The organism is Candidatus Galacturonatibacter soehngenii (genome assembly GCF_008830185.1).
Classification (GTDB): domain Bacteria; phylum Bacillota; class Clostridia; order Lachnospirales; family Lachnospiraceae; genus Lachnotalea; species Lachnotalea soehngenii.
Window position 1 is genome coordinate 461371 of the sequence record NZ_WAGX01000005.1, and the last position, 115343, is coordinate 576713.

At 35.0% G+C, this 115343-nt stretch carries 98 protein-coding genes, 1 CRISPR repeat array and 1 riboswitch (2 of these 100 only partly in view); of the genes, 19 read left to right on the plus strand and 79 right to left on the minus strand.

Annotated elements, in window-relative coordinates; translation table 11 throughout:
* The 4 genes from F7O84_RS09660 to F7O84_RS09675 all read right to left on the minus strand — a co-directional run.
* Positions 1–934: the 5' portion of a FecCD family ABC transporter permease gene (locus tag F7O84_RS09660; RefSeq protein ID WP_151144379.1), read on the minus strand. It extends 95 nt beyond the left edge of the window; the window shows 934 of its 1029 coding nt (coding positions 1–934); its start codon is at positions 932–934; the stop codon falls past the left edge of the window.
* A gap of 251 nt (positions 935–1185) precedes the next feature.
* On the minus strand, positions 1186–1863 hold the full coding sequence (locus F7O84_RS19360) for an ABC transporter substrate-binding protein (RefSeq protein ID WP_151144380.1): 678 nt from the start codon (positions 1861–1863) through the stop codon (positions 1186–1188).
* A 74-nt stretch (positions 1864–1937) separates the two neighbouring features.
* Positions 1938–3062 (minus strand): PQQ-dependent sugar dehydrogenase, encoded by a 1125-nt coding sequence (locus tag F7O84_RS09670; protein ID WP_151144381.1) that lies wholly within the window; start codon positions 3060–3062, stop codon positions 1938–1940.
* 114 nt (positions 3063–3176) lie between these two features.
* On the minus strand, positions 3177–4175 hold the full coding sequence (locus F7O84_RS09675) for an ABC transporter substrate-binding protein (protein WP_243140856.1): 999 nt from the start codon (positions 4173–4175) through the stop codon (positions 3177–3179).
* Between the two features lie 307 nt (positions 4176–4482).
* Here F7O84_RS09675 and F7O84_RS09680 point away from each other — a divergent pair, with 307 nt between their 5' ends.
* The gene (locus F7O84_RS09680; RefSeq protein ID WP_151144382.1) at positions 4483–5454 is read left to right on the plus strand and encodes a helix-turn-helix domain-containing protein; all 972 of its coding nucleotides are present in this window, start codon (positions 4483–4485) and stop codon (positions 5452–5454) included.
* Between the two features lie 7 nt (positions 5455–5461).
* Here F7O84_RS09680 and F7O84_RS09685 read toward each other — a convergent pair whose 3' ends face one another.
* Complete coding sequence (locus tag F7O84_RS09685) at positions 5462–6253, minus strand: HD domain-containing protein (RefSeq protein ID WP_151144383.1); 792 nt, start codon at positions 6251–6253, stop codon at positions 5462–5464.
* A gap of 22 nt (positions 6254–6275) precedes the next feature.
* The gene (locus F7O84_RS09690) at positions 6276–6851 is read right to left on the minus strand and encodes a hypothetical protein (RefSeq protein WP_151144384.1); all 576 of its coding nucleotides are present in this window, start codon (positions 6849–6851) and stop codon (positions 6276–6278) included.
* A gap of 100 nt (positions 6852–6951) precedes the next feature.
* Here F7O84_RS09690 and F7O84_RS09695 point away from each other — a divergent pair, with 100 nt between their 5' ends.
* Positions 6952–7959, plus strand: a complete 1008-nt coding sequence (locus F7O84_RS09695; protein ID WP_151144385.1) for a glycoside hydrolase family 5 protein — start codon at positions 6952–6954, stop codon at positions 7957–7959.
* 4 nt (positions 7960–7963) lie between these two features.
* On the opposite strand, the gene F7O84_RS09700 is transcribed toward F7O84_RS09695, so the two are convergent.
* The 16 genes from F7O84_RS09700 to F7O84_RS09775 all read right to left on the minus strand — a co-directional run bounded on the left by F7O84_RS09700 (position 7964) and on the right by F7O84_RS09775 (position 27445).
* On the minus strand, positions 7964–9187 hold the full coding sequence (locus tag F7O84_RS09700; RefSeq protein WP_151144386.1) for an alginate O-acetyltransferase AlgX-related protein: 1224 nt from the start codon (positions 9185–9187) through the stop codon (positions 7964–7966).
* A 14-nt stretch (positions 9188–9201) separates the two neighbouring features.
* A complete protein-coding gene (locus tag F7O84_RS09705; protein WP_151144387.1) occupies positions 9202–10686 on the minus strand; it encodes an MBOAT family O-acyltransferase in 1485 nt (494 codons plus the stop codon).
* Positions 10683–11846, minus strand: coding sequence for a hypothetical protein (locus F7O84_RS09710; protein WP_151144388.1), 1164 nt, complete (start codon positions 11844–11846; stop codon positions 10683–10685). Before F7O84_RS09710 ends, F7O84_RS09705 begins: the two co-directional genes overlap by 4 nt.
* 32 nt (positions 11847–11878) lie before the next feature.
* Positions 11879–14158 (minus strand): glycosyltransferase family 2 protein, encoded by a 2280-nt coding sequence (locus F7O84_RS09715; RefSeq protein ID WP_151144389.1) that lies wholly within the window; start codon positions 14156–14158, stop codon positions 11879–11881.
* 79 nt (positions 14159–14237) lie between these two features.
* Positions 14238–14325, minus strand: a riboswitch (cyclic di-GMP riboswitch).
* 165 nt (positions 14326–14490) lie between these two features.
* Positions 14491–15825, minus strand: coding sequence for an NADP-specific glutamate dehydrogenase (gene gdhA, locus F7O84_RS09720; RefSeq protein ID WP_151144390.1), 1335 nt, complete (start codon positions 15823–15825; stop codon positions 14491–14493).
* A 235-nt stretch (positions 15826–16060) separates the two neighbouring features.
* Complete coding sequence (locus F7O84_RS09725) at positions 16061–17404, minus strand: LysM peptidoglycan-binding domain-containing protein (protein WP_151144392.1); 1344 nt, start codon at positions 17402–17404, stop codon at positions 16061–16063.
* A gap of 15 nt (positions 17405–17419) precedes the next feature.
* Positions 17420–19291: a heavy metal translocating P-type ATPase gene (locus F7O84_RS09730; RefSeq protein WP_151144394.1), complete on the minus strand. Its 1872-nt coding sequence runs from the start codon at positions 19289–19291 to the stop codon at positions 17420–17422.
* Between the two features lie 125 nt (positions 19292–19416).
* Positions 19417–19692: a metal-sensing transcriptional repressor gene (locus F7O84_RS09735; protein WP_151144396.1), complete on the minus strand. Its 276-nt coding sequence runs from the start codon at positions 19690–19692 to the stop codon at positions 19417–19419.
* 13 nt (positions 19693–19705) lie between these two features.
* Positions 19706–21502, minus strand: a complete 1797-nt coding sequence (pepF, locus tag F7O84_RS09740) for an oligoendopeptidase F (protein WP_151144398.1) — start codon at positions 21500–21502, stop codon at positions 19706–19708.
* Positions 21503–21517: 15 nt separating this feature from the next.
* Positions 21518–21793 carry a TfoX/Sxy family protein gene (locus F7O84_RS09745; protein ID WP_151144400.1) on the minus strand — a complete coding sequence of 92 codons (276 nt, stop codon included), beginning with the start codon at positions 21791–21793 and terminating at the stop codon, positions 21518–21520.
* A 133-nt stretch (positions 21794–21926) separates the two neighbouring features.
* Positions 21927–22295 carry a metal-dependent transcriptional regulator gene (locus tag F7O84_RS09750; protein WP_151144402.1) on the minus strand — a complete coding sequence of 123 codons (369 nt, stop codon included), beginning with the start codon at positions 22293–22295 and terminating at the stop codon, positions 21927–21929.
* Between the two features lie 168 nt (positions 22296–22463).
* Positions 22464–23666, minus strand: coding sequence for a DUF438 domain-containing protein (locus F7O84_RS09755; protein WP_151144405.1), 1203 nt, complete (start codon positions 23664–23666; stop codon positions 22464–22466).
* A 213-nt stretch (positions 23667–23879) separates the two neighbouring features.
* Positions 23880–25226 carry a hemolysin family protein gene (locus F7O84_RS09760; RefSeq protein ID WP_151144407.1) on the minus strand — a complete coding sequence of 449 codons (1347 nt, stop codon included), beginning with the start codon at positions 25224–25226 and terminating at the stop codon, positions 23880–23882.
* 92 nt (positions 25227–25318) lie between these two features.
* Positions 25319–26146: an ATP-dependent sacrificial sulfur transferase LarE gene (larE, locus tag F7O84_RS09765; protein WP_151144409.1), complete on the minus strand. Its 828-nt coding sequence runs from the start codon at positions 26144–26146 to the stop codon at positions 25319–25321.
* A gap of 166 nt (positions 26147–26312) precedes the next feature.
* Positions 26313–26774: a cupin domain-containing protein gene (locus F7O84_RS09770; RefSeq protein ID WP_192451711.1), complete on the minus strand. Its 462-nt coding sequence runs from the start codon at positions 26772–26774 to the stop codon at positions 26313–26315.
* Between the two features lie 62 nt (positions 26775–26836).
* Positions 26837–27445, minus strand: coding sequence for a LysE family translocator (locus F7O84_RS09775; RefSeq protein WP_192451712.1), 609 nt, complete (start codon positions 27443–27445; stop codon positions 26837–26839).
* A 114-nt stretch (positions 27446–27559) separates the two neighbouring features.
* On the opposite strand from F7O84_RS09775, the gene pdxR reads away from it, so the two are divergent.
* Both pdxR and F7O84_RS19585 read left to right on the plus strand, forming a co-directional pair.
* Positions 27560–28981 carry a MocR-like pyridoxine biosynthesis transcription factor PdxR gene (gene pdxR / locus F7O84_RS09780; RefSeq protein ID WP_151144413.1) on the plus strand — a complete coding sequence of 474 codons (1422 nt, stop codon included), beginning with the start codon at positions 27560–27562 and terminating at the stop codon, positions 28979–28981.
* Between the two features lie 351 nt (positions 28982–29332).
* A complete protein-coding gene (locus tag F7O84_RS19585) occupies positions 29333–29530 on the plus strand; it encodes a hypothetical protein (RefSeq protein WP_420886646.1) in 198 nt (65 codons plus the stop codon).
* On the opposite strand, the gene F7O84_RS09790 is transcribed toward F7O84_RS19585, so the two are convergent.
* A complete protein-coding gene (locus F7O84_RS09790) occupies positions 29531–30277 on the minus strand; it encodes a MerR family transcriptional regulator (RefSeq protein WP_151144415.1) in 747 nt (248 codons plus the stop codon).
* Between the two features lie 121 nt (positions 30278–30398).
* Between F7O84_RS09790 and F7O84_RS09795 the strand changes: the two genes are divergently transcribed.
* Positions 30399–31769 (plus strand): MATE family efflux transporter, encoded by a 1371-nt coding sequence (locus F7O84_RS09795; protein ID WP_151144417.1) that lies wholly within the window; start codon positions 30399–30401, stop codon positions 31767–31769.
* A 17-nt stretch (positions 31770–31786) separates the two neighbouring features.
* Positions 31787–32320, plus strand: coding sequence for a GNAT family N-acetyltransferase (locus F7O84_RS09800; protein ID WP_151144419.1), 534 nt, complete (start codon positions 31787–31789; stop codon positions 32318–32320).
* Between the two features lie 68 nt (positions 32321–32388).
* A CRISPR array of direct repeats spans positions 32389–36750; the repeat unit is 33 nt; unit sequence ATTTCAATCCACAAGAGCCTTGCGGCTCCTGAC.
* Positions 36751–36931: 181 nt separating this feature from the next.
* Here F7O84_RS09800 and cas2 read toward each other — a convergent pair.
* The 3 genes from cas2 to cas4 are packed head-to-tail and all read right to left on the minus strand — an operon-like array spanning position 36932 to position 38623.
* Positions 36932–37222 (minus strand): CRISPR-associated endonuclease Cas2, encoded by a 291-nt coding sequence (gene cas2 / locus F7O84_RS09805; RefSeq protein ID WP_151144421.1) that lies wholly within the window; start codon positions 37220–37222, stop codon positions 36932–36934.
* Between the two features lie 10 nt (positions 37223–37232).
* A complete protein-coding gene (gene cas1c, locus F7O84_RS09810; protein WP_151144423.1) occupies positions 37233–38264 on the minus strand; it encodes a type I-C CRISPR-associated endonuclease Cas1c in 1032 nt (343 codons plus the stop codon).
* The gene (gene cas4 / locus F7O84_RS09815; protein WP_243140857.1) at positions 38261–38623 is read right to left on the minus strand and encodes a CRISPR-associated protein Cas4; all 363 of its coding nucleotides are present in this window, start codon (positions 38621–38623) and stop codon (positions 38261–38263) included. Before cas4 ends, cas1c begins: the two co-directional genes overlap by 4 nt.
* 282 nt (positions 38624–38905) lie before the next feature.
* Here cas4 and F7O84_RS09820 point away from each other — a divergent pair, with 282 nt between their 5' ends.
* Positions 38906–40081 (plus strand): IS110 family RNA-guided transposase, encoded by a 1176-nt coding sequence (locus tag F7O84_RS09820; RefSeq protein WP_151141897.1) that lies wholly within the window; start codon positions 38906–38908, stop codon positions 40079–40081.
* A 138-nt stretch (positions 40082–40219) separates the two neighbouring features.
* Here F7O84_RS09820 and F7O84_RS09825 read toward each other — a convergent pair whose 3' ends face one another.
* The 8 genes from F7O84_RS09825 to F7O84_RS09860 all read right to left on the minus strand — a co-directional run bounded on the left by F7O84_RS09825 (position 40220) and on the right by F7O84_RS09860 (position 50858).
* Positions 40220–40492 carry a CRISPR-associated protein Cas4 gene (locus tag F7O84_RS09825; RefSeq protein WP_330578760.1) on the minus strand — a complete coding sequence of 91 codons (273 nt, stop codon included), beginning with the start codon at positions 40490–40492 and terminating at the stop codon, positions 40220–40222.
* Complete coding sequence (cas7c, locus tag F7O84_RS09830; protein WP_151144429.1) at positions 40482–41342, minus strand: type I-C CRISPR-associated protein Cas7/Csd2; 861 nt, start codon at positions 41340–41342, stop codon at positions 40482–40484. Before cas7c ends, F7O84_RS09825 begins: the two co-directional genes overlap by 11 nt.
* The gene (gene cas8c, locus F7O84_RS09835; RefSeq protein ID WP_151144431.1) at positions 41335–43212 is read right to left on the minus strand and encodes a type I-C CRISPR-associated protein Cas8c/Csd1; all 1878 of its coding nucleotides are present in this window, start codon (positions 43210–43212) and stop codon (positions 41335–41337) included. The genes cas7c and cas8c overlap by 8 nt, the downstream gene beginning before the upstream one ends.
* Positions 43213–43950, minus strand: a complete 738-nt coding sequence (gene cas5c, locus F7O84_RS09840; protein ID WP_151144433.1) for a type I-C CRISPR-associated protein Cas5c — start codon at positions 43948–43950, stop codon at positions 43213–43215. It lies immediately after the preceding gene.
* A 14-nt stretch (positions 43951–43964) separates the two neighbouring features.
* The gene (gene cas3 / locus F7O84_RS09845; protein WP_151144435.1) at positions 43965–46346 is read right to left on the minus strand and encodes a CRISPR-associated helicase Cas3'; all 2382 of its coding nucleotides are present in this window, start codon (positions 46344–46346) and stop codon (positions 43965–43967) included.
* Positions 46347–46559: 213 nt separating this feature from the next.
* Positions 46560–48284: an ABC transporter ATP-binding protein gene (locus F7O84_RS09850; protein WP_151144437.1), complete on the minus strand. Its 1725-nt coding sequence runs from the start codon at positions 48282–48284 to the stop codon at positions 46560–46562.
* A gap of 259 nt (positions 48285–48543) precedes the next feature.
* On the minus strand, positions 48544–49602 hold the full coding sequence (locus tag F7O84_RS09855) for a bifunctional transcriptional activator/DNA repair enzyme AdaA (protein WP_151144439.1): 1059 nt from the start codon (positions 49600–49602) through the stop codon (positions 48544–48546).
* Positions 49603–50198: 596 nt separating this feature from the next.
* The gene (locus F7O84_RS09860) at positions 50199–50858 is read right to left on the minus strand and encodes a hypothetical protein (RefSeq protein WP_151144441.1); all 660 of its coding nucleotides are present in this window, start codon (positions 50856–50858) and stop codon (positions 50199–50201) included.
* Positions 50859–51021: 163 nt separating this feature from the next.
* On the opposite strand from F7O84_RS09860, the gene F7O84_RS09865 reads away from it, so the two are divergent.
* Positions 51022–53907, plus strand: a complete 2886-nt coding sequence (locus F7O84_RS09865; protein WP_151144443.1) for a P-loop NTPase fold protein — start codon at positions 51022–51024, stop codon at positions 53905–53907.
* A 68-nt stretch (positions 53908–53975) separates the two neighbouring features.
* Here F7O84_RS09865 and F7O84_RS09870 read toward each other — a convergent pair whose 3' ends face one another.
* From F7O84_RS09870 to F7O84_RS09890, 5 genes are all read right to left on the minus strand, one after another.
* Positions 53976–55106 (minus strand): tyrosine-type recombinase/integrase, encoded by a 1131-nt coding sequence (locus tag F7O84_RS09870; RefSeq protein ID WP_151144445.1) that lies wholly within the window; start codon positions 55104–55106, stop codon positions 53976–53978.
* 111 nt (positions 55107–55217) lie between these two features.
* Entirely contained in the window at positions 55218–55511 is a 294-nt protein-coding gene (locus F7O84_RS19205) for a hypothetical protein (protein WP_243140858.1), read from the minus strand.
* Between the two features lie 64 nt (positions 55512–55575).
* Positions 55576–57012, minus strand: a complete 1437-nt coding sequence (locus tag F7O84_RS09880; RefSeq protein ID WP_151144447.1) for a phage/plasmid replication domain-containing protein — start codon at positions 57010–57012, stop codon at positions 55576–55578.
* 713 nt (positions 57013–57725) lie between these two features.
* On the minus strand, positions 57726–58151 hold the full coding sequence (locus F7O84_RS09885; RefSeq protein WP_151144449.1) for a hypothetical protein: 426 nt from the start codon (positions 58149–58151) through the stop codon (positions 57726–57728).
* A 24-nt stretch (positions 58152–58175) separates the two neighbouring features.
* On the minus strand, positions 58176–59330 hold the full coding sequence (locus F7O84_RS09890; protein WP_151144451.1) for a leucine-rich repeat protein: 1155 nt from the start codon (positions 59328–59330) through the stop codon (positions 58176–58178).
* 117 nt (positions 59331–59447) lie between these two features.
* On the opposite strand from F7O84_RS09890, the gene F7O84_RS09895 reads away from it, so the two are divergent.
* Positions 59448–59783, plus strand: coding sequence for a helix-turn-helix domain-containing protein (locus tag F7O84_RS09895; RefSeq protein ID WP_151144453.1), 336 nt, complete (start codon positions 59448–59450; stop codon positions 59781–59783).
* Here F7O84_RS09895 and F7O84_RS09900 read toward each other — a convergent pair whose 3' ends face one another.
* The 4 genes from F7O84_RS09900 to F7O84_RS09910 are packed head-to-tail and all read right to left on the minus strand — an operon-like array spanning position 59784 to position 61019.
* A complete protein-coding gene (locus tag F7O84_RS09900; protein ID WP_151144455.1) occupies positions 59784–60032 on the minus strand; it encodes a hypothetical protein in 249 nt (82 codons plus the stop codon).
* Positions 60025–60297, minus strand: coding sequence for a hypothetical protein (locus F7O84_RS09905; protein ID WP_151144457.1), 273 nt, complete (start codon positions 60295–60297; stop codon positions 60025–60027). Before F7O84_RS09905 ends, F7O84_RS09900 begins: the two co-directional genes overlap by 8 nt.
* Positions 60278–60487, minus strand: a complete 210-nt coding sequence (locus F7O84_RS19005) for a hypothetical protein (protein ID WP_192451714.1) — start codon at positions 60485–60487, stop codon at positions 60278–60280. Before F7O84_RS19005 ends, F7O84_RS09905 begins: the two co-directional genes overlap by 20 nt.
* A gap of 55 nt (positions 60488–60542) precedes the next feature.
* On the minus strand, positions 60543–61019 hold the full coding sequence (locus F7O84_RS09910; RefSeq protein WP_151144459.1) for a molecular chaperone DnaJ: 477 nt from the start codon (positions 61017–61019) through the stop codon (positions 60543–60545).
* A gap of 347 nt (positions 61020–61366) precedes the next feature.
* Here F7O84_RS09910 and F7O84_RS09915 point away from each other — a divergent pair, with 347 nt between their 5' ends.
* Positions 61367–61870: a QueT transporter family protein gene (locus F7O84_RS09915; protein ID WP_151144461.1), complete on the plus strand. Its 504-nt coding sequence runs from the start codon at positions 61367–61369 to the stop codon at positions 61868–61870.
* Between the two features lie 69 nt (positions 61871–61939).
* On the opposite strand, the gene F7O84_RS09920 is transcribed toward F7O84_RS09915, so the two are convergent.
* The 13 genes from F7O84_RS09920 to F7O84_RS09980 all read right to left on the minus strand — a co-directional run bounded on the left by F7O84_RS09920 (position 61940) and on the right by F7O84_RS09980 (position 75171).
* Positions 61940–62812, minus strand: a complete 873-nt coding sequence (locus F7O84_RS09920) for a sugar ABC transporter permease (protein WP_151144463.1) — start codon at positions 62810–62812, stop codon at positions 61940–61942.
* Complete coding sequence (locus F7O84_RS09925; RefSeq protein ID WP_151144465.1) at positions 62812–64206, minus strand: carbohydrate ABC transporter permease; 1395 nt, start codon at positions 64204–64206, stop codon at positions 62812–62814. Before F7O84_RS09925 ends, F7O84_RS09920 begins: the two co-directional genes overlap by 1 nt.
* Before the next feature lie 21 nt (positions 64207–64227).
* Complete coding sequence (locus F7O84_RS09930; RefSeq protein ID WP_151144468.1) at positions 64228–65523, minus strand: extracellular solute-binding protein; 1296 nt, start codon at positions 65521–65523, stop codon at positions 64228–64230.
* Between the two features lie 176 nt (positions 65524–65699).
* Positions 65700–66695 carry a LacI family DNA-binding transcriptional regulator gene (locus F7O84_RS09935; protein WP_151144470.1) on the minus strand — a complete coding sequence of 332 codons (996 nt, stop codon included), beginning with the start codon at positions 66693–66695 and terminating at the stop codon, positions 65700–65702.
* A 207-nt stretch (positions 66696–66902) separates the two neighbouring features.
* On the minus strand, positions 66903–67502 hold the full coding sequence (locus F7O84_RS09940; protein WP_151144472.1) for a hypothetical protein: 600 nt from the start codon (positions 67500–67502) through the stop codon (positions 66903–66905).
* A 271-nt stretch (positions 67503–67773) separates the two neighbouring features.
* A complete protein-coding gene (locus F7O84_RS09945; RefSeq protein WP_243140859.1) occupies positions 67774–68826 on the minus strand; it encodes a cob(I)yrinic acid a,c-diamide adenosyltransferase in 1053 nt (350 codons plus the stop codon).
* Between the two features lie 72 nt (positions 68827–68898).
* The gene (locus F7O84_RS09950) at positions 68899–69234 is read right to left on the minus strand and encodes a glycerol dehydratase reactivase beta/small subunit family protein (protein WP_151144474.1); all 336 of its coding nucleotides are present in this window, start codon (positions 69232–69234) and stop codon (positions 68899–68901) included.
* On the minus strand, positions 69227–71047 hold the full coding sequence (locus F7O84_RS09955; RefSeq protein ID WP_151144476.1) for a diol dehydratase reactivase subunit alpha: 1821 nt from the start codon (positions 71045–71047) through the stop codon (positions 69227–69229). Before F7O84_RS09955 ends, F7O84_RS09950 begins: the two co-directional genes overlap by 8 nt.
* Positions 71044–71436: a diol dehydratase small subunit gene (locus tag F7O84_RS09960; RefSeq protein ID WP_151144478.1), complete on the minus strand. Its 393-nt coding sequence runs from the start codon at positions 71434–71436 to the stop codon at positions 71044–71046. The genes F7O84_RS09955 and F7O84_RS09960 overlap by 4 nt, the downstream gene beginning before the upstream one ends.
* A gap of 3 nt (positions 71437–71439) precedes the next feature.
* On the minus strand, positions 71440–72078 hold the full coding sequence (locus F7O84_RS09965; protein WP_151144480.1) for a propanediol/glycerol family dehydratase medium subunit: 639 nt from the start codon (positions 72076–72078) through the stop codon (positions 71440–71442).
* A 27-nt stretch (positions 72079–72105) separates the two neighbouring features.
* Complete coding sequence (locus F7O84_RS09970; protein ID WP_151144482.1) at positions 72106–73770, minus strand: propanediol/glycerol family dehydratase large subunit; 1665 nt, start codon at positions 73768–73770, stop codon at positions 72106–72108.
* Positions 73771–73805: 35 nt separating this feature from the next.
* A complete protein-coding gene (locus tag F7O84_RS09975) occupies positions 73806–74084 on the minus strand; it encodes a BMC domain-containing protein (RefSeq protein WP_151144484.1) in 279 nt (92 codons plus the stop codon).
* A gap of 292 nt (positions 74085–74376) precedes the next feature.
* Positions 74377–75171 carry a YdcF family protein gene (locus tag F7O84_RS09980; RefSeq protein WP_151144486.1) on the minus strand — a complete coding sequence of 265 codons (795 nt, stop codon included), beginning with the start codon at positions 75169–75171 and terminating at the stop codon, positions 74377–74379.
* 202 nt (positions 75172–75373) lie between these two features.
* Here F7O84_RS09980 and F7O84_RS09985 point away from each other — a divergent pair, with 202 nt between their 5' ends.
* Positions 75374–76006 carry a DsbA family oxidoreductase gene (locus tag F7O84_RS09985; protein WP_151144488.1) on the plus strand — a complete coding sequence of 211 codons (633 nt, stop codon included), beginning with the start codon at positions 75374–75376 and terminating at the stop codon, positions 76004–76006.
* A 121-nt stretch (positions 76007–76127) separates the two neighbouring features.
* Here F7O84_RS09985 and F7O84_RS09990 read toward each other — a convergent pair whose 3' ends face one another.
* Both F7O84_RS09990 and F7O84_RS09995 read right to left on the minus strand, forming a co-directional pair.
* Positions 76128–78839, minus strand: a complete 2712-nt coding sequence (locus tag F7O84_RS09990; protein ID WP_151144490.1) for a calcium-translocating P-type ATPase, PMCA-type — start codon at positions 78837–78839, stop codon at positions 76128–76130.
* Positions 78840–78904: 65 nt separating this feature from the next.
* Positions 78905–79444 (minus strand): GNAT family N-acetyltransferase, encoded by a 540-nt coding sequence (locus F7O84_RS09995; protein WP_151144493.1) that lies wholly within the window; start codon positions 79442–79444, stop codon positions 78905–78907.
* A 237-nt stretch (positions 79445–79681) separates the two neighbouring features.
* On the opposite strand from F7O84_RS09995, the gene F7O84_RS10000 reads away from it, so the two are divergent.
* The 5 genes from F7O84_RS10000 to F7O84_RS10020 are packed head-to-tail and all read left to right on the plus strand — an operon-like array spanning position 79682 to position 83374.
* Positions 79682–80413, plus strand: a complete 732-nt coding sequence (locus F7O84_RS10000; RefSeq protein WP_151144495.1) for an amino acid ABC transporter ATP-binding protein — start codon at positions 79682–79684, stop codon at positions 80411–80413.
* A 42-nt stretch (positions 80414–80455) separates the two neighbouring features.
* The gene (locus F7O84_RS10005; RefSeq protein ID WP_151144497.1) at positions 80456–81349 is read left to right on the plus strand and encodes a transporter substrate-binding domain-containing protein; all 894 of its coding nucleotides are present in this window, start codon (positions 80456–80458) and stop codon (positions 81347–81349) included.
* A gap of 26 nt (positions 81350–81375) precedes the next feature.
* Positions 81376–82107, plus strand: a complete 732-nt coding sequence (locus F7O84_RS10010) for an amino acid ABC transporter permease (RefSeq protein WP_151144499.1) — start codon at positions 81376–81378, stop codon at positions 82105–82107.
* A complete protein-coding gene (locus F7O84_RS10015) occupies positions 82101–82763 on the plus strand; it encodes an amino acid ABC transporter permease (RefSeq protein ID WP_151144501.1) in 663 nt (220 codons plus the stop codon). The genes F7O84_RS10010 and F7O84_RS10015 overlap by 7 nt, the downstream gene beginning before the upstream one ends.
* A gap of 14 nt (positions 82764–82777) precedes the next feature.
* On the plus strand, positions 82778–83374 hold the full coding sequence (locus tag F7O84_RS10020) for a cytidylate kinase-like family protein (RefSeq protein ID WP_151144503.1): 597 nt from the start codon (positions 82778–82780) through the stop codon (positions 83372–83374).
* Between the two features lie 194 nt (positions 83375–83568).
* Here F7O84_RS10020 and F7O84_RS10025 read toward each other — a convergent pair whose 3' ends face one another.
* The 15 genes from F7O84_RS10025 to F7O84_RS10095 form a co-directional block, all read right to left on the minus strand.
* Positions 83569–84573, minus strand: coding sequence for an ATP-binding cassette domain-containing protein (locus tag F7O84_RS10025; protein ID WP_151144505.1), 1005 nt, complete (start codon positions 84571–84573; stop codon positions 83569–83571).
* Positions 84573–85271 carry a GTP-binding protein gene (locus F7O84_RS10030; RefSeq protein WP_151144507.1) on the minus strand — a complete coding sequence of 233 codons (699 nt, stop codon included), beginning with the start codon at positions 85269–85271 and terminating at the stop codon, positions 84573–84575. The genes F7O84_RS10025 and F7O84_RS10030 overlap by 1 nt, the downstream gene beginning before the upstream one ends.
* Positions 85268–86506 carry an ABC transporter substrate-binding protein gene (locus F7O84_RS10035; RefSeq protein WP_151144509.1) on the minus strand — a complete coding sequence of 413 codons (1239 nt, stop codon included), beginning with the start codon at positions 86504–86506 and terminating at the stop codon, positions 85268–85270. Before F7O84_RS10035 ends, F7O84_RS10030 begins: the two co-directional genes overlap by 4 nt.
* A gap of 133 nt (positions 86507–86639) precedes the next feature.
* Positions 86640–89279 carry a translation factor GTPase family protein gene (locus tag F7O84_RS10040; RefSeq protein ID WP_151144511.1) on the minus strand — a complete coding sequence of 880 codons (2640 nt, stop codon included), beginning with the start codon at positions 89277–89279 and terminating at the stop codon, positions 86640–86642.
* A gap of 254 nt (positions 89280–89533) precedes the next feature.
* Positions 89534–91066 (minus strand): glycoside hydrolase family 43 protein, encoded by a 1533-nt coding sequence (locus F7O84_RS10045; protein ID WP_151144513.1) that lies wholly within the window; start codon positions 91064–91066, stop codon positions 89534–89536.
* Positions 91067–91078: 12 nt separating this feature from the next.
* Complete coding sequence (locus F7O84_RS10050) at positions 91079–92629, minus strand: glycoside hydrolase family 43 protein (RefSeq protein WP_151144515.1); 1551 nt, start codon at positions 92627–92629, stop codon at positions 91079–91081.
* Positions 92630–92644: 15 nt separating this feature from the next.
* Complete coding sequence (locus F7O84_RS10055; protein WP_151144517.1) at positions 92645–93781, minus strand: family 8 glycosyl hydrolase; 1137 nt, start codon at positions 93779–93781, stop codon at positions 92645–92647.
* 9 nt (positions 93782–93790) lie between these two features.
* Positions 93791–94699, minus strand: a complete 909-nt coding sequence (locus tag F7O84_RS10060; protein ID WP_151144519.1) for a carbohydrate ABC transporter permease — start codon at positions 94697–94699, stop codon at positions 93791–93793.
* 13 nt (positions 94700–94712) lie between these two features.
* Positions 94713–95654, minus strand: coding sequence for an ABC transporter permease (locus F7O84_RS10065; RefSeq protein ID WP_151146652.1), 942 nt, complete (start codon positions 95652–95654; stop codon positions 94713–94715).
* A gap of 108 nt (positions 95655–95762) precedes the next feature.
* A complete protein-coding gene (locus F7O84_RS10070) occupies positions 95763–97445 on the minus strand; it encodes an extracellular solute-binding protein (protein ID WP_151144521.1) in 1683 nt (560 codons plus the stop codon).
* A 128-nt stretch (positions 97446–97573) separates the two neighbouring features.
* Positions 97574–99163, minus strand: a complete 1590-nt coding sequence (locus tag F7O84_RS10075) for a response regulator transcription factor (protein ID WP_151144523.1) — start codon at positions 99161–99163, stop codon at positions 97574–97576.
* 15 nt (positions 99164–99178) lie between these two features.
* A complete protein-coding gene (locus tag F7O84_RS10080) occupies positions 99179–100948 on the minus strand; it encodes a sensor histidine kinase (protein WP_151144525.1) in 1770 nt (589 codons plus the stop codon).
* Between the two features lie 298 nt (positions 100949–101246).
* A complete protein-coding gene (locus F7O84_RS10085) occupies positions 101247–101714 on the minus strand; it encodes an LURP-one-related/scramblase family protein (protein ID WP_151144527.1) in 468 nt (155 codons plus the stop codon).
* A gap of 12 nt (positions 101715–101726) precedes the next feature.
* Positions 101727–102404, minus strand: coding sequence for a fructose-6-phosphate aldolase (locus tag F7O84_RS10090; RefSeq protein ID WP_151144530.1), 678 nt, complete (start codon positions 102402–102404; stop codon positions 101727–101729).
* Positions 102405–102418: 14 nt separating this feature from the next.
* Positions 102419–103165, minus strand: a complete 747-nt coding sequence (locus F7O84_RS10095; RefSeq protein ID WP_151144533.1) for a DeoR/GlpR family DNA-binding transcription regulator — start codon at positions 103163–103165, stop codon at positions 102419–102421.
* A 156-nt stretch (positions 103166–103321) separates the two neighbouring features.
* Between F7O84_RS10095 and F7O84_RS10100 the strand changes: the two genes are divergently transcribed.
* Positions 103322–104833 carry a xylulokinase gene (locus F7O84_RS10100; protein ID WP_151144536.1) on the plus strand — a complete coding sequence of 504 codons (1512 nt, stop codon included), beginning with the start codon at positions 103322–103324 and terminating at the stop codon, positions 104831–104833.
* A gap of 110 nt (positions 104834–104943) precedes the next feature.
* Here the strand turns inward: F7O84_RS10100 and F7O84_RS10105 are convergent, their stop codons facing one another.
* From F7O84_RS10105 to F7O84_RS10125, 5 genes are all read right to left on the minus strand, one after another.
* Positions 104944–105921: a Gfo/Idh/MocA family protein gene (locus F7O84_RS10105; protein WP_151144539.1), complete on the minus strand. Its 978-nt coding sequence runs from the start codon at positions 105919–105921 to the stop codon at positions 104944–104946.
* Positions 105922–105950: 29 nt separating this feature from the next.
* Positions 105951–106748 (minus strand): AAC(3) family N-acetyltransferase, encoded by a 798-nt coding sequence (locus F7O84_RS10110; RefSeq protein ID WP_151144542.1) that lies wholly within the window; start codon positions 106746–106748, stop codon positions 105951–105953.
* Between the two features lie 14 nt (positions 106749–106762).
* Positions 106763–107035 (minus strand): YciI family protein, encoded by a 273-nt coding sequence (locus F7O84_RS10115; protein ID WP_151144545.1) that lies wholly within the window; start codon positions 107033–107035, stop codon positions 106763–106765.
* Between the two features lie 241 nt (positions 107036–107276).
* The gene (locus tag F7O84_RS10120) at positions 107277–108053 is read right to left on the minus strand and encodes an SDR family NAD(P)-dependent oxidoreductase (RefSeq protein ID WP_151144547.1); all 777 of its coding nucleotides are present in this window, start codon (positions 108051–108053) and stop codon (positions 107277–107279) included.
* A gap of 65 nt (positions 108054–108118) precedes the next feature.
* Positions 108119–110932, minus strand: a complete 2814-nt coding sequence (locus F7O84_RS10125) for an oxidoreductase (RefSeq protein ID WP_151144550.1) — start codon at positions 110930–110932, stop codon at positions 108119–108121.
* 169 nt (positions 110933–111101) lie between these two features.
* Here F7O84_RS10125 and F7O84_RS10130 point away from each other — a divergent pair, with 169 nt between their 5' ends.
* Positions 111102–112631, plus strand: a complete 1530-nt coding sequence (locus F7O84_RS10130; protein ID WP_151144553.1) for a PucR family transcriptional regulator — start codon at positions 111102–111104, stop codon at positions 112629–112631.
* 60 nt (positions 112632–112691) lie between these two features.
* Here F7O84_RS10130 and F7O84_RS10135 read toward each other — a convergent pair whose 3' ends face one another.
* Positions 112692–114209 (minus strand): methyl-accepting chemotaxis protein, encoded by a 1518-nt coding sequence (locus F7O84_RS10135; protein ID WP_151144556.1) that lies wholly within the window; start codon positions 114207–114209, stop codon positions 112692–112694.
* A 269-nt stretch (positions 114210–114478) separates the two neighbouring features.
* Here F7O84_RS10135 and F7O84_RS10140 point away from each other — a divergent pair, with 269 nt between their 5' ends.
* Positions 114479–115343 carry the 5' portion of a GGDEF domain-containing protein gene (locus tag F7O84_RS10140; RefSeq protein ID WP_151144559.1) on the plus strand. 224 nt of this gene lie beyond the right edge of the window, so the window shows 865 of its 1089 coding nt (coding positions 1–865); its start codon is at positions 114479–114481; its stop codon lies beyond the right edge, outside the window.

Here is a 115343-nt window from a genome sequence, read left to right on the forward strand (position 1 = left end):
TATTGATTAGTCTTCCGATTAAATCAGCAGTCACTGTTAGAAGGGAACCGTATAAAGCGGAGGCTGGTATTATATATCGATAATCCACACCGACAATATTTCGAACAATATGTGGAGTAATCAATCCCACAAAACTTACTGGCCCAACTACAACAACAGATAATCCTGTCAATATTAATACAATAATTGTTGAAATTGCTTTCACACGTGCTATTTTAAGTCCTAATCCGATTGCTACGTCTTCACCTAAACTTAACATGGTAATAGATGGAGATAAAGCAATTGACATCAGCAAGCCAACTAAAAAAAACGGCGTAATCGACATAAGTTCATTCCATTTTGCACCTGCTGTGCCACCTGCTGTCCAATAAGCCAATGCTTGTCCTAAGTGATATTTTATAGAGATATATTGACTAAACGCTCCAAATAGCATAGAGATTGATATCCCTGCTAACACAAGTCTTTGAGGTGTCATGCCTTTTTTACCCATAGCTGCAATGAAATAAGTCATTCCTGTGGTAACGGCTGCACCAAGAAATGCAAACAACATCGTCTGTCCATAGGTTCGAGCTGGCAAAAACGCCATGCAAAGTGCCATGGCAAACGTTGCTCCAGAACTAATTCCCATAAGTCCAGAGTCTGCTAATGGATTCCTTGTTGTTCCTTGCATAATCGCACCACACACTGCAAGTAAACATCCTACTATAATATCTGCGATTGTTCGAGGTCCTCGCAATGACCTTATAATTTGGTGTTCTGTCATATCTGGATTAAATCGAAAAATTGCCTCCCATGCCGTCGACAAGCTCATATCAGCCGCTCCAAAAGAAATAGAAGCCGCTGACATGAGCAATAATAAACCAAAGCCATACATCATATAGATTGTAAAGTTCGTAGTATTGTATTTTTGTCTTTTTGTGTTCTTACTTAACATTTTAATTCCTTGTTACAATTTTTTTGATTCATTGTAACCTTCCTTTCATACTTTCGTACATCTGACAAGCGAAAGATAGGGCTAATGATAAAAAGCGTCCTAATTTTGAGTACTGACTTTTAATAATTTATCCACCAAACAGTCTATTTGTGTTTCTACAGATATCACATCATTAAAGTTTACCAAATACTCATCTACCAAAATAACTCTTCCCGCTTTTACAGCCTCAAGGTTGTCATAAACTGCATTTCCTACAAATGGATTTTCATCACCATATATGATAATGTAATCTCCAATGATCCTGTCAATATCGTAACAGACTTACCCAAAACGTTACTTTTTTCTAGTTGCTTTATGCCAAGTTCAATGATTTCGTTATATTCTTCAACTCTTTTTTCTACGATACTGGTATCAACTCCAAGAAGATTGCCCAAAAAATCAAGTCTTTCCTTTGTTGTTTTATTTATATGATCCGTAGCCTGCCCAAGACTAACAGTAGGTGCAATTTTACTTAATTTGTCATATTCTTCGTCTTTATCGAATGAAGTTATAATCAAATCTGGCTCTAATGCCATAATTTCTTCCAGGTCATTCACCCTTGGTACATCCTTTAATAACTCCTCTACTGGTGATCCTGGTATTGCCCAATAATCATTTATTCCCGCTGGAACAACCCCAAGAGCTAAGATATCACCAAAAGCATTATTTAATACTACTATCTTCTCAGGATGTACTGGTACCTCTACTTCTCCTCTCACAGTTGTGATACTTTTCCTATCTTCACCCTCTTTTGTAACTACCTCCATTGCTTGCGATACACTTGTTCCTTCCTCTATTTGACTTACCGTTGAATTTGGCTGACATGCTGCCAGTAACATTACGGCAGATAATACTGCAATCAAAGTTTTGCTTTTCGTATTTTTATACATTCTAATTCTCCTTCTCGTTTGTTCTAACTGACACTAATGCTATTTCCTATATTCTAGAAGCCAGATAACACACTTTATTCTATCAATCGCAATCGAAGTATTTTATCATCTTGAAATCTTGGATCTCCCCTGCCATCTCTGTTATTCGTAGCAATATAAATAGAACCATCGTTTCCTCTCACCACATCACGCAAACGTCCATATTCTCGATGCAGCCAAGGCTCTGCAACTGCTTCTTTATTTCCATTTAAAAATTCTTCAATTGTAATTACTAGCAATTGTTCTCCTCTAAGATTTGCTACTAATAGCTTTCCAGCCCACGGACCTTGATTGGCAAAATCCATACCAGAAGGTGCCCAAGTCACCTCACTGCTATAAATCAGTGGTATTTGTACATTGCCTACTCCTTGTGTATCCCCTCCCCTAACAACAGGCCATCCATAGTTTCCTCCAGGGACAATGACATTAATTTCATCTTGAGCACTTGAACCATGTTCACTTGCATACAAGACTCCTTGAGAATCCCATGCAAGTCCTTGCGGATTACGAAAACCATAACTATAGACTGGTGAATCTGGAAATGGGTTATCCTGTGGAATCGTGCCATCCACATTGATTCTTAAAATCTTTCCCGCAAGGCTTGATAAATCCTGTGCTAATTCTGCAATCTCAGCATCTCCTGTAGCAATATACAGCTTACCATCTGGTCCTATTTTGATTCTTCCACCATTATGTATCCGTGAAGCAGGTATCTGATCGATTAAAACCTGATCAAATATTAACTCGTCACCTGTTTTTACTAATCTTGCTACCGCATTATTTAGCTTTCCTTGTTCACGGTAAGTATACATGACATACATATATCCGTTGTTTTCAAAGTCTTCATCCAGAGTGATTCCCATTAAACCACTCTCACCTGAACTTTGAAATGGATATTCAAATGTGTAAAGTGGTTCACTTGATAATACCCCATTTTCCACCATCCATATATTCCCTTTACGTTCGGTAAAATAAATCGTGTCATTTTGATCAATCGCCATAGCCCAAGGAACATTTAAACTTTTTGCAACTACTTCTACTTCATATGGAAATTCATTTGCCTGCGCCTTTTCAATTCCTATTTCTAGCATACGCCTTGGCGAGGTTTTTTTATGAGTCATCATCTGGCATGCCAATAGTCCATATAATAAATGATACATAACTTTCCTTCTTTCTATAATCTTTCATATCATTCTATTATATTGCCTTCTTTTTCATTCTTATTTTACGGTATCTAGCATGGATTCTAGAATGAAATTTACCTTTCTAGCTACTTAGTCTGTAAGAGTATTGATTGCCTTAACCATGTAATCAAGTTGAGCGCTAAGGCTTGGTATGTCGTCATAATAAAACAATCCCATATAATCATAAGAAATTTCTACCAAATTCCCTTCTTTAACAGCAGGAATATTTTTAAATACTTCCATTTTTGAATATTCTGACTCCATATTTTCTGGTAAAAACCAAAGAATATAATCACCAAAATATTCATGCGCCACTTCATAACTTAATGATCCTCTACCTTCTCCTTCCTCTGTAATCAATTTCTTCAATTTATCTGGCATGGAAAGTTGTAAATAATCATATAATAAAGTCCCTCCTCGTGAGCCTGTTTCATAAGCAACTCCAGCCCATTCACCAGTTGAGCCCCAGTCCTGTAATATACTAAAGGTTTTTCCTTCAAAAACACCACTATTTAATTCTTTCTTTGCAGCTTCAAGATTTGTATGAAACATATTAATTGCTTGCTTTGCTTCTTCGCCACGTCCTGTCGCATCTCCAATTAATTGAAAGCGTTCTTCTGAGCTATAGGCAGACTCATTGACTACTAATACTGGAGCAATACCACTGAACTTATCAAAATCCTCGTCTTTATAAGTAACAATCAAATCTGGCTCCAATGCCATAATCTCTTCTGCTTCCCAGTTCTCTATTTTCGTTGAGGCATTTAGTTCTTCATAAAAAGGCATTGTTTCTTGTGCCCAACCATAATACCCCACAATATTAAGTCCAAGTCCAATGACATCCCCAACATACCAATTTACAACGACTCTTTGTGGATTAACAGGAACTTCAATATCTCCCAAAGCGGTACTAACTGTTTTCGTTTCTTTTGTTGCATCAGACTGTGTCGTATCATCACTATCCTTTGCTTGCATATCATTATCTTGCGTTTTAGAAACGGTATCTGTGGCTGATTGCGTTCTTTTACAGCCTGCTAAACTAGTGAACGCCATTGCAAATGCTACACATAGTACTGTTAATTTTTTCATTGTAATCTCCTTCTATTTCCTCTTTCCAGGTACTTCACTTCATACTTTAGTTAGTAGAAACTAACTATGCAGATACTATCATTGATTTTCTTACTCGTCAACGATGATTTCATACACTATAAAAAGTGGTTTGAATAGAAATCACATCAACCCTTGATTTATCAGTCTTATGAATATAAATTAATTTTATTTTGGATTATTATTGAATCAAAATGGATTATATTTGAATTGACAACCATTGTCTTGCATGCTATTATTTTTCATAAAATATAACCCACTCGTACTAAGATATGAAAAGGAGACCAATATGGATCAATACCAAAAAATATCCTTTGATGCTTTATCAAAAGCCTACCAACTAAATAATAGACCATATGGATATGGTACCATTACTTATATTCCTTCAATCGAAGAGATCGATGGATGGATTGCACAGATGAGACCATCAAATGGACTTTTTGTCTCTAGCGCGTGGTTTACGCCAGATGAAACCATTGTTCACAGTATAGAAAGCACAATAGACTTTATGTGGATTATCAATGTAGATTGTGGTAATATCATTTATTCCCAACAAGGCAAGCCTTCGATTCATTTTACATCTGGTACTCATATCATTATCAATTCGAAGAAAAAATTTCGCTTTACTTTTCCAGTTGGGATTCACACCTGTTTTACCAGCGTATTAATATTTGATGAATTTATTCAAGACATTCTTAAGAATTTGGAAAAGAACACTCCCATTCGCATTGAAGACGCTGAAAATTGGACCCAACAGCACTATGATACTCCAAATGTCTTACTAATCTTAGAGCAGATACGTTGGGGAGTTCGAAACGCAGATATGCCTCTTCTTGCTTATGAAGGTATGGTAATTCACTTATTATCTGCAATCGCAAGAAATTATCCTAATATAGCAAGTCGCCGTGAAAACCGAAGAAACTATGTAACATGGGAAAATGAACAAAAGATATTTCAAGCTAAGAAAGCACTCGATGAGAACATCTTACAACCAAAAAGCTTGAAGGAATTGTGTAAACTAACAGAAATGAGTGAAAGTATGTTGCGCCTTTCCTTTAAAAACGTATATCAAATTACCCTATCAAAATACATACGTAGTGAAATCATGAAAAAAGCAATGCTTCTTTTATCCTCTGATCATCTTAGTATTAGAGATATTGCAGAACAATGCGGCTACAAAAATCCCGCGAAATTTGCAGCCGCTTTTAAAGAAATCCATGGAATAACACCAAGTGAATTTCGAAAGGCATTTAATTTATAATAAAGTTTTACTGATTCAAACCGTTTAATTCTAAAGCCAACTTGCAATAATTTGTCATTTCTTTTTCAATTTCTTCGAATTGCTCTATTGCTATCTCATTGCTTGGCTTAAAGTTTAACAATTGTCGAAGATAACCTTGCTCCTCTACGATAGCGAAACTAACAGGAAATATCAATTCAAATGCAAGTGATATATGACCTACCACATGATCAAGCGGGGTCTTTTTGAGATTATGTTTGACTGCTTGATGTTGATAAAAGCTTTCCAATACTTCATTCGATACAATCGACTGTTTTATTTCTTCTTCACTAAATTCATATACTGTTTCTAAAGGTATCAAGGCATTTACCTTTAGAATATCTATTTTATCTGCATCTCGAATGATATTACAAAAATGTAATGTGTAATCATCTAAATCGTTTGGAAGAATGTAAATATTGTGGTTTTCAATTGACTTTCTTATGACAATATCATATTGACTACTTGCTATAAATTGACGTATTAATCCTTTCTCAAATAATAGCAAAACGCCATAATGTGCATGATTAATGGACTTTGCATCCATAAAAGTTCCATAATTTTTTAATTGTTCAAATCTTCCAATATCATGTAGCATACCAATTAGCCATGCAAGGTCTATTTCTTCTTTTGTACATTTTAGTGACCTTGCAATTCTTTCACAAAGTGAGGCAACTCGATAAGTATGTTCTATTTTTAATCTAATTCTTGCATCCTTGTCATTATATCCTTTTACATATGCATCAAATACTTCTTTTACCTTTTCTCTTTCCACCAACATACTCAATCCTCATTTCTTTCATCTATTCCTTATTTTTATATAAATCGATTAGCAAATCATTGCTATATTCAAGTTTAGCCATAAGTTTTTGCTTTTCAAGCTCTAGTTGCTCTACTTTTTCTTTTAACTGTTTTAAGTCCTCTGTTTCTAATTCTTTGTCAGGTACAATATTTTTATGTATCGTACTTATAGCTTCATCATTTTCTTTTTGCAGTTCTTTGGTTGCAGCTACACAAGAAACTGCTTCCTCTGGGTAGATTTTTAAATCTACTTTCTTTGTTTGATAAATAGGCTTTGGATCTGGTAACATAAGTAACTGATTATCCTTATCTAGCAAATAGCTACCTTGTGGTAATTCCATCTGTTTTCTTATCTCTACCTCTTGTATCTCTTTCGGCTGTGTTGGAAATGGAATAGGAGCTGTATCTTTTGTATTCTCTTTTAATCTTTTATTTTCTTTGATTAAACATGTAACTTGATCTTCTAATTGTTTTATCTTACTTTCTTTTTCTTCCAATATTTCATCTATGTATTGAATCACATCACTCTTTTTATATCCGCCAAAAAGAGAATTTTTTAAAATGGTTTCTTCACTCATTTTATCTCCTCGCTTTCCTCTATTGTTTCTTTGAATCTTTTTCGTTATAATACTAGTAATTTATTATAATTTTATAAAAGACTTGTTATGGGAGGTTTCTATGAAACGTATATTCCTTTTATTATTCATTATTTTAACTATTTTCTTTGTAATTGGCTGTCAAGCCAAAGAGCCAATAACTGCACCCAATCTATCAAAATGTATAAATCTTGGTAATAGCCTAGAAGCTCCAAAAGACCAGTCTTGGGATGTTCCAATGGATATTTCTTACTTCTCTAATATAAAAGAGGCAGGTTTTCAGACTGTACGATTACCCGTACGCTTTTCTGATTATGCGGATAAAAGTAACGACAACTATTTATTGGACGAGACCTTTATGCAGCAAATGGATGCCTATATAGACGAAGCATTAAAACAAGACCTTACTCTTATTCTTGACTTACACCACTTTACCGAACTTATGGAGAACCCACAAGGTAATAAAGATTGTCTTATCGCCATATGGAAGCAACTTGCATCCCGCTATAAAGATTATCCAAATTCTCTCGTTTTTGAGCCTTTAAACGAGCCTCAACAAAATCTAGACAGTGATACTTGGAATAGCTTATTAAAGGACTTAGTTCGCACAATTCGCTCCATTGATTCAAAGCATTTTCTTATTGTTGGAGGTGCTAACTTTAACTCCATAGACTCTCTTACCACCTTAGAGCTTCCAAAAGACGATCGTCTAATTGCTACTATACACTATTATGAACCAAATGACGTAACCTTTCAAGGAAATCCTTATCACGCAGGCTATGAAAATCTTAGCAATGTAACATGGGAGGGTTCAAGTGATGAAATTGCTTACCTAAAAAGTAGGCTAACAACTGCCAAAGATTGGGCAGATGCAAACAATGTTCCCCTCTTCTTAGGAGAATTTGGCATTAGTAACAAAGCACCGCTAGACACTCGAATCAGTTGGACCCTTGCAGTTGCCAGTGAGGCAAATGCTTTAGGGATTAGCTATGCCTACTGGGAATTTGCATCTGGATTTGGCATTTATGACCTTGAGACCTCCACTTGGAATGAAGAAATGCTTCATGCTATCTTAAATCCCGTTAAGTAGCGGCTTACTCTTTATAAAATGGAAAGAATTCTTCGGTCAAATTCTGTGGAGTATAGCTGACAAAAATATAATCAAACTGGTATTCATCAATTACTTCTTCAATATTACCTGAATAATACCTTGGGTCAATCATATATACCTTAGAACAGCCCAATGCAAAAAAAGAAGCAACAGGAACCATTAAGGAGTCTTTGATGAATAAAACCTTTGGAGCATCTGGCTCGTTAAAGTTATTCACTTCAACAAAACCTGGATTTCCATTCATATAGGTAAAATATTTATCATTGGTAGCATCATAGATATTCCCTTTACCTGAAAGTAAAGACGTAAAGGCCAGGGATTGTTCAAACCTTCCCTCTGCTTTTACATCACGTGAACCATTTTGCGCATAGTAATAAAAATTTGTTTCAAACTTTGGGTAAATAAAGGTGAAGTCTTCTACTTTGGAGTATAATTTGCCTTCTTTACGCCCCATCGATCCTATGTAAGAATCTTCATAAACAATCTGATTGTAATTCTCTAGATTCGTATACTCTCCTTTATTTGGGAAAACAAGTCCATAGTTATCTTCCAGTACCTCCACGAATTTTGTAAATGCCCAAAAGGCTGTTTCCACCTTCCAGTGATGATCACTCACATAAAAGCTATCTGGCGCAAATTCCTTTTCTTCCTTCATCAATTTTCTAAAGTCAATGGTATCAATTTCTTTCTTTTCTAATTCCTGTAAGAAATTATCTGCCGTCTCATTCGCATAATTGTATGGAATTCCTTTATCAAATTCCGTCACACCCGTCACATATTTATCAGGTGTCATAACATAGATTACCTCACTTCCAACTTTGGTAGCCGCCTTCTTTAATCGTTCCATGCGCTCAACAAGTGAAGTGACCTGATTAGGCCCTGATGTAAAATACGTATAATGAAGTGTTCCATCCTTTGCCTTTACTACTTCAAAATTATTGATTTCCTTCTTTCCTAATAGTTCTTGTATGTAACCATACCCTTCAATGTAGTAATATTTTTGATAAACTTGCTCATGAATCGTATTATCCACATCCATAATGAAAGAAGATAGATTCTCCCATTTATTTCCAGCACTTGCCAAGTAACTTACTGTATGTTCTTTCATAGTTGCATAAGCACTTCTCCAATTGAAAAAGGATAAGGTAAATAAAATTCCGATAAATAAGATTGCTGTAATCTCTTTTTTTGCAAAAAAACGTTTCAAGATGTATCCTCCTTTTAGAATTGAAAATAAATAAATGGGTTATAGCTTCCTTTAACCATATAAGCAATGCAAATGATAAATAGCAATACCATACCAATCGGATATAAGAAACTAATTACACGTACCAAAGGTACTTCCACATAGACGGAATGCTCTTTAAAAGGTGGTGTCAAATCAACGTTTTTACGGATTAAAATTCCCTTTGCCATAAATTGGTTCGCAATCGAAGCGATTGGTAGGGAAAATAAAATAGCGCCTATAAAAAAGATCCAAAATTCCTTTAGAAACATATAGGTATAGTCACTAAAGAACTCATTGCTTATAAAATTAAACATGCAAGTAAGATAACTTCCTGCCTCTTGCAAAGAATTTGCTCTAAAAATAACCCAGCCGATAATCACAACAAGCATAGCATACAAATGCCTTATAAAGCTTGGTATTTTCAATTGTTCAAATCGAAACACTTTTTCCATTGCAATAAATACAAAATTAATGATTCCCCATACTAAAAAGGTCCAATTCGCTCCATGCCAAACACCAGTTGCAATCCATACAATTGCTAAATTACGAATGAGTAAATCCTTATTGATAACCCTTGAACCGCCTAATGGAAAATACAGATAATCTCGAAACCATGTTCCAAGTGATATATGCCATCTTCTCCAAAATTCACTAATCGACTTAGAAATATACGGATAATTAAAATTACGGTCTAATTTAAATCCAAACATCAGGCCAAGCCCAACCGCCATATCCGAATATCCCGAAAAGTCAAAATAAATCTGAAAGGTATAAGCAAATGCTCCAAGCCACGCAAGGCTAATTGGTATGTTTCCCATTTTATGTATTTCAAAAATTCGGTCTACCACAATTGCCATATTATTTGCAAGTAATACCTTTTTACCAAGTCCAGTAATAAAAAAGCAAACACCTGAAGAAAATTTCTTAAAGGTTTCTCTTCTCTGCGTGATTTGAGGTGCAAAGGCTTCATATTTCATAACAGGTCCTTGTGTTAATTTGGGAAAAAAAGATAAGTATAGGGCTAAGTGAAATAAATTCTTTTGTGCCTTTGCATCTTTTTTGTAAACATCCACCACATAAGAAATTGCTTGAAAGGTAAAAAACGAAATACCAATCGGTAACGCAATTTCAATTACTTGTGTTTTCCCTCCTGTTGCGTAATATACGTTTTTACTGATAAAGGTTAAATACTTAAATACAACTAAAGTGGATAAATTAAATATAACAGCAACACTCATCCAAAATGTTGCAGCCTTTTTTCGCCCTTTTGCCTCTCCTATTAGTAGTCCGATTAAATAGTTGACTACAATTGAAATAAGTAAAAGAAGGATGTACTTAGGCTCTCCAAACGTGTAAAAGAAAAGACTGCATATCAACAGTACGATATTCTTTAATGTTCTTGAAAAGAAAAACAGATAATAAAACATTAATACAAGGGGAAGAAAATAAAATAAAAATGCTAAACTTGAAAATGTCATGGCGTCTCCTCCTCTTCCTGTTCTTCAAATATTTGATATAGTTTTTTTCGAATCATCTGATGATGCGCTTTTGCCTGGTTAAACCAGGTTGTAATTACAGCTCCAATAAAAAAGACAATCATTAATGCAAACAATCGAAACAAAAGAACAGAGTCTTTTAAACGCTGATAGGTAGAAGTTGCAATTGAAGGAACCTCTTGTGCCTTTGGTACTCCTACTGCTGCCACCTTAGCACTCACTCGTTTTAGCGATAGTGTCATATTTCCTGCATTGATGCTTTGTTTTGATTTAGCATATATTGTAACCTTTGTTGCCACACAATCGCTTTGTATCTCTAGCGCACCATTTTCTGACAACGTAATTCCCTCTATGGAATCCTCTAGGAAAAAGGTCACGTCTGTATCCATTTCATTTCCTTCTAAATCAACAACACTCGCCTTATATTTCTCAATTACAGCACCAGTATTTGGAAGTACTACCTCCTCTTCTCCCGTCAAGGTAATCAAATAATGACTCTCTTTCATGGCATCTATGCTACCAGATAAAAAGGCAAAGTTTCCAATGGAATAAGTGGCTGTTTGCTCATTCTCCATAACGGTTGTAATACCAAAGGATTGTATGTTGTTAAGTAAAACTCGCTCTCCCTTTTCATTAAAAAGTTGTGAGAATGGGACATATATGCTTCCGCTAAAACGAGCTGGTATTAGCAACGTACCATACTTGGCAGTTACTACCTGAGTATTTTTTGTTTCTTCCTCTTCTAAAATCGCATAGGATTTATCAAGCATGGTTACACTTGTCTTTGCATCAATTTTTATTGTTACATTCATCCTTAGATCAATGTCACTTTGATTTAAATACTGAAAACGAATTCCATCATAAGGCCCTAGATTACGCTTTGTATCCTCATAAATATAGATGGAATAATAATCTTCCTTTAATCCAGTTGTATCCGCTGTAACTTCTACCTGATAATTCTCACCTTTTCCACTCGTTTCTTTTGTAACACTGGCCCCATCATCCCACTCTTTAAGATTAGAGGGTGTTATACTCTTTTCTTCTTTGCTGCTTATTGCAAAAACCGTTTGTGGAAATGCCAGAAAACAAAACAGCAAAAGCATAAACCAAGACATTTTTTTTATAATTTTTTCTCTGTTCATATGTATATCAAATCTCCACTCTAACTTGTGTACTACAAGTAATTTAGTTCATCAAAGTATTCATATTTTTTTAATACATGATCTAATTTCTTATGGTATTTTGTCTTTTCATCCACGTCAATTTCACAATCGTACATCCAAGATTTTAATACAGCACGAAACTTTGTATTATGAATTAGTTCATTCTCATTTTTTATTCGATAACAACTACCGAACTTTGCATTTTTGTCCTCTAGAATGCAATCAATCTTAATACCTTGTTCCACTAAAGTAATTTCAGTTGGGATTTTAGTTCCTCTAAGGAATTGTATGGTTAAAAACTCATAATTAAAATCTCTTAGTAAAACACGATTACCCTCAATTGTTTCTACATAATTCATTAATTCCACTCTTGGAAGCTTTCTACTAAAATAATCTCTTCCACCTGTTCGTCTCCAAATATTTATCATAATGTCATCTACCGTACTTAAGCCAGCTTCGATTTCTTTTGGAAGAGAAGGTTCTCTATCATATACGATTTGCAGCATTTCCTGATTATCCTTCTCTGTAATATCAAGCATTTCAAAACCATACATCCATTTGTCCTTACGGCTCATTACATTGGCTACCCTGGCCTTAAAGCTTGTCTCATATTGATTGGTGGCTAACTTAATTATCACTTCTTCTTTTGGAGAAATCCATTCAGGAAAATTAAGTGCGACTGAGATTCCTTTTTCTGATATGTTGACGGTCTTTGTTCGTATCATACGATTACCGTATGTAATCAGACAATCCACCTCTACATCAAAGCGTTCAAACTGTCTATGAGGCTGTCTTCCAAACATGAAAAACAAAGCCATCAATAAATTAAATAAATTCACCAAAAGCCAAAACATAATAACGACATACATAGGTGTTCCCATTCGAAACGTTTCAATCACACACTTGGTTAACCCTAGTACACTAAATCCAAGTAATACAAACAAAAGAATTGACTGCTTAAAGCGATACCATACTCCACTACCAGATAACTTTTGCTTTGAGTCTTTTTTGGTAACCACAAATTTTCTTTGTGATATACCAAAGGTTTCTAATAAAACTGCAGGTAGCAGACTAGGAAACAATATGGTTTCATAAATATTGGTCAGCCTTGTATTACGAATATTTCCTGACAAGAGCCGAAGGGTTGTGTTATTTAATAAATACATCGGTAGCCAAAATAACAATATTTCCCATAAGGTGCACTTAACCACTATGACGTTAAATACTGCATATAGAATTGGCGACATAATATAAATAAAGCGTTTGAGAGCCCCATACCAATAGGTAATGGACGTAAGGTAGCTTAACTTCTGATTGAGATTAAGTCCTTTTTGGAAAAGAATATTTACTTTTCTACCTGTTTGAATACATCCTCTCGCCCATCTTTGTCTTTGCTTAATCAGACTCTTTAAATCTTCTGGTGCCATTCCACAAGCATAGGATTCATTAATGGCATAGCATTGGTATCCTTTGCTTTGAATTACCATACCTGTTGCAAAGTCTTCTGTGATAACGCCTGTATAAAATCCACCTGCGGCTTCTAATGCCTCTCGTGATAAAATTGTATTCGTCCCACCATATATAACTGTATTGCTGGCATTACGCATAACTTGAACATCTCGATAAAAATAATCTTGTTCATTTGGAATACGATCTTCGGAATAAAGATTGTATTGAAATAAGTCTGGATTATAAAACGTTTGAGGGGTTTGTAAAAAACCAACCTTTTCTTCTCCCAAAAGATAAGGCATACAATTGGTTAAAAAGTTATGTCGTGGCATCATATCAGCATCAAAAGTAACTATATATGGAGAACTTGTTACACTTAAAGCATGATTTAAATTACCAGCCTTTGCAAACTGATGGGTATCTCTTACCAGATGAGTCACTCCCATTTTTCGTGCTAAGACGCCCATTTCCTCTCGATGTCCGTCATCACATAAGTAGATATGTACTTTTGATTTGTCTGGATAATCCATGTGCAAGCAAGCATTGATGGTTTTGTAAAGAAGTTCTGGAGGTTCGTTGTATGTGGATATAAAAACATCCACATCCGGATATTTAGAAGGCTCTATTTCAGGTCTTTTTGGTATATAGATATTCGATAGCTGACTAAAATGGACTACCATTTCAAAAAAACCTATAATTTCCACTATAAGCAGACTAATTCCACATATTGTAGAGATAATCCCATATTGAAAGGGCAAGGTGCGAAATGTTCTCCATAAAATATAGATTACTGAACTAAGAATCGTAAAGAAAACTAATAGCTTTTTAATAACTGGTTTCATCTTTTGATATCTCCCATAATTCTAATTCTATGTATCTTCATTTTTCCTAAAAAAAAGCAACTAAATACATAACTGTATTAGTTGCAACTGAACTACCATAGAAAAAACTTTTCGACAGGCTTCTAGCTTTGCGTCCTTATCTTTCGATAAGTTTGCCAAATTAAACTCTAAATTTTATTTGATTTCTCCGCTTTATTGTAACGTTTTTTTTATAAGATTTCAATTATTTTTGACCACTTTATAAATTTATAATAATTATAAACTAACTCACTTTTAAACGAATAAAAACCGAAAAGACGTTTTTATCTTCTCGGTTTCTAGTTGACTTAATATTAAATTACACCTTGAGCTAGCATAGCCTCAGCAACTTTCTTAAAGCCTGCAATATTTGCTCCTACTACATAGTTTCCTTCTACACCATATTCTTTTGCTGCTTGATCCAAATTGTGAAAAATATTAACCATAATTTGTTTTAGTTTATTATCCACTTCTTCAAATGTCCAGCTAAGTCTTTCACTATTTTGTGTCATTTCCAATGCTGATGTTGCAACACCACCTGCATTTGCTGCCTTACCTGGTGCAAACAATACACCATTTTTTTGTAAATATTCAGTCGCTTCTAATGTAGTTGGCATATTAGCACCTTCTGCAACTGCAATGCATCCATTTGCAACAAGTGCCTTCGCATCTTCTAAATCTAATTCATTTTGTGTCGCACAAGGAAGTGCTATATCACATTTTACACTCCAAACACCTTTTCCTTCATGGTATTGTGCATTTGTTTTCGTTTTTACATATTCTGTTAGTCTTTCACGTCTTACTTCTTTGATTTCCTTTAGAAGTGCAATATCAATTCCTTCTGAATCATAAACCCATCCGTTTGAATCTGATACGGTTACTACCTTTGCACCCAAACTGTTTGCCTTTTGTGCTGCGTAGATTGCAACATTACCAGAACCTGAAATAGCGATTGTTTTTCCTTTTATATCAATTCCATTGCATCGAAGCATCTCATCCGTTAGATAGAGTAATCCATATCCAGTTGCTTCTGTTCTCGCTAAAGAACCTCCATATGATAAGCCTTTACCCGTTAAAACTCCTTCGTAAACACTTTTAATTCTTTTATATTGTCCAAACATATATCCGATTTCTCTTGCTCCAGTACCAATATCTCCTGCTGGGACGTCGGTATCTGCTCCGATATATTTGTACAGTTCTGTTATAAAGCTTTGGCAAAACGCCATTACTTCTCTATCCGATTTTCCTTTTGGATCAAAATCAGAACCACCTTTTCCTCCGCCAATTGGAAGTCCAGTCAAAGAATTTTTAAAGATTTGCTCAAAACCTAGAAACTTTATGATTCCCACATTAACAGATGGATGTAAACGCAATCCTCCCTTGTATGGTCCAATTGCACTATTAAACTGAACACGATAACCAGTATTTACATGAACTTGTCCTTTGTCATCTACCCAAGGTACTCTAAATTTAATCTGTCTTTCTGGATTGCATAGTCTTTCTAAAAGTGCTTCTTTTCTGTATTGTTCCTCGTTTTGTTCAATCACCACTCTTAATGATTCCAAAACTTCTTTTACAGCCTGATGAAATTCTGCTTCACCAGGATTTTGTTTTACAATTAGTTCAATAGTCTCGTCAACATATGACATATGTATTTCCTCCTTATAAGTAAGACAATAAAGCACTAATATATCTCTACAATATCCAGTGCAGCCAATATTTTTTGCCAATGAAAATTATAACGCTTTAGCGTAACAGAGTCAATATATTATATCAATTTGTGCGTTAAATTATAGTATTTTTTGTTTATCTGATTCTATCTTGTCCAAAACATAGATAACTTATGCAAAAATAAAATGTGAGAATATACATTCTCACACCTTGTTATGGTTCTGGTAGCAGTCGCTCTATCTTACAATTAGATACTATAATGAGCCATAACTGCGGATAATAATTCATAATGTACCATAGACCTGTACCGCTTAATTTTTTTTCGATGACTAGTTTTACAATTTCATAAAGTGCTCTTGCATCTACAAACCAGACAATATTTCGGTTAATTCTGGCATCTGTTTCCATTGAATATTCGAAATGGGGCGTCTTTGATTTGTCATCAAAAGAAATAATAGATTCTGTCAAAATCGCTAACTCAATTGCAGATTCCAAAGTGACTGCATTGGCTTGTGTATATCCTAAAATATAGGGAAGTCTCCAATCATAACCAAGCAAAGGAAAACCAATGTTTACTACACTTGGAGTCACTGACTCTAGCATATAATCTAGATACGCTGTGATGGTTTTAATTGAACTAACAGGACCTGGTGGTTCATACTTTGTTCCCCAAAGAAATTTCATCAAATAGATTTCATCTACCAACTCACTGTATTCGGTATAATCGACATTTTCAAATATCGATTGATTTTCTATTGATACTACATTAGGGTCAATTGTAATAAATATAATAAATCCTTCTTTACGCAAATATGACGTAATTCTACGAAGGTAACTTATGTACAAATCTTGATTGGATGAATTTAAATAGGTAATGGTGATATTGATTCCAGAATATCCTTTTTCTTTCATAATGTTTGCCATGTTTTGCGCATGCCTATCTTGAAATTGTGTATTAATTAAAATATCATACACAATTTCTGGATTCTTTTCTCCTAAGATCGTAAGACTTGTTAATAGCATCACTGGAATGACTCCTGCTTCCTTTGCAAGCTGAATCAGCTCGGAATCATCATAAAAGGATTCGATTTCCCCGCCTTTCATTGTCTTATAGTTTAAGATAGATAAGTAGGTTAAATATGGCATTGCATTTCTTAAAATTCTCCTATCAATAAAGGGGTATGCATAAGCATTCGTTGTAATGGTAGCTTGTGTATCATAGCTTATAACTAGCGTTTCGCCTGGAATGATATAATCACGGTCGAAAAGAACAGGATTATTGCGATATAATTGCATCATTGTAATCTGTTTCTCTTTTGCAATGCTTTCTAATGTATCTCCTTCCTTCACCTCGTATGTTTCAGAAGGATAGGCAATCACTATTGTCTGACCAATTACTAGATTATTTGGATTTATGATACCATTTTCTCGAATGAGCCGATTTACTGGCACTTTATATTTATTCGCAATGGATTCGATGGTGTCACCTGCTTGAACCACATGTATTGTCATAGCCAAAACCTTTAATTTTTTTACTATATATATGAAAATAAACAATTATAAATTACTATATCATTTACTCTTCCTCCATTTTAATAATAAGGAAGAATTTATAATTACGAAAATTGAACCAGCATTATGAACCAATGCTCCCATAACTGGATTTAAAATACCTGAAACTGCTAAAATAATTGCAACAAAGTTTAGTATCATGGAAAATGCAAGATTGTATTTTATCTTTAACATCATCTTTTTGGATAACAATATTAGGTGTGGCAATTCCTTTAAATCATCATTTACCAAAGCAATGTCTGCTGCTTCAACCGCGATATCACTTCCAACTCCTCCCATGGCAATTCCTATATATGCCATTTTTAAGGCTGGAGCATCGTTGATTCCGTCTCCAATCATGCATACCTTTTTTCCCTCTTTTTGATACGTTTCAATGTAATTTAATTTATCCTCTGGAAGACAATTGGAATGAATATCCTTAATCCCAAGCAAAGTGGCAATATGGCTTGCACTACGTTCATGGTCTCCTGTTAGCAAAACAGGAACCATTCCACTTGACTTGATTTCATCTACCATTTTTATCGCTTCATCTCTAATAGTATCTGATAACACTAAGTAACCTGCAAGCTCATGGTTTAAGCTTAGATAAATAATCGTACAACCTTTCTCTAGATATTGGTCAACCTCCTTTAACACTCTATCACTAATAGCTATACTATATTCCAATAAAAGTTGTTTATTGCCAGCTAAAACAATCGTATCACCAACAATTCCAGTGACACCTCTTCCAGGTAACATCTTAAATCCTTTTACTTCTTTTTGTTCTTTTGCTTTTTCATTTTCATAACTTTCCACAATTGCTTTTCCAAGTGGATGCTCAGATCTTGCTTCCACACAAACTGCATATTCATATAACTCTTCTTTTGTGATATCTTCCTTAACACTTGATACTGCGATTACTTTTGGCTTTCCATAGGTTAAAGTACCTGTTTTATCAAATGTTATCTTAGATACCGATGCTAATCTCTCCAAAGCATCTCCTTCTCGAACCAAAAAACCGTGCTTGGTAGCGTTTCCAATGGCTGCCATGATAGCAGTTGATGTAGCAAGTACTAAAGCGCAAGGACAAAAGACAACCAAAATAGTGACTGCACGAATGATTTCCCCCGAAAAAAACCAAGTAAGCGCTGCAAAACTTAAGGCAATGATTACAATCCATGTTGCCCATTTATCTGCAATTCCCACAATTTTAGCTTTTGATGCATCTGCGGACTGAACTAAGCGAATCATTCGTTGGATGGAGCTGTCATTTCCCACCTTGGTTGCTTTCATATCAAAGGAGCCAAATTGGTTGACAGTTCCACTAAATACCTCATCCTCAACACTTTTATCAACAGGCAAGGACTCACCTGTCATAACCGCTTGATTCACAGAGGTATGTCCCTCTAGAATAATTCCATCCACAGGTATTGTTTCTCCTGGAAGTACACGAATCAAATCACCAATCATAACTTGGTCGGCTGGAATTATCTTCTCGCCTTCTTCGAAAAGCTTACGTGCTGTTTGGGGTGTTAAATTTACTAGTCTTTCTATACCGGCTCTGGCTTTGGCAACTGTCACTTCTTCTAACAATGCACCTAACTGCATAATAAATGCAATCTCACCTGCTGCAAAATGTTCTCCGATTATTACTGCCGCAACAAGTGCTATGGACACAAGTACATCTGCCTTAATATCAAATTCAGTAACTAGTCCAATGACTGCTTCAAGTATAATTGGTACACCACATAGTAAAATAGCAAACCACGCCATATCAAATGGCATAATAATCAAATCAAAAATGCTAAGTAATAATGCAAACGCAGAAAGTACCAAACAAATAATGTCTCTTTTGATACCTCCCCACTCTAATAGCGCCTCTATATGTTTCATTTCATCCTCCTTTTTATACCCATGGGGGTATATGTATATAATACGCATTGAGGATTTCTATGTCAAGAGGTTATCGTTTCCAATCACAAAAAAAGAAAGCACCTTGTGCTTTCCTTTTTTCATAATTATTTCATATTTGCAAAACGTTCCACTGCTTTGGTAAAGCTCTCAATGGTCTTATCTGGATCCCCGTGTTCAATTCCATCACGCACACAGTGCTTTATATGCCCTTCAAGTACCACTTGACCGACGCGGTGCAACGCTGACTTGGCTGCATTTATTTGGGATAAGACGTCTTCGCATGGGACATCTTCTTCTACCATTCTATCAATTGCTTGTACCTGACCAATAATTTTATTTAATCTTCTGTGCAGATTCTCCGCATCCATACATTGCTTCATAAAATGCACCTCCTTATATCGTTTCTAACAGATCTAAGAGCTCATTAAAAATTTGTATTGTATCGTTTAAAGCCTTACCTGTTGTCATATCCACACCTGCTTTTTTCAGTATGTTGATTGGATAATCACTACTTCCGCTTTTTAAGAAACCAATGTATTTTTCTATGGCTTTGTCTTCTTGATCTAGTATCATTTTTGCAAAGGAATTCGCTGCTGCATATCCAGTCGCATATTGGTATACATAAAAGTCTCTATAAAAATGAGGTATTCTTGCCCATTCCATATCAATCTCTTCATCTACTACCATTTCTGGTCCAAAATATTGTTTATTTAATGTATGCCAATAGTTGCATAAATCATCTGCTGTAAGTGAATTGCCTTGTTCTATTTGTTCATGTGTATACAATTCAAACTCTGCAAACATTAATTGACGAAATACCGTTGTTCTAATTTTTTCTAGTTGTAAATTAATCAGATATCGTTTTTTCTCTCTATCAGTTTCTTTTTCTACCAAATAATGCATAAGCAGTACTTCATTTGTTATCGACGCTACTTCAGCACAAAAAAGAGTATAATCTCCGTAAATATATGGCTGATTTTTTCTCGTATAGTAAGAATGTACTGAGTGTCCCATTTCATGAACCAGTGTTGACACATCTTCTAAACCATAAGTATAATTTAACAAAACATAAGGCATTGTATCATAGCAACCTGAGGAATACGCACCTGAACGCTTTCCTTTGTTTGGGTATTTATCAATCCAGCCGCTTTGAACTCCTTCTCTTAGAATCGCTTGGTATTCTTCTCCAAGTGGCTTTAGTCCTTCATACATAAGTGAAATCCCTTGTTCAAACTCAATATGCACTTTAGGAACATCAATGATAGGAGCATAAAGATCATACATGTGTATTTCTGAAAGATTTAACTGTTTTTTCTTGATTCTTACATAGCGATGTAAGGAGGAAAGATTCTGGTGTATCGTTTCTAATGATTTTTTATAAACTTCTACAGGTATATTATCAGGCTCTAGGGAGCTTTCTAATGCTGAATTATAATTTCGTATCTTTGATTCAAATACATAGTTTTTAACAGAGGAGGTAAGAAGTGTGGCCAATGTATTGCGATATTTGCCATAGGTTTGAAACAAAGCTCTAAATGCATCTTTTCTTACTTCTCTGTTTTTTGACGTAATATAGTTTAGATACTCACTTTCCACTAATTCAACGCGATTGCCTTCTTCGTTTTTAATCGTTGGAAAAGTCATATCAGCATTTGTTAATAGGCCAAAAACCTGAGAAGAGGCTGACAAGCAATCTGAAACCGAGGCTAAAAGCTTTTCACTGTTTTCATCTAATATATGATCTTTTCTTTTTATTATCTGTTCTAAATAAAAACGATACGGTGCAAGCTTAGGTAGTTTCTCAATTTGCTTTTCAATGGTCTCTTGGGGATAAGATAATATTTCTGGTATGAAATAGGAACTCATTGCCTCTAGTTCTGCCAAATACGTGTTAATTTTGTTCTTCATGGAAAGATAGAACTGATTGGTGGTATCTTCGTCCGAACGTAAATGCGCGTATACTGCCAACTTACTGGCAATCCTTGATAGATACTCTTCCATCTTTAAATAATCATAAAGCATATTTGCTTCACTTAATTTTCCATAGAACTTTGTGATATCAACTGCCTTTTCCCTTAATAATTGAAATTCTTTTTCCCATGCTTCATCGTCTTCATAGATTTTCTTTACATCCCATTTATCTTCACTTTTGATTTCTTCTCTAGTAAGTGGTTTTTTTATTGTCTCCATAATTTTCCCCTTCTTTCATTTTTTGTGTTCTCGGTAAAACGCTTTTAAGTCATCCTTTACTTCGTTTGAAAGCAACGTCTTTTTCATTCCTTGAATTGCTCCTTCTAATGCAAGTAAACGATGAATACATGCAGATTCATCCACTGACTGAATTTTTAGCCAAGCATTTTTGGCACCGATTCTTTTGAGTTCTTCATACGTATAGATACCCACTTTATTGAGCTGCCTTGCTACTTCGTTCCCAATATTAGGTAAATCCGATAACACATTCTTATCTAATTTTATTCCCATGACGTCACTCCTATCTTACATAATTTCTTTTTCTTATCTTATCATGTCCTATAAGAGAATCCAATCCTTTTTCTACGGAATCAAAAAGGTACATTATATGAGACAAAACGTTATTTTTTTGCTTTCTAATGGCTCACTCTTTCGGTTTCATTCTTTCTCTAATTTTTTCATAACTTTCATTACTTATGACATGTTCAATCTGGCAGGCATCCTGTTCTGCGATTTCTGCTGATACCCCTAAATCAATCAACAACTGAGTAAAAAAACGATGTCGCTCATATACTTGTCTGGCTAAATCAATTCCTATTTCCGTTAATTTTAATGCCCCATCTTTTTCCATCGTAACATAACCTTTTGTTCGAAGCATTTTAACTGCATAGCTAACACTTGGTTTTGAAAACTTCATATAGTCTGCAACGTCTACGGAATGTACACTGCTTTGATCCAATTGAAGAACCAATATTGCTTCCAAATAATCTTCTAACGATTTACCTAATATCATTTCAGACCTCCTCTTGTCTCATATCGTTTGTTTGCTTTTTTATTTTATCATCTTCATCTAATTTATGTTAGTTATTTCTAACTCTGTAGCATATCATAACACATTTTTATGATTATGGCTACTTAATATGGCAATAAGCCAGAGAGCAAATGCTGCTCTCTGGCTTATTTATTCTGATACGAGCCGTTTCTCGCCTGTTAATTGCTGTATGGAGGCTATATCTTGTGTCACTTCAAGGACACCTAAATATTCTCCCTTTTCATCGCGTACTGCATAGTAACGGATTAAAATAAATTTATCTTTCATACGTATCCAAAAATCTTCTTGATCTTTTTTGCCGCTCTTAAAGTCTTCCACAATATTTTCTACGATATGCACACTTGCTGGTGGGTGACAATTGGATACATTTCTTCCAATAATGGCCCTTGTTCTTGGGAAGGTTCTTTCTTTACCTTCTGTAAAATATTTTACTTGATCGTTTTTGTCTACAAAGGTTATGTCAAAAGGCAATGTATTTAACATACTAACCAACTCATTTAGCTGGAATTCACCTGATGGAAGTTTTATCACGCCACCTTCATATTCAGTCTTTGTCGCTTCCTTTTTTGACTCTTGTTCTTCCTTTGTTTCTGGATTCCACGTTGGAACATGGTCAATTACATATCCAAGTTCTCTACTTTCAGAGGCAATTAACTTCCACTCATCTTGTGTGAGCTGTTCAATCAACATCGGAGCCATGATTTTTTCTTCCTTAAATATCATTTCTGTCACTTTGTTTAACATATCTTCTGCCTTTGATGCAAAACTCTCATCCATCTTTTCTTGTAAGAGTAAATTCTTTACTTCTTTTATCTGGTCTCTGATTTCATCATCTACGCCCCACATAACCTTAGGCGGCGCCGTCATACCATACTTTTCCATATATGGAAAGAACAAGTTTTCTTTTCTTTCATAATGAATTGCAATTTTTTCAAGCTTATTGATACCCTCTAATAATCCTTGCTTGTTATTCTTTGCTAAGTTCGGTCTGATTTCATTTTCAATTACTTTTTCAATATAGCGATTCTCTTGCTCTAGGGTATGCACTGGATGTCCAGGAATCTTAGCTGGGTCAGTCGGCTGATGAATTTCTGCAATGGAACCTTTAAAGACAGCTGCGTGAACGTCGCATAGACGCTGCACTTCCTCTACTGGCAATCCTCCTTGAATCAATGCACTTTCCGCTTCCGTTATCTCCGTTGCAGACACTCCTTCAAAGGCATCTGCAAATTGCTGTTTTACTTCTTCTGTTGTCTTTCCTTCATGGAGTTGTTTGATAATATCTTTGATGACTTGTTGCCTCATCTGTCTGTTGTTGATAAATTCACTCATCGTATTCCTCCTTCTTCTTTAAAGGTTTAATCTTTCTTTTCATTATCTTTCCAAATTTACGAAAAAATATGAATTGTATGTATAAATTTTCTAGTTAGTGTTATCTAACTAAATGCTAACAAAATTAATTCCGTTTGTCAACTACATCATATTTTTAAAAATGGCCTCATGATAATAATCTTTGATTCTATTCATGAGGCCATCTATTTTTGTTTAATTTTCTTCTGTCGAAAGACTTTCCACTTTTATTTCTGGTAAATACATTTTGATTTTTTCAATTCGTTTATCTTTTACGCTAACCAATTCAAATACATAATCTCTATATCGAATTTTCCTAATATCTCCATCCTTTGGGATAAAACCTAATTCATCTATCATAAAACCTGAAATGGTATCATAATATTCTGAATCTATCTCTAAATGAAATTTATCATTCATCTCATCCACTGATACAAGTCCATCAATCAGATAAGTTTTATTATCTATTTCACTAATCTGAGGTCCATTTTCGTCATACTCATCTGCAATATCACCCATAACCTCTTCTACCAAATCTTCAATGGTTACAACACCTGAAAATTCACCGTATTCATTGATTAATATAGCAAAATATTTCTTTTGATGTTGCATTTCTCTAAATAATTCGTCAATATTTTTATTTTCTGGTACAAGATAAGGTTCATGCAATATTTTCCTCAAATCAATATTATCAAAACCTACTTTTTTTGCTTCACTTAAAATATCTTTTATATACAATACACCTACAATATTATCTACTTCTTCTTCGTAAACAGGTATTCTGGAATACTTCATCTCAAACAGTTCATCAAAATACTCTTCTTTGGGTTCTGAAATATCAATTGCAAAAACTTTAATTCGTGGTGTCATAATCTCTCTGGCAAGTTTGTTATCAAATTCAAAAATTGAATTGATCATATCATGTTCAATATTATTAAACACTCCTTGTTCCTTACCTTGTTCAATCATTGATTGAATTACTTCCTTGGAAACCCTTTCTTCCAGATTCTCTGCATTCATGCCAAAAAGCTTTAGTGTTATATTTGTAAAAAAGGTTAATAACTTTACAAATGGTGATGCAATCTTTGAAATAAATACAACTACGTTGATACAAATTAAGCTAAAGGTTTCTGCTTTTTGTAACGCAATCCGCTTTGGTACAAGTTCTCCATATACTAACGTAAAAAATGATAAAATTACCGTAACAAGCACAAACGATATTTGTGAGGTATAAGGTATATTTAAAAACTTCAAAGCATTTGCTAATTCTTGTGATATACCAGTTGCTGCCGAGGCACTGGCAAAAAAACCAGATAACGTAATTGCAACCTGAATCGTAGATAAAAACTTCGTTGGCTCGGTTAGTAAATTTAATATCAAACGTGCCTTCTTGTTTCCATTTTCTTCTAAGATTGCTAACTTGCTTTTATTGACAGATACCAGAGCCATTTCCGCTCCAGCAAAAAATGCATTCGTCAATGTCAATGCCACTAAGACCAATATTTGCATAGTCATATTAGTCGCGTCAGGGTCTGAGTCCATAATTTAAAAATCCTCCAATTTTGCTATTTTTGTGCAGTATTATATCACATAAATATTAAACATGCAATTATCTTTCCAATTTTTGTTATAAACTACTTCTTTGATTTTTCTTCTTCACTTAAAACTTCATTCATACTTCCTGTTCGATACCCAAGTATATCCAACGTAACATACGTAAATCCAATCTTTTTAAATTTTTCTCCAATTCGATTCATGACATCAATATCAAAAAACTGTATTCTTTCTTCTGGCGCAACTTCGATTCGTGCAATTTCATCGTGATGTCTGACTCTAACTTGTCTCATTCCCATATCCAGTAAAAACTGCTCGGCTTCTTCCACCATCTTAAGCTTTGGCGCTGTAATTGGATTCCCATATGGAAATCTTGAAGAAAGACAGGCAAAAGCTGGTTTGTTCCATGTGATTAGTCCTAATTCTTTGGATAATATTCTGATATCATCCTTTGTAAGTTTCGCTTCTTTTAATGGACTAATCACTTCTAATTCCCTCGCTGCCTGCATTCCAGGTCTATAGTCTCCCTCATCATCCATATTGGAGCCATCAAATACACTTGCCAAATTATTTTTCTTTGCAATTTCTTTAATTTTTGAAAAAAGCTCCTTTTTACAATAATAACAACGATTCGTTGGATTACTTGCAAACCCTTCAATCTCAAGCTCTTCTGATGAAATAATCTGATGATTGATGCCCATTTCTTTTGCATATTGAATCGCTTCCTTTAACTCTCTTTCAGGATATGTAGAAGAAGTTGCTGTGATTGCCATCATTTTATCACCTAGTACATCATGCGCTACCTTTATTAAAAAAGTGCTATCTACTCCACCAGAAAATGCAATGGCAGCACTCCCTCTTTTCTTTATATTTTCCTTTAATTGATTGAACTTTTCTTCTAATAACATATTTCCTCCTATATCATTAACCATAAATGGTTTGTATTTCAAATAATTTACTATCTATTATTTTACAGGAACCCTTATTAAATTACTAGATAAATTATTTCTCTTTATACAAAAAGTATGAAAATCCATTACGACTCTCATACTTTCTATTTCTTACATAAATTAATTAGTATCCTGATTGCTCAGAATCTTTTTTTGTTTGATGAATGGTTCCTCTTTTATGATGTGGAGGTGCATAAATGGAAGATAATTTTAAAGGACATTTTCCTGTGTTAATAATATTATGCCATGTGCACACTGGGACAAATACACCGTCTCCTTTTGTAAGCCTACGACTGTACCCCATATGTTCTTTACTTGGCCCCATCATTACAACTCCTTGGCCTTGCTCTACACGAATAAATTGATCTGTATCATCATGCATTTCCAGACCGATATCTCCACCAACAGGAATACACATTAATGTCATTTGTAAACATTTACCTGTCCAAAATGCAGAACGGTAGAATGAATTTTTATCTGCTTCTCTCTCGATATTAGCAGTAAATGGCTCTGGACCATAATCGGTTTTTGCAAAACGTCTCATATTTCTATTAAATTCACCATCCCCTTGACGATATTTTCTCATATACTTCTCCTTCCTTTCTCTGCTATCATAGTATGCATAAAAGAAATATATGGTGTCAGAAACTAAATACGACTTACTAATAATTGAATCGAAAAAACAATAAAAATAATTCCAGACAGTCTTGGTAACCAAGAAAGCTTTTGATTTCCCTTTTCAATGAAATAAAAAACGCTACCTGAAAGTAATGCATAAATTAAGAAAACTAAAAGGGAAATTACTAGAAATATCATGTCTAGCTGGATACTTTGCATGAGAATATTTCTTTCACTTTTATCTATGTATTGTGGTATAAAAGCAAGAAAAAAAACAGTTAGCTTAGGATTAAGAAGATTAATTAACATACCTTTTAATCCAATTTTAAGGTTTGATATTTTTTTATCTTCTTGCTCCATTTCATAAGATACCTTACCTCTTATCATTGTGATTCCAAGATATATCAAATAGATTACTCCAACAAACTTAACGCTTTGAAATACCATATCGTTTATGTTCGTTAAGAAAAACATAGTAAAAATTCCAGCAATCATATGTGGAATGATTGCAAGGGTGCAACCAACTGCGGCGTAAACACCGCTTTTCTTTCCTCTGGTAACCCCCGTAGAAATCGTATACACAAAGCCAGTTCCTGGCATCAAAATAACGATGAATGATGCAATGATAAATGAATTCATAACTTTACTCCTCCTTGTAATCCATCTTAAATGTGATATAATTTTACCATCTAAAGCGGACATATATGAGAGCCACTTTTTTAGTAATTCAACAGGACCACTTGGAGGGGTAATATGTATTTTTCATTGGAAAAAGATTCATCTATATCTTTAGCACGTCAATTGTATACAAAAATGAAGGAGTACATTTTAAACGGTATCTTAAGACCGAACGAAAAACTACCTTCTACAAGAAAATTAGCAAAGGAATTGAATGTTTCAAGAAATGTAGTTGTGGAAGCCTATGACCAGCTTATTGCGGAGGGGTATCTATATTCTATTGAAGGCTCTGGAACTTATGTCTTAGAGGGACTAAGTTATCAAAAGGTGACACTTCCTGATTCAGCGAGCAAAAGTCAGGCTGATTTATTATATCCTTCTACAAAAGACGATATCAGCTTTCGTACTGGCGTTCCTGACTTACACCTTATTCCCATTGAAAGATGGGGAAAGCTTTATAAAGAAGTAACACAGACACTGGCACCTGAGCAACTGGATTACCAGAACTCTTTTGGTATGTATGAATTACGGTTGGAATTAGCAAAATACTTACAAAGAGCACGTGGCGTTATCACGACACCTGCGCATATCATCATTACAAATGGAGCAGCACAGGCATTCCATTTATTAAAATCCATATTATCCAATCATGATTATGCCATACTAGAAAACCCTAGCAGTAAGGGACTTCAAAGTACACTAAGTGCTTATGATATTAGCTATGTTCCTATTACTCTTGATGAGAATGGGCTAGAAACAAGCAAACTCCCAAGGAATAATCCTCCCAAACTAATTTTTACGACTCCTAGTCATCAATTTCCTACAGGCAGTATTTTGCCCATTAAAAGAAGAATTGATTTAATTCGTTATGCCATAGAGCAAGATTGCTACATCGTAGAAGATGACTATGACAGTGAATTTCGTTATGAGGGCAATCCAATTCCCTCCATGCAAAGCATAGAACCAAGTCGTGTTATTTATATTGGTACATTTTCTAAAACCTTATCTCCTGCAATTAGAATGGGCTATATGGTAATACCTGATTTATACATTCCAAGTCTTACGCAAGCAAAATATTTTGCGGACATCCATTCACCGATTCTTGAACAGCTAACAATGGCAGCTTTTATTCGGGAAGGTTATTATGAAAGACATATCCAAAACATGAAAAAAGTTTATGCCAAACGAAGAACGCTCTTACTGAAACTGCTAAACGATTCTTTTAAAAATGATGTAATCATATCTGGTGCGAATGCAGGACTTCATTTAGTTGCTACCTTTAAAAATATTACATTTGATGAAGCTACCATGCAAAGATTGCAAAAACAAAGAATTTCTATATCCCCTCTTTCTGATTATTATATTTCAAACTTGATGCCTAGACAAAGCTATGATTATTCTCCTTGCCATTCTTTGATTTTTGGATATGGCAATACAAATGAACAACAGATAAAAGATGGGATTAAACTTTTCTATCTGTTTTGTCAAGCGTTATGAGATAAGTTCTTTTATAAAACACGCTTTGATATCACTTACTATTATCTTCTTTCTTTCTAAGATACGTAGTAAATTATCTAGCTTTTTTTAACAACATTCATTTTTTCTTCGTAATATACTCTCATCTTAGCACTGTGTAAACGAAACATTTTACTTCTTAAGTAGATTCCAAGTGCACCCTGCATTAAGACAATCCATGCCCTACTTACGTATGATAAATTCTAGGATTATTTATGACTGGTCCATATGGATATTTTGTTACGCGTGTTTTACATATCAAGAGAACCTCTAAAACTTTTCTTGGTCAGGATGCCTCTACGAATAGTTTTATGACACCCGCTAGATATAACAATTACATGCAATTACTGTTTTAGGAAAAGAAACGAACCCTGTGACCATACCTACGATATTACAGGCTCGTTGTGTGAGAACAGGGACCTCTTTGCCATTGCAAAGAAGCTGCCCAAAATAGAAGTTGGCGATATTATAATATTCCATGACGCAGGTGATTATTTTCAAACCCTTGATTATCCAATTATCTATCAATAATCAAGAGCTCAAGATTTCTGCATATCCTTTGTAAAAGTCACAATGCCTTTCGTCATATGCAGAAAATAGATATCTACCAAATATATGTTTTGCTTCATACCCCATAGTGGATAGTTGATTGAAATGGGGTGCAAAATCCAAGGCAAGTGGATTTCCATATTGTACTGCCAAAGGAAATGTAATATATGATTGATTTTCATCTTTTGATTCCCATAGCAGTTGACTTTCCTTTGAATAGGATTTTGTCATACAAATTTCAGGCGCTTTACTGCCTTTTTCATAATATATAATATTTTCATATTGGTCATTGATGCAATCTGCCCATGCCTTTGGGCTATTATAATCAAAAGAATAAAGCTTTTCAAAATCGACTTTTTCGTGTTGGTATGGATTTTGTACTAGTTGCAGATAGCATTCCATATTCTGTATTCGATTCTCTAGTTCTAATTTAGAGTGCAACAAACGATTTATTTCTTCATTGATATTATTTCCTAATTCGTTCAAAATCTCTTTTAATTGGAGCGGATTGACTTCCTTTAACCGCTTCATTTCTTTAATTGGCATATTAATTGAACGATAATAAACCAAATCGGATAGTCCGACTAAGGTATGTCTTGAATATTCTCTATATTTATTACCGTCATTACGATTTAGATCAATCAACCCTTCACTATCCCAATAACGAAGGGTTGATTTTGGTACATTTAGAAGCTTTGAAATCTCTCCAATGGACAAAGGTTGTTTCATTTTTTTCTCCTTTTTTCTACTTAATAGCAATAGATTACTACAAATTCTATTGACATTCAAGTTACTTTAAGGTTTATAATAAACTTTGCTTAAAAAGTTTACATAGGGTAAAGGAGTTTTTATGAAAACGATTGATTTATTAAAAGATAATGTTAGAACGCTATTTTTTAGGTATTTGTTCCCTTCCATCAGTGCAACTTTGGTTACATCTATTTATATACTTGCCGATACCATTATGATTGGAAAAGGAATCGGTGGAGAGGCCGTTGCTGGTTTGAATATCATATTGCCATTATTTTCTCTTATGTTTGGAATCGGATATTTATTTGGTAATGGTGGTGCGATTTTAATGTCTGTTTCCCTTGGAATGGGAGATGAAAAAAGAGCAAGAGAATATTTTTCTACTGCCTTCTTTTTTGCTGGCTCAATCTCCATTGTTTTAATACTTCTTACTTATTTATTATTTGAACCACTGATTCGAATACTTGGAGTAACTGACGCTACGTATTTTTATGTCACTCAATATGGAAAAATATTTATTACCGGAATTCCATTTTTTGTTTTATCACCATTTTTGCAAATATTTGTGCGCAATGATAAGGCAGCGAAAAAATCAATGGCAGCTGTTATCACTGGTGGTGTTTTAAATATCATACTGGATTACATTTTTATTTTTATTTTCAATTGGGGAATGTTTGGTGCTTCTTTTGCAACGGTACTAGGAAGTTTTACTACCTTCCTTATATTATGTTCACATTTTCTTTCAAAGGAAAATTCGTTGCATTTTAGTAGAAAGAATATCATCTTGAAACGATTAAAATCTATCTTTGAAAATGGATTTTCTTCTTTCTTAGTTGAAATATCGTCTGGTATTGTTATCTTTGCTTTTAATCATCAGCTACTAAAATATACTGGCGTAACAGGCGTTACCGTTTATAGTATCATTTCCAATTCAGCACTTATTGTAAGTTCATTAATTAATGGTATTGCACAAGCTGCTCAACCAATTCTTTCAAGAAATTATGGTGCTAATTTAAAGAAAAGGGTACAATCCACACTACGCTATGGGCTTATAACAGCTTTTTTGACAGGCTTTATTATAATGATAATCGGATTATTTTTCCCTAGTATGGTGATATACGCCTTTCTTAATCCGACGGAAGAAATTTTTGCAATGGCAAAGCCCGCAATCCAGCTTTATTCTCTTGCGTTTCTTGGTATGGCAGGTAATATATTTTTAAATACTTATTTTCAATCCGTATTACAGCCAAAATTAGCTCTTTTGCTTAGTTTTATGCGAGGACTTATTTTAAACCTTATTATATTATACCTCTTACCACTCATATTGAATGTGAATGGAATTTGGCTTACTATGCCACTTACTGAGTTGATCACGTTGTTGGTTGCCTTGATTCTTTTAAAGAAATATATACCAGAGAATAAAACTAACGAATCAATGCAAGAGGGCATAGACAATGAATTTATTTCTTAAACAAAGGAGGTTTCTAAATGGATGCCACACTTAGATTATTAAAAAACGAGGAATTCCCTTCCTTATATCAACTGATGCAACAATCATTTCCTCCCTCAGAATTTCGTTCTTATGAGGGAGAATATTCATTGTTTGGGTACCCCAACTATCAGGTTTTGGTTGCAGAATCAGAGGGTGTTATACAAGCTTTTATTGCAGAATGGTTATTTGATACGTTTCATTATGTGGAGCATTTTGCAGTAAGTCCAAGCAGTAGGGGGAAAGGTCTTGGCTCAAACATACTTCGCTCTTACTTAAGTACAACCAAGCTACCCGTTGTTATCGAGGTCGAGGCTGCTGATACCGTTGAAGCTAAAAGACGAATCGCTTTTTATGAGCGTTTGTGTTTTAAACAAAGTGACATCGAATATCTACAACCTCATCTTCAATATTCTCCTCATGATGTTTTGTTACGTCTTATGGTACATCCTGTTGATGTGACGAAGGAAGAATTGCTTTTGATGAAGGAGTGCATCTTTGATGGGGTGTATCGTAAAGATTATTTAGGATAATTTTAATAAATGTTACATGCCTTTCGGCTCCTGACTCTGCTGTAGGTGGGTACTAACCATCCAATACAATTTCAATCCACAAGAGCCTTGCGGCTCCTGACTTGCCGGCATTGTTCATCTCCTTAATGTTTCACGTATTTCAATCCACAAGAGCCTTGCGGCTCCTGACCTTCTGGCGCAAAGTCAACATCAATATCACCAAGGATTTCAATCCACAAGAGCCTTGCGGCTCCTGACATTATTCGCTGTCTTACAAAACTGTAACCTAGATTATTTCAATCCACAAGAGCCTTGCGGCTCCTGACATTATATAATTCAGCATTAAGGGGATATATAGGAATTTCAATCCACAAGAGCCTTGCGGCTCCTGACTTATTCTGTTTTTATAAATTGGTCGGATGCAGCAATTTCAATCCACAAGAGCCTTGCGGCTCCTGACATATGTATATCCTTTCCAAGTCCTGTTCGAATGTAATTTCAATCCACAAGAGCCTTGCGGCTCCTGACATAATGCTTCTATTCCGCTAAGGTCCATAAAAGGTATTTCAATCCACAAGAGCCTTGCGGCTCCTGACAAATTGAAGGATTAAATAAGTTACTTGAATTTAAATTTCAATCCACAAGAGCCTTGCGGCTCCTGACTTACTTGTATTATTTATAACTTCTTTCTTTGATGATTTCAATCCACAAGAGCCTTGCGGCTCCTGACCAAGTGACATATTAGATAGAAAATAAGAGCAACGATTTCAATCCACAAGAGCCTTGCGGCTCCTGACGTTTAATCTTAAAGGTATAATATGTCAATATAAAATTTCAATCCACAAGAGCCTTGCGGCTCCTGACCATATGCCGTATCTTTTGTTAGCTTTGGATAAAGGATTTCAATCCACAAGAGCCTTGCGGCTCCTGACGAGGAATTAAGTGATTTATTTTACAATGTATGGTAATTTCAATCCACAAGAGCCTTGCGGCTCCTGACCTTTCGCTTCTTCTAATGTTAATGGCTTAATAACGATTTCAATCCACAAGAGCCTTGCGGCTCCTGACCATTTCCTCCGTGTAAGGCATTTCTTTAGTAAAATATTTCAATCCACAAGAGCCTTGCGGCTCCTGACCATCTTGCATATCCGCAGAAGTTATAGAGGTAAACATTTCAATCCACAAGAGCCTTGCGGCTCCTGACTTTCATCTGCATCAACAAAATATTGATAATGAGCAATTTCAATCCACAAGAGCCTTGCGGCTCCTGACTATGGCTTCATATGTAGGTATACTTTAGTAATTAGAATTTCAATCCACAAGAGCCTTGCGGCTCCTGACCATATATCTTAATGATGAAATGGTTGGTTCTATTATTTCAATCCACAAGAGCCTTGCGGCTCCTGACGGTAGCAACTTTAATAAGTAAGTCTGGATTCTCAAATTTCAATCCACAAGAGCCTTGCGGCTCCTGACTTGCATAACTGCTTGTACTACCTGTTATTTGGCTAATTTCAATCCACAAGAGCCTTGCGGCTCCTGACATTCAACTGTCATTGTACATTCAACTGATTCATAAATTTCAATCCACAAGAGCCTTGCGGCTCCTGACCTTCCAAAACTCGTGTATGTATACTATCCTGAAAATTTCAATCCACAAGAGCCTTGCGGCTCCTGACTGGACTGGGGATTTACAGTAATGGACTTCCGAGATTTCAATCCACAAGAGCCTTGCGGCTCCTGACGTAAAATAAATAAGGCTAATTCATCGGCTTATGATTTCAATCCACAAGAGCCTTGCGGCTCCTGACTATGTACAAGCGTACAACGGGCTTCCGTCTATCCATATTTCAATCCACAAGAGCCTTGCGGCTCCTGACCTGTACTTACTGCCCCATTATTATTACTAACTGTAATTTCAATCCACAAGAGCCTTGCGGCTCCTGACTCTGCTGCTGCTGCAACAATGCTTGATTGATTTACTATTTCAATCCACAAGAGCCTTGCGGCTCCTGACTTTCTTTTGTAATTATTGGCATATTATAATAAGATTTCAATCCACAAGAGCCTTGCGGCTCCTGACATTTTACAGGACAGCTTACTAGTGCACTAACAGAATTTCAATCCACAAGAGCCTTGCGGCTCCTGACGGTTTCTATTAGTCCTTTAAGTAATGTTCCTAGCGATTTCAATCCACAAGAGCCTTGCGGCTCCTGACAGCCATCTTAAATGACACTTCCTTTCTCTTAAAAAATTTCAATCCACAAGAGCCTTGCGGCTCCTGACTATATATCAGTGGGCACTTTGTATTTTATTGGAATTTCAATCCACAAGAGCCTTGCGGCTCCTGACATCTTCTATTCGACTTATAACAGACGATGGATATATTTCAATCCACAAGAGCCTTGCGGCTCCTGACGTGGCGCTAAAACGTATTATCATAATACTTGTAATTTCAATCCACAAGAGCCTTGCGGCTCCTGACTGTGTTTTTGTATAAAACAACATGAAAACAATAGATTTCAATCCACAAGAGCCTTGCGGCTCCTGACGCAATCATAAGGCCCATGACAAAATCGGCACCCATATTTCAATCCACAAGAGCCTTGCGGCTCCTGACTGTGCACAGTCACCTAAATCTCCAAGCATATTAAGATTTCAATCCACAAGAGCCTTGCGGCTCCTGACGCAAGTGCTGGAATTCTAGGGATACTTACTTTTGATTTCAATCCACAAGAGCCTTGCGGCTCCTGACCATCGGTAAATATATTTCTAAGTGATTCTTTTATCATTTCAATCCACAAGAGCCTTGCGGCTCCTGACCTGTTGCTGTTCCGTATCCTGTACGCTCAATAAAGATTTCAATCCACAAGAGCCTTGCGGCTCCTGACACTCTTCACTTTTAAAAATTTCGATTTGATTCATCATTTCAATCCACAAGAGCCTTGCGGCTCCTGACATATTTCACCGCCTAACCTATTGCAATAAAAGTGATTTCAATCCACAAGAGCCTTGCGGCTCCTGACTAACTCCACCCATTATATGTAGCACTTTCAGCAAAATTTCAATCCACAAGAGCCTTGCGGCTCCTGACATACACCGGAGTTATTCATTTTCCCCGCCATGCAAAATTTCAATCCACAAGAGCCTTGCGGCTCCTGACAAATCTTAGGGCACTAATGAGGTATAGTTCAGATATTTCAATCCACAAGAGCCTTGCGGCTCCTGACCATTTGTAGCACAATCTATGACATTTGCGGAATTAATTTCAATCCACAAGAGCCTTGCGGCTCCTGACGCAGCAATTACAATAAATATCATGGTCTTTTTAAATTTCAATCCACAAGAGCCTTGCGGCTCCTGACATTAATAAAATCTGCTATTTATACTGTCTCTAATATATTTCAATCCACAAGAGCCTTGCGGCTCCTGACATCTAAACTTGACATATTATTCCTCCTATCATATATTTCAATCCACAAGAGCCTTGCGGCTCCTGACTTTATCATTTTCATCTTCTACTTCATCAAAAAGTCATTTCAATCCACAAGAGCCTTGCGGCTCCTGACAATTTCTAGCGCCTTTATTTGCTCCTTTAATTGAAATTTCAATCCACAAGAGCCTTGCGGCTCCTGACTTGCCGACCACCAAGACCCTAAGATATATTTCAAAATTTCAATCCACAAGAGCCTTGCGGCTCCTGACCTTCTATTGCCCCTGCTGTTGATACTACCTCTAAACATTTCAATCCACAAGAGCCTTGCGGCTCCTGACAAGAGTTATTTATTAATGATCTAATTACGCTTGAAATTTCAATCCACAAGAGCCTTGCGGCTCCTGACCCTATGTATTGATAATTCATACTGCATTTCCATCATTTCAATCCACAAGAGCCTTGCGGCTCCTGACTCTGAAACAGATAGGTTTTTTTTAGTAATATTGAATTTCAATCCACAAGAGCCTTGCGGCTCCTGACGCTTTGTTATTACTAGCTGTCACATTGTTTATACATTTCAATCCACAAGAGCCTTGCGGCTCCTGACTAAATTCATCGAAACCATCAACCTCAATTCTGATTATTTCAATCCACAAGAGCCTTGCGGCTCCTGACGCTTGAAGAATTTAAAATTGACAAAGCTAAGTTTATTTCAATCCACAAGAGCCTTGCGGCTCCTGACATTAATTTCCAAAGCGATATGGCGTTTTCCATTTCAATTTCAATCCACAAGAGCCTTGCGGCTCCTGACCAGCTGCCGCGCCGCCAAACGAATCGATTTGAATTATTTCAATCCACAAGAGCCTTGCGGCTCCTGACTATCAATCTTCTGTAACTTCTATATGGTCAAATAAATTTCAATCCACAAGAGCCTTGCGGCTCCTGACCAATTTCTATTAGTCATTGGTGGATTAAATGTCTTATTTCAATCCACAAGAGCCTTGCGGCTCCTGACAGCAAAAGTAACCAATTTTTCTTACTTGTCAATTGCATTAATTGGCTACTATGTACACTAAATTACAAAAAAATAAGATTTCATTACTTATAACTCTAATTATTTTGATAATTTGTTTATTATTTTTGCGCGAGTCTCCTAGTATTTCAATGTTCACTTATGATTCGCACTGTATATAACTTTAAACAATCAAGCTTCCTTCCACATCAAATGATTCCTTCGCACCAACATGTTCAATTTTTGATTTATAGTTATTACCTAAATAATAGAATCTTAAACTATCCTTATCTTTATCGATAATCTTTTCCAAAATATGTTTTACTTCCTGACATTTTCCATAATCCATTACACATTCAAATACAGAGTTTTGAACTCTCCTTCCATAATTGACACATTGCTTTGCAACTTTTCTAAGCCTTGTCTTTCCGGCATTGGTTTCTGTATTTACATCATACGTAATTAATACCATCATATTCTCTCACCTACTTCCACAAAAATGGCGGATATCCATCTAAATCACCCCGAATAAAACGAGCAAGTAACATAGCTTGTACATATGGAACAAGTCCCCACTCAATGCTCTCCTCTAGGAAAGGATGCTTTATCTTCTCTTGCTTTCTTTCCTGCCAGTTCTTCAAGACTTCTTTTTTTGTTTCATCCTTCATAACTATTGCACCACTTTCTTGTTTATCAAATCCGTGTCCATTTATAATTCGCTTATTTATTAATGAGATAACAAAACGGTCTGCGAAAATAGAACGCAACTCTTCCATAACATCTAGCGCTAAAGAAACTCTTCCAGGACGATCCCTATGAAGAAACCCCACATAGGAATCTAATCCAACTGTTTCCAGAGCTGCTGCAACATCATGTGCAAGTAAAGTATAGGTAAAAGAAAGCATAGCATTTACATTATCAAGAGGGGGTCTTTTATTTCTCGTATGAAAATAAAACTCTTCTTTCTGCTGTAATATTAAGTCGTCCATAATAAAGAAATACCTAGAAGCAGCCTCCCCTTCATATCCTCTTAGTTCTTCTAAAGTTGTCGCACCCTGAACTAACCTAAGACTATTCTTTAATTGGCTGGATACTGATTGAAATTTATCTTCTTCTATGCGAGCTGCATGATCACGCAGTGCTCTGTTAATTACACTTCTTGTATTATGAATTTTCCCAATAATACAGTTCTTTGCAATCTCTAAGCTTTTATCTTCGCTATCAGCAATACGATACTGCTCCCTTCTAAGAACTACATTTCCCTTTGTCTCTCCAACCACACGTGCTAAAAAACGGCCGTTTTGACTTAAGAATGTAAGCGCAATATTTCTTTTTGCACACTGCCCCATAAATGCCGGACTAGCCCCTGTGTATCCAAATGTGACTACACCTTCTATGTTGTGTAACGGAACTCGGATACGCTCTTTGTCTTCAATCAAAACTACAACATTTTCACCATCAAGTGATAAATAAGCATTCGGTGATGTTACATATAATGTATTCATTAATTTTCTCATTGCATACCTCCTCCAAGATTCTTTTCCATATATTCTGTAACTGAAATCTTTTTGTTTAACTTGGGAAGGCAAACTTCTGAAAGAGAGCACGCCTTGCATGCTTTTGATACTTTAACCTTTGGTGTATGCCTTTTATTATATAACTGATGCATCCGTTCAAAAGTGGTACTTACCTTTTGTCTTAACTCCAAGTCAAACTCAATCATCACTCTTCGCTTGGATTCTCCATAATACAAATAACCTTTCTTAACTGTGCAGACTAGCATTTCCTCCAAACACATAGCCTGTGCGCAAAGCTGTAACACATCTGCATCATGCTCTTTTGGTTTTCCCCGTTTGTATTCTACCGGTATGGGCAAGTACCTTTCCTCATAATTCTTTAATGAGATACCTTCTCGTATTATATAGTAGTAGTGTTTATAGTCCCTCTCCAAGGACTGTATGCTATACTAATGGAGATACTGTGGATTGGTGCTCACCTTCTACCACTTGATGGTTACAGAAAGACTCCAACCACAATCTCTTTGTATATTTGTTAATCAGTTAGATACCGCATGACGGTTTATTTAGAACGAGAATACAATCGCAAGGAGTATCCGTGGTTCCAAACAGTATCAAATACATTTCAAAGGAGAATTGCTATGATATACGCAGGAATTGATATTGCAAAGGATAAGCATGATTGCTTTATCACTAACTCAGATGGTGAAGTGCTCTTTAAAGCATTTACCTTTCCAAACAACCGAGATGGTTTTGATGAACTCTATCAGAAAATCATATCCGTTACAGATGATTTAACCGAAGTAAAAGTAGGACTTGAAGCCACAGGACACTACAGTTATAACATCTTGGGATATCTTCTTGATAAAGGTCTGACCACCTTTGTTATCAACCCGTTACATACCAACCTTTACAGAAAAAGTCTAAGCCTTAGAAAGACGAAAACGGATAAAGTTGATGCCCATACGATTGCTACAATGCTTATGTCTGATGTGAACTTAAAGTCCTACTCAGACACATCTTACCATAATGAAGAATTGAAGTCACTAACTCGCTATCGTTTTGATAAAGTTAAGGAACGTGCCAAGTTAAAAACCTCCATTTCCCGTCTTGTTACAATTCTTTTTCCAGAACTGGAGAAACATGTGCCAACACTCCATATGGCATCTGTTTATGCTTTATTATCTGAGTTTCCAAGTGCATCTGATATTTCATCAGCTCATTTGACTAGGCTGACAAATCTACTTTCTGTTTCTTCTAAAGGTCACTATGGAAAAGATACTGCTAATCTTTTCAGAGAAGCAGCAAGGACATCCATTGGTTCTCATATGCCTGCCAAATCTCTGGAACTAAAGCATACCATCAGACTGATTAAGGAACTAAATTCTGAAATCAATGAAATTGAATCCCAAATCAAATCTATCATGGACAATATCAATTCACCAATTCTAAGCATTCCAGGTATCAACTACCGTATGGGTTCCATGATTATTGCTGAAATCGGTGATTTTTCTTATTTTGATTCTCCTGATAAGATACTCGCTTATGCAGGTTTATCACCATCTACTTATCAATCCGGTCAACTAGATTCTTCCTATGCACGCATGGAAAAACGGGGTTCCAAATATCTACGATACGCTCTATTTAACGCAACTATATTTGTGTGTCATTGGGATCCAACCTTTTCAGCTTACCTTGCCAAAAAACGCTCTGAAGGTAAGCATTATTATGTTGCAATATCACATGCTGCTAAAAAACTCGTCAGAGTAATTTACCGGTTAGAAAAATCCGGACAATCCTACATCAAAGCAGCTTAAGTTTTTAATAAAAATGTCTCCTTATTGAGCACCTGTTAAGATGCTCTATTTGTCATGCAGTTTTCAATGTTCAAATATATGAAATGCATATCCGCAATTCATTCAAAAAAATATCATTTTAGACTTGACTTTTAATAGTTAGTCTTTATCTTTGTGAAATTCAACCACATCACAATCACCTCGTACTCCCAATGTTCTGGAAAAAACAGACATCCCCCTCGTAATAATTTTATTATTTCTTTTTTCTGTAAAACCCTTGTCATGAGCATTTTGATGCATAATATTTCCCAATATGGTAAAATAGTTTTCTGACCATTGTTGTTCAATATGGATCAATGCCCACTGTCTTGGACAAAAGGAATAATGCTGAATTCCTGAAAGCATTAGGTAGTCTTCTTCTCTATATTCCATCATATATTGTAGGCTCAAGCCCCTCCAAAGCATTCAGCGTAATTGAATAATCATCATAGCTATTAGGTGTATCATCTAAATCATCATTTTCTTTTATTACTAAAGAGCGGTGCACTTTCGCTGAGGAATATTGGCCTATTTTACCATTATGACGCCACCAATAAACCTTACGCACCTCCATACTTCCATCTGGTCTAGCCGCAGATGCATCGTTTTCAAACAGTGAAATCAGTGCTTGTTTTATTTTTTCCGCATCTTCTTCTGTGAAACCAGTCTTTTCAGCCAATTGAGTATTGATACTTCCATTAATCCGGTACAACCCAAACTCAACACGATATTTACTTCCCATGGTATCCGAGGATTTATTCCCCTCCTTATTCGGTTCACTATTTGTACTCTTTGTAATCTGTAAGTCCATAATTTCTATGGGTGAGATACTAACACCTGTATGAATCGATACAGGCCCCCTTACTCCTACCGATACCTTATTATCTTTAAATGCAAATACTTGTCCAAAGCTTCTAACATCTATCCATTTTTCTGAAGCTTTTTTTACATAAGCATCCTTATCTTTTGCTTTTAATGCCTCCTCAAGCTCCTTGCAATTTTTGGCTCTTTCACTCAAACTTTTATAACCATCCACGCATCTTTCGTCTGATTGGACAAAGATTTCTTCTCCCATATCTTGTAATCTATTCCTAATCTTTCTTTTAATGCATACATCTGACATTTCACCATATCCTTCAAAATCTTCTCTTGGACGGTTACCGTTGAGCGGGTCACCATTTGGATTTGCCTTTCTAACCGTAATTAAAACCGAAAAATCAATCTTACTTTCTAACTTACTCATTTTTTTGCCCTCCATCCTCATTCTCTCTTTTCATTTTCCACAATTCACTCAGTTGACAATGATATCCTAATAATACCAATTCTCCTAGCTTTTCTTTTTTTGTATAATCCCCTTCTTGAAAAGAATCATAGATTTCTTGAAACTCTTTTTGGTACATCACTTGTAACTTTCTATTTAGCTTCTTTTCATAAGAATGTAACTTTTTATAAATGTCAAGCCAAGTTTTATTAGGTCTTTTAATCATCATATTACGATATCGTTCTGCATTGGTTATTCGTTTGCCTTGCTCCTCTTTTGTATAGGTATCATATTCAAGCTTGTGGGCTACGGCTAACAGCCTTCCATATAAATAATCTCTATTATGGTTTTCACGATTTAAACTCATCGAATTGCACTCCCCTTTCTTATTTTTATTTCTATCTTGATAGTCTTTATATATCAATGCACACGCAATTTCCAATATTTTTCTTCGATTCAAATTATTAAAAGCTTGTGCACGACATGCATTTTCAAATGCAGCTTTTACAATATCCCGTGGTATCTTTTTCCCATAAACAATGCAAGGAATCAAGCGTTCTATCGTTATCTTTATTAATTTGTCTTCTACGTATAACAATTCATTTCTTTCCACTCCATAAGCCGCTTTGACAATATCTTCTGGCATTGGTGCCATAGGTTGTGCCGGAAATGCTTTCTTATAACTCATGATCCAACAACAAGATGTATGCCAGTGAATTAAATGATTCAAAAACTCAGACCCTTGTATTTGTTGGTAATAGATTACCGAAAGCCTCCCAGGTGTCGCACCATCCAAAGCCATTACCACAACCTGCTTTAAAGGATTATTTAGATTTGCAAAGCATCCTTTTATTGCACGGTTGACTTCTTTTGCATAAGATTCTGCAAAATCAGCCGTCTGATTTATTTGCGCTCCATATATGGTATCAATCGTGTCGTACTTAAGATAATCAGGCAATTCCTCATCTTCGGGATTCCAAGTCACCACACACATACCATATTTTTTATATCCTTGTCTTTCGATTAACCATCGAAGAGCATTATGAGCCTCCTGTGAAGATACATATCCAATAGAAAGTGCTTCATTCTTATTTGTAAAACGTCCTCGATAGGTAAATCCAGTACTATCATTTGCCGATATTAACTTTGCTTTATCCCCACTATACCGAATCTTTGAGGGATGCTTATCCGAACAAGGCATATATTCTCCTGTAATATAATCTAAGTCTACCTCTTTAAATTGCTTTAGATAAAAATTGATATAATCGTCGTAGACCGCCTGCTCCTTCCATACTTCTCCTAGACCTAAAACCATTTCGTCTTGGATTCGAAATCGTATAAAGGCATCGTTCTGGTTTATTCCCTCTATCTTTATCGTTTCGTCCAATCGTCCATCTTCTCCCGCTACTAATACTCCTTCATTTATTAAGTCTTTAACCATTGTCCTTTTTTTTATGTATGAGTAAATTGCAGTTACATAGTTATGACTGCCATACCTTATCCATTTCTCTAGTTGCTCCAAATAAGCCTGATAATATTCCTCAGCCTTTTTCTTTTGATCATATCTATAAAAGTCTCCGGCTACATAGCATAGCTTATCCATAAGAGGATGTGGAGCAATTCCACTCGCTCTACTACCTGAATCTTTTGTAACAGGAATAATTGTTACTGCCTCTATCTTTTCTACTTTCCTGGCACTTTTCCATTCACCTTTTAAATTAATGACAATTTCAACCTGAGCATTTTGAGTCGAGTGAGCAATTGGTAACAAAACACAATCCATGAAATCTTTTCGACCTACATAGTTCCTTGCCTTTTTATAGGTTTCTTGCAATATTTGCATTGCCCCCATTTAAAGTACCCCCTCTTTGTTTAATAATTCTTCAAACTCCTCTAAACCTGAAAAGTTATTTGAATTAAACTCCTTTTCTTTCATGTCACTAAGAATTCTACGTATGCTACATTCTTCTGGTCGAATGAATTCAACAACACCTTTTTTCATAATCGGGCACCAGAATCTGGATGTAATTCTCCCCTTTTCTTCCTCCCTTATCGCAAGGTCTGGATAAGTCAATCCATGTACCATGAGACCAAATGATAGTTCTTCTAACTGATCATATGCACCTACACCTTTACCAAAACTGCAAGGTTCTACATATCCTTGGCATTCTCTTGTTCCCAAAAAAATATCCCTTCGCCCGCCTCTTTCAAGCATTCTTTTCGCCATAAAAAAATGCTTATTTTCGTTTCTATCCTTAGCCAATTCTTTACGATTTTCATTCCATTCAAAATGTGCCTTTATCTGATATTCTACATCTCTTAAATAAGTATAATAAGACAACGTATTTCCCCCTGCATATTCAATGGGTCTAATACCTGATGACTCCGTCTGTATCTGATTCATTACCCTTACTTTGTCGATTACCCATACAAATGTTGGTTTCCAATAGATACTCTCGACAATTCCCTTCAACGCTTCATAGGTGGGAATCTGGTACGAAAATTTTTCTCCGCCAATTCGATTAATAGGGTCTGAAAATAACGCCTTCCTCCCATATACCTTAAATTCAATACTGTTTTCCTTATTCACTTACTTCCCTCCTGTTAAATATTTAAAAAGTTTGATTTCCCTTCTGTTACCACACCAAGACTATTATCATAAAAGCCACTTGCCAATGCTAGTATTTGTCCATTATTTAGTGGGTAAATTGCATTCAACCGTGTTAATTTTTCTATTTTGTCTTTATATAGATTTACGGTAAAGCGTTGCCCCTTTCGAATCAATTTAATAATCTCTTTTCCTGATAGTTTTCCATTTAATCGATTGATAATATCCTCTCCTTCCCCGTATGGTACCAATACTGCTGTTGTATTCTGATTAATAACGCAAAAGCTTTTTCCTGCTAATTGGAATGCCTGATAGAGTGCTAAATCAGGCTCTTTATTTCTACCATTTCTTACAAAAAAAGCATGGCTACCAGTCCAGTTGCGACTCAATAAATCAACTAAATTTGTATTATGTTCTTTGATCTTGTAACACATCTCCTGTTTTTGCTCTGGGTCAAAATAATACCTTTGATAATATGCCTCCAAAGCAGGTCTTGACAGTATATCATTGTGAAAGATTTCTTTATGATTATCAAAAAGCTCAATGACTGACTCACAACATAAGGCTCCTTTTCTAGTCTGTTCTAGCCTTCCTAAACGCTCCTCTTCATAATGGATCAGATAGGCTACTCCCTCTTTCTTCTCACCATTACGGTTACACCTTCCTGCTGCCTGTGCAATGCTATCAAGACCTGTATAGGAGCGAAGGACACATTCAAAGGATAAATCGACACCTGCTTCAATCAGGGAGGTGCTAATACAAACCAATGTTTTATCCATTCCATTCTCCTTAATGTAACGAATACACTCCAGTCGATGTTCTGGACACATATCAGTACTTAAATGAATTAATGTGATCTCTTCTCCTTCTTCCTCCTTGATTCTTTTGTATTCATTATAAAGTTTCTTTACGGCTTCTATTGTATTTAAAATGACAAGAATGCTCTTATACTCTTTTCCTAATTGATTCAAAAAAGATCCCAGTTGTTCGGTATTATAGACACCTTTTTTCGCTTCAATTCTTACTCTTTTTAGTTTCTGATATAGATCATCCGAATTAGACATCATATCAATAGGAGTCGAATAATGAATAGGTATTTCAATCTTTTCTAGAATTGGTTGAGTTGCTGAGCATAAAACAATAGTTGTATCGCACAGATAATGCAGATAATTCATTGCCATATTAAAACTGTATAACATTGTAATCGGTAATGATTGTATTTCATCAATAATAATAACGGAATCGGACAAATTATGAAATCGCCGTATTGAAGATGTTTTTCCTCCAAATAAAGTATTTAAAAACTGAACAAATGTTGTTATAACAACAGGTGTATCCCAATTTTCTGTTAAATGACGATACCGGTTTTGCGCTTTACTCTCATCTTCCTCCCCTATCAATACATTTGAATGATGTTCTAAAATAGCATCATCTATTCCGAGTGCATCTCGAAATACTTGGCTATTTTGCTCCAGTATACTCAAATAAGGTCCTATATAAAAGACACGTTTTTTGTGATACCTCTTGGCATGATGGATTGCGTAACGCATACTACTTAAGGTCTTTGCTCCTCCTGTTGGAACAGCTAGCCGATAGATTCCAGATGGTCTGTCTGCAAAAGCAAGGCATTCATTCGCTATCTGTCTTCTTATCGCAAATATACCTTTATCTCTTGGAAATTGATTTAGCTTCTCTTCAAGATTTTTTGCCATATCACTCCAAGAAAACTCACCAATTTCTAATACAGTGCTATCTCTATCCCCACAAAAAACAGCTGTATCCAATCGATCTGCATCAATTAAAATAGATAATAACATTCTAGTCACGAGCCCCATTAAAAATGGTTCAAATAATTCATGCTGTTCTATTTTATTTTTTATATTATGTACTTCTTCCATAGCCAAAGCAAATTTTTGGTCAATATCTTCTACAGAAATGCCACTTTGTTCAAAGTTATGTAACACTTCTTCGTAATCTAAGCCTTCCAAATTTTCAACTCTTTTTCGAAAGCAATCTTCTCCTTGTACTGACATACAGTCATTTAATCCATGATGTGATAAAATTGCTTCACAAATCATTTGAGCTGTCAGCTTTTGTAACCCATTGTTTTTATAATATCTTTGATAAATATAAATAGCTCCAGCCGAACTATGGTTGACATTGCCTCTTACCTGTCTTTCTTCATTGTAAAATGCGTTTTTTAAATATTGTGCAAACTTTAATCTAAATTTACCCATATCATGAAAGAGTGCCGTTAGGTAGGACAAATTTTCCATACCTAACTGACTTCCTATCTGCTTTGCATATTTTGCAGTTCCTTCTAAATGACTAATGATACTTTGTTCCTGATTCGTGTCAGGATGAATATGTGCAATCAACGAACTCCCCCCTTATATAGTACTTTTGACACTTATAAAATACTGACTAATAATGTTATAAAATGTAATATTTAAATATATTATAGTATGTTTATTATATTATCTCAATATTTTAAATTTCTTTTTGTATAAATCCTGAAAAAAAGGATACTGCATGAATACACAACCGTAATCATCCAATATCCTTTTACTTTCCTTAAGTCGAATCCAATCTTATGAAGCCTGTGTGGCATGAAGCTTTGCATAAAGTCCACCACTATGAAGTAATTCTTCATGCGTTCCTATCTGCACAATCTTAGTTCCATCTAAGACAACAATCTTGTCTGCCTTTCGTATGGTTGACAAGCGGTGAGCAATCACAAAGGTCGTTCGCTCTTTTGAGATTTCTTCTAATGCTCCTTGGATTTCTCTTTCTGTCTTCGTATCCAGTGCAGAAGTTGCTTCATCTAGAATCAGTATGGGAGCATTTCGAAGGATTGCCCTTGCTATCGAAATTCTTTGCTTTTGACCACCCGATAAGCGAACCCCTCTTTCTCCAATCACGGTATCATAACCTTGCTCTAATTCATTGATAAAATCATGAATTTTGGCCGCTTTTGCGGCTTGTATGACCTGTTCTTTATCAGCATCTTTATGCCCATATACAATATTTTCGTAGATAGTTCCGTTAAATAAAAAGGTATCTTGTAACACCATTGAGATGTTATTTCTAAGACTTGACAAGGTTACTTTTTTAATGTCTACTCCATCTAAGAATACAGCACCCTCTTGCGGATCATAAAAGCGGTTTAATAAGCTTGCAAACGTAGTCTTACCTACTCCTGTCGCTCCTACTAAAGCAATCGTTTGACCTGCTTGAATGGATAAATTAATATTATTTAAGATTGGAGTGTGTGCATCATAGGAAAAAGAAAGGTTTTTAAATTCAATGTTTCCTTTTACCCTATTTAACTTTGTTGCATCTGCAAGTTCAATCACATCCAAATCTTCGTCAATTACTTCAAAGACACGGCGTAACCCTGCAGTTGACTCACCTGCCATTTCAACCAATCTAGAAAATGTATTAACTGGATTGTAAAACATACCAAGATACATGACAAAACCAACGATATCGGCAATCGTAACTTCTCCCTTTGATACCAATTGTCCACCAAATATAATTACCACTACCGTTCCAAGCGCCGTAAAAAAAGCAAGCAATGGAAACGTAGTTTCAAAAAAGAAGCTAGCTTTTAAGTAAGCCTTTGCATGGAGTAAGGAAAGTTTTGAGACTTTTTTTCTTTCATACTCTTGGCGGTTAAAGATTTGAATTTCCTTGATACCAGATAAATTATCCTGAACCGTTCCTGATAGCTCTCCCCTTACTTTCGAGTTCTCCTTCCACACTGGCGCAATCTTTTTACTTTGCCATATCGTAATTCCAATTAAAAATGGAATGGTAATCAAACTTACAATCGCTAACTTAACGTTAATAGAGAATAATAAAACTCCTACTCCTACAAATGTTAAAATGTTCACTACAAAGTCAGGTATAACGTGGGCTAAAAGTCGCTCCGCCTCCATTGCATCATTTACTACTCTTCCAGTCAAATCACCTGTACGACTTTTACTATAATAGCGAAGGCTCATATGCTGTAATTTACCATAAAGGGTAGTTCTAAGGTCTGCAACGTAATGAAGTGCCGCATGATGATTCATATAACCAGAAGCAGAACTACCAATGGCTTGCGTTGCCGTTGATAATAAAAGTAATAGACCAATTCGTAGTGCTTCCTTTGCAAAATCATCACTACCTTTGGATGCTATATTTGAAAATTCTCTCAGCGCCCAAGGTGTATAAAACCCAGCTATCGTTGCTATCACAATTGCAATCATAGCTGCTATTAAAAATCCCCAATATGCTTTTGCCCCTTGCAAGGTACGCAGGGTAGTTTTCATCGAAAAAGTCCTCCTAGATTTTTTACTCTTTGGTTAGTTTTATTTCTTACTTGTTAGTTTTATCTAACCTGTAGTTATCCTAGCACATCAAGATTTTTATGTCAATCTTATGCCCTGCCTTAAGTATAAGTAGGAAAAGCCATATATAGCGGAAAAAGCTTGTGTTATACAAACTTTTTCCGACCTACATATGGCTTTTTCTATCAAAACGGATTGTTATTATCTTGTTTTGGATTGGTAGCAAATAGAAATTCTGTTACTAATTTCTAATGCTTTTTAACTTTTGTTCCAGGCTTAACAGATATTTTTTTCTCTCCACTCCACCTCCATATCCACCTAACTCACCATTTGTTTGAATCACTCGATGACAGGGAATCAAAATCGCAATTTTGTTTGCACCATTGGCATTTCCTATCGCTCTTACCTTGTTTTTGTTTCCTAACGTACTGGCTAGCTCTTGATAAGAAACGGTTTGCCCTATCTCAATGGTTTCTAACAAATTCCAGACTTGAATTTGAAAATCCGTTCCATCCTTATATAAAGGAATATCAAACTGCGTTAACTGCATGTTAAAGTATAACGCTAATTGTCGTTCTAGTTCTTTGTTTATCTTTGTATTTGATACCAAAATTCTAGCATTATGTTTATTCCTAAGTCTCTCAATTTCACGCTCTAACCCTCTCCTATCCATGAACTCTAGTAGATATAAGTAGTTCTCATCCGTTAGGCTAAACATTCTTCCAATTGGCGTTGCAATTATATTTGCATAGATTAACTTGATGTTTGCTTTCTTAGGCGGATTTCCCATAATTTTAGTAAACGCATCATGAAAAGCACTAGGAGATTCATATCCCAAAGCGACTTGTTGGTCAATTACTTTTTCACCTCTTAATATCTCTTTGAATGCAATTCCCATCCTTCTAGCTCTTGCATATTGGACAAATGTCATTCCATATATTTCGTTGAACTTTCTTCTGGCTGTTGCTGAATGAATTCCTAGTTCCCTAAAATCAGATTCTTTCCATCTTTTCTCTGGATGCTCCTCCACCGCTTGAATTAGCTCTTCCACTTCTTTTGGAATGCTGTTTGGATAAGATAGGGGAGAACACCTCTTACAAGGTCGATACCCAGCAAGTAACGCTTCTTGGGCAGTCAAATAGAACTCGCAATTTTCATATTTGGGCTTTTTGGCCGTACAGGTAGCATGACAAAAGATACCCGTTGATTTAATCCCTGCAAAAAAGGTTCCGTCATACTGCGGGTCCTTCTCTACCAATGCTTTATAATATTCTAGCTTTTTTTCTTCTGATGTAACCATCGCAACACTCCTTCTTCTACATAACAGGAACCTGTTCTTATTATAACAGGAAAATGAGTTAAAAAATCTTTGTTATTTATTTTTACTATAATCGTTTTTAAGAAGGAATGCTTTCGAAAAATGAACAAGTATTTTTATTTGAACCTATAAAGATCATGTTTGAATGTAAGAAATTAATAATTCCTAAAACTCTGAATATTATTTTGAAATCAAGATGATTCAAGAATATATGCGCCAAAATAACAGAATAATGGTAGAACTATTAGAAACTTCCTAGAGTGACATTTATAACTTTTATGTGAATAGTTGATTTTTCTATAAAGCTGTGATACACTTCCAAGTTGTAGCTCATTATTACTATGCTACAAATACTATCGTGTGTTCGCGACCTTCCACACGTAAAACAAAACTTTTAAGGGATGAGATTTATGATAGGTCATAGTATACTATAGCCGTTTAAGATACTGGATTTTATTACATGGTGTTTCATGATGGGTTATTATAATCTGTGTAAAAACTGTGTAGTAGTTGCTTAGAAAAATAATCCCATACAAGAACGTAAAAGTTCTTGTATGGGATTATTTAGTTTATTAAATTCATATTTTCTTTTTAAAGTCAAATTCTAATTTATGTAAGGACTGTTCATTACATACTAACTCATATCTTTTATAATATTTATTATATAGAAAATTCATGTTTCCTATTGGTTCAGATTCACAAAATGGACATTTGCAACCTTTTATTTGATAAATAATGCCATCAATATTTTTATATAATTTTCCAACATTCCTATATTCTTTTAATGATTTATATGAAGCATCTTTACTACTAAGCATACTAGTTATTTCTTCGTAAGCTACACTAATGGCTTCTTTTTTTGATTGGAATTCTGTAAATCTCCCCTGTTTATTTAAAAATAAACTTTTAATAATGTCTGTGACAGAGGAATATATAAATACAAAAGCTATAATCACAAAAAATAATAGTATAAATAGAATAAAAAATGTTACTCCTAAATTAAAATTATTTTTGTCAAGAATTATTTTAACTATATAAGATAATCCGCTAAAAGCTGTACCTATTAATAATTCTATTATTTTTTCTTTTATTATATCCTTAATCGAAGTTTCATTTTTTGCAAATTTAACAGATATCTCTCGACTGTCTGTATTTGTGTTTATAATAGTACCAATAGTGGCACCACTGTAATCAGTAATAGCACCATTGTTATCCCCCTTAATTTTAATATCCCTCAATTAACCGCCCTCCGCAAAAGTATTTCCTGGAACTATTATAATAAATTTTTACAAAAATATCAATATATGTATACTTATATGTTGAATTGTGTCTGTTAAAGCGTTTATAATATCTAAGTACTTATAGACTTATAGACTTATAGAATTAGGGAGGAAAACTATATTGGAGAATAACTTATTTGAAATTATTAATTTTGTAACTCTGTTTAATCTATATTTTCAAAATAGAATTTGGATATTAAGTATTATCATTACTTTGTGTTTGATTATAGATATTAAACTGGAAATTAACCATAAAATATTTAATAGAACTCAACAGTATATTGATTTAATTGGAAAACCAGCTTTAAAAATAAATCTATTTGCCTGCTTAGGAATGATTTTTCGATATATGGGTTTAAAATTAGAGTTTAAAGTCACTTACATGCCCATACTTATATTTTCATTAATATTAGTTCTTATAACAATTTCGAGTATATTTGATTGTATTAAATTTAATAAAAATAAATTTAGGGTAGTATTACATTACTTATCTTACTGCAACATTTTGCTTTTATTTGAATTGTTATTATTAGGTGTAATGAATAGATTAGAGGTGATTGAATTTACTGCTAGTTTTATTTCATATATCACATTAAAAATCGTAGAAAGTTACGTTTTAAACAAAGCGGAACAAATGAAATATACAGTTTTAGATAAAAATGATACATTGAGTGATGCCCCAATTCAAAACGAAAAGGATTTATTCCCATCAAGAGTGAAACAGCTAAATAATTTTTGTAGAATGGTAACTGTTGAAGAAAAACAAGAGCCATTTGCAGTAATGATATCAGGAGCATGGGGCTTTGGAAAGACAAGCTTCATTAATGCTTTCAAGAATAAAAATGCTTCACATGAATTTATTTTAGTAAAAGGTGGCTTTGAGTTCAATACAGAAAAATTTCTTGATGACATTGCTATTCAATTAGAAAAAATATTTGAAAGAAATAATATTTTTATGGAAAACAATAGTACAATAAAAAAATATTTTTCAAGCTTAGGCAATCTTGTTGGCGGAGCTGGTTACGAATTTCCAAGTATGATATTTAAAAGCATTACCAATAATGATAAAAAGGGGTACTATGAAAACAAGGAAATATTAAACAAAGAACTCAACTATTTTTATACTTCTACCCATAAAAAAATTTTTATTATAATAGATGACCTTGATAGATGCACTAAAAAATTTAAAGAAAAAATGTTTGGAGTTATACGTGAAAGTGTTGAATTAAATAATTGTATTACAATATTTTTAACGGATACTTTAAAGTTTCAAACCAAAAATCTTGATTCCAATTATATGGAAAAATATATTAACAAAAATATGCAATTATGTCCAATTGATTTTTATGAGATTATAGAACAATATGTAAATGAAATTTTTGATGATAATTTCTTTTTAAATAAAAGCGAATATATAAAAGAAAATTCATTAAATATTAAACTAAAATTGATAAATAAAATAAAACTAATTAAAGATAATTTCACAAATAGGTTAGAAAAATTAGATGATTCTATTAAAGATGATAAGCTTGATGAAACTAATAGGGTGAGGTATCTAAAAGAAAAGGAGATAATACTCTCTATAGAAACATTAATCAATCTCCGAATTCAAAATCCAAGGAAAGTGAAAAGATATTTACTAGGGATTAAAAACACTTTGAATACAGTTGATGTTATGTGGTTTTCTAATGATGAATATAAAAGAAATGAATATTCAAAACAAGATTGGATTGAAACTACTTTAGAAGTTGAATTTTTTAAAAATTTTCTATCTGAAACATTTGAACAAATGATGAAATATACTAGCTTTTTATACTATCGAAAAAGTTCTGATTTAATTATTGAAGAAAATATTATAAGTGGCCTATCTAGTTATTTACCTAATAGTAACAAAGAGGCTGTTATTGATTTATTAGCATATAAATTATATGCCATAGATTGCACCATCGATAAATCCAACCATCAAAAATTATTAGATGAAATAGATACAAATAATCTTGTTGAAATGAATATTACTACCTATATATCACAATGTTTAGGATGGCAAGCTGATATAGAAAGATTAAATATTATTCTTAGTTTTATAGAACAAAGAAAGTTTGATGATATTAATATAAAACGAGAGACCATAATTAATTTAATATTACTATTAGACAATTCATATATTGCTCAAAATAAAGAATATTTTATAACAGTCCAAAGAATAAAAAAAATATATGATAATGGATTGAAAGAGCATCTTTTTACTGAAAAAGATTTAAATATAATTAATCACTGCATAAATAGACTACCAATTAGATGGATTTGGGAAAATTTATCTTATTTTAAAACAGCACTTGTAATGTTATTTTCTGATAAAAATATAGATACTTATATTACCGAAAATATAGATTCAATAGATAAATTATATTCTTCTTTAAAAAATCTAAATGAAAGCAAAAGTATCTATTCGTTTAGGAATGATAATAAGCTCATAGAAATAGAAGATTTTTATAATAAAATTGATGAATTATTGTGTGATGACTACTACTCTTCAATATATCCAGAAATATCCAACTACATTCTACATTCTAAATATATAATTTCAATTCTAAAAATATGGTTTGAAAGAGAATTTAACAACGATTCTACAAATTTACATACAAGTACAGTATCGGAGTATTTTTATATTAAAACTGGTAAATGTCGTGAGACAACCTTTAAAGATGTCAACACATTAGAAAAAGCACTCTCCTGTTTAAAAGAATATCTTGATAATCATGGTATTATAAAAGATGAATATTTATCTACATCATTTATCGAATTATGTCGGTTTGTATACTTGGTTTTAATAAATAATGAGGACATTGGATGGTTTGAAGATAAAGAAAAAATAATAATTCAAGAATTAGAACACATTCATCATATCTTTGCTGAAGAAGACAGAAACAAAGAAGTATGGGAATATAATAAAATTCGTTTATTCAAAATGAATTCATTTGTATCTAGTTTTAACCAGCAAAAATAAAATAAAAATTTACTACACAAAACCTCTACTCCTTGTATTGCACTATATTTGGAGTAGAGGTTTTGTATTTAAAACAAATTCGATATCTTCTGCATTTCCTCCTGTTTCGTATTAGGCAAAACATGACTATACAAATCCATTGTCATGGAAAGACTGCTATGTCCTAATATCGTCTTTAATACTTGTGGCTCCATCTTATTTTCAATGCATCTGGTAGCAAAAGTATGTCGGAAGCAATGACAGGTAACATAATCAAAGGATATTCCATCATCCTCAATTGACTTTAAGACTTTATTTATTTCAAGCGTTACCCTATCTCTGGTAATGGGTTCCCCTTTATGCAAACAGAATACAAACCGTTCATCATTTATATGGATAACATTGCTTTCAGTCGCTTTGTCATACCGTTTCTTTAGCAAATCATATGATTTATCAATCATTGGTATCTGCCTTTTGGAGGTTTTTGTTTTAGGTTCATCCAGAAAATGCCCTTTATCAGGTATATATACCAGTGTATGATTCACATAAATAATTTTCTTTTGAAAGTCAATATCCCTCCACTGTAAGGCACGTAATTCACCGTTTCTCATACCAGTCATTAATGCTAAAATAAAAAAGTCATGCAAATAGCTTTCTTTTGAATATTTAAGGAAAAGTTCTTGTTCTTCAACAGTAAAGACTTTTCTTTCCTTTTTCGCCTTTCCTTTTGGTATGGCTGCTAAAGGAACAGGATTCTTTGTAATGATTCCGTTCTTTTCAGCCTGTTTAAAACAGCCATTTAGCATGGCAGAAATAAGCTTTATACTGCCTGTAGCAAAATCTTTACTAACCAACTCATTATACAGTCTTTGGATATGCTCAGGACGTACATCCGTAATTTTCTTATTTCCTAGCTTGCGTCTTATGTAATAGTTATAATGATTTTCATAGATGGTATATGTTCCAATCTTAATAACATTTTTCTTGTAATCCAACATCCATGTTTCGAACCAAGCGTTCAGGCTTAGATTTTGCTTTTTCGCATATACTCCATGTTCCACCTCATACCGTAAATCATTTAATTTCTTTTGGACTTCCTTAAGGCTCTTATCATAGACTGCAAATTTTTCTCCATGATATTCAAATCTTCCCATGTACAAGCCATCTGCTCTCTGAGTAACTCCTTTTGGTAACTTTTTACCATTCTTATCAACTGCCATATACTTTTCCTTCCTTTCTTTTTGCAATAAAAAAAGGACACAACTAAGTGAAATTAAAATCACGTAGTTATGTCCCTTTAATTGATGAATATAGATGATACTTATAGATTATCAGAAAGCTATACTATCTAAGTATTTCTGAATTAATGCTACATTCCATAGCACTCTTTTTCCTATGGTAATCTTTGCATTGGCATCCATCCCAATTTCAACGGCTGTCTTCCTTCCGCAACACAATATTTCCTTTAGTGTATTTGTATCAACGGTTATAAAATTTTTGTTTTCTTTAGTAACCAATTGACCTACCTCTTGTTTATTGCTATTGGATTTTTCTAAATCATGAGGAACTACTTTTAAATAAAACACTCCTTCATCTTTTACATTTGCTATTAAATTATGAACCATTTTAATGCTCCTTTCTGTACATATAAAAAAGCCACTATCGAAATGATAATGGCAGGTAATCTTGTTAAATTGTTTCTTCATATCGGCTGGATATTTGATAATCCATCTCCAAATAAACACTTAGATTATATAGAAAATCTCTTCCATACTGGTATCCATTTATATCAGGTAATGGATAATTAATTACTCTTTGTTTCATCTGTTGTTGCATATTTTGAGATATGCAAACAGGGTTAATACCTATGCTTTCTAATTCCTTAAAATAGATTTTAGTTGTTGCTGTTGTAATTGGCAGGTCAAGAATTTTTTTCTCCTGTATCTTTTCAAGAAACTTTGGTATTCCATGATTTATAGCCACGTAGTGCAAAACTTTCTTTAACTTTTCCTTCTTGGAATTGGTATAATGACTGCTATCAACTATGGATTTCGCAATGTTCAAAGTAAAATAATGTCCTGTTCCGACTATCTTTTTCAGATAATAGCTTAAGACATACTTTTCAATATCTGCCTGTGCAAAAGTATAAAGGTCACGACTCATATCCTCATAACCCAATTCATCCGATTTGCGTTGTATCAAATCATTTAACTTATTCTTGAATACTTGTACCTCAAACCGTAGAATAGAATCTGCTCTTTTTTGGTCTTCTAATGACAATGGCTGATTATGTTTTTTCAGTTCTTCAATCTTGTCATAGATATTCAAACGAACGGACTTACTTTTATGATAGTCTGAAACAACCTGATATTCTTCCTCTTTTTCCTGATAATAAATTTTCTCTTCCAGCTTCAACTGCTTAGGGTCAAAGCCTTTTATCATAAGGCTCAAGAGGATATCCTTAAAATCAGTATGGATATCACAGGAATAATCAATTCTCCTTAATTTGAATGGCGGATAATATAGCTGTTTCAAATAACTTTCCTGCTGTCCTTTAGAAGTTAGATTCAGCAGTACGCTACGATTTAGGTTATGTTCTTCAATGAATCGATTTGCTGTTTCATCATTAGAAATTGCAATTAAGGTTAATATCTCCCAAATACTAAGGGAATCATCCCCCTTTAAGATTTGCCTGTTATAACTCTGCACTTTTTTGATAAACTCATTTTCCATGTACCATGAGTAATTAAGTTGTGGAAGAATATCCATAAAATGATTTATCAAAGCAGAAGATGCCATGTCATTAATTGAGGATGCAGGTATAGAGTAGAAGCCTGTTCCACCTAGCAGAGCCATATAGTTAACAACAAGTTCAAGGAAATATGTAATTTTACCTGTAGGCTTCTTTTCCCCATCCATTGTGGTCTTTAGTTCCTCAAACTTATACAACTTGATAACAGGTATCGTCTTTTTCTCTTCTTCCGATATGTTCATCTTGGATGTTTTACATATGTGCATAGTGGCATAATCATTTAACTTAACCGTACTAAATGGAAGAGAACGTCTGATAGTATTATATTCAGAGCTTTTACTGCTCAACAGCATAGATAATGCAAAGGTATGCATAGGTTCTTTACCTCCTTTCTTTAAAGTTTATTAATCGCCCGAATGGGCGTTTAGATTATAATAAATATTTAATCTTATAGTCTCCCGAATGGGATATAGATTATGATAAGTATTTAATCTACTAAATTCCCGAATGGGAATGAACTATAGAAAAACTATAATGGTAGCCACTGCCGAACGAAGTGAGGCCTGTTTTTGGTGGGAATATATCTATGATAACTGTTCTTATTTCAAAAGTACAGAATTCATTTCATGGGTTAAGAGAGGGAGAGGGGGGTAGAGGAATAAGAGAGAGGAGAAACCCTTTAATTATAAGGGATACAGGACTATTGGATAAGAAAAACACAGAAACTCTATAAGGGTTATTTAATAGCAACACAACTATTATCTACTATGAAAATTCATGAAATCTACCTAAGATAGTGACTATCCTTTATAGAGCTAAATATTACATTTACTGATAAATATATAATTGTCATATACAAAATTGGAATATGAGGTGTATATTACACTGGATTCGCCTATTTTTAATGGTTTTTATACGTTTTAAGGATTAAAATTCATGAATATTCTACCAGTACACAAAACAAAATGTTACAAAAAAATAAGGCAGAATACCTTTTTATAACTTGCAAGCGGGTACTATGCCAGAAAACTAAATATTTCATAAAAAATAGGATAAGACCCATTTTTTGAGTCCTATCCTTTTAAAATTAATTCCACATTGTTCTCATAATCTTAGGATAGGCATCCTCCTCAATATGCTTAAACCGTGCAACTACATAATTTAGAAGTATTTCAGAATTAAATTCATCTACTGTTGAAAGATATTCAAAAGTAGCTTGAATATTCCCATTATCACTCAATGTGTATTTCATTTTATATGTACGATTTAACTCATTAAGTACCCGAATAATGCTATCCTGCTTTGTCATATTGCTGAGCCTTGCAAAAGTATACATTACATCTACGTCATAGGCATCTGATATGCCAATCATCACCTCACACTTTGAGCCATTTATGCTAGGCTCCAAATAAAAGATAATGCATTGTTCATCCTCCACCACATTGAATCCTTTCCTCATATCAATATCTACAAGGTGTTCATTAAAAAGATTTGCTTTTGTAAATTTATACATGATATCGCTCCTTCTGTTGGTCAATTATTTTACAGTAATCTTGGTCGTAAGTGTCTTTTTATTGCCATATACATCTTTAATGGTAATCGTTATTTTGGCAGTCCCCTTTTTATTTTTAGCAGTAACTTTACCTTTTTTTGAGACAGTTACAATTTTCGTATTACTGCTCTTATATGTAGGGGATACATCTTTTGAGCTTAAATCTTTAGGTAATGTTATTTTGATAGAAGCACTTTTCTTTTTATTAATCGTCAATTTTGAAGTAGCCTTAGTTTTCTTTAATAAAGAAGCGTAATCTGTATTTGTCACAGCTACAAATTTTATGTTATTTTTCTTGGCATATTTTTGTGCATAAGAACCTTTATATCCCTTTATAGTTGCTGTCTTTGATGCCCTACCTTGGAACGCACCATAACCAATCTTTTTAACTGTTTTTGGTATTGTAACAGTCGCTAGGTTCTGGCAATCTGCAAAAATATAATCAGGTAGGGCAGTTATTTTTTGTGGAAAAGCAATATTTTTTATTCCTGCATCATAAAAGGCTCCGCTATCAATTTGTGTGATACTATCAGGCATAATAATATTTAATAAATATTTTTTTGAAGCTTTTCCATTGTAATATGCATTAAGATATGCAAAACTGCCTTGTCCAATATGAGTAACGCTATTTGGCAATTTAAAATCTTTGACACAGCAACCAGAAAATGCACCCTTATAAATAATTTTTACTGTTTGAGGTATGGATGCCATTTCATATTTACCTCTTGGATAACGAATTAATGTCGTTTGATTTTTATCATATAAAATTCCATTATCAGATGAAAAATATGGATTATCTTTATTTACATAAATATTTTGGAGATTTGGACCCCAGAATGCATTAAAGTCATATGCAAATCCTATCCCACTATCTACTTCAGATAAAGAACTTGGAAGTGTTATTGACTTGACGTATTGCATATCATCATCTCCGTCACCGAATGCATACACATCAATTAATGTTACTCCTTCTGGAATAACGATATCTGCATCATGACCCTTATATTCTTTCAAAACTCCATTTTCAATAACAAAATCACTGGTACTGCCTGCATAGGCTTTCGTGGGTATCAGTACCACACCAATAAGCACCATGCATAGTAGCATAACATTAAGTAAAGATTTTTGCGTTGTTTTCATAACTTTTCCTCCTTGTTGTTTATATAAGTAAATTTAACTTTTCTAGAACATTCTAACACACCTCATTTGTCTTTACAATTAAAAGTACTTATATAAAGAAATTGGGAGGTGTTTTGATTGACCGATAATATAACGAAAAGAAATATTGATTATAAAAAATTAGGATTACGGATTAAAGAAGTCCGTACTGCTCAAAATTTAACCCAAGAGAACCTTGCGGAGCGTGTAGGCTGTTTTGTATCTCATATCTCAAATATTGAAAACAGCCATACAAAAGCTTCACTGAATATCTTGCTTGGTATTGCAAATGCCTTGAATACAAGTATTGATTACCTCTTAGCCGACCAGTATAGAAATTCATCTTTAGCACTAGATAATGAGATATTAAGAGCAGTAAAAGACCTTGATGATGAGAAGAAACAAAAGATTTTAAAGATGATTGCAATTATATAGTTAATCCATTCTCATGCAATCTATCATAAAGGCAACCGCTGACTTAAATCCAATCTCAAACGATTGCTTCATAGCCATATGAGAAATATAAAACAGAATGTCTCTAAATTGTTCATACTCCGATTGTGACATGGTTTCTTTATATGGCTCTAAGGCTCTGCAAATCTCATCTGTCAGCAACTGGTCTACTTTCTCATATCTGCTCTCTTGCACTAAAGTTTCAAATAGGTCTTCGAATAATTTACTCATGGTTTACCACCTCTTTCTTATAATTCCAATAGGTCAATATATGTATAAATTCATACATTTGTGGATAGCTCAACCGCTTCCAGTCTGACAGACCGTATAGCTCCAATAACAGAAAATCAAAAAAATCCTTTGTAATACGTTTTTGAACAATCAATCGGCGCAAGATTTTATACTGTCCAGTAGTATAAGTGGTAGGAATTACTTTAACAGTAGACCTTATATTCTGCATGATTAAAGTCTTGCTATCATAGTTCAACAACTTCATAACTTTTCATCTCCTTTCCCCATATATCCTCACATACTGCATAATGAGGACAGTAACAACAGAAATCAAAATCACATTCTGCTATCACATATCCATTGATAGCAATAGGAACACATACGGATAAGTAATCCTTACACTTTTGGCAACAGGAGCAGTATTCCCCTGCTGGCCGTCCTTGAAAATAACACATGACAAACACTTCCTTTCTTGATTTTAGGCAAAAAAATAAAGCCTTATATGGCTTATTACTGGTTTAATGCATACTGCTTTTCTTTATGGCTCACCGTCTGACTTCCATACTTCATGCGGATATCTTCAAGACTGATTTCTGCTTTATGATACCTCTTATAATCTCCAAAATGCCAAGTCCATGCTTTTTTCTTAGGAGCATACTTAAATCCCAATTCCTTTAGCTTCTCCTTATACGCATAGCAATCAAAGCACCATATCCATGAGCCAATGATTTCTATTTCCATCCTATACCCGATAATTACATTAAGAGCCTCTTTAAATGCCGTATTCTCCTCATTTTCGTCATAGGTACACGATTGACCATCGGACTTATTTTCAGCCTTTAGGCAGTCAAATAAGAGGTCATATTCCGCATTGATTTCCTGCATATTAGATACATTACCTCCATTGTCAGGATGATGTTTTAACAACAGCTTTTTATACTGCCCCCTTAATTCATCCATGTTATTCACTTCTTGAAACCACTTCATAATCAACAGCTCCTTTCAAATTTACTTAAAAATGGGTACAAAAAAGAGAGCAGTTTAACGACTTACTCTCAAGGTCGATAATTTTTCCTAACATAATACCGTCGGGTAGTAAACTATAAAATTAATTTCACATTATATGACTGGGCACCTCCCAAAATATATATAATTTTTTTCTCATATATAGGCATTTCTTAAAAAATCTGTGTAAAAGCTGTGTAGTACTTGCTTTTTCTTAGTCCATGAGTTATTATATTACATGCTGAACCCCTCACAAACACAGGGTTTTATACTTATCAATTCGTGTGTTCGAGACCTTCCACACGTAAAACAAAACTAAAGGAGATTATATGAAAACAAAAAATGTACACTTTATGACACAGGCAGCTGTCATAGCTGCTATCTACGTTATCCTAACGTTCCTTGCCAATACATTAGGTTTGGCATCTGGAGTAATTCAAGTACGATTATCAGAAATGCTTACCGTACTTCCTTATTTCACCACCGCTGCCATTCCAGGCGTGACGATTGGATGTCTCATAAGCAATATTTTAACAGGTTGTAGTTTACTAGACATTGTATTTGGTACGTTGGCAACACTTCTTGGTGCCCTTGGCTCTTATTGGCTTAGAAAACACAAATTTTTGGTACCAATTCCACCAATCGTAGCAAATATCATAATTGTGCCATGGGTTCTTCGAATCAGTTATGGAGTACCTGATGCGATTCCTTATATGATGCTTACTGTAGGTATTGGAGAAATCATATCTTGTGGTATTTTAGGAACCATTTTATTAATTGCCTTAAATAAATATAAACACGTAATTTTTCATACATCATTGAATCAAAATTAATTCAAGCATAAAAGGTCAAAAACGTAGCCAGACATAATTTGTTCTGGCTACGTTTTATATAACATGCTATTAACCTTTCACAGCACCTGAAACCCCTTCTACATAGAATCTTTGTGTCACTAAGAATATAATAGCAATTGGAATGGATATCAAAACACAACCAGCAAAGAATTGAGTATAGTAATATTCAATAAATTCTTTTTCCAACATGCTCCATAAACCAATGGCTATGGTATAATACTTCCTATCCTGCCCAAGTATAACCTTAGCAAAGATATAATCCACCCAAGGACCCATAAAAGATTGCAAAAGGGTAATCACAATAATTGGTTTTGATAAAGGAATGGTAATTTTAAGAAAAACATCCCACTTAGTAGCTCCATCGATAAAAGCCGCCTCATCAATAGTCTTTGGTATGGTGTCAAAGAAACCTTTTGCTACATAAAAGACTAAACCTGCGCCACCTGAATAGACCATGATTAATGCCACTAATTTAAGTGGCCCTGCTTCAAGGAAACCAAATCCTTTTAATATATAGTAAACTGCAATCATAGACATGAATCCTGGAAACATTCCTAAAATCATGGCAACATTTAGTAATCTTTTACGAAGTTTAAACCTTAATCTTGACATAACATAAGCTATACTTAATACAAAAAAAGCAGATAAAAGACATGTGCAGATAGCTACAAAAAGAGTATTAATAAACCATCTGCTGTAGTTTAAGCTACTCGTTTGTTCAAAAAGTTTTTTATAATTATTAAGAGTATATCCTCTTGGTATAATATAACTTTTATAGGCTCCTCCCTCTTCACGAAAAGAGGTCAAGATTACAAAAAAAACAGGTAAAACCCAGACAAACCCTAGTACCGATAAAAAAACATGTACTATGGAATTTGCAATAAATTGTTTTGTTTTCATAGATCTTGTTTTTCTTTTCATTATTGGAATGCCTCCTCGTCCTTATAAGAACCTGTATGACGATAGGTTAACAATGATAAAGCAGCAAGTATAATAAACACTATAATACCGATGACCGCGCCAATATTGTAATCTTTATTTGTAATTGTGAGTTTGTACAACCAGGTAACTAACAAATCTGTCTTTCCTGCATAGTAATATTCAAGAGATTCAGGCCCACCTCCTGAAAGTAAATAAATAACGTTAAAATTATTTATATTCCCAACAAATGCAGTAATTAATGTAGGAGTAGTAATAAATAACATATAAGGTAAGGTTATTTTAAAAAAAGTAACAAACGTATTTGCCCCATCCATTTTTGCAGCTTCATATAAATCTTTTGGTATGTTTTGCAATATCCCTGTAGTGGTTAACATGGTAAAGGGAACTCCAATCCATATATTGATGCAAATAATCATTACTTTTGCTAATGTAGGGTCCGTAAAAAATGGTATGGATTCTGTTGGACCAAGGATACCAATAATACGAAGAATGGCATTTACAGGTCCATTGGTATTAAAAATAGTTTTCATAGTAAGTAAGGAGACGAATTGAGGAACGGCAATAGACATTATAAATAAAAATCTCCAAAATATTTTCAAGCGGGTACCTTTTCGATTAATTAAAATAGCTAATAGCATTCCTAAAATATAACAGGTAAATGTTGCAAAAATTGCCCAGATAATTGTCCATCCAAGAACTGGCCAAAAAGTATTTGCTAAAACTCCGTTTTTTTGAAACATTGCTATGAAGTTATCTAATCCAATCCAGTCAAATAAATTACCTGGTGGCTGATGATTCTTATCATAGCTTGTAAATGCAATTAAAATCATAAATACAAGCGGGATGATTGTAAAACATAAAATCCCCATACTTGGTAAGAATAACAAGGTTTTATGAAGATTCTTTTCAAATAATGAATTCAAATCATCCTTAAAAGACGAAACTAATTTGCCTTGCTCCACACTATTTTGTGTTTCATATGCACTTTTTACAGAAGTTATTAAGAGTAAGAAAAAGCTCAAAGTTATAAAGACTGTAATAACCCCATATAGTAGACAAAGCATTGAGTTATCTCCAGTAATATACTCATAAATCTGCTTGGTTTCATTAAAAACCTCCTCTTGTACGTTGGTTCCTAATGTTATAAAGTTTTTAATAGCTTCCAAACCAAAACTTATCATATAATATATGTACACTATTTCTAATGACAACATTAATAATCCACGAAAAATTTGTTTGTGAAACAAATTGCCCAAACCGAATATAATTGCAGATAATTTGGTATACCCATCTCCTAGAATAAAAGCTGTTTTAAAATCAATATCATGAAAGGCTGCATTGACGTTAGACTTATTTTGCTTTTTATGGATCATATTACAACTCCTTTAAACTATTTAATCTACTAATGTAGAAACAAAGGTATCCAGTTTTATTTGTGCATTTCCTTTATTTAATTCACCACTTCTAATTTCTGTAGCAAAGCCAGCAATATTAGCCCAAAATCTTGTACTAAATTCTGTAGAGGTAGGCTGCATAATAGATGCAATGTTTGTTTCTTCAACAATAACTTTTGCAACTTCATCTTCCTGAACATCTGCTGATTCACATGCTACAAGATTAGTAGGAACCTGACCTGTTTCATTAAAACGTTGCATTTGCATTTCTTCACTGCCAATATAAGCTGCAAAAGCTACTGCAACATCAGGGTAAGCTGCATTTGCATTAACTCCGATTACTTTTGAACCATAAAAGCCTTTTAATTGATGATTCGTTCCATCTAGATTATATGTAGGAATAACCGCTAAACCTAAATCATCACCTAAAGCATCTTTGTATAAATTAAAATTCCAAGAACCGTCAAACCAAGCTCCAACTCTATGATCTGCTGTTAATTCAGATAGAGAAACATCATCATAATATGCACATTTAGGATTGTTAATTAAATCAATCAAATAATTCGTAACAGCAATACCTGTTTCATTATTCCAGTTCGCACCCGCTGAAAAATCAGTCTGGCTTTCACCATAAATGGTTAAACCAGCTCCATAATACCAGGAAGCTAATTTCCACCCTCCTGCTGAATCAAAGCAGAAATTGTATACATTATCAGGAGTTTCTTTTGCCATAATGCCTTCAATCGTTTTGATATCTTCTTCATTTAAAATTGATTTATCATAATACATGATAAATGTGTTATGAGTAAAAGGAATTCCATATATCGCATTATCAATTGTCACCGTTTTAACAACTTCTTTAGACATGCTTGATTTGACCATTTCTTCTGTAGACCCGCCAAGTCTTGCAATCGCTCCTGCTTTTACCAATTCGTTTAACTGATCATTTGCAAAAAAGAATACATCACCAGCAGCAGAAACATCTTTTAGTATTTCATCTTTCGCAGTATCTTCACCTTGTGCCTCGATTGTAAATGTAATGTCCCATTCAGGATGCAGTGCCTGAAAAGATTTTGTCATGGATTCTATGGTTGCTTTTTGCATCTGGTTTTCAGGTGCCCAAATCTTTAAGGTAACGGGTTTTGTTTCACCCAATTCATCCGAAGTTCTTGATTCTTTGGTTACTTTGGCTTCGCTGTTTATATCGTTTGTAGTTGTCTCACTTGTTTTACCACAGCCAAATAAAGAAGCTAATAAAGTAGTACCGATTAGTAATGCAAAAAATTTCCTTTTCATAATTTACCTCTCCTTAAATTATTAAAATGTGATTGTGACTTCAAGTCACAAAAGTTCTATCATAAAATGTGATTACACATTTTATTTCGTTGCAATTAAGTATCTTCTTATTTTGTATGTATCCTAAGGAAAACGGTTTCCTTTATATAAAAAAAAAGTTATATTGATATTACTCTTTATTTTTGAATAACATCCATATAATCTATTTTACAAACCTCGTAAGGTATTTCAACATATTGCCCTTTTCCTCCATAAAGCAATGTTTTCAATTCATCAAATGCCCGTTTGGATTTCTGGTTAAAATCTTGTTTCACCGTATTCATGGCTATTTTGGTGTAACCCATTAAGCGAATTCCGTCAAAACCACATACTGGTCTGTATATATCTAGCTCTGTAAGTGCAAATACTGCTCCAATCGCCATAAGATCAGATGCACATACGATAGCATTTATATTTTTTGCATTTTTAATTGTAATTTCTCTTGCTTTATATTCATTAAAATCACCATATCTAATCAGTAGTTCGAAATTATATTCTTCTTGTAATTTCTTCATGGCATCAAGACGTTGATTGGTAATGTATCCTCCTTCCCCTCCTGCTATATACAAAACTCTGTTAATATAATCATTCTCATTCAAAGTTTTTTTTGCCACATCATACTGTGCACAACAATGATCAATTGAAACAGAAGATGTTTTATCATTGATGATGCAAGAATCTACTAAGACACAATAAAATTCTTGTTTCTCTATTATTTTATAAATATTTTTATTTTCTATGGATAAATTGTATATGATTAAACAATTTATTCTTTGAGACTTTAAGTACGCAGTCACTTGTTTGTAATTCATATCATCAAACTGTGAACTAAAAAATGTCACCACTTCAATATGATATTCCTTTGCCTTTTCAAACGCTCCTGTTAGGTATTGCATATTGATTTCATCGACATATTGGCTGTTATGGCGTATATCAACGATTAATCCCACCCTGTTAAATTCCTTCTTTGAGAGAGAGATGGCAACGGAATTAGGTACATATCCCAATTCTTTAACTGCTTTTTCAACTTTCAATCTGGTTTCATCACTAACTAAGGAGTAGTTATTTAATACCTTAGATACCGTTGATTTTGCCACTCCTGCTCTTTTTGCCACATCATTTATCGATATCATAAAGCATCCTCCTAAAGAAAACGGTTTCTTTGTTACTATTATATAATGCTTTTATAGATAATATGCTTCTTATATTAAAAATGCTTACTTTTGATACTATAATGATTCGTCTTATCACAAGTTGAAATTTTAGCATTTAATTATTTAGGCAGTTTTCTATTGCTGATAATATAAAAGTAGCCAGGACATACCCGACTACTTTTATATTCATTTATTTAGCAGAATCATTCCGCCCTTTTCCTTATATCCTGTATCCCATAATTCACGCAAGGATAACCAATGATACGCTCCATAGGTTGCTGCCTTAACCATCATTTCATCGTCAAATTCTTCATATCCAACTAGTAAAAACCAATGCCAAGTAAAAAAGTCCATACTTTTCTTTTTATGCTTTAATAATAGATAAGGAATGGGAATCTCCATGTCAATTTGCTTTTTTACTACCTTCATGGCGTCTTCAACGTTTGATTCTCCTGCAAAACCAGTAACTTTTATTTCCTTATCTCCTGTATCCTTTAAATATTTTTCCATTCCTTCTATATAGATTTCTAATCGATCAATACCTCGGATTCTAGGTGCTAGATAAGGTTTCATTTTCTTAGAAAACTGAATATAGGCTTCTTTATTTAGTTGATCTAGGGCAAAGGGAAACAAATGCGTTTTATTTTGATGAAGTGCCAGATAAATACTTGTATCGCATACCGTCAAAGCAGCACATCCACCTAATTTCATCATTGGGTCTTTTAGCCAATCTTGATTTCCACCATAGGCGCCTTCTATTTGAAAATATGGTAATTCTTTTCTCATACCTTATCAACTCCTTTTTACCAGATTGTACCTTTTTATATCATAGGAAAGAGAAAGGGATTTTCCTATGTAAAAAGATTATTACTATTCTAACCATTCCCTTCTCTTTTTTCAATGGATAATTTTTCTTACTGATAATAAGTATCATAAGGTAGCAAATAATGGTACTATTGACTTCATTTTTTTGTTTATCCTATAGTATATTATATAATTAGCCAGAGATTTGAGTGCTTCTTTACACGCAAATACTCTGGCTAACTTATTATCCAAGTTAATTTTGTAATTGTAAGAATAATTCTGCTCCAAACCTTGCCAATGCATCATCATCTTCCGAACTTCCACCACTGATTCCAAGTCCTCCAATGATATTATCACCAATCATAAGTGGAACTCCTCCACCAAAAATGATAAGACGATTGTTGTCTGCTTTATCTACGCCGTAGAAGGTTTCACCAGGCATCGCAAGCTTACCTAGTTCTTTGGTTGACATTTTAACAGCAACGCTGGTATATGCTTTTTTCATTGCAATATCAAAGCTTGCCAAAAATGCATTGTCCATGACATGTACTGCTATGATGTTTCCATCTAAGCCACACACAGCAATTACTGCGTTTAACCCTCTATTTTTCGCTTCTATTTCAATTTTTTCAATTAATTTCTTCGCTGCATCAAGTGATAGCCTTTGTTGTCCAAGAGATAGTCTTTCTAAGACAGCATTGATAATTTCATTTTCGTTCATAGATAAGGCTCCTTTTTGTTGTGTATGCATTTGCTTTTCCATCTTTATATTACCCTGATTATTCATATATTCGATATAACGGGCTGACACATAAAGATAATCTGCAAGACGGTTTAAGAATCCTTTTGCATTTTTATCCACACCAAATTTACGATCGACACAAACCATCCACCGCTCTGCTCTTCTTGCAACGGTTCTTGCTACGTCAAGCTGTGCAGAAATTATATTATCTCCTGGTAGGATGAATCGCTTTTCACGTGGAAATAACGCTTCCATTTCATCTATTTGCGCTTCTAACGTTTTAATTGTCTCATCTTTTAATTTATGTTCTTGATTATAAGAATCTGCAATCCCCGCCATAATTGTCATCAATACTTGCTGAATTTGAACAAGCTGATTCTTTATTTTGTCTTCAAGTCCTAATGTCTTAACTACACCTAGATTACTGGTTAGTTCATCAATTGCACCTAGTAACTCGATTCGATCATCGTCTTTGAAGACATTTTGAATCTTCATTAGACTTGTCATACCTTTATCGCCTGATTTTGTATATATTTTACTTGGCGTCGATGTTTCCTTTTCCACTTTTCACACCCCGATTCTTATGCCTGCTTTGTAATACATCAAAGGGCAAAATACCTTTTGACTTTCTATCGTCTATATTGGTTTAAAGGGCATTCTTTTGACTGCCCTTGCCGCATTCATTCCTAATAATCTTGCTTGTATTGAGGTTGGATGATTAACTTGAAACAAGTTTTTGCCCTTAGGTAAGGGACTCATCTGAATCGCCACTAGATAATCAATGATACCAATCCCAACACCTAATACAGAAGTTTTTGAAGCTTCATAACATAGCGAATCCACGTTAGAATCTGTATACGCACTTATCTCAAAGGGTACACCTTCTTCTTCCATACCTGCACATATTTCTTTGATTAGTTTATCATCACCTGCATTATGATACAAGTGTATACTGGGCTTATTTCTAATCATGGCGCTCACCTATATAAGACATAACAAGACCTGTGGCAACCGCATTTCTCGGACCTTCTATCGCTCTGATATTTCCGCGTCCACATACTATTTTATAGTTTGCAAACTCTTCCATAAGCATTTCAGGAACCTCAAAGTCTTGCGCTGATCCTCCTACTAATACAACATTCTCAATGTTTCTTAAATTATGTTCTGGTGCAACTTCAATTAATGCTCTCATTGCATTCCTTACAAATACTTTCTTCTTCACTTCTCTTCGAACTGCGACAATCTTTTCCATTGGTATGTCGTCTTCCAAGATAATCATTTTATCTGGGTGAAGCAACACTACATTTCCAAAATATTTGGGTTCAATTGGTTCTTCAAAAAAGTGGATGGCTCCATTTTCTAGTCTCATATGATATAGACTTTCTACTTTAGCCAATGGATATTTTTTAATTTCTTCTGCAATATGCCTTGTCGATAAGGAAAGTTCTGTCTGTATCAGCATAGAAACCAATTCTCCAGCACCTGCTTTGTGAGTCGTAACCACGCTACCGTTTTCATTAATAATGGCTGCATCAGTAGAGCCACCACCTAAATCAAGGATTGCCAGAGGAAGCTTGGTTCCTGGAGTTGTTAATGCACCAAGAGATGCCATAACAGCCTCGACTCCTGCTACTTTTACATAAATATGTAGGCGTTTTTTAAGTTCTTCTGCTATTTTTTCCATAGGAAGTTGCTTTGTCTTAACCATGGCTGCAACACCAACTGCCTTTTCCATACAAGTCTCACCTGCTAAAGCTCCAAAGATTTGTACCGGTGCTAAGGTATCCACTGCAAGAATATCGGTGATTTTTATCTCACTGGCTTCTTCCTTAGTTAATTCCCCCATACCTTTTTTTATGTTACGCAACATATTTCCTACGTTTGTACCTGACTGTCCACTGATATCGTTTATCTTTCCAGTTTGACTTAAGACTTCCATGATTTTATCAGCCCCAGCGTCTACATTCACGCTAGTTTTTGAATCTCCAAGAAAATAAATTTCTCCAGCTGGTAATTTGTTTTCTTTTACATGTTCAAAAGGAGTTTTGATAACAACTGCACTTTGCTTTCCTATTAGACTTTTTGCAATTGGAGTAACCTTCTTTGTTTCATTTGCATCAAGCTTTAATAAGGTTGCGATACCATATGGATTGGATAGCATTCTTATGCTTTGTCCTACAAGTGCAACTTCGATTGCTGCTTGTATTCCTTCTGGTATTTTTTCAACATATTTTACTTCATCCACAATTGGAATCTTTTGCTCTAATCTGTTCTCAACTAATACGGCTTCATCTGCCTGCAATATCATTCCTACGATGCTAAGTTTCTTCGCATAAGAATTGATGGTTTCGGCAATGGATTCATAAGAATATTTTGAACTAGCAACAACGATATAAGGAATACCTGTTTTACCATCTTCTAAATGTTGCATATATAGTATAGTTCCAGTCGCCTGACCTGCTCCTGCTGGTGTAGAGGGATTATGTCCAATCATAGAAGACTCCGTTATAATAGTTTCTGTTATGGTCTCCATGGCGGTATCTCCAATAACAGGAGCGGCTTCATTGATACAGATTAGGCTAAGTTCTTTTACATTCTTTCCTATCCTTTCCATTGCCACTTCCAAACCATTTATGATACCTGCCGTATTGGCAATCGTTCCTTTGGTGCCTGTAGTTGCACGAGAAGAAGAGGATAAGAATCGCATTCTACCCTCGCTGTCCATCTGCGCAATACAGACCTCTGTTGTGGAATTACCAATGTCTACACCTGCAATGAGTTTCAAAGCAAGATTCCCCTTTTCTCATATATTTCGGCTGCTTCTAAAACAAGCTTTGCACAATGATATGCTTTGTAAGTTTCTGTTAATTCTTTTGCCATCATAACAAGTTCAAGCTTAGTCGAACGATTCGGTCTTAGCTTATTATACATTTCAAGTAATACTTCATCTGGAACATCTACCATTTCGGAGGCTCTTAAAAAATTATCTGCAAGCTTTGGATTTCCTGCCTCTTTTGCTACCTCTCCTTGTTTATGAAGCATCTCTTTTGATATTTTGATATCGTCTGCTGTCACATTCCCTTTTTTAATTTCCTCAAGCGTAATCTGACTCAAACTTTTCCCTGTTTTTGAACGGATTGAGTCTTTTTCATTTTCTCCTAAAGGATATCTCATGTACTATACCTCCATCCATTCTATGCTAGAATGTTTTGTATCTACCAATTCCGTTTCTTTAATATGCATCAGTGCCGCTACTACCTGATATTTTGCTCTTACCATAGGATCATTTTCTCCTTCAATTGGAGATACTTTATCACCTTTTACATATTTTGCTGCGTTTTTTCCAATGGCACGATATTTGTCCAAGGTCATAAGTGGTGCCTGAGGAAAAAGCTCTAGATTTGATAAGGGATAAAGGTCTTTTTGGTGGATTACTGCTGTCCCTTTTGATTGCAAACCAATCCCAATCCCAGAGCCACTTAACTTGGCAGCTTCCAACCCGATAAATCCAACATCCGAAGTCTTTAATACCTTTATCACACGTGGAACCATTCCTTCTTCTTCAATTCCAGCCTTTATCGTTTTTATCACTTCGTTAAGCTCTAACCCATTGATTGTCTTGTTAATCTGTGTTTGAAAAGCAGGTCCTACTCCAATTACTACTTCTTTTGGATTGGTTCCTTTATTGGCAATCGGATACTTATCATAATTTATTTTCTTACTTTCATGGTCCGTCATCGTAATACCTTGTTTCTTATTTAACTGTTCACTTACAACTCTTACGATTTGCTCAACCAATTCTTCATTTATCTGCATTTGTTTCACGTCCTTTCGGATTTCAACTTAAAAATTATTTGGATCTATAATATTTGGGATTGCTTTGATTTCTTCCCATCTTTCTCCATCCACACGATATCCAGTGCCTGGTCCCATATAATCGTTAGGCTTGTTAACTGCCGAAACCACTTTAAATTCTTCGTCTAATATGGCTGAAGTTTGCATGTAATCGCCTACTACTCTTTGTTTTAGCATACTTAATATACTTTCTGCTACATCTTCAAAGCCTGTCTCCGCTAAAGCTTTTACAATATCAACTCCTGTGATATTACGCTTCATCAAATCTTCTACTGCCATCAAATCAGCAACCACATCTCTAGAAGGCGTATCTTTACTTCCATGTGCATAGGTAACTGCATCTACTTGTTCATCTGTAACCTTTGAAAGTCCAAGATAAGAAAATACTGCCTGTATTGCTCTAGCCGCTTTATTTCTTACTCGAATAACATCTTCTTCCTTTACAGGCTTAAGACCGCCATCTACTTGCATATCTCGTTGGAGTACATTATAATCATCAAAATCTTCGGCATCAAAGTTTGAGCCTGCGAATAAATTATCGTAATTCGGTTCAGCCGCATAACCAGAAAAAATAAAATCGGTTCCTGGCATAAACTGAAGCATGGTTCTGGCTGTTCTTCTCATGTCGGAATGAGAAAAGCTTTGGTCATTGGAAGAAGCACATTCTAGTCCAAGTAACGCCGCAACGAGATTTTCTCCTATCACTTCTCGAATACCAGATGGTACACTTGCTGTGACTCCTATGCAACTAACAGAACCATTTTGTATGCCTTGTGCACCTGCACCTTTTGTCATATACAAACATCTGGCTTCTAAATAAAGCATCGATTTTTTTTCTGCACTACCCATCAATGCCTCTGAGCCTGAACCAGAGGTAAATCTTGTTTTTAGGCCTCTGGATGCATAAGCGGATGCTAGAAATGCTTTGGAATAAGGTGTATCATCTCCATCAATAAATACCTTTTCTGTACCATACACAGAAAGAGTCTCGGCATACGTGGTAAATCCTCTGATTCCAAGTTCTAGTTCTGTTGCTTCTTCTACTGCACATTGAGTTAGGACACCTTTTCGTCCTATTTGTGAACCAATTAATAAGGCAATGGCATTAAATGGAGCATATCTGGCTATTCCAACCGTCGTTTCTTCTTCTCGAAATCCTCGTAGCGCCCCTTCTGCTGCATCGGCTGCAATCTGTACTGGATCATCTTTCAAATTCGTAATATGAGCTTGGTTGGCAGGAGTCTTTCTCGCTCTCATTTTCTGCATTCCCATCATCATTTCTACGACATTCAAATGATTCATCACTTCTACCATTTTGGCTGGTGTAATTCCTGACACAATATCTAATATTTCTTTTCTGGATACATGTATATCTACAATTTTCCTTGCTATTTCTAGAGAGGATAATGCCATAGATTGTTCTGCCTTAGCAACATCGATGGAATAATCCGCTATAAACTGATCAATAAAATCAAACTCTTCTCTACTTTTACCATCAAGCTCAACAATAAGACCATCTTTTACTTTAATTGATGGCTTTGGATCATATGGACTTGACATGGCAACAAAACCCATTTCAGGCCATTCATTGATATACCCGTCCTTATTGACTGGACGATCGCTTAATACTTTCATTCTCTTTGATTGCTTCATCGCTATGCACCTTCCATGTATTCATTCTAGGACAATTATTTTGACTGTGGAAGAATCTTTTCCACATCCATGTGTGGTCTTGGAATCACATGAGTTGCAATCACTTCACCTAGTCTGGATGCAGATGCTACGCCAGCTTCAACCGCTGCTTTTACTGCTCCTACATCGCCTCGAACCATAATGGTTACAAGACCTGAACCAATCTTTTCTGTTCCAACCAATCTAACATCTGCTGCTTTCACCATAGCGTCTGCTGCCTCAATGGATGCTACTAACCCTCTGGTTTCAATCATTCCCAATGCTTCCTGTGTCATAATAAACTTCTCCTTTTTTTTACAATTACTCTTGTTTTTTAGTCTGTTTCGATTATATTTTACCTGTCTTTTGTTTTGCTTTATGTTGTTTTGTGTTGTTCTGTATTTACTATACCACTTTTTCAGAAAGAAATAAAGTGTTTTTCCTATATTTTATCGATTATAATATAAAAGCAGAAATCAAAAGCGCTCGCCCTTAATTTCTGCCAGTAGACAAATATCTGTTATTATATATTTTGCCAATCTACCTTACCTTTTGGCCTTAGAATCAGCTCCTGTTTTCTTTTACTCTTTACGAATGTGCGATTCTAATAAAATCCCCATAATCTTTTTTTAACTCGTTAAACGCCTCTTGTACCTGTAAAGGTATGTCAACATGAGCAATGAAACCTTTTCCCATCGGTCCATAGCCTTCTTTATTATCTGATAGCCTAGGAATTTCACCCATTAAAAGCGTTATATATCTTTCAACGTCCCACATTCCCCAAAGATTAGATGGTTCTAGTGTTAATTTTTCATCTATTACCTTTACTTTAACTCGATATGCTGCAAAATTAATAACGTTAGCAAGTTCCAGCTTTTGATCTATCATATGTTTGCGAAATACAGCATCCATTCTACGTTGCATAGTAGAATCTTGAATTAATAATAATGTCTTTGGATTAAGATTATTTTGTTTTATTACCTCAAGAGCATAAGTCACATTATTTCCACAATTGGTAGACTCTCTTTCTAATAAGATATCATGTAAACCATATTTACTTTTTATATAGTCATTCATAATATCTGTTTCTTTTTTCTTTTCTGTATCGATTTTGGGATATAATCTGTTAACAGCCTCCCTTAAACCTTGAGTCGTATGGCCTTCTCCTCCTACAATCATAAACCTTTTGGCAATCCCTCTTTTTACCGCATCAGCCGCCACATCGCAACCATGAGGAATACTTCCTCCAAATAAAATCAAAAGATCCACTTGAGATATTTTATATGTTTCATACAAAGCATTACTTGTTAATACTTCAATATCTCTTTGTGCAAGATAATCTCCAAGTATATTTAAATTATTTGCAATCTGATGTATGTTCATGCACGAAATCCCCCCCTACTATATTAATGTTAATAAATTATACTCCATATTCACCATAACATAGGTATATGTTCATGTCAATTTTTGTTGTGTTTTCATATAATTACTATTCGTCAATAAATTTTAATCAATTTAATTTGACATAATTATTTTATTTCATTATAATAATACTTATAATAAAATTATAAAAGGAGTTGATTGTATGAAAATAGAAGTTTGGTCTGATTTTGTTTGCCCCTTTTGTTATTTGGGAGAACGTAAATTTGAGATGGCGCTTGAACAGTTTCCTCATAAAGACGAAGTCGTTGTTGAGTTTAAAAGCTTTGAATTAAATATGGATCACACTGATTATAAAGGAAAAGATATTCATCAAATCATTGCTGATAAATATGGTATTTCTTACGAGAGTGCGAAAGAAAACAATGATCGGATTGTGCAGGCAGCAAGTGAAGTAGGGCTTGACTATCGTTTTGATCTTTTAAAGTTAAACAATACAAGGCTTGCGCATCAAATATCACAGTATGCCAAAAGCGTTGGTAAGGGAAATGAATTGGTAAAACGCTTTTTTAAAGGATATTTTGAAGAAGGTATGGATATTGGCGATAAAGAAACTTTACTAAAACTATCACAGGAAGTTGGTTTAGACATTAAGGATTTGCAAATCAAACTAGAAACTGAAACTTTTGATAAACAAGTCGATGAGGACGAGCAATTAGCCTCTCGTTTTGGAATTAACAGTGTTCCTTATTTTGTGATTGATAACAAATATGCTGTCTCTGGAGCACAAAATCCAGAGTACTTTTTGCAGGCTCTAAATCAAGCTTATCAAGCCTAATTTTTAAATTGCTTCAAGCGTATTGAGAATGAAGTGTTCTTATTTAAATCACTACAGCGGAATACACTTTCGCTGTAGTGTTAAATACTGTATAGGCACTACATCATTGATGCCTTTTTCGTTACGTTCCCTGCAAATCAGAATGTCTGCTTAACCAGTGCTTTCTTAAAAGATCAATTGGAATTACAGTTACTGCCAAAACAATAACCAAAATCAAATCCTTTAGCTCTAGTTTAACCGTTCGAAACACACTTCCACCAAAATATAAAATCCCCACTTGAACCGCTGTTACAACACTCATAATCCATATAAATGGTTTATTTGCTGATAGATAATCAAATAGATTGACTTCATGAGTTCGAGCACAAAAGCTACTAAATATAGCAGAAAACATAAACAAGCCAAAAAATGCCGTCATCTTATACACTTCACTATGGGTACTAAAAATCCTAGCTATGGTATCATTTTTTAGGAAGAAAAGACACAAGAGGGTTGCATATATGCTATTTACAGTAATCTGATTGAGCATATAAGCATTCATAATCGGCTCATCTCTTGATTTTGGCGGTTCTTGCATGTACTTAAGTCTTGCCTTTTCACCGCTAAAGGCGAGTCCTGCTAAGGTATCCATAACAATATTGATCCAAAGCATTTGTATTACTGTAATTGGAAAATCCACTCCAACTAATGGACCAATTACGGTAACACCTACTGCACACATGCAAATGCTTAGCTGATAGATAATGAATTTGCGAATGCTTTTAAAAATTGTTCTTCCATAACATACCGCTTTTGCAATTGAAAGGAAATTATCATCAAGAATCACAACATCTCCAGCCTCTTTTGCCACTTCCGTTCCACTTCCCATGGAAAACCCAACATCTGCCTGCTTCAAAGCGGGTGCATCATTCACTCCATCTCCCGTCATTCCAACTACAAGCCCTTTTGCTTGTGCAACTCGCACTAACCTGCTTTTATCCGAAGGAAGTGCCCTTGATACGACTCGTAAATCTCTTAACTTCTCAGAAAGAACGTTATCTGACATGGCAGATAACTCATCCGATGTAATGACTAAATCATGTTCACTTTTTATTAGGCCCGATTCTTTGGCAATTGCATAGGCTGTTTCTCTTGAATCTCCTGTTATCATGACCGCTTGTATTCCAGCTGATTGTACCTGTTTGATACCTTCGATTGCTTCTGGTCTTATGTCGTCTCGTATGCCGACCAAACCAACCAAGGTTAGATTACTAAAGCCTTTACGTTTTACTTCACTTACATCAACTGGTTTTTCTGCTGTTGCTATGGCAATAATTCTAACAGCCTTTTTTGTCATTTCTTTTAATAATTTCTCTGCTTTGATTCGATTGTTAAAAGGTCGCACATTCCCTGATTCATCATAATATTTGTTACAAAAGGGAAGAATCTTTTCTGGCGCTCCCTTTATTAATGTGGTTTTCCAATCCCCTGTTAACGTTGTTGCCATGAACTTTAAATCACTTGAGAAAGGGATGACATTTTGTTTCTTTATATTTCTTCTTTGCCCTTCTTCTAGTATTGCAAACTCCAGTAAGGCTCGGTCAGTCGCATTTCCTCCAACGACTGTTTTTTCACTTAAATAAGAAGAGCAGTTATGTATAACACTATCTCGTACTATGTTCCATAATGTCATTTTGTTTTGATAGAACTCTTCTTTTTCATATGTTTTTAGCGAACCTGAAATAAAATGAGTAACGGTTAATTTGCCACCTGTTAACGTCCCTGTTTTGTCCGTGAATAAAATATTAAGACTACCTGCTGTTTCAATACCAACCAGTTTTCTCACCAACACCTGATCCTTAAGCATACGCTTCATATTAGAAGATAATACAACGGTAATCATCATCGGTAGTCCCTCTGGTACTGCCATTACAATAACCGTAACTGCCAATGTGGCTGCTTGAAGAATAATTGGAAACATACGTTTTAATGATGTGACCATGCTAAGAATCAAATTCATATTGAAATTATTATCAATTACAATATGATTAAACAAATACGCAATAGCAGAAAATGCTGCTGCGGCATAACCTAGTTTTCCTATCGAGCCCGCCAGTGTTCGAAGACGAAGTTTTAATGGACTTTCTCTTGTTTCTTCTTGTAATTCAGCCCCTATTTTTCCATAAAAAGTTTCATCACCGATTTGCGTTACTCGCATCAAGCCTTCACCTGAGCACACAACCGTACCAGAAAAAAGGAGTGCTGGATTTAAAAAATCACTTTTTTTTGCTTCCTCCTCATGATTAAATAACTGAGGAAATTTCTTCGCTTCCTTACTTTCTCCATTAATGGAGGACTGATCTACGTCAAGTCCACCACGAACCATGATTCCATCCGCAGGAATGCGATCTCCTGACTGAAGCACAATCAAATCACCTACCACAATTTCTTCCATTGGTATTTGTCTGATTCCTTGCGCTCTTTGAACTCGACAGCTTATTTTAGAAGCCTCTTCTTGAATCTTTTCAAATGCTGATTCACTCCCATATTCAGACAACGTTGATACAACTGTGGCGATTAAAATTGCAACAGCTATTCCAATTGACTCAAACCAGTCTGCTTCATGGAATAGAAAAATAACATTAATCGCAAGTGCTATTAACAATATTTTAATCATAGGATCTCCAAAGCTTTCTAAGAAGCTTAAGAAAATTCCTTTTCTTTTTTGTTTGCTTAAGCGATTTTCTCCGTACTTTGCTCTGGAAGCTTTTACTTCGTCTTCTGTTAATCCTTCGAATTCTTGCTTCCTATCATCCTTTAGATAATTTTCTTTTAATGCGATACGATTATCCATATGCCGTCTACCTCCTTGTCCCTATCATATGATAAAACGGACAAGATTAGACTTAGAATTTTATCTTAAATCTCTTCTTTTAATATGCTATAACGAAGTTCATCATGCCAAGTTCCATTTTTAAATCTCACCTGTCTTATTTGCCCTTCTTTTTTCATTCCTATCTTCTTCATAATATGTTCTGATTTTTTGTTCTCAATATGGCAACTAGCACAAAGTCTATGTAAGCCTACGTGCAAAAATCCAATCTCTATTAGTAATTTGGCTATCTCTGTTGCATAACCTTTTCCCCAATATTGCGGAAGCAAGAAATAACCAATTTCTCCATGTCCTCCAAATTCATTTTTCTTATAAATCTCTATATCCGCAAAGCCAATAAAGGAATCGTTAGACTTTAAAAAAACTGCGTATTCATAAGCCTTTCGAAATTTTGATACCGTATTCTCCAATACCTCCTTAAAATAAAGCTGTAATTCTTCCTCGGATTCAAAACAATCTAAGTAAGCATATCGCATAATTTGTTCATTGGTAAAGATACTTTGAAACAATTCATAGTCGTCTTTTTTCCATTCTCTAAGTACAATTCTATCACCATTAAATATCACTTTTTCATTTTTCTCCTCTATGATTCAATTTGTTTTTAAGATTAGTTTAAATCAGTTTCTTCATATTTTCCAGATATATTGCTATAAATTTTAAAAAGCTCAAAGGAGATTAAAACTTGACTTTTTAAATAAATCCTTTTATAATTACACCATTAATAAAATGTAAGCAAAGACGCTTAGGAATTATTATATTCTTAAGTGTTTTTTTAATCAAATAGCAGAGAGGGGTCATGACCTATGCCAGACATGGTAAAAGTAGAAAATCTCAAAAAAAATTTCGGTGATTTGGAGGTTTTAAAGGATATCAGCCTGACAGTAAAAGAAGGAGAAAAGCTTGTTATTATTGGTCCTTCTGGTTCAGGTAAATCAACCTTCATTCGTTGTATTAATTATCTTGAGGAGCCGACTAGCGGTAGCGTAACCATAGCCGGAACAAAAGTAACCAAAAAAAATCATCTAGAAATGGCAAAAAAATATTCATCTATGGTATTTCAGCAGTTTAATCTCTATCCCCACCTAACCGTATTAGAAAATCTTACTCTTGCCCCAATGAAGTTACAAGGTATCTCTAAGGCAGAAGCACGTTCAAATGCAATGAATTGTCTGGAACGAGTAGGCTTAAAAGAGAAAGCGGGCAATTATCCAGTGCAATTATCTGGTGGTCAACAACAACGTGTTGCAATTGCAAGAGCACTTTGTACAAAGCAGCCTCTTATTCTTTTTGATGAGCCAACATCAGCACTTGATCCTGAAATGGTGCAAGAGGTATTAAATGTTATGGTAGAGCTTGCAAAAGAAAACATCACCATGATTTGTGTTACTCATGAGATGGGCTTTGCTAAGCAGGTAGCCGATCGTGTTATTTTCATGGATGGAGGCTATATTTTAGAGGAAGGCACACCACAGCATTTCTTTGAAAATCCAGAACATGAAAGAACCAAAGCGTTTTTAAGCAAAATCCTTCATTAGATTTTGTTTAATTATAAATCAATTAAGAGGAGGCAACAAAATATGAAGAAAAAGTTATTAAGTACTGTTCTTATGCTGGCAATGGCAGCTACACTTGCAGCATGCGGTTCCAGTTCAAAGGAATCTACAACAAGTGACGCAGGTACGACAAACGAGCAAACTACAACAGAAAACGGCACTACTGAATCTGGTGACAGCGTATCAGCTGACGTTCAAAAGATAATTGACAGAGGCGTATTAAAAGTTGGATGTAAAACAGACATTCCAAAATTTAGCCTGCAAAATACTGCTACTGGTGAATACGAAGGCTTTGAAGATGATTTAGCTTATGAAATAGCTGGATCCATCTTTGGTGTCAGCGCTGATGAAGCAAAAGAAAAAAAATTAGTTGAATTCCAAGGTGTTACTGCGAAAACAAGAGGACCTTTATTAGAAAATGGTGAAATCGATCTTGTAATTGCAACCTTTACCATCACAGAGGAAAGAAAAGAAATTTATAATTTCTCTACACCTTACTATACAGATGCTGTTGGTCTTTTAGTAAATAAAGATGCTGGTATTGCATCCATTGAAGACTTAGACGCTAAAGTAATCGGTGTAGCACAAGCTGCAACTTCAAAAGAAGGTTTTAAGGCATACGTAGAAGAAAAAGGATATAATGTAAAAGCAGAGTTTCAGGAATTTGACGGTTATCCTGCACTTGCACAGGCGCTTTCTACAAAGCAAATTGATGCATTTTGTGTAGACCGTGCAATTTTATCTGGCTATGTAAATGATGGCAATATGATTTTAGAAGACAGATTTGCAGAACAAGATTATGGTGTAGTATCCGCAAAAGAAAATACTGGTCTTGCTGCATTAGTAGAAGAAAAAGTAACTTCAATGATTTCTGATGGCTCTTTAAAAACACTTCAGGATGAATGGGGATTACAGTAAGAAGCGATACATGAAGGAGGAGCAACATGATTAAAGGCCTATTGGATATAAAACGGTGGAATGCTTTATTAGATGCATTTCCTGAATATTATGTACCAGGGTTTCTCATGACCTTAAAGATTTCTATTGTCGGACTTTTAACAGCTCTGTGTTTGGGAATCGTCTTTGGTTTACTTTCTACTGCGAAATTTAAGCCATTTCAGATTATATCAAGAATTTACGTAGAATTTATCCAGAATACGCCTCTGGCATTACAGGTAATGTGTTATTATTCAGTGCTTCCAATGCTGTTTTCTAGTTCTGGCTTTCGAATCCCTAAATTCATACTGGGTGTAATCGGAGTAGGCGTTTATCATGGAGCTTATATATCTGAAGTAATTCGTACTGGTATCGAGGCGATACCAAAAGGTCAATCCGAAGCTGCGTCATCGCAAGGTTTTTCCTATATCCAAACGATGCGCTATATTATTTTGCCTCAGACCGTTAAGATAATTATGCCACCACTTGCGAATCAGGCACTCAATCTTGTGAAGAACACTTCTATTTTAGCCATGGTTGCTGGAATGGATTTGATGTACTTTACAGATTCTTGGGGAGCTGACAGAGGATACTTTGCGCAGGCTTATTTTACCAGTGCAGTATTATACTTTATCATCTGTTTTCCTTTGGCAAGATTGGCACGTTATCTTGAAATACGTTCGATGCGACTACCTGTGGCAAAAAAATTAGATTTAGCTGAGGAGGAAGGCGTATGCTAGAAATATTCAATCAGATTTTCACTTCGGCTAATGTTTTATTTATGCTGAAGGGACTTAGAATGACGGTTATCATTGCCTTATGTGCAACCATACTAAGTACCATTTTTGGTACTTTGCTTGCCCTGATTCGAACCTATGCAACTGGAAAATGGAAATGGGTAGCAGCCATAGTCGCAGTTTATACCGAGTTTTTCAGATGTACCCCTAATCTATTATGGATTTTATGGATTTACTTTACAATCAAAGGCGACAAAATTTTTGTATCTGTTTTTGCAATTACTTTGTTTACAAGCGCTGTTATGTCAGAAATATTTCGTGGCGGTTTAAATTCAATTCCAAAGGGGCAGTTTGAAGGAGCTCAGTCACAAGGATTTAACTTTGCACAAACCTTATGGTACATAGTACTTCCACAGATGTATAAAAAAGTAATTCCTGCATTACTAAGCCAGGTAATCACAATTATCAAAGATACTTCCTTCCTTAAAATGGTTGACGTAGCTGAATTTATGCGTAATAGCTCTGTTGTAATGGGTAGTATCTATGATGTACGTGGCATGCTAATGTTATTTGCCTTTGAAGCACTTTGTTACTTTGTTATCTGCTTTACCATAAGTTGTGTCGTAAGAGGATATCAAAAAACTCTGGTAACCGCATAAATAGGAGTGAGAGTATGAATAAATTTACACTTACCATTACAAGGGAATTTGGAAGTCTTGGACGTTCTATCGCTAAGGAGTTAGCCGAAGAATTAGGGGTAGAACTTTATGACCGTGATATTGTAGAAAAAGTTGCAAAGCAACTTAATATGCCAGTATCTACGATTAGCAACGAGGAGGAAAGATCAAAACATTCTTTTCTTGCCCGTATGTTTCCACTCGGTACAGACGAAGAATATATGCAAGATATTATCTTTGATACCCAAAAGAATATTATTTTAGATCTTGCATCCAAATCAAGTTGTATTCTTGTGGGTAGATGCTCGGACTATTTATTAGAGCATCGTGAGGATAATATTAATATATTTATTTATGCGCCATATGAAAAGCGCCTTGAGAATTGTGTTAATATTCTAGGTATGTCAAAATCGGAAGCCAAAAAAATGATTGCCTCCGTAGATAAAGCAAGAAATACCTATCACAAGAAATATGCAGGATATCTTCCAAATGATGCAAAACACAAGCATCTCATGATTGATTCTTCTTTACTTGGAGTAAAAGGAACCAGTCATCTTATAGCACAAATGGTTCGAGAATTATATGATAAATAAAACTCTATCTTAGAGATTAATTCACCCCTACTACTTTGATTGATACGTAGTAGGGGTAATCTTTTTAAACAGCAAACATAGAAATCATCTCATCTAATTCTTTAGTCATCTTATGCAACAAATAAATATTATCTGTAACTTGTTTAGGGCATCGATACAATCGACACCCTTTCATCTACATTTTTTCTACTTTATTAAAACAGTTCATCCTTTTTAAGGATTTCTCCCGCTCTTAGTTTTTGACGAGCATTTCTCATAACAGAATCAATTTTATCAAAATCATTCAAAAGATTCTTTTCTTCTTGGCTGGTTTCTAATACCGCATGTATTCCGCCATTCTTAATCACAATTCGTTTGTCTGCAATCAATGCTAGAAGTGGGTCATGCGTTGCCATTAACACAATCTTTTCTTCAGAAACTAATAATTCTAAAGCTTTTTGTCGATCAATACCTGCATTCTCAATTTCATCAATCAATACAATTGGAGAGGTACTTAAAATAGCAGTGTCTGCAATCATTAAAGCTCTTGATTGACCACCACTTAAACTAGTAATTGGAGTATCAATGGTAAAATTCTCACCAGCAAGCTTATTTGCCGCTTCTATGATTTTGTTTGCCACTTCCTCTGGATTGCTAATCATACGACTTTGTGCATGCATCTCAATGAATTCTTTTACACTTAAATCCATAACAAAGTTCATATTTTGTGAAAGTTGGGCAACTAACTTATTATTTGAAGAATATCTCCATTTTCTGTCAGGCTCTTGATCGTTAATGAGTATACTTCTTCCTGTTGGAGTATCTGCATTTGCTGTCCATTCAATATCAGCTAGAAGACGACTTTTGCCTGAACCTGTCGGCCCTACAATTGAAATAATCTGGGATGGTAAGATGGTTAGTTTTTCAAATTGCTCTGGGTTTCCATACTTATCCTTTCCAGGTAATATGGTTAAAGAACGTACTTCGTTTTCCTTTTCAATTCCCAAAAACGATTCCATCTGTTCAATGAATATCCAAAGATCCGAAGAAAGCCTCTCAATATCTAATGCCTTATCTTCAATTTGTTCTCTGGTAAAATGTCTTAGATATTCCTCAAATGTTCCGTTTTCATAACCTGCAATCTCTAAATTATTCTGTTCAAAATAATCAGTTATAAATGGATACTTTATTAATAATTGAGAAAGAGTTAAATTCTTCATTATTTCTCCTCCCCTAATTCTATTTTTTTCACGTTTCCTAGTTGATAGCTTTCTCCAATACGTGTTTCACCTAAGCAATAAGAACACATAGCTGCTGGCATTGGAAAACGAAGTTTCATCCCCTGTACACTGCTAATGTCTTCCTTTTCATCATAAATTAATGTACTAAGCTCAAAGGCCCCTTGCCCTGTTAATCCATTTACATGCAATATATTAGCCTTTGGATTTACAGATCCTACTCTGGAAGCAAAAACCTCACGTTCTGCTTGCGATACAATGTCGCCCTTTGTTATAACTACTAAATCTGCCGCCTTTAGCATTGGACCAATTTTTTTAGGAGTATTAATACCGGAAAGATTATCAATGACACATACCCCCTTAATGTCTGCGATATAAGGTGAACACCGATTACAAAGTCCTGCCGATTCAGTAATAAGCAAATCAAGATTTTTTTCCTTTCCCCAACGTACAACGTCTTCTATATTAGAAGCAAAAAAGTGATCGGGGCACAAAGCACCTGATAATCCTTTTTTAACTGGGACTCCTGCTTTTTCATATAACGCATCATCATCGGTATAAAGACAGTCAAACTTAACTACGCCAACCGCAATATTTCTTTGTTGAAACGATGCAATTGCTTTAAGAATTACTGACGTTTTACCAGAGGAAGGCGGTCCTGAAAATATGGTTAGGTTCATAAAATATCACCTTCCTTTGCATCATAAAACATCTTCTCTGTTTCAATTAGCAAACTTCCTATATCATGTGTGTTAATATAGTCCCATCCAAGCCACATAAAGGTCTGATCCTTTGTTAATTGATTGTCCACATCTGGGTGTGTAGAAGGAAACTTACCATTCGCACTCATAAGCTCTCCTACTTCCTTTGAGAACATAAAGTCTACAAAGGCCTTTGTTTTTTCCTTCGTCTTCGCTTTTGTCAAAAGGAAAATAGGACTTATAATGGCTCCGTCTTCTGGCCAAACTGGTGTAAACGGACTATTATCACCAATCATTTGAGTAAAGAAATAAGGCATAACACTAATTACAGGCATTGCATTTTCTTTTTTCTTTATATGAGATTTTACCATCTGTGCTGGATGCATATTTGTTAAAAGTCCTCTTCCAAGCTTTCTAACTCCGTCCTCGCCATGGTTTTTATAAATATTTAATAAAACTGCGTTAAGCAAATCCAAATCTTTCATTGGAAGCGCAATTGTATTTTCAAATTCTGGCTTTAATAAATCTGCCCAACTTTTAGGAAATGGACGATCACCTAGTAAGGATTTATTCACCATAAAGATGGCTGGTACAACACCAATCACACTATATTGACCCTTTGGATCTTTTAAGTCAATCGATTCATTATCAAAATCTGAATGAAGAGACTTAAGACCAGATATGTCGATAAATGCGTCAGATTCTTTAAACTTACCCATAAGATTTTTATCAAAGAACAAGTCAAAGCCTGCTGATAAAAATACATCAGAAAGTACAGAATCATCCTCAGATGATTGAAGTCTTTCCTTTATCCAATCAACTCCCATACTTGCTGCTTTTAAATCATAATCAATTGTAATGGATTGCTTCGAAATCCATTGTTCTAGTTTTTCCAATAGCGGAACACGAATTGGGCATGGTAATACGCCCTCTACCTTGATTTCGCCTCCCCCTTCATGCTTTGCATCACTTAATCCTGTAGAAAGGGATGGTCTTGTTCTTTCAATCATTTCAATCATTTGTTTTTCAAACAAAGCTGGATCAATTTTTTTACTTAACAGTGCTGTTTCAATGGAAATTGTCTTACCCAAAGTTTTACGCATCATTTCATTTCGTAAGTTTTCAAAACCATTTGATGCAAGTAAATCAATTAATTCTGGATACTTTTCTGTAATATTGTAAACTTTATCTGAAAGAGAAAAATATGGATTCATAATGATTACCTCCTAAATATTTGACTAGCTGTATTCTATCATAACAAAATACAACTGTAAATTCCGTAACAATTGTTACATTGACTTTAATATTTTCTTAGGTTATTACATAAAAAGAATCAATACGAATCACTCATTCACTAAAGTCATGTAAGGTTTGCAAAGCTTCCTGAGAAAGATTATCCATTATATAATTCTTATTTTTCTCTTGTTTATCTGTATATACTTGTTTTGTCGTTTCATTTGCTCTGTCAATTTCTTCTTTTAGCTCTCTAGCGGATAAAAGTTCACTTCCTGCACCTCGAATAATAATTTGTGAAAGTCCATCACTGGTCGCTACTACAACCTTAAGTTTATTCTTATTGTCATGTGCAAATCTTTCAATGTATTGGTCCGCTGTTTGTGCTTCCTTTGTATATACCATATAAATATTATGATAGCTTATTATTTCTTCTGCATGTCCTTGCACTCGATATGCATCAAATACTGCAATGATTTTACACTGCCTAATTGCCTGATAATTACTTAGTATATCCATAAGCTTTGATCTTGCTGCATCCATGTTGTCCTTTGCAAGTATTTGCAGTTCAGGCCATGCAAATATTATATTATACCCGTCTACTAAGAGGTATTCCTCTTTTTTTTCTGGAGCTTTGCTTTTACCTGATATGGATTCATAATAACTTTGACGAGCTGTTTTTTCTCTTTTCCAAACTGACTTTTTTCCTTGATTTTTATAAAAGGTACTTTGTATAATCTGATCGATTTCTTCTGTTGTTACCCAAGTTTCTTCCGTCACTGGCTTTGGGTTATTTTGTATTACTTCATTCAAACTTTCTTTCTTATTTTTTTGATAGCTTTCCACATGCATGTAGTTTTTTACTTCATTCCATTTTACTAAAAAACCAGAGCCATGTGCACAAAACACGGAACCAGTAGGGTTTAATAAGTCTAATTCAGAGTCATATCCTATGTTTTCTATCACTTGAGCTTCATTATGACAAGGTTCATATCCTTTCAGACTACAAAATAACTTTCCTTGCCCCTTTGTATAAGCCATTACTTCTTTTTGATAGTTTTGCATGGTAATGACGGGGGCAGTTCCTATCAAAACGCTAGTCTCTTCATTTGTCTGATGAATTTCACTTGTTCCATATCTTTTCTCAATGTCTGTCATGGCTCTTCCTACCATATTTTTAGGTAGTTCAAGTTGAAAGGAATAATAAGGCTCTAGCAGAATGGATTTTGCTTCTTTTAATCCTTGTCTTACGGCGCGGTAAGTAGCTTCTCTAAAGTCTCCGCCTTCTGTATGTTTGTTGTGTGCCCGTCCAGAGACTAACGTAATTCTTATATCAGTAATATCAGAGCCTGTTAAAACTCCTTTATGTGCCTTTTCCTCTAGATGTGTTAGTATTAGCTTTTGCCAGCTTTTCCCCAAAATATCTTCACTACAATCTGTATCAAATTGTAAGCCGCTACCAGGTTCTCCTGGCTCAAGAAGCAAATGAACCTCTGCATAATGGCGAAGAGGTTCAAAATGACCAACGCCTTCCACCGTATCTTGAATGGTTTCTTTATAAACAATTCTTCCTTCATCAAAATCTATGGTAATGCCATAGCGACTTTCTACAAGACTCCTTAGAATCTCAGTTTGTACTTCACCCATAATCTGCACTTTGATTTCTTGTAATTGTTCCTCCCAGACGATATGAAGAAGTGGTTCTTCTTCTTCAATTTGCCTTAGCTTTGGAAGTATGACTCTTGGATCACATCCACTTGGTAGAATCACCCGATAGGATAAAACTGGTTCCAATATAGGTAATTCTGATACCTTTTCAATTCCTAGCCCTTCTCCTGCCTTTGTTTTGGATAATCCTATGACGCAACAGACTGTTCCTGCACCTACTTGTCCAATTGCCTCATACTTTTGCCCCGAATAAATACGGATTTGATTTACTTTTTCTTCCCAATCATGATTGCTTAGTACGTCTTTTACCTTTAATGTCCCACCTGTTATCTTCATATAAGTGAGTCTATTTCCTTGCTCATCCCTTGCTATCTTAAATATTTTTGCTCCAAACTCCTCTGGATAACTTGGGATGGTTACATATTTTGTTATTCCTTCCATAAAAGCATCGATACCCTCTAATTTAAGAGCCGAACCAAAATAACATGGAAAGACTTTGCGCATTTTTATAGCTTTTTTTATCTGCTCTTCTTCAATACTTCCATGTTCTAAAAATGCTTCCATCATTTCTTCCTCGCACATGGCAAGCTGTTCCTTAAATTCTTCTCCCATCTCCTGACTAAAATCTATACAACCGTCATCTAGCTGCGTTTTAATCTGATTCAGTAAAGCGGTACGATTCGTTCCCAATTGATCCATCTTATTGATAAATAAAAACACTGGTATGTGATAGAACTTAAGAAGCCTCCAAAGTGTCTTAGTATGTCCTTGTACTCCATCCGCACCACTAATCACTAGAATTGCATAATCAAGTACAGAAAGTGTCCTCTCCATTTCCGCAGAAAAATCTACATGCCCAGGCGTATCAAGTAACGTAACTTGCATTCCATTTAATTCAAGCATTGCTTGTTTTGAAAAAATCGTGATTCCCCTAGCCCTCTCAAGTTCAAAGGTATCTAAATATGCGTCCTTATTGTCTACTCTGCCTAGCTTTCCGATTTTACCGCTTAGATACAACAGACTTTCTGAAAGAGTTGTCTTTCCAGCATCTACATGTGCTAATATTCCAATAACTAATTTTTTCATATGTTCAAATCCTTTACCATTTTGTATCGCATAAAACCATTTTACATTTCCTATTCTATGGTGCATGAAAGTGCAACTCATTATTTAATAGGGATATTGTAACATATCTCGTTCTTAAATACACGACTGTACTTGAATAGATTTTCGTTTCTCCAATAAAAAAGCAAGAAGTTAGAACCACCACTTATTTACTTGTGAGTGGTAGTTCTAACTTCTTGCTTTTTGGTTTTTATTGCATACAATTATAGAAAAGATTACACATATACAAAATTCATAAATTCCGCCTGTCCACCCGTCTGCTTAGTTGAGTAGCAAAACAGACCAAACCGACATCCTGTAAAATGATCCAATCTAAAATACAAAGAATGTGTCACACCAAGCTTTCGAAAGTATCCTTTGGATTCATAAAAAAACTCTGCACTATCCTTTTGATTGGTAAAGTCGACACGAACCATTAATGTCACTTCTTCATCTGTAATTGGTATTCTTGCATATTCGACAGGCGTAAAGTTAATATTGGTTTCTGGTTGTAAAGTATTTTCCTCTGTTTGTTTTCCATGCATACACACAAAGTATTTATCTTTTTCCTTAGTGATTGCAATCATTGCATAGTTTCCGATAAAGGCGCTAATTCCTGCAAAGTCACCTTCCTTTAGTTTTCTGGCATTTACTGTAACATATGCTTCACAAGCAGGATAACGCATACGCTGTGTTAAAGTGTTTACTGCTTGCCAAAGGTTCTTGCATATCTTGTCTGTACGAATGAATAAGCAACCTTTTATGGCATCAATATCCCAAAGATTGTTATTTGGTTCATGATTCCATTGCCAGACATATTTGGGTTTCAATGTGTTTGCACTTGTTTCTTCCCACCTAAAATCATCGCTTGCAGTGAGTCTTTTATAGTGATGAAATGGCTTGGTACTTTGAGATAGTAAGGTTGGTATATCAAGCGCGCTTGTGTGAAACACAGGATATGCATCCTTCCATGTTACTTGAATTAATACAGGCACGCGACCAATTGCTCCTTTATCCTGAAAAAGCATAGCATACCAGTCTCCACTAGGCGTATCAACAATCCCACCTTGTGCAATTCCTTGATTCAAATAGCTTGCATCATAGTCAAAGATATCACCACCTTGAAACTCCCCTTCGAGGTGATCTGCAACAAAGCATGCCTGTATTCTTTTCCACTTATGTGCATCAGAATGAATTAAAAATACATAATAGCGGTCAAAAATCTTATATACATGTGCCCCCTCATAACCCAATATCTCATTATTCTCATCATTTAGAATCATCCGATGAAGGCCATTTTCCTTGGGACCAGATAAGTCCTTTTCCAGTTCTGTAAGCCATATCTCTTTGTTTCCATATACAAGATATACTTTGTCATCGCTATCAAATAAGAGTGAGGCATCATGATAAAAGCCACTTACATAGCTTTTATCCCAAGTCCCCAAAATATTCTTTGTTTGATAGAGATATGTTTTTCTAGTATCATTTGCCACGAACAATACATAAAATGTATCCTTGTGAAAGCGAAGAGATGCTGCCCACATTCCTTTTCCGTAGATGTGATTCTCTCCTTCTAATCTCTGGGAAGGCGTACTGTCTAATGTCTCATAAACATAGCAAACATGCTCCCAATGAAGCAAATCATAGGAACTTAGAATTTCACATCCTGGCATAAAATGCATGGTAGTTGTCACCATGTAGTAGGTGTTTTTTACACGAATCACATCTGGATCTGGATAATCCATACGATAAATCCCATTTTGATTCATCAAATACACCACCTATTCCTTTAAAGCTTCGTAGGACAGCCATGCAAAGTCTGCATAATTGCTACTTTCACTTCCATTTGAAGTTGCATACATACCAATGGTGCATCCTGTAAATCCACCAGCAACTTCTGTACTTAACAAATGCATATCTACATTTTCTAACACCTTTTTATATTCTGCATTTACTCTATAATAAAAATCAGCCTCTTGACCTTTATTTACAATCTTTAATTCAAGTTTTTTAGCCGTTACTTCTTCTTTTACAAGAATCTTATCCACACCATTTTCGCATATAATTACCATAATCCACTCTTTGTTTGCTTCTTTTTTCTTTACAAAGCGAACGTGATATAAATTACTTTGTAATACGCAAAGTCCCGCTTCCTCTAATTCCTGTTTTGCTTCAAACTCTAAGTATGTACTGGCTTGGTAAAAGTAGTCTTTTTGCCTTACAGCCAGATAGGAAGGATTTGACTCTTCCTTAAGACTTTCTTTGAAGAGAAAAAGTCGAAGAAAATTCTCTCTCTTTGTTAAGCTATACATCTTATCCTTTGGATTTCGAAGCATTACAAAGGAGTCATCAAGCTGATTCGTTGTAAAATGATACGTTGATGATTTGGGAACTTTCTTCACTTCTTCTAACGAAAGAGTTACCTCTTGTTCAAGCTTTCCAATTCCTGCATTGATTACTGGCCAGTCTTGCTCCCAAGTAACCTTTGCAATAAAGGTTTCTCTTCCAAGATTTGTATAACCTTCATACTGTCTGGAAGCTAGCATTACCACATACCAGTTTCCATTTATATCATCTACCAAGTCTCCATGTCCAACATATCGTATTGGATAATCACTTCCTAAGTGTCTATGGGTTAAAATAGGATTATTGGGGTTATTTTCATAAGGCCCAGTTACTTCTTTACTTCTTGCAACTGTTATACTATGGTTTGGCCCTGTGCCTCCCTCTGCTATCATAAGGTAATAATAGTCTCCTTTTTTATATAGATGAGGTCCTTCAGGCCAGATTACACCATTTAAAGCTCCCTTCCAAAGTTTGGTACTCTCCCCCACTAACTTCATACTGGTAAGATTAACTTCTTGTACCCAGATTTCCCAGTCTCCGTTATATCTAACCCCTTCTGGGTTGGGTCTGGTTCCTACATAGTAACAACGATCATCCTCATCAAAGAAAAGACTTGGATCAATTCCTTGTGCCTCTTCTCCAAGATAATACGGTTCTGACCAAGGTCCGCTTGGCTGATTGGCTGTTACAATAAAATTACCACCGCTTGATACATTCGTCGTAATCATATAGAATATCCCTTTATGATAGCGTATCGTTGGTGCAAAAATCCCTCTGGAATGTCCACAGTTTCCTAACGGAAGCTGAGAACTTCGGTCTAATACATGCCCAATCTGCTCCCAGTTTAACAAATCTTTACTATGAAAAATAGGAACTCCTGGAAAATATGCAAAGCTTGAATTAACAAGATAAAAGTTATCTCCCACTCTGCATATCGAAGGATCTGGATAAAAACCTTTTAAAATTGGATTAGATGCTGTTACCATAAAAACTCCCTTCTGTCACCACACCCTATAGTTGCCACTTAAAGCAAGCAGTGCAAAAAAATACAAGCAATTATCATAATATCTTCTGTCTCCTTTACGAAGCGGCGTTTGATAAAACTGTTCTACAAAATCCTTTGCATATTTCCCCTTCGCAGCTAAAGATGCTTGAGCATTTGTTGCAATAACGGCTACTGGATGAAGTGCTTTCATATCTTCTACCTTTGTTCCATCAATTAGATAAACACCGTTACTATCTCCTTCTTCATAGTAAAAGCGCTGTAGCTTATCTGCTACTTCACATGCCCAGTCCTCTTTTTCAAACCAGACGTAATCAAGTGCAATATTCGCAATGGTACGGTATGCATCACTATAATACCAGTCATGTCTATCTTCGCTAAGTGACCAATTTCTAGGTGTACCATCATAATCTGCATACTCACCACAAAGACCAGTTCTTTCGTGGCAAGCTTTTTTTAGATACATACGACTTGCTTTTGCAGCCTCTTCCCAAAAAGGTCTATCCTCCTCATTTGCCCACATAGAAAATAGTTCGTAAAAATGCGGTAAATGATAGGATGGATCTGTAAAGTCACATTCTGTGATAAATTTAATCAAATGATTTTCTTTGTTCCACATTGGTTTACCAAGACCATCTTTTTCTCCTTTATGAAGGCAAGTATGAAGAATATCCCTTGCCTCTTTTTCATAGCAAAAGATTCCTTCTTTGTCTCCAAAGCGATGAGAGGCAAAAAACAGCGCCATTGCAAAAAACTCCTCTCCATCAGGAGCTGGTCCATATGCATTCTTGGTTCCGTTTGTCTGGCAAGACCATGCAAAATAACCCGCATTTTCGCCTTCTTCCATATACATATAGGTCTTAACCCATTTCCATAAGCGGTCAAACTCTTCTTGTCGATTCATTTGCACACACATCATCATGGCATACGACATGCCCTCACTTCGAACATCGTGGTTTCCTGTATCTTCTACATATCCCATATCAGGATCTACCACATGATAGATTCGCTCTTCCTCTGTTCCATAGAATAAGGTACAAAACGCATCTTCTACTTTTTTTTGAATCTCTTCTTTTGGATAACCATATTCATCAAAAATATTTGGATATTTCCCTGTTACAAATGCTCCTCTCATGCTTCCCTCCTATTCTTTTACGCCTCCAATGGTAAGTCCCGCTACAAAGTATCGTTGTAAAAATGGATAAAGACTCACAATAGGTAGCATTGTAAGTATCGTTGCCGCTGCACGAACCGAAGTAGGCGTAACTGCGGTGGCGGAATCTTTCATCGCCTGTATTGATGTACTTTGATTCATAACAGAAGACAAAAGCTTCATCAATTCATATTGCAAGGTTGTAAGACTCGTACTCATACGGTTATAAAGCATTGCATCAAACCATGAGTTCCAATGCCCTACTGCAATAAATAATGCAACAGTTGCATATACTGGCTTACATAGCGGTGAAATAATTCGAATAAAAATTGTCATCTCTCCTGCTCCATCAAGCTGAGCCGATTCTTCTAAGCTATCTGGGATCCCCCCCATATAAGTACGAATTACAAGCATATAAAATGCTCCTATCATACCAGGAATGATGTATACCATAAAGCTATTGGTAAGTCCTAGACCTTTATAAAGAAGAAATGTCGGAATCATTCCTCCGTTGACATACATGGTAATGACCCAAAAAAGGGACAATTCTTTTTTAAACAAAAAACGCTTTCTACTTACAATATAAGCAAGTAAGGCATTCGCTGCCAATGCGGTTAATGTTCCAAAAACGGTACGTAAAACGGTAATATACGCACCAATTAACAAGTTGTTTTTATGCAGTACCGTATTAAAATTCTTAAGTGTCCATTTACGTGGCCATAAATACAGGCCTCCTCTTAGTGAATCCGTTCCGTTATTAAATGCTAATACCAGAGTATTTAACACAGGATATAGTGTTATTACGACAAAAAGTATCATAAATACGGTATTAAGAACTATAAATATCTTATCACTAAGTGAAGTTTTTTTCTTCTCATGTAGAATCATTCTCTTATCCATTTTATACCCTCCCTTAGAATAATCGTTCTTCACCAGCTCGTTTTGCCATCTGGTTTGCTACTACAATTAGAATAATACTAACCATACTTTTGAATATACCTGCCGCAGTACCCAAAGAGTAGTCACCTTGGCTAATTCCCCATTTCAATACATAAATATCAATTGTTTGTGATACACTTTTCACCAAACCATTTCCAAGTAAGTACTGAACCTCAAAACCAGCATTTAATACATTACCAATATTCATCAATAATAAAATAATTATGGTTGGTTTGATTCCTGGAAGGGTAATATGTTTTATTCTCCCCCATCTTCCAGCCCCGTCAATTGCTGCTGCTTCATAAAGTGAGGGATCAATTCCAGTAATGGCAGATAGATAAATAATCGCATTCCAGCCCGTTTCTTTCCAAACATTTGCAAACGCTACAATCCCCCAAAAATATTTTGGATATGCAAAAAAATTAATTGGCTCTTTCAAAAGATGAAATCTTACAAGTAAATCATTTACAATACCAGTTCCTGATAACGCATCGTGTAAAATACCTGTTACAATAATCCAAGAAAGAAAATGAGGTAGATAAGAAATCGTTTGGACAACCTTTTTTCCTTTCTTAGATTTGATTTCATTTAATAGAATTGCAAAGATAATAGCTGTTAGAAATGTTGCAACAAGGTTGATAGCTCCCATTGCAAGTGTATTTCTTATTACTCGTATAAATAAGTCATCGGAGAATAACTGCACGAATTTGGATAACCCAATAAATTGAGAGTGAAAAAAACCTTCTTTTGGCTTATAATTTTGAAATGCCATCAGCCACCCTACAAGAGGAAGATAGCAAAATATAATTCCATATAAAACAAATAGAGATGACAAAAATAATAAAACCTTTTGTTTTTTTACCTCTTTCCAAGTAATTTTTCTATTTTTTTCTTTGCCTTTTAAGTCAGTTGGCATCTTTGTTTTTACCTTGCCTGAAACCGCGATTGACATTTTATGACTCCTTTCTTGACACAGTTTTTTTAGACAGCCAAGACTAAATACCTTGGCTGTCTGCATTAAAATTTATTGTGCCGATTGCTTTGAAACTTCAATCCTTCGGTCTACTTCCGCCTGTACTTCGTCTAAAAATGACTGTGGGTTACAACCATTGTATACTTCTTGATACTCTGTCCAAGCTTCCTCAAAGTCGGTTGCCATAACTACCTTTGGAAGATACTCATGTTTTAGTTCTCCAATTTTTGTCCAAGCCGTACCGCCTTCTGTTGCAGTTGTCATTGTTCCAACAAAACTATAAATTGGATACCATGGACCTGGGATTGGATTCGTTCCAATCATATCTACATAGGTCTTACATCCATATGCCTCTAAGCATTCTTGAACATTTTTAGGCAGACCACTTAAGAATTCAAGCGGCTGAATTTCTGGCTTGCAGGCATTGATACCATCTTGGCTCATTCCTGTGTAAGTAGGAAAATAAGAATAGGTACATAAGTGAGAAGCCTTATAGGCGGTATTTGCTGCCTCCATACGCATCTCATCCGTACGATAGAATAATCCGTCATCACCTACCAGATAATCTACATCTTTTACGCCCCAATGACGTAGTCTTATTACCTCTTCACTCAATAAATCATTTACAAATTGAAGTGCACCCTCCACATCCTTACAATCAACTGAAATTGAAAGACCTGAGCCTACATTAAGGGTATCTCCGGAAGTATGCCAGTTATTTTGAACTCCTTTTTCAATTGTAATTGGAAGTGGTACATAGTTACATCCTTGGTCTTCTAATCCTTGCTGTTTTAATGCATCGTTAACGGTATAAGCAAAATTCCACCACTGGTCAATCATACCAAGAACACGTCCCGTTGAAAGCTTTGCTATATATTCATCATAAATTTGTGTGAAGGATTCTGGATCTACAATTCCCTTATGGAACTCTTCATTTAGCTTCTGGAAATAACGTTTTGCAGTCGGTGTCATATTGTAGTCAATTACTTTTTCTGTCTTAGGATCTACAATACAACTTCCGTCATTTGCATATCCATCTAAGAACAATGGTGCATTTTCAAGACAAAAATATCTCCAGTCATCACATAGAATCGTATATGGTATGTTTGCTGTTCCATCCTCCATGGTTGGATTTGCTTCATTGTATCGCTCTATCAAATCAAAGTACTCATCCATTGTGGTTATTTTAGGATATCCTGCCCATTTAAGAACACGGGTCTGAATCCAAAATGCCTCATCGTTATGAGTTGTTTCTATATTTTCTCCATAGCTATTATTAAATTGCGGTATCCAGTATATGTGACCATCTGATTGTCTTAATTTATCCCATTCTTCCTCTGTGAAGAAATTTTTAATATTTGGATAGTCATCTAAATAATCATCTAATGCTACAAGCGCCCCTGCATCATAAAGTTGCGCCGTTCCATCACTTCCGCAAATAAAATCAGGATACTCCCCACCTGCAATTAATGTTCCTACTGCTTCTTCTGCAGTTTGCCCTGTGAGCCAGGTTTCTTTTACTTTAGCTCCTGTAATCTCAGCTATCATTTGCTGAATTTCATTGTCATCATTAATTTCATTTCCAGGTACTGCAAAAAATGCAGTGTATTCTCTGATTTCTTTTCCCCCGTCTGTTGTGGTCTTGCTTGTTTGTGCATCTTTTGCACACCCCATCATGGTTGCCGCTGCCATGGTTAACACCATAAATGCAGCAGTAAGTTGTTTTCTTTTCAATTTTATTACCTCCCTTTCTCTTTCTACTTTCATTTTACTTTTCTTCCCCTTAAAAACAACAGGTCAAACTAGATAAAAGAACAGGGCAAAATATATAAGTTTTACAAACTATATTTCACCCTGCTTCTTTACTCTTTGATTCCCTTACGATATTTGGAAGGCGTACAACCTTTTATTAAAATAAAACGATTCACAAAATAATCCAAATCATGGTATCCTACTTCTTTCGCAATCTGATAGATTTTATCATCAGTTCCAAGCAATTGAACAGCAGCCTGCTCAATCCTATAATTGTTTAAATAATCTTTAAACGACTGACCATATTTTTTTCGAAATAACTGTCCAAGGTAAGCACTGTTTATGTAGTATTTTTTACTTAATTCTCGAAGTGTTAAATTACTTGCGTAGTTTTCTTTTATTTCCCTGTCTATCTCAAATAAAATCCCACGTGATACATTCTTTCGAAGCTGCTCAAGGTAACTTGCATAATCACAGGCAAATTTAGTCAGATGTGTCTTTCCACCACGCATACTTCCCCCTTCAAATGCATTTTCACTGATATAGCGTATCACTTCTTCTTGATTGATATCATCATCTTGCTTTGCCGCCAGATGAACCAGCTGAAACAACAAATAGTTGATGTTTAAATCAATTGTTTCCTTTGTAAACTCCATTCGATTCATTTCGGCATAGAGTTTTTCTACACTTTCTATGATTTTATACTTCTCGTTTTTTTCCACTGATAGTAATAATTCGTCAAGGCTTTGTTTGCATAACACAATTCCTTTATTGGTTACTTGTACTTCTTCTTCATAAAAATAAAGATGCTTTTTAAGTCGAAATGCCTGAAAAGACCTTAAAATACAAGCCGTTGCATAAGACTTTGATATCTTAGAAACATCACTTACCGTCTTTCCTACAAACATAACTACCGATACCTTTAAATCCTTCTGTAAAAACTGTAGAAAATGCTCTAAGTAAGCTTGTTTACTTATGTTCCTTTCTTTTGCCATATAATCACAATATACAAAGCCAATATCATAACTTTTTTCGTGACTAGACACATCAAAAATACAATGTGATTCATCCTCTTTTAAAAAATGAAGACATGTCGCATATAATTTACGCTGCATATTTCTTTTTTCTTCATCTGTTTGCTCTTCACTAAGCCCCATGTAATCAATTTCAATGTGAACATAGCTGACTCCATCTGATAATCTCATATAATTTTTAATGTAAGAGAGATTTTTTTCATCGTATTTTCCAAATATCAAAGATATCATATTTCTCGCAAAATAGGCTTTTTCAAGCTCTTGATTCGTTTGCTTTATTTTCTTGCTTCCTTTGTTTAACAAAGAAAGTTTGCGAAGTATTTTAACTAATTCTGTTTGAATGACTGGCTTTAGTATATAGTCATAACAATCATAGCGAATTGCTTGCTGTGCATAAGCAAAGTCTCCATATCCGCTTAAAATAATAAAATATGCCTCTGATATATTCTTCGTTCTGATTCTTTCAAGCAACTCTAATCCGTTCATCACAGGCATCTTTATATCTGCAATAATCAAATCGACCACATTTTCTTGCAAATACTCAAATGCCTCCATTCCATTAGCAGCTGTCTTGACAATCTCATAACCTTCCTTTTCCCAGTCAATCAATACTTGTAAGCCTTGTACAATAAAAGGCTCATCATCTACTAATAAAACACGAAGCATAGTCGCTTCCTCCCTCTATTCTAATATGCAAAACGTTGGAATCTTAATCGTAATTAATGTAAACACCCCAACTTCACTTTCCACTTCAAAACTCACCTTATTCTTTGTTGCCATTTTCAAACGCAAACACGCATTTAACATCCCTACCCCTTTTTTATTTTTTAATTGTTCAATGTTTGCGTATTTCATTTTATCTTTTAATTCCTGCAACAACATGGTATCAATTCCTGCTCCCGTATCTTCCACCTCAATGTAAAAATACCCTTCTTTTTTATAAATTCTTATAAATATCCATCCTGGCGTTGCCTTTGATTCCATTCCATGCACACAGGCATTTTCTACAAAGGTAACAATGGTCAGCTTTGGAATTTTAAATTGCTGACAATCTTCTTCTATGTCAAGCTCATAGGAGAGTTTTTCTCCAAATCGATATTTTTGTAGTTCTAAGTAAGCTTTTACAAATTTAATTTCTTCCGCTACACTGATATAGTCTGTTCTCCAATCAAAATTTTGCCTCTCCATCAAAGCTAGCTGTTCTACCATATGTGCAGTTTCAAATTCTTGCTTTAATATACTATGCATACGAATACTTTCTAGAGCATTGAATAGAAAGTGCGGATTGATTTGACTATGTAATGCCAAAAGCTGTGCTTTTTGTCTTTCAATATCCATCTCCTGTTCTCTTAGACGGTCAATATACACCGTTTGGATTAGCTCATTAATGGTTCGAACCATGCGGTTATAATTTCGCATAACTGAACCAATTTCATCTTTTCCTCTTACATTTTTAATTTCAGCCAACTTTTCCTCATCCATGTGCATAAATACTTTGCTTAACTCTTGCAATCGTGTCGTGAAAGAGCGATTTATTATCATCATAAATATCCAAGGTAAAATAGCATTGATTAGAATCAACAAAAAAATGATAGGCATGTTACTACGTATTTGAGTCACAATCTGTGCTTTTGGCTTTAATACATATATATCCAAATCCATCCCATATAATGTTATAGACTTTGTGAATCCTACTTTTTTCTTGAGCATAAAGGTATCAAAATCACTTCCGACATTGGTATGTCCAGTATTGGATAATATGATTTGATTGTCAAAGCATACAAAAACAGGTGCATCATAATTCATTTTTACAAAGCTACGCACCATACTACTGTAATCCATATCTAGTTTGACTATCTTCTCACAACTATCCCTCTTATAAAAATTTAGTTTACGAATAAAGGAGATTTTACGCTTTGCATCTACCGCTGGACTCTTACTATTATCGTAATAAATGAATAAAGCCATATCTTGATTTGCCATTTGTAAGTACTGATACCATTTTTGTTCTTTTACGGTTTCGAGTCTAGAAAACTCTCCTCCATTCACAATGGTAGCATTGTCCGCATACATCGTAATCATAGAATCTGTAATTCCAATACTGCTTTCAAATAAGGAATCCTTCATAAAGGTTTGATAGCTTAGATAGTAATCCAATTCTGACTTATACTCCTTATCCATAAATTGGTTTACGTATTTATTCATATATATCTTTTTCGTTGCATTTGCTGCCGATTCAATATCATACGCTAGATTATAGTGTACTGCACTTGCTATATTTTCCATACCGCTTTGCATGGATTTATGCTCGGTTTGTACCACGATGTATAATATAACACTATCGGTTAAAATCAAGGGTATTAGTACGCAATAAACGTATAATATGCGAAGCTTTTTTTTAATCTCATAGTCATCTACCCTTCGTATAATCTGTTGCCACAATTCTCCCATCACATTCCCCCTCTATCATACTGTTCGTCTTAATGGTAAGAGTAATCAGCTTGATAACGGTTAATCATCTATATATTATCGTTATCATATCAAACCAAATCAGAAAGACCACCCTATAAATTATATCACTTCTCCCTATAAATTAGTGTAAAAAAGTGTCTACTTCACCCTAACACCCACACAGGTTACAAATCACTGTCTTTTAATTCTATAAAAAGATGCTCCTATAAGTTCGTATAAGAGCATCTTTCTATTTGTTATTTTGATTGAAAGTCCCATCATCTTTTCATTGATTACCTTAATTACGTGAACATTTCTCTGCATCAATTGCAAGCACCAACATAAGTACGTAAAGAGCATCCTGCGGATTTTGAATATCCATGGAGTAGGTATCCGTAAAATTCCACAATTCCTTACTTACCGTAGCAACCAAGTGATTTCCCTGATAGATTTCATAGTCCCACTCCATAATATGTCCTTGCACTTGCCAGCCATTAAAATCGATGTTGTATTTGGGTGAAAAAAATGTAAATTCTTTGCTAATACATCCAATGTATTGGTCTCTTTTATACAATTCAAACTTTGGTAAAAAAGTTAACAAAACCTGCTTTACTGTCGCTATATGATTACCTGATCTATCATGTATATGCAAGCGATGGCCAAAGCTTAATTGTCCTTTTACACTATAGATGGTTTCTCCTGTTTCATCATAAATATCATAGCTATCAAGCCATGAGAAAAATCTTTGTTTAAATAATAACTTCATGTTCTCTCCTATCTACAATTGATAAAGAAAATGCTGGCCAAAGGTTTCCATCCAATCCTTTTCAAAATCATTGACTGCTTTTGTGATTGCTGGTAGCTGTAAGGCTTCGCAAAGAATCTGCGGGGCCATAGTAGCAGACTGTGCACCTGCTATAAAGGCTTGATCAATTTGTCCTGCATTTTTAAAGCTAGCCGCAAGTATCTTTGTTGCATAGTTATATTGACGAATCATTGCTGCAAAAGAAGCAATTGTCTCTTTTGGATCAATCCCACTATTTTCCATACGGTTATAGTATGGTGCAATGTAATCTGCTCCTGCCTCCATCGCTAAGAATCCTTGCTGCTTTGTATAAATGGCTGTCGCAGTCACATTTATATGCTCTTCTTTTAACTTTTTAATTACTTTTATCCCTTCTAGTGTAACAGGAACTTTGATATACACTTTGTCATCTACTTGCTCCAAAATAGCTTGTGCATCCTTTAACATTCCTAGTGCATCCGAAGCTGTAACTTGAATATGGAGACTTTTATCCATTCCAATCATCGAACGAATCTGCTTCATATGGGAAAAGAATTCAATCTGCCCCTCCTTCTTAACAATGGATGGATTGGAAGTAACTCCTGCTATTGTAAAATAGCTTTGGTATGTTTCAATCTCAAATAAATTTGCAGTATCCAATAAGTATTCCATGTCACTTTTCTCCTTTATACTGTTGTAATATTTACTCCCTGACTTTTTATATATTCTAATTCATCCTTTTGAATTCCTGAATCCGTTATAATGCAAGCTACATCCTTAAGATTTAGGTATGATACCGTTGCATTTTTTTGAAATTTTTCCGATTCTGCTAACACGATCGTATTCTTTGCCGATTCTATCATTGTTTTTAACGTTTCCAGACGAATCAGGTCATTTCCCATAAAACCATGTTGTCTTGTATAGCCATCCGTACCTACAAATATCTTATCCACAGTAAAACCTTTGATGCAAGCTTTTGTCATAGTTCCCACAAGTGCCTGCCATTTTTTCTGGTATATACCTCCTAGTAAGACAATGTTAACATCGTTTAAATCCTTTACATAATTTGCTATATGCAACGAGTTCGTAATAATCGTAATATCTTTCTTTGCTTTTACTAATTCTTCTGCAAATAGAGCGCACGTAGAACCTGCTTCAATTATTACACTTTCTCCATCTTCCACAAGATTAACGGCATACGCCGCAATTTTCTTTTTTATCTCATAGTGAAATGCCATGCGATAATTAATATTATTTGGATCATTTAAAAGTGCATAGCCTCTTTCTCTTTTTAAAATTCCTCTCTGGGAAAGATAATCAAGGTCCTTTCTTATCGTGACCTGTGATGTGGAAAGATGTCTTGCCAACTCATTAACTTCTACCTTTTCATGGAGGCTTACATATTCTATCAACTGTGCATGTCTCTCGTTCATATGCCACTTCCTTATTCCATATTTCTTTTATCATAACATTATGTTATATTCGAGTCAATAATTACTTTCGTACGAAAGTAATTTCGTTTTCGTTTGTTTACTTTCTTATTTTTTCATGGTACAATAGATAAAAATAATATTAGGGAGGAATTCAACTTGACCAAATATCTGATTGCACATGATTTAGGGACCTCAGGTAACAAAGCATCCTTATTTTCTACAGATGGTAAATTACTAAAAAGCTATACTGTTTCATATGAAGTCAATTTTTACTCAAAGCATTGTGCGGAGCAAAATCCAATGGATTGGTTTGATGCAGTTTGCGTTGCTACAAGTGAAATAACGAAAGACATCAATAAGAAGGATGTCCTTGCACTCTCCTTCTCTGGTCAGATGTCTTCTTGTGTCATAGTAGATGAAGATTGTACACCCTTGTATCCAGCACTTATTTGGGCCGATCAACGAGCTAGCAAGCAGGCCAATGAGCTGATAGAGCGCGTTGGTTTTGAGCGCATGTATGAATTAACAGGTCATCGTGCCAGTGCTAGCTATAGTCTTGAGAAACTCATGTGGATCAAAGAAAACGAACCTGAACTCTATGAAAAGACTTACAAAATGCTTTTAGCAAAAGATTTTGTTATTGCTAAGCTTACGAATCAATTTGTCACCGACTATTCAGATGCCTCTGGTACGAATGCATTGGATTTGAAAAAGCGTTGTTGGTCAACAGAAATCCTAACCGCATCAGGTATTCATCCTGATAAGCTTCCAACCCTTCACGAGTCAACGGATGTTATTGGCTCACTAACTTTAAAAGCTGCACAGCTTCTAAATCTCACAACAGACACGCTTGTTGTCTGTGGAGGAGGCGATGGGCCTTGCTCTGCTGTTGGAGCTGGTTGCATTAATCCTTTGGAATTATTTCTTACCTTCGGTACGTCTGCTTGGATTGGCGCAACGACAAAGGATGTTTTTCTAGATAAGAATAAAATTCTTTTTTGTTTTGCTCATGTTATACCAGGTCACTATATGCCTTGTGGTACAATGCAGGCCGCAGGTAGTGCCTACTCTTATATCAAGGAAGCATTGTGTCAATCTGAAATCAAAGAAGCAAACGAGCAAAAACTATCTGTTTATGAATTATTGAATGCACAAATTGAAAACTCCCCTGCTGGTGCAAAGGGACTTATGTTTTTGCCCTACTTGCTTGGGGAGAGAAGTCCACGTTGGAATCCAAATACCTTTGGTAGTTTTCTTGGAATTAAGATGCATCATGAGAAGGCAGATTATTTACGTGCTGTTTTAGAAGGTGTCGCTATGAATTTAGCACTAATATTTGATGCTTATCAAGAAAGTCTTACGACTAAAGAAATGATATTCACAGGTGGCGGCGCAAAAGGAGATACCTTAACACAAATCCTCTCCGATGTCTTACAAGTTAGTCTAAAACGTCCTGACCATGTGGAAAATGCAACTTCCATTGCTGCTGCGTTAATTGCAGGAATCGGCGTTGGTGTGTTTGAGGATTTTTCTGAGATAAAGCGCTTTTTAACGGTGAGTAATTATACACATCCAAATAGTAAGAATGCTTTCTTATATCAATCGAAAAAAGAACTCTTTGATAAAGCGTATCATTGTCTTGAGCCTTTGTTTGACGAAACGTTTTAAATATTGATTGTCTCTTGTTTCTAATCCTAAGTTTTAATCTTTGGGCTTTATGGTAAAAAAAGAAGTTGTTATAAGTTAAGTTTCTTATAACAACTTCTTTAAAATCCTTATTATTTTTTATCAAAAATCTGTCGTAACGCTTCATCTATTACTTTCGCATTGTTATAGGAATCCTCAAATGTAATTAAAGGTTTTTCACCCTCTAATATACATCTGCCAAGCTGTTCTACTTCAAGCATATAATTATGTGGACAGTTTACCATTATTTCTTCCACTCCAGATTGTGTTGTTACTAAAATTTTTATATCTCCTTTTGTATTAAATTGAACTGGAACGTGGATTACCCCTGTGTCACCAACAATGGTATATTCACTTCTTTTCGCACTATTAAACGCACAATAGGATACTGCCTTTAACCCGCCTTCAAAATCCATGACGATGCAACTACTTACATCTACATTGGTTTCTCCAATTTCACCTGTTGCATATATCTTTGTTGGTTCTCCTCCTGCGATATGGCGAATGATATTTAAGTTATAACATCCCACATCATAGGTAGCTCCGCCAAATAAAGCATCATCTAATCTAACATCTTTCTCACGATTCATAAAATAGCTAAAATGAGATTCTATGAACTTAAGATTACCAATTGCGCCTTCTTCCACTAACGATTTTACTTTTTTTGTTAATGGACTATGTCGATATGCAAAGGCCTCCATAAGAAACACCTGATTCTTATCAGCCGCCTCCTTCATCTTTAATACCTCATCCGCACTAACTCCCAACGGTTTTTCACATAAAATATGTTTCTTTTTCTCTGCCGCTTTTATTGTCCACTCACAGTGAAGCCCATTTGGAAGCGGAATATATATGGCGTCAATTTCAGGATCGTCAAGCATTTCTTCATAGCTAGTGTAAGTCTTTACTGGATTAAATTTCTCTTTAAAGCTTTCTAACTTTTCACCGCCACCTCTGCTTGACAATGCATAAAGTTTTGCATTGTTCGCACTTAAAATTCCTGGAATCACAGAGCTTTCCGCTATTCCTGCACATCCTATAACACCCCAATTTACTATCGATTTGCTCATATCTTATCCTTCTTTCTCTTTTATATTTTTTACTTTCTGTTTGCATTAATCCATTCAATTGCATAATCTACGAGTTCCCTTTGATTCATACATTTTATATATGTATTACCAATTTCAGTTGTTTTAACCCCAATTTGCTTTTCAAAGTTTTCTCCAATCTCTTCAAAGTCCTCTCCATCTACATATAAAGTATCATATGTAATCCACTCTCTTTTTCCTTCAATTATAACTGCACTGCTTTCCTTTACATCGTGCTTGGATGGGTAATTTGCTAATGCATCTGCTAAATGCAGTGAGGTATTCTTATCATATCCCACTCCAATCAATAGCACTTTTGCATTTTGTAAATATAATTTATGAATAGGAGATTCTATACCAAAAATATTGCTGATGTCATGATCTTGAGTCAGATATTGAGCATGCTTACCTATAGCTGCCACCGAACGTGCTGGGTGATCACTTCGAAATACTCCAGGCCAACTTCGAAACATTTCGGCAACCGCACCCATAGTGTTAGTTGGTGTAATATTTTTATCGTAAGCAGGCCAGTTTTCACGTATTGTCTGCCACCATTCTTTTGGTTCATTCCAATGAACGCCTGACTCAGGGTCTAAGTTCTTCCATGACTGGGTTGGCATCATTATCGTTCCATCGCTACCAACTGCCTCAATGAGAGCTTCTATTACTATTTGTGCCCCTCCACAGACATAACCCATTTTACTTAAAGAGGTATGTACAATAACCGTATCTCCTTTAACAACTCCAACTTTTCTTATTGCGTTTATTATATCCTTTTTTAATACTAATTTTCGTTCAAATGATTCCATATGATACCCCCTATTTATAGCAAATAGTTATTTTCTTGATTCGCAACCGCAAATGTCCTAAGCTCATATGTTTTACAACCAGACGCAACAAATGGATCGGACTCTGCAATTTTGACTGCTTCCTCTTTATCTTCCACAGAAAGTATCACCATACCACCTGGAAAATCGGTAAATGGACCACATAATACAAGTTGGTTTTGTCGATCTAACTCTTTTAAAAATTCTACATGACTTTGAATTAATGATTCATTGATTGGCAAAAAATTCTTCATTAAATAAACATACATATTTATCCCCCCCGTATTTTGACCTGTAAAAATAGTAACATTAAAACTGTAACAAGACAAGATAGAAAACTCTTAACTTCTTAAAAATGAAGCTTATAATCCCTTATAATGGAAATAAACACCAAAAAACAGAAAAAGTATGACAAATAAATGATTCAACATTAAAACGCACTTAATAACAAAGGTTATTAAGTGCGTCAGATAAGCGACAACTAAAGTTATAAGGCGTCAACCATATATTTTATACAAGTGCTCCTCCGCCATCTACAATAATAAACTGACCTTGTACATAGCTTGATGCATCACTTGATAGATAAAGAACCGTTCCGTTTAGCTCTCCACGGTTACCAGGACGTCCAGCTGGATTCATCGTGTTATATTTTGTTAGGAATTCTTCTGATTTAAACAAAGTAGAGCTAGTCATTTCACTTTCAAATAGTGCTGGTCCTATTGCATTTACTGTGATACCATATCTAGCATAGGAGGCTGCCATACCTCTTGTTAATCCAACTACAGCTGCTTTAGAGGAATTATAGGAATGTCTGATGAACATATCAAATTTATCCGCAATAATTGCATTTACAGACGCTATATTGATGACTTTTCCATATCCTCTTTCTTTCATTTGAGGAATTACATACTTACTTGCCAGAAAAATTCCCTTTACGTTCGTATCAAAAGATTTATCCCATTCCTCTACTGTCATGCTATCTACTCCACCGCGCACCGCTACGCCCGCATTATTCAGTAGGATATCAATATGTCCAAAGGCATTTAATACTGTATCGATTGCTGTCTTAACACTTTCTTCCTCTGTTACATCACAAACAACAGAAATTACCTTTCTACCAGTCTTTTCAATCTCACTCTTTACTGCATCTAGCTTTTCCACTCTTCTTGCAAGCAATGCCACATCCGCTCCTGCTTTTGCATAAGCAAGTGCCGCATCTGCTCCTAGTCCTGAGCTTGCTCCTGTTATTACTGCCACTTTACCTGTTAAATCAAAATAATTATCCATATCTTATATCCTCTCTTTCTTTTTTATGAAAAGGGTTAATACCTTTTTAACAATATAAAATTTAACTAAATACGACCTGTTTCCATAAAGGCAGTACGGTCATAACGTCCAGTTAGTAAATACGGCATAATTTCATCTGTCTTTAAATTCTCAACTAAATTTAGTTTGTGTACAAGCAGACTGTTTTTAGAATAAGCACCACCTATTATTGTATGAATTGGAAGCTCTGCCCATGGATCATCGATACTGGATTTTAATTTCATGGTTACCGTTCCTGGCTCCCATGACTGATAATTATATTCACACTGATTCATCAGCAATGCTCCATTTTGAAAATGAGATACACCATTTTCATCTGGCATACGATCAAAATGAAAATAAAATCCGCCTCCAAAGGTCTGTTTACCTGCTGCTGGAAATTGATACAATGCCGCTGTTAGAGGACTATTATATTCTCCTAATTTCATAGTGACATCTACAAGTTGCGTTCCTCTTCTTGTAACCCCTGCTGTCACATAATCTTTCTCTCTTCGAATGACAAATTCTGCCCCTAACTTCTTTGGAATGCTTCCATTGTCTCGCCCACATTGAACTGCCATTTCTGCTCCTGCTCCACCAAGTACCAGTCCCATTGTATAAAGCCCAAGTGTATTTCCATAGGTTGCATAAACTCCTAGTATTGCTTCGTAATAATCATCAGCAAAGGTTGGGTTGTTTACATGACAGATAGACAATGTCACAACAGGCATGGAAAATGGTTTTAACGGTGGTGGAAGGATTCTTTCTATGGCCAAAGGATCCGTAAGATAACTGATATATAATCCCTCTTGGTTATCCATCAAGGATACCTTTCCAAAATTTGCAATATCATCCTTATCAAGTTTAAAGCTTGCTGTTTTTTCTACTTTTCTAAATAGCTCTCTTCCAACTTCATAACCAGTTCTTGTTGCTGGGGCTATCGTACCGTCTTTTACAGCACTACCGATTACTTTTACATCCATTCCTTGCTCTTGTAACTGTGAAAGTAAGGATTGGTCTGGTTTAAATCCAAGAGAAAGTACAACTGCATCTGTGCATATTTCTACCTCTTCTTTGGTATTTAGGTTTTCTAATCGAACTATATGCTCCTTAATTTCTATAAGCGAATGATTCAATAAATACGTTGCCCCTAATTTACTTAGACGGCCACAGACATCTAAGACATTCGTAGGGTTAGCATTTGGCGCAGGTTTATCAAGCATATCTATAATTGTAACTTGATTGTTTTTCTCTGCCAAATATTGCGCTGTCTCAAGTCCTGTTAATCCAGCTCCAATCACTGCTATTTTTTTCTTTTCTAATTTTACATCACCTGATAATACAGCTTCAACGCTGTAAACATGCTTCTCTTTTATTCCTGGTATCTTTTCTGGTATCACAGATGTTGAGCCAGTCGCAAGAATAACTGCATCTGGTTGATGTTTCATAATTAAATCAGGTGTAGCATCAGTATTTAATATAACCTCTACTCCCAGTGTCTCAAATTCGTTCTTATAATAATCTGCAATCCACTGCATACGTTCTTTTAATGGTGGTTGTTTTGCCAAATTAACGGTTCCACCAAGCTCACTTTTTCGATCTATCAAGGTTACTTTTACACCACGAAGAGCTAATGTTTGTGCGGCACACATACCTGCTGGTCCTGCGCCTACAATCACTACTTTATGTTGTTCTAAATCATATTCTAGATCTCCATACTTTTTCTCTCGTGCATACGTTGGATTAATCGCACATTCAGGTGGCATACCCGTCGCATTGTATTCACTTAGACTCTCAAAACAGCGAAGGCAAGAAATACATTTACGTAATTCTTTTTCTCTCCCCTCTTGTACCTTTTTCCCCCAGTTTGCATCCGCATTCCAGCTTCGTCCCATCGATACAAAATCAAGTACTCCTTGTTCTAAGAACTCTTGTGCAACGGCTGGATCTCGAAATACCGATACCCCAATTACTGGTATTTTCACATGACTTTTGATTGCAAGTAATAAATTCTTTCTCCACCCTTGTGGAAAAGAAATAGGCTCAACACAAGTCATTCCTGTCTCATATAAACCACAGCTTACATCAATAAAATCGATTCCTGCCTGTTCGAATGCAACAGCAATTTTAATTCCATCTTCTATACGAATGTAATCTTGTGTTACCCCTGTTTTATCCAAGAATTCCTCCACACTTAAGCGAACACCTATTGGAAAATCAGGACCACAGGCCTTTCGAATCCCCTCAATTATCTCCATAACAATTCTAAGACGATTTTCAAAGCTTCCGCCATATTCGTCCTCTCTTTTGTTGGTATAGGGGGATAAAAACTGCTGCAAAAGATATCCATGGGCTGCATGTAGTTCTACACCATCACCTCCTGCTTTTTGTACTCTAACCGCTCCATTGATAAATTGCTGAATTAATTCCTTAATCTCTTCTATTGTAAGTGCTCTTGTTTCTTGCTTTGCCTTTTTGCAAGGAATCGCAGAAGGAGCAACAACTGGTTGCCCACCAAGTAGTGCTGAAACCGTTTCACGTCCTGGATGATGCAATTGTATCAAAAGCTTACTTCCATGCTTATGCACTGCCATAGCAAGTTTAGAGAGTGGTTCAATGTGTTTATCCTTTGTAACAGATAGCTGTCTTAAAAGCCCAGCCCCATGAACATCATTTACCCGAGTAATTTCTGGTATAATAATTCCAGCTCCACCAATGGCTCTTTTTTCATAAAAAGTAATCATGTCCTCTGATGGTGTTCCATCTAAATTAGCAAGCCCACACCCCATTGGTGACATAACCAGTCGGTTTTTTGTAGTCATTTTACCAATACTTCCTGCTTCAAAAATTTTATTATACATGCTTTACCTCCACCTTTTTTCTCTTACTTTTCTTAAGAATACGTGATAGCCCTTATATTTACAACGTGCACCATATATGATAAAAAATTGACAATTTGTTTATGATGCACTATAGTAAAAGTAATAAAACAACTAAATATTTTGTACATAATTGATAAAGGGGAAAACTATGACATTTACACATTTAGTACAGAAATTAGCAGAGGAATATGAAATTATACATCTTAGCACAGGGGAGGACCTAGAGATACAAGATATTGCATTTCTAGATAATAAACATGATAACACTTTAAAAAATACGCTATACTTTGGTTATGACAGACAATTCAATAACCTTCTTACTCCTCCCTCTCACTGTATCCTTGCCAAGACCAGCTGCATTCCTAAATTAGAATCTGAATGTAATGTGATTTTAATTGAAGAAGATTATTTATTTGCTATCTTTAATGATGCTAAGACCTTAATTGATACGACTAGTAATAAAGGTATCTTTGAAGAATTAACTGATCTTGCTGATAAAACTCACAGCATAGAAACTGTGATTGATGCTGCTTCGATTAGACTTGGATGCTCCTTACTTTTTTGTGACATGAACTTTAAAATTATCGCGAGTTCCTCCACCATACCAGTAAAAGATCCTCTCTGGAGTGAGAATACCTTGCAAGGATATTGTTCCTATGATTTCATAAGTGGTGTACGAGAACTAAAAGCTGTTCAAAATGCTTCTTCTACCACCGCTGCTATTGAAGTAACTTGCCCACAATCTCCTTACCGCAAATTAACTAGTAAGGTCTTTCATAACCAGACTCAAATTGGTTTTTTATTAATGATAGAAGGAGATAATTTAATTCTCCCTTCTCATTTTGATCTTTTAAGCACCATTAGTCATGTCATTAGCTACACGATTGCGTACTATACCCCTGATTTACTGGAAGGTAATAGTCTATATCACGAATTACTTTACGATATGTTAATTGGTGCTCCTTCCAAAGAAATTCTACCAAGAATTTCAAAGCTTTATTTTCCTGCAAAAATGAAAGTACTGTTTATTCGACCTACCAGATATATGGGTTCCCAATTTTTAAACAATCTTACCTATAAGAAGCTAAAAACTCTGATTCCAGGTACCCATACTACGTATCACAAAAAGGGAATTGTGGCAGTAATTCCACTTAAGGAAGTAGTCGATTTTGGGGTTGAATTACATGAATTGCTAAAGCGATTATGTCTGGAGGAGCATATCAGAATTGGAATCAGTAATTCCTTTTCTTCCATTGAAAACTTTGTTACTTACTATGAGCAAGCGCATACTGCCTATGAATTAGGCCAGAAATTAAAGACAGAAGAGCTCCTTTATCACTACCAAGATTATCAAATATTTAAATTATTTTCAGAGACAAAACATCCGGATCAATTAGGTCGATTTTGCCATCCTGCATTGACAACGCTTCGTTTGTATGATCATAAGAATAGTTCACAGCTATATAAAACCTTATGTGTTTATATTGATAAAGGCTGCAATATCAAGTTGACTTCGGAAAGTTTATACATTCATCGGAATTCTCTCGTTTATCGCTTAAATCGAATTGTTGAATTATGCGAAATCGATTTTACAGATGTAAACACTGTTTTCCTACTCAGACTTTCTTTTTTAATTGACCGATACAACGAACTAAATACCGATACTGAGTGGAAGTAAAACCTCTCCACATTGCACAAAAAATAGTATGTTGGGAAGCTTAGCAAGCTTCCCAACATACTATTCATGAGTTGGTTCTAAATACTTATCAAAACGTTTTGTTGTCTCAATGACTTCACTTAAATACTCTTTTGTTTCATCCGCATTTTGTAGATTCTTTTCACTGATTGCTGCCGCCTCTTCTGAGCTAGCCATAATTTCTTCAGTTGTTGCAGATAATTGGCTGATGTTATCAACAATATGATTATTTGCTTTTGCAAGCTCAATCAACCTATGATCAATTTCTTCAATGTTATCTGACAAAACTAACACATTATCATTTATTTTTTCAAAGCTTTGTGATGCAGTTGCAATCAATCCACCTTGGTTATCCGTTGATTGAATGGACTCTTTTACATTATTAGAGGCTTCGATTGCATTTTGATTTAATTCTTCAATAATCGTAGTAATATTCTCCGTGGATTTTCTGGTTTGCTCTGCAAGTTGTCTGATTTCATCCGCCACTACCGCAAATCCTTTCCCTGCCTCTCCAGCTCTGGCACTTTCAATGGAAGCATTTAATGCTAATAGATTGGTCTGACTTGAAATATTAAATATAATATTGGCAATATCATGCACTTCTTTTGTCTTTTCTTGCAGTCGTTGCATGGAATTGACCACAAGTTCATTTGCAGATGCAATATACGTTGATTGCTCCTTTAAATGATTCATAATTTGAAGTCCTTCTTTAATAGATTCCGTTGAATTATTCGCCACCGTAACCATCTCTTCAGAACGTTGTACTGTTTGATTGATGGATTGCTGGATGGATTGTGTCATAACATTTTGCTCTTGTATGTTAATTGCATTTGCTTGTGTCGTTGCTGAAATCTCAGAAATTGACGTATTTACAATTTCAGTTGATTCTGATAGGTTTTGTACCAACTGATTGCTTTTTGTTGTTTTCGTTTGTACAATCTTTGCGATTTCTAAAATGTCTACTAGCATCTCATTTTGTAACTTCTGTTGATCTTTTACAGTATGCAGCATATCGTAAGAAAATCGGTGCCCAATGTCTGTGCACTTGTATATCGTATTCAATGTTAATAACATAATAATTAATTCCATATAATTTAAAGTCATGTTATCCGCTTTCGATAACATCATAACTATGGTATAGATGATATTGACGATTGCAGTCCACAGACAAAATATTTTGGATAGCTTTAAGTCGTAGAACAAAATCGCTGCACATAAAACTGGAATCACACTAATTCTTACAAAGGTATTGCCAGCAAAGATTAAGTAAAAAGAATAAATTATCATATAGCTGGTCTGACTCCCCCAGCCAAGCTTATCACTTGTAGGCTTTTTACAATATACTGTCCAGTTAATTGCTATTGCGATTCCACTTAGAAGAATAATAATCGCTGTTATCCAAAGTTTTGTTGCATGAATCCGATAGGTATTTAATAACACGAAAGCATATACTACATAAAGTATTGTAGTACCAAGTAACATAAACCAGTTGATGGCTTTATTTCTTTGTGCCTTATCATTATACTTTCTTTCTTTTACCCCTTGATTTGTCTTATCCATTTTTTTACTCCTTATTATCTTTTGTACTAGACTTAATTAGAAGCTTCACCCTCAAGCCCTACTAAGTGTATCATAGCATAATCATACATAATTCTTTTTAAATTTACAACGTATACCATAAATAATAAAGATACGACATTTTTGTATATCATGCACGATAGTAAAAAAATTCTTATTAGTAATATGGATTGCACCATAAAGCAGAACTATGATATAATATACACAATAATAGCGTAAAACGTCGTATAAAAACATAAGAAGGTGAACCAATGAAAAACTTCGATGAGCTATATCTAAAATGGCGAAAGAATTTTAACTATATCGCTTTACTGGTTGCATGTATTACACTTATACTTGAAATAGTGATATCCCCTCTATTATTCCATTATCTTCCTCAAACGATTAAGTTACCAACCTTTCAATATATCTTGCTATATATCGTATTACCCTCCTCAATTAATTTTTTACTTGTTATAATCGGACGTCGCTCATTATCATGTAAAAGGCTTTCCGAGCGTGCTAAAAATTATTACTCTATCATAATCTTATCTACACAATTTCTAGTAATTGCTTGTGTACATAATGTATTTACTATTACCATCACTGTACTTTGCTTCCCAATCTTTTTGACTCTTATTTACAGCGATAGAAAAATGACTTCTACAATAACACTTATTACCGTCGTTTTTGTAAGTATTAGCATTGTTTTTGCCTTACTAGACTCCTATCCCAATGATACTTTTTTTCTTCTTCATACTTTCGTTGCTTACATATTATTATTTGGCTGTTATATCACAACAATCCTTCTCCTTAATATTGAGAATGCAAAAAATGATATTTTAAAAGCAAGCTCATTTAAACAGTTACAATTAGAAGAACTTTTAAAATGCGATTCTTTGACTGGTCTACATAATATGTCAACTTTTTATAACATGTTAGATACTTGTATTAAGAACAACGAAACGCCTTTAACCATTGCAGTGATTGATATTGACAATTTCAAATTAGTAAATGATACTTGGGGGCACGAAAAAGGAAACGAGGTTCTCATCTATCTTGCAGCACAGTTACAATTTTCCTGTAATATTTACGGGCATGTGTTTCGCTATGGTGGTGAAGAATTTACTATTATTT

Excerpts from the sequence above, each read along its gene's own strand:
- F7O84_RS09730 (WP_151144394.1), bottom strand. The coding sequence starts at position 19,291 with ATGAAACATATAGAGGCGCTATTAGAGTGGGGAGGTATCAAAAGAGAC.
- F7O84_RS09735 (WP_151144396.1), bottom strand. The coding sequence starts at position 19,692 with ATGAAGCAATGTATGGATGCGGAGAATCTGCACAGAAGATTAAATAAA.
- F7O84_RS10005 (WP_151144497.1), top strand. The coding sequence starts at position 80,456 with ATGAAGAAAAAGTTATTAAGTACTGTTCTTATGCTGGCAATGGCAGCT.
- cas7c (WP_151144429.1), bottom strand. The coding sequence starts at position 41,342 with ATGAGTAAGTTAGAAAGTAAGATTGATTTTTCGGTTTTAATTACGGTT.
- F7O84_RS09690 (WP_151144384.1), bottom strand. The coding sequence starts at position 6,851 with ATGAGTGAAGAAACCATTTTAAAAAATTCTCTTTTTGGCGGATATAAA.
- F7O84_RS09750 (WP_151144402.1), bottom strand. The coding sequence starts at position 22,295 with ATGATATTAGGTAAATCGTTAGAAGATTATTTGGAAGCAATATTGGTT.
- F7O84_RS10065 (WP_151146652.1), bottom strand. The coding sequence starts at position 95,654 with ATGCCAACTGACTTAAAAGGCAAAGAAAAAAATAGAAAAATTACTTGG.
- F7O84_RS19205 (WP_243140858.1), bottom strand. The coding sequence starts at position 55,511 with ATGGTTCATAATTTAATAGCAAATGTAAAAGATGAAGGAGTGTTTTAT.
- F7O84_RS09870 (WP_151144445.1), bottom strand. The coding sequence starts at position 55,106 with ATGGCAGTTGATAAGAATGGTAAAAAGTTACCAAAAGGAGTTACTCAG.
- F7O84_RS09960 (WP_151144478.1), bottom strand. The coding sequence starts at position 71,436 with ATGAGATATCCTTTAGGAGAAAATGAAAAAGACTCAATCCGTTCAAAA.
- F7O84_RS09985 (WP_151144488.1), top strand. The coding sequence starts at position 75,374 with ATGAAAATAGAAGTTTGGTCTGATTTTGTTTGCCCCTTTTGTTATTTG.
- cas1c (WP_151144423.1), bottom strand. The coding sequence starts at position 38,264 with ATGAGAAAATTAATGAATACATTATATGTAACATCACCGAATGCTTAT.
- F7O84_RS09855 (WP_151144439.1), bottom strand. The coding sequence starts at position 49,602 with ATGGTTACATCAGAAGAAAAAAAGCTAGAATATTATAAAGCATTGGTA.
- F7O84_RS09800 (WP_151144419.1), top strand. The coding sequence starts at position 31,787 with ATGGATGCCACACTTAGATTATTAAAAAACGAGGAATTCCCTTCCTTA.
- F7O84_RS09980 (WP_151144486.1), bottom strand. The coding sequence starts at position 75,171 with ATGAACATACATCAGATTGCAAATAATTTAAATATACTTGGAGATTAT.
- F7O84_RS09965 (WP_151144480.1), bottom strand. The coding sequence starts at position 72,078 with ATGCAGATAAATGAAGAATTGGTTGAGCAAATCGTAAGAGTTGTAAGT.
- F7O84_RS10050 (WP_151144515.1), bottom strand. The coding sequence starts at position 92,629 with ATGGTAACAGCATCTAATCCAATTTTAAAAGGTTTTTATCCAGATCCT.
- F7O84_RS09915 (WP_151144461.1), top strand. The coding sequence starts at position 61,367 with ATGAAAACAAAAAATGTACACTTTATGACACAGGCAGCTGTCATAGCT.
- F7O84_RS10055 (WP_151144517.1), bottom strand. The coding sequence starts at position 93,781 with ATGAGAGGAGCATTTGTAACAGGGAAATATCCAAATATTTTTGATGAA.
- F7O84_RS09940 (WP_151144472.1), bottom strand. The coding sequence starts at position 67,502 with ATGAGAAAAGAATTACCATATTTTCAAATAGAAGGCGCCTATGGTGGA.
- F7O84_RS09930 (WP_151144468.1), bottom strand. The coding sequence starts at position 65,523 with ATGAAAAGGAAATTTTTTGCATTACTAATCGGTACTACTTTATTAGCT.
- F7O84_RS09890 (WP_151144451.1), bottom strand. The coding sequence starts at position 59,330 with ATGAAAACAACGCAAAAATCTTTACTTAATGTTATGCTACTATGCATG.
- F7O84_RS10135 (WP_151144556.1), bottom strand. The coding sequence starts at position 114,209 with ATGGATAAGACAAATCAAGGGGTAAAAGAAAGAAAGTATAATGATAAG.
- F7O84_RS10045 (WP_151144513.1), bottom strand. The coding sequence starts at position 91,066 with ATGAATCAAAATGGGATTTATCGTATGGATTATCCAGATCCAGATGTG.
- F7O84_RS09760 (WP_151144407.1), bottom strand. The coding sequence starts at position 25,226 with ATGGACTCAGACCCTGACGCGACTAATATGACTATGCAAATATTGGTC.
- F7O84_RS09935 (WP_151144470.1), bottom strand. The coding sequence starts at position 66,695 with ATGATATCGATAAATGATGTGGCAAAAAGAGCAGGAGTGGCAAAATCA.
- F7O84_RS19360 (WP_151144380.1), bottom strand. The coding sequence starts at position 1,863 with ATGTATAAAAATACGAAAAGCAAAACTTTGATTGCAGTATTATCTGCC.
- F7O84_RS09755 (WP_151144405.1), bottom strand. The coding sequence starts at position 23,666 with ATGAGTGAATTTATCAACAACAGACAGATGAGGCAACAAGTCATCAAA.
- F7O84_RS09745 (WP_151144400.1), bottom strand. The coding sequence starts at position 21,793 with ATGGGAATAAAATTAGATAAGAATGTGTTATCGGATTTACCTAATATT.
- F7O84_RS09775 (WP_192451712.1), bottom strand. The coding sequence starts at position 27,445 with ATGAATTCATTTATCATTGCATCATTCATCGTTATTTTGATGCCAGGA.
- F7O84_RS10015 (WP_151144501.1), top strand. The coding sequence starts at position 82,101 with ATGCTAGAAATATTCAATCAGATTTTCACTTCGGCTAATGTTTTATTT.
- F7O84_RS10115 (WP_151144545.1), bottom strand. The coding sequence starts at position 107,035 with ATGTATGTTTATTTAATGAAGAATTTTTTGCCAATCAATGAATCATTA.
- F7O84_RS09710 (WP_151144388.1), bottom strand. The coding sequence starts at position 11,846 with ATGAACAGAGAAAAAATTATAAAAAAAATGTCTTGGTTTATGCTTTTG.
- pepF (WP_151144398.1), bottom strand. The coding sequence starts at position 21,502 with ATGGAGACAATAAAAAAACCACTTACTAGAGAAGAAATCAAAAGTGAA.
- larE (WP_151144409.1), bottom strand. The coding sequence starts at position 26,146 with ATGTTATTAGAAGAAAAGTTCAATCAATTAAAGGAAAATATAAAGAAA.
- F7O84_RS09695 (WP_151144385.1), top strand. The coding sequence starts at position 6,952 with ATGAAACGTATATTCCTTTTATTATTCATTATTTTAACTATTTTCTTT.
- F7O84_RS09675 (WP_243140856.1), bottom strand. The coding sequence starts at position 4,175 with ATGAAAAAATTAACAGTACTATGTGTAGCATTTGCAATGGCGTTCACT.
- F7O84_RS09910 (WP_151144459.1), bottom strand. The coding sequence starts at position 61,019 with ATGAAGTGGTTTCAAGAAGTGAATAACATGGATGAATTAAGGGGGCAG.
- F7O84_RS10125 (WP_151144550.1), bottom strand. The coding sequence starts at position 110,932 with ATGTATAATAAAATTTTTGAAGCAGGAAGTATTGGTAAAATGACTACA.
- gdhA (WP_151144390.1), bottom strand. The coding sequence starts at position 15,825 with ATGTCATATGTTGACGAGACTATTGAACTAATTGTAAAACAAAATCCT.
- F7O84_RS09970 (WP_151144482.1), bottom strand. The coding sequence starts at position 73,770 with ATGAAGCAATCAAAGAGAATGAAAGTATTAAGCGATCGTCCAGTCAAT.
- F7O84_RS09920 (WP_151144463.1), bottom strand. The coding sequence starts at position 62,812 with ATGAAAAGAAAAACAAGATCTATGAAAACAAAACAATTTATTGCAAAT.
- F7O84_RS19005 (WP_192451714.1), bottom strand. The coding sequence starts at position 60,487 with ATGTGTTATTTTCAAGGACGGCCAGCAGGGGAATACTGCTCCTGTTGC.
- F7O84_RS09925 (WP_151144465.1), bottom strand. The coding sequence starts at position 64,206 with ATGATCCATAAAAAGCAAAATAAGTCTAACGTCAATGCAGCCTTTCAT.
- F7O84_RS09770 (WP_192451711.1), bottom strand. The coding sequence starts at position 26,774 with ATGAGAAAATATCGTCAAGGGGATGGTGAATTTAATAGAAATATGAGA.
- F7O84_RS09705 (WP_151144387.1), bottom strand. The coding sequence starts at position 10,686 with ATGACATTTTCAAGTTTAGCATTTTTATTTTATTTTCTTCCCCTTGTA.
- F7O84_RS09990 (WP_151144490.1), bottom strand. The coding sequence starts at position 78,839 with ATGGATAATCGTATCGCATTAAAAGAAAATTATCTAAAGGATGATAGG.
- F7O84_RS10040 (WP_151144511.1), bottom strand. The coding sequence starts at position 89,279 with ATGAAAAAATTAGTTATTGGAATATTAGCACATGTAGATGCTGGAAAG.
- cas2 (WP_151144421.1), bottom strand. The coding sequence starts at position 37,222 with ATGATGGTATTAATTACGTATGATGTAAATACAGAAACCAATGCCGGA.
- F7O84_RS09715 (WP_151144389.1), bottom strand. The coding sequence starts at position 14,158 with ATGAAACCAGTTATTAAAAAGCTATTAGTTTTCTTTACGATTCTTAGT.
- F7O84_RS09885 (WP_151144449.1), bottom strand. The coding sequence starts at position 58,151 with ATGTATAAATTTACAAAAGCAAATCTTTTTAATGAACACCTTGTAGAT.
- F7O84_RS10035 (WP_151144509.1), bottom strand. The coding sequence starts at position 86,506 with ATGAATCCATATTTTTCTCTTTCAGATAAAGTTTACAATATTACAGAA.
- F7O84_RS09900 (WP_151144455.1), bottom strand. The coding sequence starts at position 60,032 with ATGAGTAAATTATTCGAAGACCTATTTGAAACTTTAGTGCAAGAGAGC.
- F7O84_RS10095 (WP_151144533.1), bottom strand. The coding sequence starts at position 103,165 with ATGAACGAGAGACATGCACAGTTGATAGAATATGTAAGCCTCCATGAA.
- F7O84_RS10020 (WP_151144503.1), top strand. The coding sequence starts at position 82,778 with ATGAATAAATTTACACTTACCATTACAAGGGAATTTGGAAGTCTTGGA.
- F7O84_RS10130 (WP_151144553.1), top strand. The coding sequence starts at position 111,102 with ATGACATTTACACATTTAGTACAGAAATTAGCAGAGGAATATGAAATT.
- F7O84_RS09880 (WP_151144447.1), bottom strand. The coding sequence starts at position 57,012 with ATGCATACCTTTGCATTATCTATGCTGTTGAGCAGTAAAAGCTCTGAA.
- F7O84_RS10120 (WP_151144547.1), bottom strand. The coding sequence starts at position 108,053 with ATGGATAATTATTTTGATTTAACAGGTAAAGTGGCAGTAATAACAGGA.
- F7O84_RS09670 (WP_151144381.1), bottom strand. The coding sequence starts at position 3,062 with ATGTATCATTTATTATATGGACTATTGGCATGCCAGATGATGACTCAT.
- F7O84_RS10085 (WP_151144527.1), bottom strand. The coding sequence starts at position 101,714 with ATGAAGTTATTATTTAAACAAAGATTTTTCTCATGGCTTGATAGCTAT.
- F7O84_RS10060 (WP_151144519.1), bottom strand. The coding sequence starts at position 94,699 with ATGGATAAGAGAATGATTCTACATGAGAAGAAAAAAACTTCACTTAGT.
- F7O84_RS09820 (WP_151141897.1), top strand. The coding sequence starts at position 38,906 with ATGATATACGCAGGAATTGATATTGCAAAGGATAAGCATGATTGCTTT.
- pdxR (WP_151144413.1), top strand. The coding sequence starts at position 27,560 with ATGTATTTTTCATTGGAAAAAGATTCATCTATATCTTTAGCACGTCAA.
- F7O84_RS09905 (WP_151144457.1), bottom strand. The coding sequence starts at position 60,297 with ATGAAGTTGTTGAACTATGATAGCAAGACTTTAATCATGCAGAATATA.
- F7O84_RS09850 (WP_151144437.1), bottom strand. The coding sequence starts at position 48,284 with ATGAAAACTACCCTGCGTACCTTGCAAGGGGCAAAAGCATATTGGGGA.
- F7O84_RS10030 (WP_151144507.1), bottom strand. The coding sequence starts at position 85,271 with ATGAACCTAACCATATTTTCAGGACCGCCTTCCTCTGGTAAAACGTCA.
- F7O84_RS09950 (WP_151144474.1), bottom strand. The coding sequence starts at position 69,234 with ATGATTAGAAATAAGCCCAGTATACACTTGTATCATAATGCAGGTGAT.
- cas8c (WP_151144431.1), bottom strand. The coding sequence starts at position 43,212 with ATGGGGGCAATGCAAATATTGCAAGAAACCTATAAAAAGGCAAGGAAC.
- F7O84_RS10105 (WP_151144539.1), bottom strand. The coding sequence starts at position 105,921 with ATGAGCAAATCGATAGTAAATTGGGGTGTTATAGGATGTGCAGGAATA.
- F7O84_RS10010 (WP_151144499.1), top strand. The coding sequence starts at position 81,376 with ATGATTAAAGGCCTATTGGATATAAAACGGTGGAATGCTTTATTAGAT.
- F7O84_RS10000 (WP_151144495.1), top strand. The coding sequence starts at position 79,682 with ATGCCAGACATGGTAAAAGTAGAAAATCTCAAAAAAAATTTCGGTGAT.
- F7O84_RS10075 (WP_151144523.1), bottom strand. The coding sequence starts at position 99,163 with ATGCTTCGTGTTTTATTAGTAGATGATGAGCCTTTTATTGTACAAGGC.
- F7O84_RS09680 (WP_151144382.1), top strand. The coding sequence starts at position 4,483 with ATGGATCAATACCAAAAAATATCCTTTGATGCTTTATCAAAAGCCTAC.
- F7O84_RS10110 (WP_151144542.1), bottom strand. The coding sequence starts at position 106,748 with ATGGAATCATTTGAACGAAAATTAGTATTAAAAAAGGATATAATAAAC.
- F7O84_RS09825 (WP_330578760.1), bottom strand. The coding sequence starts at position 40,492 with ATGGAATATAGAGAAGAAGACTACCTAATGCTTTCAGGAATTCAGCAT.
- F7O84_RS09795 (WP_151144417.1), top strand. The coding sequence starts at position 30,399 with ATGAAAACGATTGATTTATTAAAAGATAATGTTAGAACGCTATTTTTT.
- F7O84_RS10090 (WP_151144530.1), bottom strand. The coding sequence starts at position 102,404 with ATGGAATACTTATTGGATACTGCAAATTTATTTGAGATTGAAACATAC.
- F7O84_RS09790 (WP_151144415.1), bottom strand. The coding sequence starts at position 30,277 with ATGAAACAACCTTTGTCCATTGGAGAGATTTCAAAGCTTCTAAATGTA.
- F7O84_RS09685 (WP_151144383.1), bottom strand. The coding sequence starts at position 6,253 with ATGTTGGTGGAAAGAGAAAAGGTAAAAGAAGTATTTGATGCATATGTA.
- F7O84_RS10080 (WP_151144525.1), bottom strand. The coding sequence starts at position 100,948 with ATGGGAGAATTGTGGCAACAGATTATACGAAGGGTAGATGACTATGAG.
- F7O84_RS10025 (WP_151144505.1), bottom strand. The coding sequence starts at position 84,573 with ATGAAGAATTTAACTCTTTCTCAATTATTAATAAAGTATCCATTTATA.
- F7O84_RS09975 (WP_151144484.1), bottom strand. The coding sequence starts at position 74,084 with ATGACACAGGAAGCATTGGGAATGATTGAAACCAGAGGGTTAGTAGCA.